Genomic DNA, 105,104 nt, shown 5'->3' with positions numbered 1-105,104 from the left:
GGCCACGAGGTCTCCGGTATGAAGTTCTTGCTTGGTCGCAGAACCAGATACCGGAGGCCTCTTCAGTTGTCGATCACCGCCACGCCGGGACCTTCATCGACCACCACGACTTCTGAAACACGCCTTAGGAGCGGCTACCCGCCCACGCGTCGGAGCCGAAGACCTCGTACCGGATCTGGGCACCGGGTACGCCCCGGTCCCGAAGCCGGCTCCGGACCGCCTGCATGAACGGCAACGGTCCGCACAGGTACACCTGCGCCTCCGGCGCCAGCGGGATCTCGTCGACCTCGATCCGCCCGGCACGCACCTCGGTCGACCCGTCGGCCTCGTACGGCGCCTGCCGCTCGTACCAGACCAGGTGCCGGAAGGAGCGCAGTCGGGCGCCGCTGCCGATGATGTCGGGTCGCAGGCAGTGGCGGGCGAGGCTGCGTTCGGCGTGCGCGACGACGACGTCGCGGTTCGGCTCCGTGCGGGAGACGTGGTCCAGGATGGCGGCCATCGGCGTGATTCCGACGCCGGCGCTGACCAGCACCAACGGCGCGGTCCCGGCGGTCAGGGTGAGATCGCCGTAGGGGGCGCTCACTTCCAGCCGGTCCCCGGTACGGACGTGGTCGACGAGGTGGCTCGACACGAGCCCGTCCGGCGCCCCACCGACGCCCCGCACCCGACGTACGGTGATCCGCAGACCGCCCAGCCCGTGGGCCGCCTGGGAGAGGGAGTACTGGCGGATCTGCCGCCCGCCGTCCGGCAGGTCGACGGCGACGCTGACGTACTGCCCCGCCCGATAGCTCGGCATCGGCGCCCCGTCGGCACTGGTCAGCACGAACGAGACGGTGTCCTGCGCCTCCTCGCGCCGGTGACTCACCACGACCTCGCGCCACGGGTGGTCCGGGTCGATGTCGGCGTGGGCGTACAACCTCGCCTCCAGGCCGATCAGGCGGCAGGCGAAGAGCCAGTAGACCTCGTCCCAGGCGGCGGCCACCGCAGGCGTGACCGCCTCGCCGAGCACGGCGCCGACCGCGTTGAGCAGGTAGCGACCGACGAGGGTGTACTGCTCCGGGCGGATGCCGAGCGAGGCGTGCCGGTGGGCGATGCGGCGGATCACCGGGTCGAAGCTCGCCCCCTCTCCCACCAGGTCCGACGCGAAGGCGATCACGGCGCCGGCGAGCGCCCGGCGCTGCTCACCACTGGCCTGCGCGCTGCGGCTGAAGAGGCGCCGCAGCTCCGGATTCTCGGCGAGCATGGTGTCGTAGAAGAGCGCGGTGATCGTTTCGAGGTGTGCGCCAACGGCGGGAAGCGTGGCGCGCACGGTCGCTTCGTGCGTGGAGGACAGCACGGGGTCTCCCATCAGCTGTGGTGGATCGATGACTCGGGCGGGTTCCGGTCGCTCACCGACTGGTGAGCGAGAGGAGCAGGTCCCGGGTCGGCGCATGCAGCAGATCGCCGACGGTCACCTCGTCGAGGCTGGCGTAGAAGGCCTCCTGCGCGCGGCGGAGGGCACCACGGAGCCGGCAACCGGTCCGCAGCGGGCAGGCGGGCGTGTCGCAGTTGACCACCTCGCCGTCGGCTTCGAGCCGGCGGATGAGGCCGCCGATGCTCGCCGAGGTCGCGCCGTCCGCGAGCAGGACGCCACCGCCACGCCCGCGGATCGTCTCGATCAGCCCCAGGTGCTGGAGCCGCTGGACGATCTTTGCGAGGTGGTTCCGTGGCACCGCGAGGGACTGCGCCAGTTCGTCGACAGTGGTCTTACCGCCCCGGGTCCCCAGGAGCATCACGACTCGAAGGCCGATGTCCGTCGACTGATTGAGCTGCACAGCGGGAGCCTAACAAAACAGGTATTTGATATTCCTCTTTTGTGGGTCGGGTCACCGCCGCCGGTCGTACCCTCCGCCTACGCTCGGCCGGTGACCGTGCACCAGTTGTCCCGCACCGACGCGCGGCGCCTCGCCGTGCGCGCCCAACTCCTGGACGCGCACCGACCGGCCGGAATGTTGGACGTCGTCCGTCGGCTGACGCTGGTGCAGAACGATCAGACCGCCGCCGTCGCGCCCAGCGCCGACCTGGTCCTGTGGAGCCGCCTCGGCGACTCCTACTCCCCCGGGCAGTTGCGCGACGCCCTCGACGAGCAGACCCTGCTGGAGCTGCACGGTTTCGTGCGGCCGCCGGAAGACCTCGCGCTCTACACGGCCGAGATGGCCGAGTGGCCCGGCCGTCCCCCGCTACGCGTTTGGCAGGAGGAGCTGCGGGAGTGGGTGGCCGTGAACAACGGCTGCCGACTGGACATCCTCGCCCGGCTGCGCGCCGACGGGCCGCTGACCTCGCGCGAGCTTCCCGACACCTGCGTGGCGCCGTGGCGCTCCTCCGGCTGGACGAACAACCGCAACGTCACCAAGCTGCTCGACTTCCTCGTCCAGCGGGGCGAGGTCGCCGCCGCCGGCCGGCGCGGCAAGGACCGGCTGTGGGACCTCGCCGAACGGATCTACCCGGACGAGGTGGTGCCGTACGAGGAGGCGATGCGGCTGCGGAACGAGCGCCGGCTGCGGTCGCTGGGCATCGCGCGTGAGCGGGCGCCGGTGAGCCCGGGCGAGCCGAACGACGTTCGGGCGGCCGGTGAGCCCGCCGTCGTCAAGGGGGTGAAGGGCCGATGGCGGGTCGATCCCGAGCTGTTGGACCAGACCTTCACGGGCCGGACCGCGCTGCTGTCCCCGCTGGACCGGCTCGTCTTCGACCGGACGCGGATCGCCGAGCTGTTCGAGTTCGACTACCAACTGGAGATGTACAAGCCGGCCGCCGAGCGGCGCTGGGGCTACTGGGCGATGCCGATCCTGCACGGGGACCGGCTGGTCGGGAAGCTCGACGCGGCCGCCGACCGCAGGGCCGGGGTGCTGCGCGTGCACGCCGTCCACCAGGACACCCCGTTCACCAGCGCGATCACCGCCGAGGTGCGGCGGGAGATCGAGGCCCTGGCCGAGTGGCTCCGGCTGACCCTGGTGGGAACGAGTCCGCGCTGACCGTGGTGGGCGGTGACGCCCGACCACCCCGGCTGCGGCACCCGGGGGGCACCGCAGCCGAGGTGGTGGTGGGCGGACGCGTCAACCGATCGGCCGGCGCTACCGGAAGAGCTTCACCAACTGGTCCGCCTCGACGTCCTCTCCGGCGCCGTTGTACATGGCGTTGGTGACCACCGTCCAACTGGCCCGGGGCCAGGTACGGAAGGTGATGTGGCCGCCGGCGATGGTGGCCTCACCCTCGCCGACGTCGAAGGTGGCGATGTTCGCCGCGCCGCCGATGGCGGAGGTGCCGTGCGCGTACCCGCTGACGAGCAGGTTCTCCTCCTCCGGGTAGGTGGAGGCGATCTGCGCGTCGCCGGTCACCTTGAACGCCGCGTCGTTGTTGAACCAGGTCGGCCAGGACTCCGGCATGCCCCAGACCGCCGGAACGTCGGCGTCGTAGTGCTGCTTGAGCAGCGCACCCGGAGCGTTGAAGGCGGCCCGGTCGGTGGGCGTGACGTTCTGGACCGGCAGGCCGAGCGACGTGGCCGCGGTGCCGGACGCGCTGCCGAGCGCCACCAGGTTGCCGCCGGACTTCACGAACTGCTGGAGCTTCTCCAGGCCGTCCGGCACACCGCGAGCCCAGGCGAACTCGGGGGGATTCTTGGCGGGGTCGAGACCACGGGTGATGCTGTTCGCCGAGATTCCCGGGGCGAGCACGATGGTGTCGTACTTGGCGCCCAGGTCGGCGTAGTCGTCCGCGGAGACGACCTGGTAGTTCACCCCGATCTGGTCGAACATCCACATCATCCACCCGCCGGGCATGTTGTTGGCCCCGCGGATGAGACCCACCCGGGTGTCGTCCTTCAGCTTCACCGCGTCGACCTTCGGCACCGCGCTGGTGGCGTACACCGGCAGGCCGGTCTCCTGGCTGGCCTTGGTCAGCACCTGCCGCGCCTTCGAATCCTTCGACGGCACGAGCAGCGCACCGGCCGGCAGCTTCCTGCCCTCGACCGTGACGGCGGCCTTGGCACGGTACGCGGACACCCCGGCGTCCTGCAGGTCGGCGATGACCTGACCCAGGCCGTACGAGGTGGGGCTGAGGACGTAGGCGCCCCGCTGGCCGGGGTGGCCCGGCATCCGCTGCTGCACCGGCTCGACGCCCCGGACCCGGGTCGTGGCCGCCTCGAAGGGCGTGGTCACGGCGTCGACGTCGACTCCCAGGAGCAGAGCCAGATTGTCGGTGGTCTCGCTGTACGGCATGATCAGCGGGCACTGCACGCACTTACGCGCGCTGTCCGGATATTCGTCGATCCGGAGCAGCTGGTCGATCCAGCGACCCATCGGCTGGCTGGTCTTGAGGATGTAGGAGCCCTCGGGGTATTTCTTGTCGCCCGCGGTGAACGAGCGCGTGGCCCGGTCGATCTCCGCCTGGCCGAAGTCGAAGAGCTTCAACATGTCGTACAGGGCGTACGGGTCCCGCTGGTCTGCCGGCACGACGTACGCGTACGGGCCGCCGGTCCAGTTCTCGCTGTTGCGGTTCGAGAGGTAGAGGTTGTTGTACAGCCACGACTTCGGGTCGCTGGAGACCGTCTTCATACCCGAGTAGGCGGCCGCGGCGCCGTACTCCACGATCTGCTTGAGCGTCCAGGTCTTGCTGTCGTACGGCAGCACCGACCGCAACGTGTTGTCGGCGGGTTCGAGGATCTTGTCGGAGGTGTAGGTGTACGCGAGATCCCGAACGGATGCGATCTCGGTCAACCAGGTCGAGGTGCCGAGGAACGGGCTGTAGCCGATGACGTCGGCGTTCCACAGAATGCCGTACGCGTCATTCCACTTCGAGCCCTTCCGGCCCTCCGCCACCAGGTCACGCTGGGTCTGCATGCCGAGCGAGTTGGACGCGGAGACCACGATCGGGTCCAACGTGTCGGACATCGGCTCGTCCCACGGCGGCGACCAGATCCGCGGGGAGGTGGCGCCCGCCTGGTGCATGTAGTGCTGGGCGACGGGGCGGTACTTCTGCTCGAGCCGGACCCGGGTCTGCGACTCCTTCTGGGTCATCATGAACCAGTCACGGTTGTCGTCGTGCCCGGTGTAGTGGTGGTACAGGTCCGGGTAGATCCGGTCGTAGCCGGTGCCCGCCGTCTTGTTGAAGTGGTCGATGACGAGATGCTGCCCGTCGGGATTCTGCGACGGGACGATGAGCAGGATCACGTTGTCGAGGACCTGCCGGGTGTAATCGCTGTTCTCCGTCGCCATCCGGTGCACGACGTTGACCAGAGACTGGGTGGCGCCGACCTCGGTCGAGTGGATCGTCGCCTCGATGTAGTACACCGGCACGCTCTTGGCCGCGAGCTGCCTCGCGTACTCGTCGACCGCGATTCCGGCCCGCTTCGCCTCGGCCTTCATGACCCGAGGATCGGAGAGCCGTTTGTTGATGTCGAGAACCTGGTCGATTCGCTTGAGGTTGTGCTTGTTGCTCATCAGCAGAATCGGGTAGTCGTTGCCGAGGGTTGTCTTGTCGACAACCTGGTATTCGGCCTCTTCGGAACGGTCCGCGACGAGTTTGAGGTAGCGTTTGACGCTGTTGAAGTCGGCGAGCTTTCCCTCATCTCCCATCTCGAAGCCGAAGAATTCCTTCGGGGTCGGGACACCCTTGACCTTGACGCCGGTCTGGGCTGCCACCCGCTCGCCCACCTGGGCCTGCACGGGGACAGCCACGAGTCCCACCATGGCCGTGACGATCGCCACGGAGGCTACGTGCCGTAACCTCATTTCGCCTCCTCGCCTGAAATCTGGTGGCGATAGAGTCCTGGCGATGCCCGGGGGTGGTCAACCAGTACCACTGGGTAAGATCAAAATGAAGACGATCTTCCTGAAATCGATTGCTCGCGCGGCCATTCGTCCGCCGGTTGGCGGATCTTGAGACCTTTGATCCGCGCCTATACCAAATTCTGGGACAGTAGTTCAGTGCACCGACGGTGACCACGAGCGCTCGCCAATGGCTGTCGGCGCGTCGTCACGGCCCCCAAGCTCAGCGCGGCGAGGCCCGGTTCTCGACGATGCGGCCGACGGTGGCGACGACGGCGGCGCGCATCTGCTGCCACCGCTCGGCGGTCCACGGGCCGCCGCTGTCGGCGACCTGGAGCCCCAGCGGGGTCAGCGCGAGAACCTGGTTGATGGCCCAGAGCACCGCGTAGAGGTCGGCGGGGGCGAGCGACTCGTCGGGGCGGGCCGTGGCCAGCGCCGCGAGGGCCTGCCGGTAGTAGTCGAGCTCCGGCTCGGTGGGCGCGGGTCGTTCGAGCTGACGCCACAGGGTCAGGCGCAGCCGGTCCGGGTCGGAGACGTAGTGGTCGAAGATCGCGCCGGCGAACGCGGGGAGGTCGTCCCAGGTGCCCGGCAGCGCCTCGCGGCTGACTTCGAGGCGCGCGGTGACCACCTGGTCGAAGAGATCTTCCTTCTTGCCGAAGTGCTCGTAGATCGCGCGCTTGTTGGCCTTCGCGTTCTCGGCGATCCGATCGATGCGGGCACCGGCGAGGCCATAGGCGGCGAACTCGCGGTACGCCGCCTCGAGGATGCGCGCCTTGGTGGCGCCGGAGTCGTAGACCATGTGACGAGTATAACGAACGAACTAGTTCGTCCATGACGCGGGTCGACGTAGTCTGGCGAACTAGTTCGTTCGGTTTCCGGACGCGACAGCGCGCCGGTCGACCCGAGGAGTGACATGTCCGCTTTCGTCCTGCCCAAGCCCATTACGGCCACCGTCGCGGGTGCGGCCTATCCCACCCGAACGACGTTCGACGTGGTCAACCCGGCCACCGGCGAGGTCTTCGCGACCGCCCCGGACGCCTCGGCGGCCGACGTCGACGCTGCGGTACGGGCCGCGCACGACGCCTTCGCCACCTGGCGTTCGGACCCGGCGGCGCGCCGAGCCGCCCTGCACGCCGCCGCCGACGCCGTGGACGCAGCTCGCGACGAGATCGCTCCGATTCTCACCGCCGAGCAGGGCAAGCCCCTGACCGAGTCGGCTCGTGAGGTGGCCACCGCCGCCGCCTACCTCCGGTACTACGCGGACATGCAACTCGAACGGCAGGTGATCCGCGACGACGCGCAGGCGCTGGTGGAGATCGCGCACCGCCCGCTCGGGCCGGTCGCGATCATCACCCCCTGGAACTTCCCGCTGATCATCGGTACGGCGAAGATCGCCCCGGCGCTCTCCGCCGGGAACACCGTGGTGCTCAAGCCGTCGCCGTTCACGCCGCTCTCCTCCCTGAAGCTCGGGGAGGTGCTGCGCGGCATACTGCCGCCGGGCGTGTTGAACGTGCTCAGCGGCGGCAACGAGGCCGGAGCCGCAATGACGGAGCACCCACTTATCCGCAAGATCAGCTTCACCGGCTCCACCGCCACCGGCAAGGCGATCGCGGCCGCCGCAGCGGCCGACCTGAAGCGCACCACCCTGGAACTCGGCGGCAACGACGCGGCCATCGTGCTGGACGATGCCGACCCCGCCACGGTCGCCGCGGGCATCTTTCCGCGCGCCTTCTCCAACACCGGGCAGGTGTGTGTGGCGCCGAAGCGGGTCTACGTCCCCGAGTCGCTGCGCGCCCCGGTCGTCGAGGCGTTCGCGGCGCTTGCCCGGAACGCCCGCGTCGGCGACGGTGCCGACCCCGCCACCCAGTACGGCCCGCTCAACAACCGTCCGCAGCGCGATCGGGTGGCGTCGCTGGTTCGCGACGCGGTGCGCCGGGGAGCGACCATCGCCGCCGGTGGCAGCGAGATCGCGGGGAACGGCTACTTCTACCAGCCCACCATCCTCACCGACATCAGCGACGGAACGCCCATCGTGGACGAGGAGCAGTTCGGGCCCGCACTGCCGATCATCGGTTACCGCGACGTGGAGGATGCGCTGACCCGGGCGAACGCCACCCACTTCGGTCTGGGCGGCTCCGTCTGGAGTGGCGACCCGGAGCGCGCCGCCGCCGTGGCTGAGCGCATGGAGGCGGGCATGACCTGGGTGAACACCCACACCGCCACGAGCTTCGACCAGCCGTTCGCCGGGATCAAGTGGAGCGGTATCGGTGTCGAGAACGGCCGCTGGGCGCTGGAGGGCTTCACCGAGATGCACGTCATCCACCGCGCCCGCTGAGCGGCCGAGGCCGGACCGGGCCGCGCACCGTCGTCAGCTATGCGCCGCCCGGTCCGCGTCTCGTCGCCTGTCGGGGTACGCCGGCTGCTCTGGGCGAGGATCCCGCAGGCCGCCGCGGGCCCACGTCGCGCCGGAGCCGGCCGGGCCGTCGTCCACCGCGCGAGAGAGAAGGACGCACGATCGTGACTCAGACTCCCCGAACTCTCGGCTCGCGCCTCCGTGGAGCCCGGGCCGTGGGCACCGCGCCCACCGCAGGAGTGGTCGTCGCCGCCCTGGCCTTCGCAGGCCTGATGACCTCGATGGCCCAGACCGCCATGGTTCCCCTCGTACCGCTGCTGCCCCACCTCCTGCACACCTCGGCGTCCGGCGCGGCCTGGGCGATCACCGCCGCCCTGGTCGCCGGGGCGGCGGCGAACCCGGTCGTCGGGCGGCTCGGGGACATGTTCGGCAAGCGTCGCGTTTTGCTGTGGACACTTGGGGCACTGTTCACCGGCTCCCTCTTGTGCGCCTTCGGCGACACGCTGCCGACCGTGGTGGCGGGACGCGCGATCCAGGGTTGCGCACTCGGAGCGATCCCGGTGGGCATCAGCCTCCTGCGAGAGCTACTTCCGGCGGCCCGGGTCGCCACGGCCACCGCGCTACTCAGTTCCATGGTCGGCGTCGGCGCGGCGCTGGCGCTCCCTGGCGCCGCACTGCTGATCCAGAGCGCCTCCTGGCATCTGCTCTACTGGGCCTTCGCGGCGCTGAGCCTGGTGGCGCTCGTCGGGGTGTGGATCGCCGTGCCCCGGCCGTCCCGCTCCGCAACGGTCGTTCCGATGGACACCGGCGGAGCCGTCGGGCTCGCACTGGGCCTGGTCGCCCTGCTGCTGGCACTGTCCCAGGGCGGCGAGTGGGGCTGGACGAGCCCGCGCGTCGGTGGACTGTTCCTGGCCGCCGTGGTGGTGCTCGCCTGGTGGGGTCGGTGGGAGTGGCTGCGACCCCACCCGCTGGTGGACCTGCGGGTGTCGTCTGCCCGGCAGGTGCTCGTCACCAACGTGACCGCGATCCTGGTGGGTTACGCCACCTACGCCCTGGCGTACTCGATGAGCCAGCTGCTGCAACTGCCCACCGGCACTCACTACGGGCTCGGCCTGTCGCCCCTGGCCGCCGGCCTGTGCCTGGCGCCCTCGGGGGTCGTCATGCTGCTGTCCGCACCGCTGTCGTCGCGCCTGTCCGAACGGTTCGGCGCGCGGATCACCCTGGCGACGGGCTGCGCGGTGGTCACCTGCGGTTGGTCGCTGAGCCTGCTCCTCAGGCACACGCCCTGGCAGCTGGTGCTCACCAGCTGCATCATCGGCGCCGGGGTCGGGTTGGCCTACGCGGCGATGCCGCTGCTGGTCATGACCGCCGTACCGGCCGCCCAGACGGCAGCTGCCAATGGCCTCAACACCCTGATGAGGTCGCTGGGCACCGCGTCGTCCGGCGCCGTACTCGGAATGATCCTGACCACCGGGGTGACGGTCTTCCAGGGTGCCAGCGTCCCCACCGAGGGCGCCTTCCGCACCGTGTTCCTCAGCGCGTTCGCCGCCGCCCTGCTCGCCACCGCGACGGCCCTGCTGCTGCCCTCGAACCGGCGAGCGGACGGCGGACGGGCGCCCTTGCACACCGAACCCCGACACGCGCAGGCGGGACAGCTGCGCTGGCGCGGGACGGCGTCCGGTCGGTGATGATCACCACGTCCGGTCAACCCTCCCCTTACGGAAGGGTAGGGTCGGTCGAGGTCGTCAGGGCGTGGCATGCGCTCCCCTGACGACCGTGTCGCGTCTCGGGGGAACGAGACGCGTCGTCGCTGATCGTTTCGTGGCCGTCCGCTCCGGCCGGGGCGCGGTCGCCGCGCGCCCACAGGTGCGTTTCGAGTGGAAATGGCTGCATGTCTGCTGCACTGTCCGCGGTCACCCGACCGCGCCTGCCCCGCCCGTCCTGGCTCTCCCCCAGGGTGTTGCGCACCGAGGTCCTCGCCGGCCTGGTCGTCGCTCTCGCCCTGATCCCCGAGGCGATCTCCTTCTCGATCCTGGCCGGGGTCGATCCGCGCGTCGGCCTCTTCGCCTCGTTCACCATGGCGGTCACCATCGCGATCTGCGGCGGCCGTCCGGCGATGATCTCTGCGGCGACCGGCGCCGTCGCCCTCGTCGTCGGACCGCTGGCCAAGGAGCACGGCCTGAACTACCTCGTCGCGGCGGTGATCCTCGGGGGCGCGATCCAGGTCCTGCTCGCCGTGCTCGGGGTGGCGAAGCTGATGCGGTTCATTCCGCGCAGCGTCATGGTCGGCTTCGTCAACGCCCTCGCCATTCTGATCTTCACCGCGCAGCTCCCCCAGCTGCTCGGTGTGCCGTGGCTGGTCTACCCCCTCGTCGCGCTGGCGCTCGCCATCATCGTGCTACTGCCCCGGCTCACCCGCGCGGTCCCGGCCCCGCTGGTCGCGATCGTCGTGTTGACCGTCGTCACGGTGGTCGCCAAGGTCGCCGTGCCGACCGTGGGCGACGAGGGCGCCCTGCCGGAGAGCCTGCCCACGTTCGGGTTGCCGCAGGTGCCCTGGACCCTGGACACCCTCACCCTGATCGCTCCCTATGCCCTGGGCATCGCGCTGGTCGGGCTGATGGAGTCGCTGATGACCGCCAAGCTCGTCGACGACCTCACCGACACGCACTCGAACAAGACCCGCGAGTCGTGGGGGCAGGGCGTCGCGAACATCGTCACCGGCTTCTTCGGCGGCATGGGCGGCTGCGCGATGATCGGGCAGACGATGATCAACGTGAAGGCCTCCGGGGCGCGGACCCGTCTCTCCACCTTCCTGGCGGGCGTGTTCCTGCTGGTCCTGGTCGTACTGCTCGGCGACGTGGTCGCCGTCATCCCGATGGCAGCGCTGGTCGCTGTGATGATCATCGTCGCGGTCTCGACCTTCGACTGGCACTCGATCGCGCCGCGGACGCTGAAGCGGATGCCGTACGGCGAGACGATCGTCATGCTGGCCACCGTCGCGGTCACGCTCGCCACCCACAACCTCGCCGTCGGGGTCGTCGTCGGCGTGCTCACCGCCATGGTGATCTTCGCTCGCCAGGTCGCCCGCCTGGTCGAGGTGACAAGCGTCCTCGATCCGGAGGGGACGACGCGGATCTACTCCGTCCACGGCGAGCTCTTCTTCGCCTCCAGCAACGACCTGGTGGGGCAGTTCGACTACGCCGGCGACCCCGACAACGTGGTGATCGACATGAGCCGCGCCCACGTCTGGGACGCCTCCTCCGTCGCCGCGCTGGACGCCATCAGCACGAAGTACGCCGCCCGGGGCAAGAGCGTCGAGATCGTCGAGCTGAACCAGCCGAGCGCCCGCATTCACGGCACCCTCGCCGGTCGACTCGGCGCCGGTCGCTGATGGCCACCGCCGAGCGCCCCGCCGAGTCGGAGCAGAGCTCCGGCCCGGCATCGGGCCGGTTGATGCAGATCGGGGAGGCCGCCGAGCGCGTCGGGCTCAGCATCCGCACCATCCGCCATTACGAGGAGGCCGGCCTGGTCGTGCCCTCCGCGCGCAGCGAGGGCGGCTTCCGGCTCTACACCGACGCCGACCTGGATCGCCTCGTCGTGGTCAGACGGATGAAACCGCTCGGCTTCACCCTCGAGGAGATGCGTGCCCTGCTCGCCGTCCTCGACGCCCTGGACACCGCCACCGGCCGCGACCACGACGAGCTGCTCGACCGGCTCAACCTGTTCCACAGCACCGCGACCGCCCGGGTCACCGCGCTACGCGACCAGCTCGCCATGGCCGAGGAGTTCGCCGCCACCCTGCACAGCAGACTCGACCAGCACCGAGGTGGCTGACCAGCCCGCCGCCCATTCCGAGCCTCGCTCGACGACCCGCCGTCCGTCCGTCCGGTTAGGCCGGCGCGGCCGGGTAGGTGCGGGTCTCGGTGGCCTTCACGGCCGCCCAGACCCGCTGGCCGGGCACGAGGTGCAGCTGGGCGGCGGCGAGCGGGGTGATGTCGGCGGCGACCTCGATCGGGCCGGAGAGCTGGACCCGGAGGTTGTCGCCGTTCGGCTGGATCCCGCTGATGGCGGCGGGCCAGGTGTTGCGGGGGCTGCCGGCGGGGCGGTCCGGGTGCAGGGCGACGGCTGACGGCGGGAAGGCGACGAAGACGTCGCCGTCGTGCTGCTCGGCCGTCGTCAGCCGGAACCCGTCGGCGAGCAGCACCGTCTGCCCGCGGGCGTGACCGCGGAAGAGGTTGAGACCGACGAGCCGGGCGACGTAGTCGGTGCGGGGCTGCGCGGTGATGGTGGCGGCGTCGCCTTCCTGGACCACCTGACCGTGCTCGATGATGACGAGCCGGTCGGCGAGGACGAGAGCGTCGAGCGGGTCGTGCGTGACCAGCAGGGTGGCGCCGGGATGCGCGGCGAGGTGGCGCTGGAGCTGGGCGCGGGTGTCGAGCCGGGTGCGGGCGTCGAGAGCGGCGAGCGGTTCGTCGAGCAGCAGCAGCGCCGGATCGACCGCGAGGGCCCGGGCGAGGGCGACCCGCTGGGCCTGCCCGCCGGAGAGCTGGCGTGGCTTGCGGCGGGCGTGCTCGGCGAGCCCCATCCGGTGCAGCCAGTCGGCCGCCTGCCGCCGCGCCTGTCGCCGGTCCAGTCCGTGCCGGCGGGGGCCGAACGCGACGTTGTCCAACGCGTTGAGGTGCGGAAAGAGCAGGTAGTCCTGGAAGACCACACCGATCGGGCGTTGCTCGGTGGGAACCCAGCTCCGGCTGCTGGGCCGGTCGAGCACCTGCCCGGCGAGGGTGAGATGCCCGTCCGACAGGGCGAGCAGTCCGGCGAGCGCCCGCAGTGCGGTGGTCTTGCCGGCGCCGTTGGGTCCGAGGAGGGCGACGACCTCACCGGAGTCGATCGTCAACGGCAGGTCGAGCCGGAAGCCACCGCGATCCACGACGAGACGGGCGTCGAGCAGCGGCTCGGAAACCCGCTGCCGCGCCGCGTGGACGGTGAGGTCGACGGTCACGGGGCACTGATCCAACGGTCGCGGAGGGTGGCCAGGATCGCCACGGAGACGGTGAGCAGGATGAGGCTGAGCACGATGGCGGCCTCCAGGTCGGTCTCCAGGGCGAGGTAGACGGCGAGCGGCATGGTCTGCGTACGACCCGGGAAGTTGCCGGCGAAGGTGATGGTGGCGCCGAACTCACCCAACGCCCGCGCCCAGCACAGCACGGCGCCGGCCGCGATCCCGGGCGCCACGAGCGGCAGCGTGACGTGGGTGAAGGTGGTCCAGCGGTTCGCGCCGAGGGTGGCGGCGGCCTCCTCGTACCGGCTGTCGGCGCCGCGCAGCGCCCCCTCGACGGCGATGACCAGGAAGGGCATGGCGACGAACGCCTCGGCGAGCACCACCCCGGTGGTGGTGAAGGGCAGGGTGACGCCGAACGTGGTGTCGAGCCAGGAGCCGAGCAGCCCACGGCGGCCGAAGACGAGCAGCAGGGCCACGCCGCCGACCACCGGCGGCAGGACGAGCGGCACGGTGACCAGGGCGCGCACGATCCGCCGGCCGGGAAACTCGATCCGGGCGAGCAGCCACGCCAGCGGTACGCCGAGCGCCAGGCAGAGCAGGGTCGCGAGGGTGGCGGTCAGCAGGGAGAGCCGGAGCGCGGTGAGTACGCCCGGCTCGGTGAGCCGCTGCGGCAGCGTCGTCCACGGGGCGCGGACGAGCAGACCGGCCAGCGGCAGCACGAGGAAGAGCAGCCCGAGCAGGGCCGGCAGGAGCAGTGCCAGTGGGATGCGACCGACGCGGCGGGGCCGCTGCCGTGGCGCCGCCGGTCCGGGGCGCGCCACGGTGGTGTCGAGTTGGGGCATCGGCTACGGGGCCTGGAACCCGGCTGTGGTGAGCACGGCCCGACCCGGGTCGGAGAGCACGTACTCGACGAAGGCCTGTGCGGCCCCCTTGTTGGGCGCGTTCTTCAGCACGACGATCGGGTACTCGTTGATCGCTCCGGCCGACTCGGGGAACTCGACGCCGTCGACGTCCGCGGCGGCGGACTTCGCGTCGGTGCGGTAGACCAGCGCGGCGTCGACCTCACCGAGCTTGACCTTGGACAGTGCGGCCTTGACGTCCTGCTCGAGGGTGACCGGCGTCAACTCCACTCCGGCCGCGTCGAGCGCCTTCTTCGCCGCGGCGCCGCACGGGACCTGCTCGGCGCAGAGCGCGACCTTCACGTCCGGCTCGGTCAGATCCCTCAGCCCGCTGATCCCGCCGGGGTTTCCCTTGGGTACGGCGATGACGAGCTGGTTCTTCACGAAGGTCGTCGGCGTACCGTCGCCGTTGCCCTCGTCGGTGACGGTCTTCATGTTCGCCGGGGCGGCGGAGGCGAAGACGTCGGCCGGGGCGCCCTGGTTGATCTGGGTGGCGAGCGCGGAGCTGCCGGCGAAGCTGTAGGTGACGGTCGTCCCCGGGTTGGCCGCCTCGAATTCCCTGCCGAGCTTCGTGAACGACTCGGTCAGCGACGCGGCGGCGAAGACGGTGACGTCACCGGTGACGCCGGAGTTCGCGTTGCCCGGCTGCGTGCCGGTGGAGTCCTCACCACCGCAACCGGCCAGACCCACCACCGCCAGCGCGGCGACGGTCGCCAGTACGGTGCGAAATCGTCGGGTCCTCACGAACTGCTCCTCCCTCTGCTCGCCGCGATCACCGTGGGCTTCTCCACGACGACGTTCGTCGACTTGATCACGGCGACCGCCACCGTGCCGACCTCCAGACCCAATTCGTCGACGGCCTCGCGGCTCATCAGCGACACCACCCGGAAGGGGCCGGCCTGGATGTCCACCTGCGCCATGACGGCGTCCTTGATCACGGACGTGACGATGCCGCGCAGCCGGTTACGCGCCGACGACTCCTCGCGGCCCTCCGGGTCGGCGGACTGCGTCCGCACGAACGCGGCGAGGACGACCCCGTCGACCACCCGGTGTCCCTGCTCGTCCCGACTCGCGGCGAGCCGTCCGGCATCCACCCAGCGCCGAACCGTGTCCACGCTGACGCCGAGCAGTTCGGCCGCTTCACTCATCCGAAACACCGTCACGAGGGACACGGTAGCGGACGGAGCTTGCAACCCAGAAGGGGCGGAACGGGCTGCATCTGCGAGCGGAACGGCTGGCCTAAGAGCCGCATCTGCGGGCGGCGTTCGGCCCGCGCCGGGTAGCGCCGGAGCTGAGCTGCCCTAGAAGCCCGCCACCGGACGTGGCCGGTAGGGTGCCTCGAGCGCCTTGATCTCCTCGTCGGTCAGCTCGATGTCGAGCGCGGCGACGGCGTCGTCGAGGTGGTACGGCTTGGTCGCGCCGACGATCGGCGCGGTGACCCGACCGGCCACCCAGGCCAGCGCGATCTGCGCGCGGGACACACCCCGGTTCTCGGCGATCGTCGCGACCGTCTCCACGATCCGCCGGTCGGTCTCCTCGTGGCCGCCGTAGAGGGTGCGGCCGAACTCGTCCGACGCGGTGCGGGTGGTGCTCGCGCCCCAGTCGCGGGTCAGCTTGCCACGGGCGAGGGGGCTCCACGGGATCGTCGCGATGCCCTGGTCCGCGCAGAGCGGCAGCATCTCCCGCTCCTCCTCGCGGTACAGCAGGTTGTAGTGGTTCTGCATCGAGACGAACCTCGTCCAGCCGTTCAGGTCGGCCACGTAGAGCGCCTTGGCGAACTGCCATGCGTGCATGGAGGAGGCGCCGAGGTACCGGACCTTGCCCGCTTTCACGAGGTCGTGCAGGGCCTCGAGCGTCTCCTCGATCGGCGTCGCGTGGTCGAAGCGGTGGATCTGGTAGAGGTCGACGTAATCGGTCCCGAGCCGGCGAAGACTGTTGTCGATCTCGGCGTTGATCGCCTTACGGGACAGGCCGGCGCCGTTCGGGCCGGGACGCATCCGACCGTGCACCTTGGTGGCGAGAACGACCTCGTCACGGCGCGCGAAGTCCTTCAGCGCCCGGCCCACGATCTCCTCGCTGCTGCCGTCGGAGTAGACGTTCGCGGTGTCGAAGAAGTTGATCCCTGCGTCGAGCGCCTGCCGGATGAACGGACGGGCATCGTCCTCGGGCAGCGACCAGGCATGGTTGCCCCGACCCGGGTCGCCGTAGCTCATCGTCCCCAGGCAGACCCGGGAGACCTCTAGACCCGTCGAGCCCAGCCGCACGTACTGCACGATTCCTCCATCATGGGCCGAGGGGATGACCCGTCGGTGCGCACGTTACTCCGCCCCAACGGCGGCCACCCCCCGTCGGAACCGTTGCCGCCTCCGTCCGGACCCTCCCGCACTACGATCATCACAAAGGGATAACGGAATTGAGGTTCACCCATGCTCACGGCCGTTGCCACCGGCGTCGACGAGCCCCTCACGATCACCGAACGCGAGGTCCCCGAGCCCGGCCCGGGCGAGGTCCTGGTCAAGATCACCGCGTGTGGGGTCTGCTACACGGACCTGGACCTGCTCCAGGGACACTGGCCGATCGCCCGCTTCCCGGTCGTGCCGGGCCACGAGATTACCGGCGTGGTGACCGCCGCCGGCCCCGGCGTCTCCTGGCCGCCGGTCGGCACCGCCGTCGGCGCCCAGTTCCTCGGCGACTCCTGCCGCCACTGCGACTACTGCGTACGCGGCGAGCAGATCCTCTGCCCGCGCAAGCGGATCACGGGCATCGTCATGGACGGCGGATACACCGAGTACGCCGTCCTCAAGGCTGACTTCGTGACACCGCTGCCGGAGGGGCTCGACCCGGTCGCGGCGGCGCCGCTGATGTGCGCGGGCCTGACCGCCTTCAACAGCCTGCGGCAGGGCGGGATCAGCGGCACCTCGCGCGTCGCGGTCATCGGCACCGGCGGCGTCGGCACGCTGGCGGTACGCTACGCCGTCGCCATGGGCGCCCGGGTGACAGTCATCGGCCGGTCGCACCGGGGCGAGGCGGCGGCGCGGGAGCTGGGCGCCGAGCGGTTCATCGCCACCCAGGACACCGATCCGGGCGAAGCCCTCAAAGCCTGGGACAACTGCGGCGCGAACCTCGTCGTCAACGCCTCGCCGTCGACCTCCGCCGCGGCGGCGACCATCACCGGCCTGGCGCCCGACGGCTGGCTCGTGCTCTGCGGGTACGACCCGGAGCCGCTGATCCTGCCCACCCGGGTGATGGTCCTCAACCGGCTGCACGTGATGGTCAACCCGTCCGGCTCCCCGCACGACCTGCGCGACACCCTCGAGTTCTCGGCGGCGCACGGCATCCTGCCCGAGGTCACCCCGATCGGTCTGCCCGACGTCAACGCGGCGCTCGACGGCATGGCCCAGGGCTCCTCCGGCAGACGGTCGGTCATCACCTTCGACTGACCGCCCGGCGGTGGGCGCGGTTTGCATCGGGCGGCAGCGGGAAGGTCGGCCCGGTTGCTGACCGCGTCCGGTATCCGCCGAGGAGGTCCGAGATGGCTCCCGCGAGGGACGACGCACGGACCAGCACCCCGATCGGCGCGGAGCGGGATCCACGGCGGGTCGTCGCGTTCAGCGACGGAGTCATCGCCATCGCCATCACCCTGCTCGTCCTGGAGATCCGCCCGCCGGAGGACACTCGTGACCTGCTCAAGGGGCTCGGCGAGCTCTGGCCCTCGTACACGGCCTACGCGATCACCTTCCTGCTCATCGGGCAGATGTGGGTGAACCACCACGTCATGTTCGATCACATCCATTCGGCGGACCGCCTGGTGCTGCTGCTCAACACCCTGCTGCTGATGCACATCGCGTTCCTGCCGTTCGCCTCCGCCGTCCTGGCCGGCGCCTTCGAGTCCGGCCACGGGGAGCGGACCGCGATCGTCTTCTACGGGATCTCCTACGTGGGGGCGGCCATCCTCTTCAACGTCATCTGGGAGTACGCGCGGCACGGCCGGCGCCTCCTCGCGCCGACCATCGACGTGGCCGGCGTGAGGGCGATCAGCAGACGGTTCCGCCCGGCACCGGTGTGGATCGCCGTGGGGACGGGGCTGGGCGTACTGCATCCCCTCCTCGGCCTGGTGCTGGTCGCCGCCTTCATTCCCTTCTACTGGCTGCCCATCAAGGGCGAGATCGCCAGCGTCAAGCGGGCCCGCGAAAGCCTCCCCTGACCGCCCGCCGCCCGAGGGCGTGGCGGGCCGGCCAGGCAGGCCGGCCAGGCGGGCTGTCACACGCCCGACTCGGGGAGCTGCTCGACCGAGACGTAGGCGCAGAGTGCGCGGAGGAAGTCCGGCGCGTCGAAGATCGCGCCGGCGGAGGCGACGCCGGTCGTCCGGCAACGACCGTCGAGAACGCGGTGGAGCGCCTCGACCACCAGCGGTGCGCTGACGGCGTAGATGTCCTGACCGCTGGCGACGACGCGCCGGCGCGTGTCGCCGGAGCGCACGACGACGTCGACGGTGAACGTCTGGGCGGAGCGGCCGCGCTCGTCGACCGCGGTCGGTGGCGCGTCGGCGGTGGCCAGGTCGCGGGCCGCGTCGGTGGTCATGTAGGTGCGCACCTCGGGGATGGAGAGGTGGCTGGGGACGGTGACGACGTCGGCCATCGTGAACCCGTCGAGGACGGTCCGCGGGCCCGCCGGCGCCGGGAAGTCCCAGTTCAGCGCCGGCAGGTCGCTCTCGTCGAGGTAGTACTCCAGCCGCCCGCCGGTGTAGCGGACCCGTCGGCCGTCGCGGCGGTCGCGGGAGACGGTGCCGGAGGCGAGGGTTCCGGCCGTGGGGTGCCAGCTGCTCAGTCCGTACGCGACGTGCGCCTCGTCGGCCGTCGTCCAGTCGCCCATCGCGGTGGTCACGAGCAGGTCGCCGAGCCCGCCGAAGAAGGCCATCGCCGGGACCACCGCGACGCCCGCGTCGCGTGCCCGGTCGGCGTAGTGCGTGAAGGTGTCGAGGTTCGCCTCGATCTCGGCCGCCACGTCCAGGTACGGGATCCCGGCGCGCAGGGCGGCCTCGATGACCGGCCCGCCCGTCGAGGCGAACGGGCCGGCGCAGTTGATGACCGCGTCCGCGCCCTTCACCGCCGCGTCGAGCGAGGCCGGGTCGTCGACCGACGCCACCCGGTGTTCGAGCCCCGGATGCGACGCCGCCAGCGCCTGGAGCTTGTCCGCGTCCCGGCCGAGCAGAAGCGGGGTGAACCCGCGATCGCGCAACTCCGTCACCACGAACCGCCCGGTGTGCCCGTACGCGCCGAAGACCGCCACGGTCTGCCCCGTAATCATCTGCACTTCCTCCTCAGAAGATCGACTGAGAAGATCCTCTGCGCAGCGGGCGGTGCGGGCGAGTGTCTGGAACGCCATGCGCCATACAATTTCGGACATGGCTACTGTCGCGCTCGCCGCCACCGACGGAATGCTGCACTTCGAACTCGCCATGGCCTGCGAGATCTTCTTCCACGACCCGTCCGGCCTGGCCGACCCGTGGTACGACCTCGTGGTCTGCGGTCCCGGCCCGGTCGGGGTCGGCCGGTTCCGGATGGAGCCCGACGACGGGTTGGACCGGCTCGCCCGCGCCGACACCGTGATCATCCCGGCCATCGAAGACGTCGACGCGGACGTGCCACCCGACCTGCTGGACGCCGTCCGCGCCGCGCACGAGGCGGGTGCTCGGCTCGTCTCGTTCTGCACCGGCGCGTTCGTGCTGGCCGCCGCCGGGGTGCTCGACGGGCTGCGGGCGACCACGCACTGGGCGCACACCGAGGTGCTGGCCACCCGCTATCCGCAGGTGGAGGTCGACCCGGACGTGCTCTACGTCGACAACGGCACCGTGCTCGCCTCCGCCGGCAAGGCCGCCGCGATCGACCTCTGCCTGCACCTGATCCGCCGCGACCACGGCTCGACGGTCGCCAACGCGGTGGCCCGCCGCCTGGTCGTACCGCCGCATCGCGCCGGCGGTCAGGCCCAGTTCGTCACCACCCCGGTGCCCGCCCGCGACGACCATCCCCTCGCCGGCCTCTTTCCGTGGGCGATGGAGCGGCTGAACCGTCCACTGACCGTGGAGGATCTGGCCCGCCAGGCAAACATGAGCTCGCGCAACCTGGTCCGCCACTTCAGGTTGGCGACCGGCACCACGCCGCTGCAGTGGCTCTCCACGCAGCGGGTCCGCCGGGCCCAGGAGCTGCTGGAGCAGACCGACGACGGCATCGACGCCATCGCGGAGGCGGCCGGCATGGGCACCGCCACCACGCTGCGCCGGCACTTCCACCGCACCGTCGGGGTACCGCCGGACGCCTACCGTCGCACCTTCCGCAGCGCCGCTCCGGCAGCCGGTTGGTGACGTACCACCGTCGGACTGCACCGGACGCCCCGACGGTCGGGACCCACCCGCCCGGGTCGTCCTGACGACCCGGGCGAGCCGGTTCCGGGCACCACCGCTCCGCGGGGCTAGGGCGTCTGGGGGCGCTGCTGCGCGCGGTACCGGTCGACCGGCAGGCCGCCTCGGCCCCAGTTCTCGGTCTCGACCTCGTCGATGACGACGAAGGTGGAGTCCATCGGCTTGTGCAGCACGTCGAGCAGCAGCTTGCTGACGCCCTGGATGAGCGCCGCCTTCTCCTCGGCCGTGGCGGCCGACGCGCCGGGGCTGGTTCCCTCGCGGGTGATCTGGATCGTGACGATGGGCATCTCGGGTCCCTTCGGGAGGTTCGGCCGGGTCAGTTGCCAGCGTTCTGGCCGCCGTCGACGTGCAGGATCTCGCCGGTGACGAACGGCGCGGACTCGAGGTAGACGACGGCGTCGACGATGTCGCTCGTCTCGCCCATCCGGCCCACGGGGTGCAGCGCGGCGAAGGTGTCGTGGTACTCGACCGGGTGCATCGGGGTCTTGATGATGCCCGGGGCGACGGCGTTGACCCGTACGCCTCGGGTCGCGTACTCGATGGCGAGCGACTTCGTGGCGGAGCTGAGGCCGCCCTTGGTGAGCGACGCCAACACGGACGGCACGTTGGAGTTGGGCTGGTCCACGAAGCTGGTGGTGATGGTGACGATGTGTCCGCCGCCGGTGGCCAGCAGGTGCGGCATTACGCGCCGGGTGAGGTGGAAGAACCCCGCGAGGTTGACGCCGGTGAGCAGCGCGTACTCCTCGTCGGTGTAGTCGGTGAACGGCTTGGCGACGAAGACGCCGGCGTTGTTGACCAGGGTGTCGATCCGGCCGAAGCGCTCCAGCGCCGCGCTGACCACCCGGTCCGCGGTGTCGGCGTCGGCGATGTCACCCTGAACGGTCACCACGTCCGGGTCGGCGCTGCCGGTGATCGAGCGTGAGGTGGCCACGACGCCGTAGCCGAGCTTGCGGTACGCCTCGACCAGACCGGCCCCGATGCCCTGGGACGCTCCGGTGATCACCGCGACCTTCTGATTGGTACCCATCACGATCCTCCCGATTGGTTGGTTTGCGCCCGGAAGTCCACTAGACGACCGGTCAACTAAACGCTAGCCGACCGGTCGGGTATCGTCGAATGCATGGGACGGACGAGTGACGCGCGAAACAAGATCCTCGAAGCGGCCGCCACGCTGATCGAGCAGCGCGGATACTCGGCGCTGGGGGTCGCCGAGATCTGCTCGACGGCAGGTGTGCCGAAGGGCAGCTTCTACTACTTCTTCGAGTCCAAGCAGGCCCTCGCCCTCACCGTCATCGACGAGCACTGGTCGGCCCAGCGCCGGCAGTGGGTGGAGCTGCTCAGCAGCGATCGCGATCCGCTGCGACGCCTGCGGGACCTGTTCGAGGCGACGGAGGAGGTGCAGCGCGCCGGGCAGCAGAAGGCCGGGCTGGTCACGGGCTGCCTCTTCGGCAACCTCGCCCTGGAGCTGAGCACCCAGGCCGAGGAGATCCGCAGCCGCCTGCAGGAGATCTTCGACGCCCAGATCGACCTGATCGAGCAGGTGGTCGTCGAGGCGAAGGAGCGCGGCCAGGCCGCCGCGGCGGTCGACGCCCGCGACGCCGCGCGCTCCCTCGTCGCCCAGATCGAGGGACGGGCGCTGCTTGCGAAGTTGCTCAACGACCCGGCCCAGCTCGAAGCGCTCTGGCGCAACTGCCTGGACCTGCTCCAGGTGCCGGCGCAGGAGCGCGCCGCGATCGGCTGAACTCCGACCGACGGCCGTACGCACGCCACGTACCCGCTCGGAGCCCGCAGTCGGCGCGAGACCGACGTGCTGCGGCTGCGACCCCCCGCCGCCGTAGGCTGCATCTCGCAGGCGAGGGACGGGAGGCCGAGGTGGCCGAGGCGACGCTGACCGGGACGACGGTGACCGAGCTGCTGGCCGAGCTGGCCGCGCTCGACGACCCGAAGATGCGCAAGGTGAACGAGAGCCACGGTGACGATCACGGCGTGAACCTCGGCAAGCTGCGCGCCATCGCGAAGCGGCTGAAGACGCAGCAGGACCTCGCCCGGCAACTCTGGGCGACGGACGACACCGCGGCGAGGCTGCTGGCGCTGCTGATCTGCCGCCCGAAGGCGTTCGAACGGGACGAGCTGGACGCCATGTTGCGCGCGGCGCGCGCGCCCAAGGTGCACGACTGGCTCGTGAACTACGTGGTGAAGAAGAGTTCGCACTCCGAAGCGCTGCGCGTGGCCTGGTTCGCCGACGCGGATCCGGTGGTCGCGAGCGCCGGCTGGGCGCTGACCACCGAACGCGTGGCGAAGAAGCCCGAGGGCCTCGACCTCCCGGGGCTGCTCGACGTCATCGAGGCGGAGATGAAGGGCGCCCCGGAGCGCCTCCAGTGGGCGATGAACCACTGCCTGGCGCAGATCGGGATCGAGCATGCCGCGCACCGCACGAGGGCGCTCGAGATCGGTGAGCGCCTGGAGGTGCTGAAGGACTACCCGACCTCCCCCGGTTGCACGTCCCCGTTCGCGCCCACCTGGATCAACGAGATGGTGCGCCGACAGCAGCAGCGGTAGGCCTCGGACTCACGCCCGCCCCGCCGCGCCTGCCGGGCCCGGCACGTGCCGGCATCAGGACGCCGCACGTCGACCACGGCCGGGAGCACGCCGCGCCGGCCGGCGCGATCTCGTGTTCGAGCGGACACTGCGCGTCACGAATGCCGCGTGACCTGCACGTCAGCGCGCGACGTAGGCCGAAGTTTCCTCTGCGTTCCACTCCCTGGTGGCGAACATTCCCCGAGGCGCGGCTTGCCCGGCGCACGGTCGGTCGGTGACGCGAGCCCGTCACCTGGCCTCACCCGCCAGGCGGCGGCTCCACAGCACCGAGACTCCGGCCGCGTCCCCGGAAAACCGAAAGGACCCGTTACATGGGTAACCCCCGCACGAGGTCGCGTCTCCACCCGAGATCCGCGATCGCCGCGGCGGCGACCGTCGCCGTCGCCCTGACGCCGTTCGCGGCGGCCGGGCCCGCGTCCGCGGCGACCGACGCCGCCGACGCGACTCCTCAGCACGTCGTGCTGACGCCCGCGGAGCACGCCGACACCGCACAGTCCTTCACCTGGCAGACCGGCTCGAAGGTCAAGGACGGCCAGGTGCACTTCCGCAAGGCGGGCACGAAGCGCTGGGAGGTGGCCAACGCACGGGTCAACGAGGAGCTGGTGAGCTCCGGCGTTCCCACCCGCACGCACTCGGCGACCGTCGACCGACTGAAGCCCGGCACGCAGTACGAGTACTACGTGGGGAACGCCGCCAAGGTCAGCGGCACCTACAAGTTCACCACCGCGGGCAAGGCCGGCGACCCCTTCTCGTTCATCTACTTCGGCGACGCGCAGAACGACATCGGTGCGAAGTGGAGCCCGGTCGTCGCGCAGGCGTTCCAGCGCTTCCCGGATGCCGTCGGCACGGTCAACGCGGGTGACCTCGTGGACGTGGGCAGCGACAACGGCCTGTGGAACGAGTGGTTCGGCGCGATGGACGGCTACAGCCAGACCCGCAACGTGATCGCGGCCCCCGGGAACCACGAGTACAAGAACGCCGACGTCCTGCGGACCTGGAAGTCGAACTTCGAGTTCCCCGGCGACGGCCCGGTCGCCACCACCAAGTCGACCAAGGGCATGACCGACGGCGAGAAGCAGAAGGTCGCCTACGAGAAGCAGATCCAGATCGCCCTCGCGGAGACCGCGTACTACACGGACTACCAGGGGGTCCGCTTCATCTCGCTGAACGCGACCCGGTCCGAGGCGCTTGAGCTGATGACGCCGAAGGACCTGCCCGAGTGCCACGTCGCCTGCCCGAACCCGATCGAGCTGTGGCTCGACATGCAGCGCAAGTGGCTCGACTCGGTGCTCCGGAACAACCCCAACAAGTGGGCGATCGCGGTCTTCCACCAGCCCGTCTTCTCGGGCTCCGAGGGCCGTGACGAGGCCGACCTGCGCGCCGCGTGGCTCCCGGTCTTCGAGCGCGACGACATCGACCTCGCCCTCATGGGCCACGACCACAACTACGTCCGGGGTTACGTGGACGCCGACAAGACCGACACCCCCGGCATGACGACCGGTCCGGTCTACGCCATCTCGGTCTCCGGACCGAAGTACTACGAGCCCGCTCCGCAGGACGACAACACGTGGACGCAGAACGGCGCGACCCAGGTCGTCCACGCCGCCCACACGTCGACCTTCCAGGGCATCAAGGTGACGAAGGACCAGATCCACTACGAGTCGGTCGTCGCCGCGAAGTGGGACGACAAGTCGGACACGGACGTCCCCGTCGGTGGCACGCTCGACTCCTTCACCATCACCAAGTACGACGACGGTGAGAAGTACGTGACCGAGGCCGGTATGCCGATCCCGAAGCCGAAGAGCACCGACAAGGTGAGCGGCAAGCGTACGGAGGACGAGGCCGCGGCCCAGGAGCCGGCGGAGGTCCCGCTCGGCCACGAGCGCGTCGGCACCCTCACCGCGCCGACCGTGGCGAAGCCCGGCCCGACGACCGTGAACCCGACCAACGGCGCCGTGTACGTCGCCGACGGCACGAGCACCGGCAAGGGACGGGTCGAGGCCGTCGATCCGAAGACCGGCAAGGTCACCGGCTCGTTCGAGGCCGGCGCGCCGATCAAGGACCTCACCTACGACCCGGCCTTCAACGGCGTCCTCGTCGTCTACCAGGACGGTCGGATCGCGTCGTTCCTCGTCGCGCCGGGCAACTTCGGCGCCCCGTACATCCCGCCGATCGAGACCGGGATGAAGGTCGTCTCGACGCAGTACGACAGCCTGACCGGGCAGGTCTTCCTCGGCCTCGCAGACGGCACCGTCGTCTGGCTCGACGACGAGTTCAAGCCGGTCGGCCAGGCGAACGTGGGGGCGGGGCTCTCGGCCATCCGCATCGACGACGCCACCGGCACCCTGTACGTGACCTACGACAACGCCACCGACGGCCAGCCCGGCCTGCGGCTCTTCGACACCCGGAACGGGATGCGCAAGCTCGCCGAGTACAAGCTCGACGCCGGTGCCGCCTTCCTCGACGTCGACATGAAGGTGGGCGTCGCCTACGTCGGCCACGCGCCGGTGGCGGGGGACGCCCGCAACGGTGGTCTCTCGATCGTCGACCTGCTCGGCGCGAAGGTGACCCGCTTCGACAAGCCGGAGTTCGGCACCTCGATCGGTGGGGTGGGTGTCGATTCCGGAAAGGGCCTCGTCTACCTCGCCAGCGCCGACCGCTCCCCGGCCGCGATGATCGTCGTCGGCCGTAAGCAGGCACCGAGCATCGACCAGTCCCCGGTCGCGCGGATCGCGATCGCGGGCGAGACCGCGATCTTCGACGCGAGTGGCCACGGCATGCCCAACGTGACCGTGACCTGGGAGATGCGCAAGCGGGCCCCGGGCAACGACAAGTGGACGCCGATCCGCGGCGCGACCTCCGACGTCCTGAAGGTCGCCGCTTCGAAGTCCGTCGACGGGACCCAGTACCGCGCCGTCTACACCAACACGATCGACGGCAAGGTCTACTCGACGCGCAGCGCGTCCGCGACCCTGCGGGTCGTGGGTAAGAAGTGATCCGGGGCCGCTCCGCGCGGCACGGCTGATCACCGGCACTACCCCGGACGGGGCCGTCGCGATCCTCTCGCGGCGGCCCCGTCCGCGTCACACCCCGCGCGCCGGCCACGCGGCGCGGAAATTGGTGTGCGTTACCACCACCGTCGCCCGAGAATGGCGGCGTGACCAGCACCGCCGCGCGCAGCCAGACCTGGACCGTCGCCCCGGCCGACGTCGGCTCACCCGAGGCGGCGGTCCTGCTACGGGACTACTTCATCGACGTGAGCGACCGCTACTTCCAGCTCCACCTCGGCCGCCCGTCGACGCCCACCGAGATCGAAGAGGGGCTCGCCGCCCATCCGAGTGACGACCTCGCCCCGCCCACCGGCGTATTCCTGCTGGCCAGACAGGGCGACGAGCCGGCGGGCTGCGCGGGTCTGCGCGTCCTCGACCCGCGTACGGTCGAATTGACCCGGATGTTCGTGCGGCACGCGCTGCGCGGCACGGGAGGCGGCTCGCGCCTGCTGGCCGCGGCGGAGGCGGCCGCCCGCGGCCTCGGCGCGGAGCGGATCGTACTCGACACCCGGCTCGACCTGGTCGAGGCACGCGCCCTGTACGTCAGGCACGGCTACGCCGAGGTACCGGCGCACAACGACCACCGGTACGCGGAGATCTGGTACGGCAAGGAGCTCGGCTCCGCACCCACCTCGCCACGCTGATCGGCGATCGTCCGCACGGTCGGTCTCCCGGTGCGGGCCGGCGCTCGCGGCGGCCTCGACGCGCTGCTGGCGAGAGGGCCGGAGCGCGGGCTACCCGAGCGCCTGCCGGGCGGCCTCGCCCATGGGATCGTCGCGGGTGGGCAGCCGATGGATGGTCGGCAGCACCTCCTCCCGGAAGACGCTGTGCAGCCGGCGCAGCTCCCGTGCCGGGTGGGTGGCGTCGTCGACCCGCACGTCCCAGATCGGGTACGGCTGATCACCGATCACCGTGACGGTCGCCGACCGCGCGCCGTGCCGGTCGCCGCCGTTCTCCTCGCCGGCCTCGACGGCCAGCAGGAGCCGCTCCGCCAGGTCGAGCTCCGTACTCTCCGCGAACACCCGGACGATCGCCGCGAGGGTCTCCGGGCCGACCAGGCGGTTGCCCTGCGCCGCGTAACCCGGCCCGGTGTGGTGCCCCGCCCAGTCCTTCGCGTGAGAGCCGGTGAAGGCGTACGAGCGGCCCTGCCGGTCGACCATGCCGACCTGCCGCACCTCCCGACCGGGGTCCTGGGCCAGCAGCTGCGTCAGGACGTCCTGCGGCGAGCGGCCCGCGCCGAGCAGCGGCAGGCCGTCGTAGGCCAGGAACGGGTTGGGGGTGGCCTGCGTCGCGACCGCGCCGGCGCCCGCGTGCACGTGCGCGACGAGCTTGCCGACCGCGGGCCTGGCGGTCAGCGCGCCCACCCCGAGCTGACCGGTACGCGGACACCGTGCGGCGATCGAGAAGGTCACGCTCGGCAGGTACCCGGAGGAGCGCCCGGCATGCGCCCGCTGTCGGTTGCCCAGTTCGTCGCGCTCACCACCAGATAGACATCGATGTCCTTGCATGTCTTGCACGCGCTCGTGTATGAAGACTTACGACTCGTTAAGGCTCTGGTTCTGCGGAAGGAGCGACGATGAAAAACGCCCTGCGACGCCTGCGAACGGTGGCGGTCACCCTCGGCGCCTGCACACTCGGGCTGAGCCTGCTGTCAGCGCCCGCCCAGGCGTACTCGACCCAACCTCTCTCGCCGCACTCCGACCGGGCACCGGAGTCGGATCAGTTCGCGGCCGAGGGCGTGACGACCGTCGGTGAGCTGCGCACCGTCGACGGCTCGTTGTCGTACGCACGCAACGGTCGGACCCAGATCATCCGGCACCCCGGCGCCACCTACGTCAAGGTGCACTTCAGCTCACTGCAGCTCGCCCCCGGCGAGTACGTCACGGTGGCGAGCCCCGACGGCCGGGAGAGCTACCGGTACGACCGCCAGTTGAACCGGGCCACCGGCTCGGACTACACCACCGACGGCCGGCCGGGCTTCTGGGCGATGTCGGTGGAGGGCGACACCGCGGTGGTGACCCTGCACAGCGACCGCCCCTCCGGTGGCGGCGCCGCGACCATCGACCGCTTCTGGCGCGGCTACGACCGCGCCGAGATCGCGCAGCACAACTTCTCCACGCAGTCGGTCTGCAGCACGGACGCCCGCCGCGACGCGGTCTGCTACCGGACCAGCCACCCCACCGAGTACGCCCGCGGCAACGCGGTGGCCCGGCTGCTGATCAGCGGCGGCGGCATGTGCACCACCTGGCGGGTCGGCGACACCAACCGCATGCTGACGAACAAGCACTGCTTCTCGACGCAGGCCGCGGTCAGCGGCAGCGAGATGCAGTTCAACTACCAGTGCGCCACCTGCGGCGGGGCGAACCCCGGCGCCGGCACGAAGGTCAGCGGCGCGACGCTCTACCGGGTGAGCAGTGGGGGCTCCAACCAACTGGACTACGCCCTCTACTCGGTGAACAACTTCGCCGCCATCCAGGGGTTCGGCACGCTCTACCTGGCGACGAGCGCCACCACCACCGGAACGCAGATGTACATCCCCGGCCACGGCGACGGCAGCCCGAAGCGCTTGTCGATCTTCGAGGACTCCCAGAACGGCGCGAGGTGCACCGTCCGGAACGCGAACTACAACACCTGGAACATCAGCTACAGCTGTGACACCTCCGGCGGCAACTCCGGCTCGCCGGTGCTGAACAGCAGCCACCGGGTGATCGCCCTGCACCACCTCGGCGGCTGCCCGTCGAACCAGGGCGCGAAGGCGCACCTCATCTACAACGAGATCGCCAGCCTGATCGACAACGGCTGACCACGACGGGCGGTGTGGGGGCGCGGATCGCGCCCCCGCACTGCTGTGTGAGCCAGCGCCTCCGGACGGTGACCGCCCAACCCGCGCCCGAGTCTCACTTGTCGTAGTAGAAGTCGGCGGCCTCACCGGCATCCGCCGGCGGATCGACCTTCACCGGCTTGCCGTGCCCGCTCATGGTGGTGGTCATCGTCAGCTTCGGGCCCGTACTCGGGGTCAACTCGACCTTGATCGAGGTGACCCAGCCCTGATCGTCGGTGATGATCGTGAAGGGCGACATGGGTGTGCCGATCGAGACGATGCTCGGGGCACCCACGGGGAGGAACGGCTTGGTGTCTTCGCCGTCTGGGTCGAAGCGGCCGGTGTAGGTGTTCGGGCCGGTGCGCTCCACCGAGGCGATCGACGAGGTGAATGCCTTCAGGCCGGTCGGGTCGGCCCAGTCGAAGCGCAGGAAGGGATCATCGCGCTTCACCCGCTTCAGATCGACGTGCACCCAGCGTTTCTCGCCGGCCGGCCGCACGTAACTGTCGGTGCCGATCACGATCCGGCTCCCCGCCGACGGGTACTTCCCGCCGGTGACCTTGATCGTGGACTGGAATCGGCGCTTCCCGGGATCGAATGCACCGGTGCCGCTGACGTTCTGCCCCTCGGGCAGGCTGCCACGCACCGCGTACCGGTGGGCGGCACCCTGCGACCGTTGCAACGCCGCGGACAGTTCGGCGCGCACGTCGACCGTCGGTGACGGCGCCCCGGTGGCAGCCCCGGTCGGTCTCTCCGCGCGGGTGGGCTCCGTCGTCCCACCGCAACCGGCGGCAAGGAGCAGACCGCCGGTCAGAGTCAGCGTGAGCAGGGCGCGGCGCAGTTTCATGGAGAGATCCCCCGTCGACGGCCGGCTGGTAGCCGGGACACGAACCGATAGCGGGCTCCATCGACGTCGGAGCGCTCGACGTGACTCGGCTGGGCACCCCCTCGCCGGGTCCGAGGCAGGTCCAGGAGCATGAGCTCATGAACGAGGCTCGACGGCGGTGGTACCAGCAACATGAGGCCTCCTGGCTCCGGCTCGCCGCCACCCTGCGGGCCGAGGGTTGGGAGGCGCAGCTGACCTCCTCGGCAGCTCCGGTGCAGCTGGAAGGAGCCCTACCCGGCGGCGAGCGGTTCTACTTCCGCTCCCGGCACGCTGACGCGTCGTTGGGCATCGGCGGCGACGACCCCGCGGACCTCCCAGAGTGGGAGGGCAGCGAGTCACATCAAGAGGCCGGTTACCTGCCCGCCGCTGCCGGTGAGGCCATCATCCGACGGCTTCTTCGCCGCTACCTGGGGGAGCACCGACGGGCCGGGCGAGCCGACCAGAACGGCGACCGTCCCCACTAGCACTCTTTCCGATCGCGAGAACGGTCCCTCCCGCGAGGGAGCACCTTCCCTCGTCGGCGGGGGCCGCCCGCGCCGGGGCGCGGGAATTATCGGGTGCATGACGACATCGGCATCGATCGCTCGCGGGACCGGCCACGGGCTGACGTACGCAGTGCTCGGCTGGGCCGTGGCATACGGGGGCGTACGTCTGCTGTGGACCGTCGGCGAGGCACCGGAGTTCGGGCCGTTCGGGTTGGATCTGCTCGGTTTCGCCGGCTGGCCGTCGGTGGTGTTGTGCGTGGCGGCGGGTGTTTTGGCGGTAGTTCTGGACCGGGCGGCGACCTGGCGGCCGGTGCTGGCGGGGCTCGCCTGGACGGTCACCGGGGCGCTGATCGCGGCAGCGGGAATCCTGCTGCCGGAGCTGGTGGGCTTCCTGCTGCTCACGGTCGGCCCGTACTTCGATCCGCTGGCGTTCCTCAGCCGGCTCGCCTGCGTCAGCGGGGCGGTCCTGCTCGGGCTCGCCACCGCCCACTACCAGCGGCGCACCCGGGGCGACTGCGCGGACTGCTGCCGTACGGGCCGACCGGGTCAGCGGCGGTCGGCACCAGCGCGATGGGCACGCTGGGCCGCGTACGTCGCGGTGGCCGGCCTCGTCGCCCGCTTCGCGGCCCAGTTCGTCGTGGGCTTCGACGGCCTCACGCAGGACGCCTCGATCATCGGGTTGGAGATCGGCCTGCTGCTGGCCGGAGTGCTGCTGCCGCTGGCACTGGTACATCGCTGGGGCGAGATCTGGCCGGGCTGGGTGCCACTGCTCGCCGGTCGCCGGATCCCCCGCCTGCTGCTGCTGGTGCCCGGCTTCGGGCTCGGGGTAGGCATCGTCGCCTACTTCGGCATGGGGATGGTGCAGGTGTCGTCGGGTTCGGTCAGCGAGTTCTCCGACGCGTTCCTCTGGGTGGCGATGTCGGCGTACTGCGTCCTGGGGCTCGGCCTGCTCGCCGCGTCGAGCGACTACCACCTGCGCACCCGCGTCGCCTGCGACGCCTGCGGCCGGTGACTGCCGGTGGCCGGATTTTTGACCCAGAGGTCAAATACGCCTAGGCTGACCCCATGGGACGACCTGCGAAGTTCGAGCCGGCCGCCGCCGTGGAAATGGCGATGGATGTCTTCTGGCGCCAGGGGTACGGGGCCACCAGCCCACAAGGCCTCGCCGACGAGTTGGGTATCGGCAAGGGCAGCCTGTACAACACGTTCGACAGCAAGCACAACCTGTTCACCGAGGCGTTGCGCGCCTACACCGCGTTGCGCGCCACGGCTCTCGTCGAGATGTTGGACGGGCCCGACCCGGTACGGCCGAGGCTGCGGGCTGTCGTCGAGGAGATGACCGGTTTCGGCGATCACCGGCGCGGCTGCCTGGTGGTGAACGCGATCGCGGAGCTCGCCGAGGCGGACGAGGCGGTCACCCAGATCGGCAACGCTCTCTTCGACCGGATCGAGGAGGCCTTCCGTAAAGCCATCGCGCATGGGCGCTCCACTGGCGAGTTGACCGGCCACCAGCCCCCCGCCGACGCCGCGAGCGGCCTGCTGGCCACGATCATCGGCACCAGCGTCCTGGTCAGGGCCGGCGGCACCGACGAACGCGTGCGACGCATCGTGCACGCCGCCATCGAGCTCCTGTGACCAGGATGTTCGACGCCGTGACACGCCGACCCCGCAGTGCCCGAGTCGTCCAGACCGAGGGCGACGTCGATCCACGGCTTCCCAACCGTGCCCGCTCCCCGCTGCCCACGGCGAACGACGAGGTTCGTCCGCTGCTCGGCCCCAGTTGGTTCGCGGCCGTGATGGGCACCGGGATCGTCGCCAACGCGGCGGCCACCCTGCCCCGAAGCTTCCCCGGGTTGCGGACCGCGGCCACGGTGGTCTGGCTGGCGGCCGGCCTGCTGCTCGTAGTACTGATGATCGGCTACGTCCGGCAACGGGTATTGCGGCTGCACGCTGCCGATCCGATTCAAGCTCAATTCCTCGGCGCGCCGGCCGTGGCGCTACTCACGGTGGCCGCCGGGGCGCTGCAATTCGGTCAGCCCGTGATCGGGGCGCGGGCCGCGCTGGACCTGGGCGGGGCGCTGTGGTCGCTCGGTACCGCGCTCGGTCTTGCCACGGCCTGCGCGGTGCCGTACCTGATGATCACCCGGCATCGCTTCGCGCCGGACGCGGCGTTCGGTGGCTGGCTGATGCCGGTGGTACCACCGTTGGTCTCAGCCACGACAGGCGCGCTACTCGTTCCGCACACCCCTACCGGGCAGCCGCGGCTGGCTCTGCTGCTGGGCTGCTTCGCGTTGTTCGGGCTCGGCCTGGTGACGGTACTGCTGGTGCTCGCCATGGTCTACAGCCGCCTGGTGCACCACGACGCGCCCACCGGCGCCATGGTGCCCACCGTGTGGATCGGTCTGGGAGCTCTCGGTCAAGTCGTGACGGGGCTGAGTGCGCTGGCCGCAGCGGTGCCAGGCACCCTCCCCGCACCGTACGTTCAGGGCGCGGCAGTCCTCGCGCTGCTGGGCGGAGTTGCGGTGTGGGGCTTCGCCATCCTGTGGCTGGCACTCGCGGTGGCGCTGACCGTACGGGAGTTCCGAGCGGGGCTGCCCTTCGCGCCCACCTGGTGGTCCTTCATCTTCCCCCTCGGGGCCCTCGTGACCGCCACCGCTGCCGCAGCCGCCCGCACCGACTCGCAGCTGTTCATCTGGCCTACCGTCGTCCTCTACACGCTGCTCGTCGCCGCCTGGCTCGTGGTTGCCTACCGCTCCCTACGCCATGCCGCCGCGCACGCGTTCGGACGGTGACCACACGCACCGCCACGCGGGGGCGACTGCCGCAACGGTCAGGAGACCGCGGCCTTCACCAGCTCGGTGACCTTCTGCTCCACGGCGGGGCTCCACTTCTGCAACGCGTACGACACCGGCCAGCTGTCTCCGTCGTCGAGCTTGGCCGCGTCCTGGAACTCCAGCGTCGAGTAGCGGGAGTTGAACTTGCCCGAGTTCTTGAAGGCGACCACGATCTTGTCGTCCGCGTTCGCGTAGGCGGGCATCCCGTACCAGGTCTTCGGCGACAGCTCGGGAGCGGCGGCGGTCACCGTGACGTGCACGCGCTCGGCGAGCGCACGATCCTCCGGCGTCATCTTCGCGATGCTGTCGAGGACCGCTTGCAGCCCGTCCGCCTTCTTCGCTCCCTTCTTGCCCTCGGCGCGCAGCTCGGCGGCGCGCGACTTCATCGCGGCACGCTCCTCGACGCTGAAGCCGTCGGATTCGGTCATGGCGTTCTTCGTGGGCATCTCAGGCTGCCTTTCGACGCTCAGGGCTCGGCGAGTGCCGGCCGTCCTGAGGAAGCCTAGGATCGACGAACTCCGGCCGCTTCTCGAATCCTGATCACATCGGCGGTCGGCCGCTCGCCGGGATCCACCGCCGGCCTAACGTGGTGACAGGGTCGCTCAGCGGTCTGCGGGCACCCCGTCCTCCAGTTGGCCGGATCATGGGGGCGAGGAGTTCGTTGAGTTCCCGAGCCACCGCGCTGACGGCTCTGCGCGCTGCGGGCGCGACGGAACCGTCCGGGCCGTCCGGAGCGGGAGGCAGCTCGTCGAGGGGAAGCGGCGCCTCCACCTGCAGCGTCGCGCGTAGGTGCGGGCTACGCGTCAGATCCTGGTCCGTCGGTGTCGTGTACTGGCCGAAGAGCTGAGGCCAGTCCCGCCAACCCCGGTCGCGCTTCCACTGCCTGGTCCAGGTGAGTTCGGCCGGCCACCGGGAGATCACCGTCACCGCGCACGTCATGCTCCCGTCCCAGCGGCTCCGCGTGCAGGTCGCCGAGACGATCCGGCGGTGCCAGCGGACGTACCCGGGTGACAGCTCGGTGGCCAGTCGCCACGCGGTCGCGGCGAAGGCAACGGGCGCGATGTCGCCCCACGTATCGGAGAACTCGTCGATACGGCGAAGCACCTCGGCCTCGTAGCGGCCGTGCCCGTCGGTGCCGCGCTCACGGTCGAACTGCTCGTCGAGCCAGAAGGCACGCGGTTCAGGCATCCTCATCCCCCGTCCAGGGCCGCCGCTGTCATCGCATCTCGCTCACCGTGACGGTGTACCACGAACACGCGCGGTTGTCGGCCCGCCTCCGCCACCGGGGTCGCGACCGGCAGTGCTCTCGGCGGCGCCTAAGGCGGTTCAGGAGCCGGTCGTCTGGTATCTACGGAGCGCGGCCTCGGCGAGCTGGTCGAGGTACTTGTCGCCGCCGGGCTCGTTCGCCATCTCCTGAACGACCACCAGCGTGGTCCCGATCCGGACGAGAACGCTGTCGCCCTTCAGCGTGCCGGATTCGGACAGCATGCTTTCGGTGACGTGGAGGCTCTCGTCGCCGATCCGCGGCCCTGGTGCCGTTGCGAAACGGAAGGTGTTCCCGTCCGGCGACGGCACGGTGGGGCAACGGCTGATGACGGTCCGCAGGTCGCTCATCGCTCGCCGCGCGCCGTCGTCGGCGTAGGTCCGGAGGATTTCGCTCCACACCCAGAGGCGCTCGGGACCCTCGTCATAGCTGAGAGTGGCGGCGGCCATCGCTGATGGCGTGCCGGTCAGCCTCGTGCCCGACAGCAGCGGAATCATCTCGTCCGAACAGGGTCCTTCGGCGCCTGAATCCTCGTCTCCGGCATCCGACGACATGGAGGTCGCGATATCCACGCTGTATCCGGGCGGGAGCGAGTCCGTGGTCACCAACCGTGCGGAGAGCGTCGCGGAGTAGCCGGAGCCGCCGGTCGCCGGAACCGCTGGGGAGGCCGGCTTCGTGGACGTGGCCGGGCCCGTCGCCTGGGCCGCGGACCGGACGGGCCCGCCCGTCGGCCGATCCGAGGTTTCCGCCGCTGAAGAGCCGCAGGCGGTCACCATGCAGACGGCCACCACCGCGACTGACAGACGCAGCATCCTGAGCACCGGACAGCTTCCACCTTTCAGACGAGCCGCGTCACGCTACCAGCGCAGGTGACTCCGCCCGCCGCGCGGCCTGTACCAGGGGTTACCGCTCCCTCGCCGGGACGGTGGCCGGCTCGGGGCGCGACACCGTCAGCGCTGCGACGTCGCGCCTGGAGAACTGCCCGGGGACGCTCAGCCCGGCCCGAGCATGCGAGTGGAAGTTGTTCATGGCGTTGACCCACTTGTCGGCGAGGGCGTGCCACGTTTCGTCATCCAGCTTCGTTCCCTGCCGAGCCGGCTGCTCGAGTTGCCAGACGGCACGGTTCAGCTCATGCGCCGCCTCGACAGTCGCGGCGTCGGCGAGCAGGGGCAGTGCCTCGAACGCTTCGGATCGGCGTAGCTCGACGTCCGCCAGTTCGCGAAGCAGCGCGTCGAGGTCGGCTTCGGGCGCGCCGTTGCTGCGGCCCGCATGAACCTGGTTCGCGCGAGTACCGGCCAACTTCGCCGCGGAGACGTAGGAGACGTACGCGTCCAGTCGACGCTGGTCCCACCGGACCTGCAACTCCCTGGCGAACCTGTCGCGATCGGTCAGTCTGCCGACGACGTACGTGCCGGCTGCTCCCGCAAGCACTGCGATCACGGTCGCCAACGCGGTGATTGCCTGATCCATCTCGACACGTCCCTCCGCTCGTGCAGCGACGGCAAGCAGGTTAGCCAGGTGCTTCGAGCTCGCGATCCGGCGTCCAGGAAAGCTGTCACCTCGGCCGGGCCGAAGTGTGCTCGCGCCCGTGCCTGCGATCGAGCGCTCGCCACGCAGCCGAGTATGCCAACTGTCGGGTACGCCTCGCTGGAGGCGGATCAGGCAACACGCGCCGCCGCGAACTCGGTGCCGGCCGGTATGGATCCGGCCGATCAGCATCGGCGAGAATGGATCCATGGCGTGTCCGGCGGTACCGTCGTCCACGTCGGCCGTATGGCTCCGGTCGCGGCCGACGCCGTGAATTTCCTGATCATGTGCAGCTGTATCGGCGCGCTCTTCGCGGCCGGTGAGTCGGTGCGGGTGGCGGTGCGGTGGTGGCTGATCCGTCGTCGGCCGGTGCTGACCTGTGCCGAGTTCACCTCCGCCCAGCCCGGCACCGCAGTGGTGGTTGTCGGCCGTACGGCCGCTGGGCCGGTGATCACCGCGCCCCGCAGCGGCCTGGCCTGCGTCGGATACCAGTCCGTCCGCGTCCACGACCACGAGGTCAGCGACAACTACACGGAGACCACCACGGACCCCGGTTTCGAACAGGGCGACACGTGGCTGCACGGCGATGCCGACGACGCGGAGATCCACCTCGCTCTCCCGGTACGCACCCGCAAGCTGTTCCACTTCAACAGCCCGATGATGGTCCGCGTGGCGCACATCGAGGATCGCGACAACAGCCTCCGCGACCAGCGGGCCGAACAGGAGTTCATCGTCCCGGCGGACCGACCGGTCGTCGCGGCCGGAGTGGTCGCGGCGGCAGCCGGAGACTCGGGAAGGCTGTACCTGGACGGCGACGACTGGCCGAACGGAACAGCGCAGGGACGCGTCGGCGACCTCGCCCGCCGCTTCGCCCGCGACGTCGCCGTACTCCTGTGCACCGCCCTGGTGCTGACCGGACTGGCGACCGCACTGTTCCAGGTCGTCCGTCGCTGAGGCTCCCGGCAGACGCGGCGCAGCAGAGCAGGTATTCGCCCGATCACCGCGTACCCGCGCGCACTCGTGCGCGATCGGCGAGCCGAGGGCGGCGCCGGCGCGACGCTGGGCGCTACGGAGCACGGAGTCAGCGGCCGGGAACCGGCTCGGACGACGGCCGCCACTCCCGCCTGAGCAGCCCGTACACCCACGAGTCCGAGACCTCGCCGTTCACGACGCAGTCTTCCCGCAAGGTCCCTTCACGTAGGAACCCGAGCTTCTCCAGCACGCGGGCAGATGCCGCGTTGCGGGTATCGGCCTCGGCCTGGACTCGATTCAGCTCCAGCGTGTCGAAGGCCCACTGCAGCAGGGCGCGCGCAGCCTCCGTCGCATAGCCGTGACCCCACGCGGCCTCGACGAAGCAGTAGCCCAGCGACGCGCTGCGGTACTCCGGATTCCACCGGTTCAGGCTGCACCAGCCGAGAAACGCCCCGTCGGAGAGACGATCCACGCCGAGCCGCGCCCCGGTGCCCTCCGCTGCCATCTGCCGGCAAGCCGCGATGAACCGCTCGGCGCGCGCACGATCGCTCCACGGCGGCGCGTCCCAGTACCGCAGCACGTAGGCGCTGCTGTGCAGCGCGAAGAGGTCGTCGGCATCCGCGTCGTCGAATGGACGCAGTCGGAGGCGAGCGGTGTGCAGCGTGGGGGCGGGCAACGACACTCCCGTCATGCTCCCTCCCAGGAATGATGGCCGACGTCAGAGGCCGAACATCGGCCGACATGCTGTCATGCCGTCGACCCGTACGCCGAGCCGCTCTTGCCGGGTCATCCACTTCTGGCTGGTGAGCCGTAGGCGGTCGGAGACGAGCGCCTCGCCGTCGCGCGCGTCGACTGAGATGCCGTCGGCCTCGTAGCCGAGCTTGCGGGAAACTCCCTGCGAGGCGTGGTTGTCCTGGAACACCTCGGTGAGCGCCGCCCGCGCGTCGAGGTGGTCGAAGGCCAGCGTGAGCAGACCGACCCGAGCCTCGGTTCCGTAGCCCTTGCCCTGATGGTCGAGCCCCAGCCACGAGGAGGTCGTGACCTCGCGGACAACCAGGAAGTCGCGTGCTCGCAGCGTGACCATGCCCAGCGGGTCTCCGTCGTGGAAGACCGCGAGTCCGAGGCTCCACCCGGCCACGCTCCACTCCGCGAGCCGACCCCAGTGTCCCTGCAGCACGGACCGTGCCCGGTCCTCGGGACTGCCGTCGGTCCACGGCGTCAGGAACGGACGCTCGTCGGCCCGGTGCACGCCGTCGCCCGCCAGGCGCGCGAGTGCGGCGAGCTCCTCCTCGCGGGGCAGCCGGAGTTCGAGTCGTGGCGTAACGATGGTCAGGCCGTATTGGGGCCACAGGTCAGCGAGCACGGACCCGATCATGACGACTTGGCCGACACCACGCTACTGAGTTGCCGGGGTGTGCGCTGTCATCGGCTGCTTGTTCCATTGACCTATGACCGTGGCCCCCGGCCAGCCGAAGCGCTGCCGAGCGGACTCCGTCGGCCCTCCGCGCTCATGCCGAAGCTCTACGGTGAGGTGCATGCCCGGTGCCACGGCACCACCGGCGGCCAAACGAGTGGCGTGGCCAAGGGGAGGTTCACATGCTCTACCAGAGCCCTGCTGACTTCTGTGCCAAGTACGCCGAGGCGCACAACCGCGACCAGACCGATGAATCCGGTGCGACGACCGTGCTGGACAGGGTGACCATCGTCAGCGAGACGGCGGAGACGGCCCGGATCGAGGCGGTCTGGTACACCTTCGGCCACGAGCCGGAAAATGGGTACTACGACGTTTTCGAGCGCACCGCCTTCGTCCTGGTCAAGCGGCACGACGGGTGGCGCCTGCACTCAGAAGAAAATCTCGGCTACGAGTGACAACCGCTTACTGAAGGACGGCGCCGCGCTCATCTCCAACGGGTGACCCGAGCGACATCAGCCTTGCCTAATGCGTAACATAGTGGTTACGCTTTTCCGGTGGACGAGGTGGCTGCGGCGATCGCCGACCCGGTGCGGCGAGAGATCCTGGTGATGCTGCGCGACCGGCGGCTCCCCGCGGGGGAGATCGCCGACCGGTTCGTCATCAGCCGGCCCGCCGTCAGCCGACACCTGCGGGTGCTCCGGGAAAGCGGCCTGGTCCGCGACACGCTCGTCGGCCGCCAACGCTTCTACGAGCTGGACGCGTCGCGGTTCGCCGACTTGATCGAGTGGCTCGACCAGTTCGCTCGGGCCACCGGCTGGGAGCGTCGCCTCGACGCGCTGGAGACCGAGGTCTATCGCACCCGTCGCGAGCGCCGCCGGCGCGACACGCCGGAACAACGACAGGAGAAAACGGCATGAGCAATCCGCCCACCGGCCGGCTCTTCCCGATCGCCGACGGCCACGATCTCGTCCTCAGCCGTACGTTCCGGGCACCCATCGAGGACGTGTGGGCCAGCGTGACCGAGTCCGACCGCACCGCCCGGTGGTTCGGAGCGTGGGAAGGCGACGCCGCTCCCGGCCGCACGATCAAACTGCAGATGGCCTACGAGGATCAGTCACCGTGGTTCGACGTACGGATCGACGCCTGCGACCCGCCCCGGCGACTGGCCGTGTCGATGACCGACGAGTCCGGCAACTGGCGAATCGAGCTGAGGCTGTCGCAGACCGACGATCACACCGAACTCCAGCTCGTGCACCACCTCGACAACACCGACCAGGTCGGCGAGATGGGCCCCGGCTGGGAGTACTACCTGGACATGCTGGTGGCCGCGCGGGACGGCTCCCCCACACCGAGCTTCGACGACTACTACCCGGCGATGAAGCCCTACTACGATTCGCTGCCCACCGAGGCCGACCCGGCATGACCTCGCCATTCTCAGGCGAAGATCGCCTTCACTGAGTTCCAGAGCACGCCCCGGTTGTCCCGTCCGGGATACAGCGCCAGCACGGAGTCGTACAGCTCCTGGTAGTTCGCCGCTCCTTCGCGCGTGGCGGCGAAGTCCTCGATGTACCGGCGGGTGCGGCCGATGTCGTCGGGGCTGTGCGGGTCGCCGTCGCGCTTGTGCCCGGAGACGACCGCGGTCGGGCGAAGACCATCGAGCGTGTCCAGCGCGTCGAGCCACCGCCGGCTGCCGTCGCCCGTGGATTCGGCCATATAAAGATGTACGTCGCCGTAGACGGCGTCGCCGGCCACCACCAGTCCGATGGAGGGCACGTACAGCGAACTGGTGCTGTCGGTGTCGGTATGGCCCAGCTCAATGGCCTGCAGTTGCTCGCCTTCGAGTTCCAGTCGCCCGTCGGCGAGCGGCTCGACGCTGAACCGCCGATCGGAGAGTTGACCGGGGAAGCGGGGCTTCCAGTAGCCGTCGAGCCACTGAGGGCTCCACTGGGCGGGTATATGGTCAGCTACACCCGGTGCCGCGACGACCCGGGCGGCGGGGAACCGCTCCAGCACCGCGGGAGTTCCGAAGAAGTGATCACCGTGCGCATGGGTGATGAAGATCGTGGTGACGTTCTTGCCGGTGGTGAGGATCCAATCGGTCAGCACCCTCGACTCGTCGATGGTCATCAGCGGATCCACCAGGAGCGCGTCCCGCTCGCCGAAGATGAGCGTGGACGCGGTCGGCGACCACCTGCGGCGGTCCTCGCCCGGCGGGAGATCATCGGAGATGGCGACCTTCGCCGGCGCGACGTGCACCGAATAGCTCAGCATGTCGTTTCCACTCCTCTTCGGTACAAAACCGTCGGCAGTGCCGGGGCGACACAGAGCCGGTCGCCCGCGGTCACGATGTCGATGGGGGGTCAGATGGGGTACCCACTTCTGCGCGAGATTCCCGGCATGGGCCACGAGGGTTTGATGCGAGGTCATACGGCCAGCTGAGGCGCTTGTCGGCCTGGTTCGGCTCGCGTGGTTGCTGTACTTCGCTGCTGTACTGCTGGTCTCAGACGAGGCGCTGGATGCGGACCTTCGGTTGCTCGTTTCTGAGGTGGCCGTGCTTGTGCTGGCGGACCTGCTCGTCCCAGACCTCCTGGTCGTAGTCCGGGTTCGGCGGGATCCACCGGTGGGAGCCGTCGCTGTAGTGGAACTTCTCGTCGCCGGACCGCAGGATGCTCACCGGGTCCATCCCAGGAACCGGTGGTGCAGGTGACCGGCGGGCACGTGTGCCAGGTCCTGGGCCGCGTTGACGAGCTGCGCGGCCAGATAGAGGGACAGCGACACCGGGGCGCGGTCGTACTCCGCTCGCAGCTCCCGACGCCGAGTCTGGCAGGGCCACTCCCCCGCACAGCCGCCGCACGTCCAGGTCGGCTTGATCGGATGGTGAGTGGTCATCGCCGGCCGTCCTGGCTGGGCCAGTGGCCGCGGTTGATCGGGATGCGGTGACGGCTCCGGCAAGGCAGGCTCGCGCCGCATCGGCAGACGCGCCGCCAGCGCCGCCAGGACCAGACCGGCCGATGCCGGCGAGCCAGGGTCAACGCCGCCGCAAGGACGTACTGGTCGTAGGAGACCCGCTTCATCGGCTCGCCACAGCCATCGGGGCCACGGACCGCAGATCAGAGGAATGGGAAGGGAGCACTGCCGCCTCCTCGTGCCACAGGTGTGCAGAGGCGTGGATGCCCGATCGCGGGGGATGCGCCGGACATCCACGCCGGCGAGGACGGCCCACAGCGCCAACCGAGGGAATCGACCTCCTCGGCAACCTCCCACAGGTACCGTTGGGTAGTCAAGGGCTGACGTAGGTGGTCTACTCGTGTTGCCAACCGAGGGGAACACCGTGCCACCGCGTTACCGCTACGAGCAGATCGCCGACGACCTCGCCGAACGCATCAAATCCGGCGAGTTCCCGCCCGGCTCCAAACTGCCCAGCCGGCGAGAGCTAATCGAGCACTACGGCGTCACCGAGCCAGTCATCGACCGCGCCATGCAGGTGCTACGCATCAAGGGGATGACCGAGACCCTGCCGGGCGTGGGCGTCTTCGTCGCCGAGTAGATCCCAGGGCGCTCTGTCCGGTCCAGTCCGTGCACGTCTATGACGTCGGGCGTTGATCCGTCGCCGACCGGCTTTGGCTCTCGCTGTTCGGCCCTGTTGCTGTCAACGTTGCTGTCGACAGCAACAGGGCTGGCTGTTCCTACGCCTACTTGTCGGACGCGAGGCCCGTCGGCTCGCCACCGTCAAGCATTCCCGACAACCATGTATCTCCGCCGCTCAACCGCTGAGCTGGGGGTCGGACATCGTTGATGGCTCGAACATCGTCCCGCAGGTGAGCTCCTGCGCCCCTCCGGATGAGTACCACCACCTCTCTGGCATCACAGTTGGGGCTGTCGCAGTAGAGCTCAAGACGACCCGGATCACGGGCGCTATCGGAGTACGACCGCTTCAGCTGCCGTTCGCCGCAGAAGTAGCAGGGGAAAGCCAGGTAGTCGCGGTCCGCGCGGGCTCGGCGAACCGCTGGCTGGTCTCCTTCTGCGAAGCCGGTTCCGTCGAGGTCCGGTTGCTCATCGCTAGGCATCCAACCCTTTGCTTTACGGATGGTGTTGACAACATCACGGGCAGCACGCTCAGCATTGCTGGCCTTCTCCTCGACGTAACCGGCCCACTGCCAGCCTTGCCCGCTCCGTGCATCACTCCGTCCAGCCCACACACTCGCAGCCAGTCGCGCCGCGTATTCCATCTCGGCAGTGGCCCAAGTGAGGTGCTTGGCGTCCTCTTCGTCAAACTCTCGGGCCGCGAGTGAGTCAGGAATTGGCGCGTTCGCTCGTGCCCGAATCTGCTGCAACTCGGCGTCCCACTCATCCAGGCCCTCTAGATCATCACTCAACGGTATTCTCCTTCGGGAGGATCGGCGGTGATCACATGACGAGACAGAGCATCACCGACACATCCTTCCATTAGCGAGCATGCAGCGTCCCCCAGTTGGTCACCTAGCTCGGCGTCAGACGTTGAAGCGGAACTTAGAGCCGCTGCGCCACCACCAGCGCGGACGTGGCGCAACACCTGCTGACAGCGTGGTTCCGGCTGCCATGGCTGCTCGCTGGTTGACAACGTTTCACGCTGTCTTGTGCCCCGCCTGTGCCCCAGAATCTGCGTCGAGGGCCGCCCACAGATCGTGAAGAACTCGCCCAAGTCGCTGACTCTCGTCCGGGTCCATGGGTTCGATCCTCTGCCCGGCCGCCAGGTGCTCACCCACGTTGTGCAGCATGTCCGCCAGGTGCTTGGCGCTTACGCGGTCCATGCGGAGAACGATCTCGTCGGCCATGACGGGACATTACGTCGACCAGAATCCGGCGTACAGGTCGACTCGTCCGTCGCCCACCAAGGCAGCATGGTCAGCGCGACCTCGACACACGTTCAGGTTGGTGTCGAGGTCGTCGGTGAAGCCGTCGGCCAGCAGTACCACCTCAATGGTTCGCAGAAGCCGGCCAGCGCCTCGTCCATCGCGTTGTCGACGACCTCCCACACGAGGTGGTTCAGACACGTTCGCCAGTGGACCCGATGTACATACCGGGCCGCCTCCAGCCCCTAGAGAACGGGGGGCGACTCGGGCATTGGCTGACCGCCGGTCCCACCTGCTGCCATCCCGTCTGCCGCCGACCCACACTCCGTGGAGCGGGCCAGGGGCCAGGGTGGCAAGGTAGAGCGCCCTACTGGACGTACGACCTTGCCACCCTGGCCCCTGGTCTGCTCGGCTTGCCTGGGTCGGTTGTAGACGGGATGGCAGCTCCCCAACCACCCACCCACCGCAACTGTTCGGCAACTCCATCCTGGAGTCGTCTGGCCCCGCCGGAGGCACTGCTCTAGAGCCGAGTGCTCGGCGACCTGTACCACGGGCGGATCCCGGCCCGAGCGGTCTACGTCGGCCGCGCCACGCCCGGCCGGCCGATACGCCAACCCGCACCGTATCGGCCCCTGTTCGCATAGATAGGTGGGGTACTATCCAGCAACGCTGGTCGATAAAGATCATCGGGCACATGGGGAGAACGGGGAAAATCTGTGTTCAGAGCAAGGTTCCTGAAGCTCGCTGCGATCGCCACACTGCTCGTCGCGAGCACCGCCGTCACCGCGGGGCCAGCGCACGCGGACGGGTCCGGGTCCGCAGTTCCTCGGGTCGCGGTGAGTCCGGCCCCTGGCGCTACAACGACGGACAGGGCATCGTCCACGCCGTCTGGCACGCTGCAGGCGGAGTCCCTTCCGTTGTGGAAGGTCGGTTCTCGCGCAAATTGGGACTGCACCTACGGATACCCCTGCCTCTACGGCGGCGACTATGGCGCCGGCGCATACCATCTCGAAATGACCTGCGGCTTCTACAACTTGGGCGATTACTCGCGGAATGACGGGACAGAACTCCACTTTAACGACTGGGCCAATTCGGCACGGACCCACGGCAACAGCATGACCGTGTACAACTGGGACGGATCCAAGTGGGTCGACTGGGGAACCGTGCCCGCGTGGACTAATAACTGGCAGTTCAAGTTGGTAGACCAGATCGACGGCGTCAAGATTAACTGCTAGACATCAGCTGCCAGAAGGAAGGGGCCTCGCACCAGATGTTGCGAGGCCCCTTTTTCTGGCGCCGAGACCACGAGCCGGCACACCCTGAGCTTCGAATGCTGCGCGATCGCCTTGATGGAGCGAACCCCGCCCCCCTCCATCACCTTCACCCCTCCACCACCGTCGACCTGCTGACCGCCCACCGTGAAGCGTTCCCGGCTGGCGCCCGCGGTGAGGTCTTCACCAATTCGTCGGCTGGTCCACTGCGCCGGACACTGTTCCGGGCTCGCGTCTGGCGGCCGTCCCTCGTCCGCGCCGGATTGCTTGGAAAGTTGGATCGGCTGGGGCACTTCAAGTGGCGAGCAGCCTGGATCGACTCCCAGGGCGTGGAGTGGTCGGCGGAGTTCACCACCGAACGAGAAGCGGTCGCGCACGTGGTGAAGATGGCGCCGGGCGGGCTGCGATTCCACGACCTGCGGCACTCCTACGCCACGGGGCTGGTGTCGCGGGGCGTGCCGGACAACGACGTCCAGGCGGTGAGGGCCACGAGAAGCCGTCGGCTGTCAACGACGGCTAAGAACGGACCCACTGGCGACGGCCGAAAACGTACCCCCTCTGCTGGTTGATCTTTGCTAGTCGTTGGTCTTGGTGGCCGCGGGGACGCGGCCGAGGTCGCGGTCTTTGAGTCGGTAGCTGTCGCCTTTCATGGAGATGACTTCGGCGTGGTGGACGAGGCGGTCGATCATGGCTGCGGCGACGACGTCGTCGCCGAAGACTTCGCCCCAGCGGCCGAAGGGTTTGTTGCTGGTGACGATCAGCGAGGCTCGTTCGTAGCGGTTGGAGACGAGCTGGAAGAACAGGTTCGCGGCTTCGGCTTCGAAGGGGATGTAGCCGACTTCGTCGACGATCAGCAGTGGGATCCGGCCGAGCTTCACGAGCTCGTCCTGCAGGCGGCCGGCGTGGTGGGCATCAGCGAGGCGGGACACCCACTGGGCGGCAGTGGCGAACGCGACCCGGTGCCCGGCTTGGCAGGCGCGGATGCCGAGGCCGATGGACAGGTGGGTTTTTCCGGTGCCGGGCGGGCCGAGGAAGACGACGTTCTCCTTCGACGCGACGAAGTCGAGGGTGCCGAGGTGGGCGATGGTTTCCCGTTTCAGAGAGCGTTGGTGGTCGAAGTCGAACTCCTCCAGGCTTTTGCGGGCTGGGAACCTGGCTGCGCGGATGCGTCCCTCACCGCCGTGGGCTTCGCGGGCGGCGACCTCGCGTTGCAGGCAGGCGGCGAGGAACTCCTCATGCGTCCACGACTCGGTCCGGGCCCGTTCCGCCAGGCGTTCGACTGAGGCGGCGAGGGACGGCGCTTTCAGTGCGCGGGTGAGGAACGCGATCTCCGAGGCGACGTTGCGGCTGGTCATGCTGGCCATCAGGCCACCTCCTCGGCGTCCAGGCCGAACAGGCGGTCGTAGTCGGTCAGAGCCCGGTATTCGACGTCGGTGGCGACGGGCGGGACCGTGGCCAGGCGTCGGGCGGCCCGCAGCTGATCGGCCGCTTGCCGGTGGTTCGGGTCGGTGATGGTCTGCCCACCTGCCCAACACCGGTCATGCCGGGCGACTTGGCGGCCCTCGCAGAACACTTCGACCTGGTCGCAGTCGGCGGTGACGTCCACCCGACGGCCGATGGACGAGGGGTGCACGGAGTAGTCATTGGCGTCCAAGCGCACGTAGTGATCGCGGGGAAGCCGGGTCGACAGCCGCCATCCGGTCACCGGAGCCACCGGTGGCAGGGGCACCATCGCGGCCCGGTCAACGTCGACCCGGTCGACGGGCCGGGCATGCAGCGTGCGGTGGTGCCGGCTGTTGGCCCGCACCAGCCATCCCTGCAACTGGGCGTTGAAGTCCTGCGGTGAGGTGAAGACCCGTCCGGGCAGAAACGAGGTCTCCAGATAGCCGTTGGCCCGCTCGACCAGGCCCTTGGCCTCCGGATCCGCAGGCCGGCACTGCACCACCCGAATCCCCAGGCTGCCGCGGAAGGCGTTCATCGCCTCGGTCAACTGCGGCCAGCCGCCCCGCCACTGCCCGACCGCGGACTCGTTGTCCCAGACCAGAGCCCTTGGCGCCGCCCCCAGCCGGCTCAGCAGCTCCCAGTGCCCGGCCAGCAAATCCGGTGCCTGCCGCGTCGCAATCATCACCGCCGACAGCCACCGTGAATACCCGCAGACCATGACCAGCACCGGTGGCCGGCCCGCCTGCCCGAACCCCAACGGCACGTCCGCCGGCGGGAACCACAGATCACACTGCGCCAACTCACCCGGCAGATAGTCCGTGCGCTGCACCGGATCCGGCGGCACGAACAACGGCCGCAACAGCCGCACCCGGTCTTTCAGCACCGTCAACGACCGCGTCCAGCCGATCCGCTCCGCGATCACCGTCGCCGGCATCTGCGGCCACTGCCGCAACAACTCCCGGATCTGCGGCTCTACCGCATCCACGATTGACGGCTTCGCCGGCCGCGAATACCGCGGCGGGCCCTCCGCCGCCAACGCCCGCCGCACCGTGTTCCGGCCGACACCCAACTTGCGAGCGATCGCCTTGATCGGCATCCCTTCAGACCGATGCAGACGACGGATCTCCGCCCAGTCCTCCACGCTCAACACCCTCCCCATACTGGAAGGGGGGTCCAGATTCGCCCGCCGCCAGAGGGTCAGTCTTCACGCGTCGCCGACACTGGGCGCCGTCCGGTGGAGTCCGTCCGCATCCCCGACCTCGGGCGGCTGTCCCCGCCCGGCCGCCAGTGGCTGCCCGCGTCCCGGCCCGTTGCTGTCAGCGTTGCTGTCGAGAGCATCGGGGCCATCACCGCTTAGTGCTGGTCGGCCATCGGCGCTTGCTGCCCGAAGAACTCGCGGAGGAGCCGGCAGAGGGTCGAGATGGCCCGCTTGTGGTCGTCATCGCTGACAAGGCGGTCCTCGGTGGCATTGTCACCGAAGGTCTCCGCTAGCGCCAGAGACCAGAAGGCGAGGCTGCTGCCACGGTGGCGGGCGGTCATCCACTCCTGGAACACCGCCAGCTCGCCCCGGCCACGCGCAAGGTCAAATCCGGTCAGCGCCGAGAACGCTCGGTCGTACCTTGGCCGCCCGACGTACAGACCCAGCCTGTGATCCACATGCCAAAGGAACTCTTCCCAGCCCACCGAGGCATTGTCTCTGACCATGACCGCTTCGGTGTGAACGCAGATGCGGGACATCGTTGGGTGTCATCCGTCGCCGTCTTGGGCTGCAGGGCAAGCCTCATCTGCTGCTCAATGCCGTCTTCTACTGGCGGTTGCTGAGCGTTTCGATACCTCCTCGCTGCCTCTCTGGCCCCGGCCTGGGTTATACGCAGCGAAGGAGTCAGGGACGGTTCTCCTCGTGCCCCGCCTCTAATTGGTCTGCTCGGTGGTGAAGTTCTGCAGCGATGGTGTTCCAGTCCGGGCCGAAGGCACGCAGGTCGTTGGCCGCCCAATGCAACAGCTCGGCATCCTTCGGCCGTTGGAGGCAGGCCAACCGGAACGCGAGGTTCCGCGCCCAGACAGGCAGACCCATCCAGTCCTCCTCCAGCATCACCTCCAGCATCGCCACGATCTCGTCAGCCGATGCGAAGGTCACCACCTCGACGAATGCGCTGGCAACCCTGGCGCTATGCCGCTGACTAAGCAACCTGGCCAACTCAAGCAGCGACATGCACTCCGGCGCGAAGGGCTCTGCGTCAGCGGGCTCCCTGAGACGATCCCTAGTAGCCCTGTCAAACAACGCCCGGAACCAACCCGTCGTCTTCACAACTTAGAAGCTAACCGCTCTCCACCTGACGACCGACCACGGCACCGACGCCCGGCGACGATCTGACGTAGGTGAGTTGAAGCGGAACTTAGGGCGGCTGTCCCGCAACCAGCGGGGACGGCGGGCAGCGCCTGCTCGCACGGCATCTCAGGCTGCCATCGTCCAGGGTTACTTGACGTCGTTTCACGGTGTCTTGTGCCCCATGTGTGCCTCAGAGCGCCGTCAGCCGGGCGGAGGGCTGAGAGCATCCTCGTCGTGATATCTCTACCTCAGCCCGACGACCTCACGTCTCTGGTTCTCCGTACGGACTTCACCGACGACGCTGCGTGGGAGGCCCTGAAGGCGGCCTTGCACGCCTGGGAGGGCCACGACAGCGCAACCTTCGTTGACGACCCGAACTACGCGAACCTCAGCGTCCAAGAGCTAGTCGACGCGGAAGACGCTGCGAGCCACGAAGATAAGCTGATCTACCTCTTCCTCGCCGATGCGACCACGATGACCGATGTCGAACGCCCGCTGCTCGCCGTCGATCTGGCCCATGAACCCGGCCGCACCTTCCGGGTGCCGCCCCGCTGGTTCGCGGACGTCTCGGCCAATTTCACCATCGCGAACCTGGACTTTGACGAGCGCGCTGACGCCGCCGACAACTCCGGCACGTACCGGGGCCTCGACGGGGACTAACGCGCTGGTCTGGGCCTCCGCCGGAAGGAGGTAACTGGAATTGAAGCTGCACTGTCAGCTTGGGAATCGGATTGATCACGCCGGTGAGCGGTCGCGCCGCCTGGATCATCCCGCGCCGCCTGGTTGTAGCCTCGCCCGTTATGAGTTGGCTGCCTGAGGACTTCGTCCACCCCGTCTACGTGCCCGTGCCGAACACCGCGCTTCACCTGCGGCCTATCCGGGAGGCGGACACCGCGATCGACTACCCCGCCGTGATGGGCTCCCGAGAGCGCTTGTGGGAGGTCTTCGGCCCGGCCTGGGGTTGGCCCCTGGAGACGATGACCTATGAAGAGGACCGCATCGACTTGCTGCGGCACGAGAAAGAGATAGCCGCGCACCAGTCGTTCAACTACGCGCTGCTGGACGAGGAGGAGACGGCCATCTTTGGCTGCGTCTACATCGACCCGCCTGAGCGCACCGGCTCGGACGGAGAGATCTCCTGGTGGGTGGTGGACGACCTCGTCGGCGGCGAGGTGGAGCGCGCGCTCGACGCGCTGGTGCCGCAATGGATCGCCGCCGACTGGCCCTTTCAGCAGCCCCGCTATCTGGGCCGCGACATCACCTGGCAGGACTGGCTCGCGCTGCCGCGCGCCTCGTGACACCGCGGCAGGCGGGATAGCTCCCCTTCCGCAACCACCCACGGACCGCGAGCTGCCGGCGGAGCCCCGGCCATCCTGAAGCCGGAGCACCCCCGCCGGAGGCGCCCTAACCGCCACCCCGCGACCGCCCCCAGCTCGCCGACGCAGCCGGCGTGCGCTCCCCTACGCCGCGAGTGCTCGTGGCCGCGCGGCCCGGCCGGATGCCGGCCCACCCTTCTCCGGTCAACGGTCTGTCGTGCTGCGGCGGCCCTCCGGGCTCCCCGCTATCCGCGCCAGCCGCCGGGCATCAGGAGCGACCGCCGCAGAGCGACAGCGACAGCGGCAGCGGCCGGCGCGCGCCCAGGCGGCGGCGCGTGCGGCCCGTCAAGGGCCGCCTTGATGGACGTACAGAAAGTCCTCCCACACCGGCCGTCACCTGGCTGTCCTCCGTCACCTGGCTTGTCCCGTCACGGCACATACTTGACAGTCGCGTCCCACCAGACGCTTGACATGATCGTCGCGCCTCGTTTACGCCGATCCATCGGGCCGGTACCAGCTCTGGCGCTCCATCCACGCCTGGTGAGCGGCCTTGATCGCCGAAGCGCCTCCGCTGCTTTCGCGCTCTGCCAGGAAGCGATCCAACAGCCTGAACAGGGTGTCGCTTGCGGCACGGTTCTGAACGTCATCGAGCGGCAGGAGCGGGGAGTACTCCTCGGGAGTAGCGAGCCGTCTGGCGAGTGCCTGCCACGTCAGGTTGTTACCGGCGTCAAATTGGATGACCAGCCACTCGCGCCACCCGTCTAACAGTCGAGCGTCAGCCATCCGGTAGCCCTGCAAGAACGCTGTGAACTGCCCAAACGAGCCGTCTAGCCCGAACATGCCCGGCCTCCGGTGAAGCTTGTCGAACAGCTCCCGATAGTCCATCGCCATCCTCCCGTGCCCTCCGAGCCCAACGACCACGCTCGGCCCGCCCATAGAACCTAGGTCAACCGTCGTGCATCAGTTGGGACGGATCCGTCAAGCATGTGGTGGGGCTAGACAGGCGGCAGACGAGCCCGTAACGGAGTGGATGACCGTAAGCCTGCCTGGCAGGGTGAACTGGTGCCGGATAGCGACCCCACCGAGGCGGAGTACCTCCGCCAGATAGAGCTGCTTGCCAATGACGTCGCCAATCGGGCGCTGGACGAGGGCTGGCTGAGCTTTGATCCCGATCCTGACGATGCGACGCCTCTGCAGCGTGCCGTGAACGCGCTGGCACGCCAGCTACGGCACCACCACTTCGAGGATGATGGCTGCGTTGACCCGGACACCCCGCTTGTCGGCCTAGCCGGGGCCCTGCTGGTTCGTCCCACGACCGCCCTGAGCAAGCAGGAGTACGTCGACATCTGCGAGCGGCTGGGCGTTGAGGCACGGCCTCAAGGGTGGGCGCTGTGGCACACCTGGGACCAGAAGGGCCGACGAATCACCATGGTCACGACCAGGATCAGCACCACTAAGGGAATGCTGCTCGTCTGGTCGAGAGGCCACCACATGGTGCCGGCCAAACCGCCACGTGCCGCAGTGGCAGCCACCGTCAGGGGCTGGCTTGGACCGGCGGTCCGATCTCCCGGATACGTGGCCGAGACGGGAGTAATGGAAGCGGCCGTCGCCGCTTCCGTGCCACTGTGTTCGACGGGTGGGTCTACGCCGGCCCCGTCGAGCGACAGAGACGAGGGCGCCCACCGGGATGTTTCACCACGTCCCGAGACTGATCTGTAACGCAGGTCCTAGACTCGGCACGGCCGCCAGCCTGCCGTCCCGCCGCAGCCTCGGAGGCGACGGCGGATTGACCTGTCGGTACCCGGTGCCACTCTGGCGATCGTCGAGCACGCCAACGCGGCCTTCCTACCGGGTCGCTGGACTCGACATCGGAGATGCCGAGCGGCCTTCCTGCCGCTGATGTGGACCACATCCCGCCGGCTCTCAATCTCGCCGGCCAGCGCGCCGGTCTCCCGAATCCGCTGAGCGGCCCAGCACGGCCTTTCCCGCAGCGTCCCACCAGATGCTTGCCATACTCAATCTGGGCAGCATTTGTCGGCGGGTGACCTTAAGCCTCCAGCGGCTCCCAGCGCTTGATGACAACTGGGTCAGCATGCGGGCCAGGCCATACCTGCAGTCGAAGTCGCTCCGTGGTCGCCGGATCATCGTCGGAATCGATGCCGGCACGGTCTGCTTCGGCCAGGTTGCTCCTCGCGGCTCGTACACGAACCAGTCCCGCCGCTACCCCGAACCGCGCTGCCTCCGGCTCGTAGTCGGTGCAGCCCATGACGACGAGTCGGCCCGAGCGAACTTGCAGGCTTCCCTCCACGACATGGTCGAACTCCGCGCTGTCGTCTTCTGGCGCTGCCTCCAACATCTCCACGGTCACGGCCACGTTGACGTTGACGGTGGTGCCGACCGCCATGGCGTCCGTGTCGACGGCAAGGTGGTCGAGCACAGCCTCTTCCGTCCAGGCATCCCCAAGATCGGTCATGGACCCGTCATCGAACAGGTGGATCTGGCAGTAGTCCGCGAAGAGCTCCAGCTCCGTCGAGATCAAGGCACCCTCCCAGTCTTCGTGCCCTGCGAAGTTTCGCCGCAGACCAAGGCTGGCTGTCAAGCATCTGGTGGGACTAGACAGCCGGCTGCCGGCTGCCGAATCTTAGGACCTATGTAATAGGGCGCTACGCTACGCACGATCTTGTAGCGCTCGCCGATTGCAACGGTGGCTGTCCTCGGACGAGAGGGGCGAGGTGGGCACGTTCGGAACCGGTCCGTTCAGCAGCGACGGCGCCCTGGACTTCCTTGAAGAACTCGCCGAAAGCCGCTGGAGCAGCACCTCGACGCGCTCCAGCACATGTTCACCTACGTCCTGGCCAACCGCGGCCTTCTCTGGCGGGAGTTCTTCCCTGACGAGGTAGTCGCGGCGGCGGCACTCGTAGCCGCCGCCCTTCCCGGCGGGGAGCACCTACAACGTCACCTGGCGGAACTGTCGGACGGGGCAGGCATGCCACCGCTGCCCACGTCGGCGTCGGGTCTGGCTGCGCCCGCGCTGGAGGCGTTGCTCTTCGTCGCCGGCCCCGGGGGGCCGTGGCATCAGGGGTGGACTGCCGAAGCGGACAGACTCGACGCACAACGGACCACCGACGGCCTCGTTGCCATCCTTCGTGCAGCGATCTAGCCGGACGTGTCACCCGCGTCCCGAGACTGGTCTGTCACGCAGGACTTGAGCCCCGACACAGCTGCCCGACGGCGGCCCCGATTCGACATTGGCCTGGTTACGGTACCGGCCCGCTCTCGCCGCCGGCCGCGACGCCCAAGCCCTGCACCGCGCCGCCACGCAGGAATTCTTCGGCCGGCTGGAGCACACCAGTCCCGCTGGCGGCTGCTCCCGCCCGATCCGCCTCACGAGCACTACCGCCGCCGTCGACCGTGACACTGGCCGGGTCCTGAGCGAGCAGCACGCCGACGAGCTGCGCGGCCGCCGAGAGCTGATCGAGCGATACGCCGTTACCGAGCCCGTGATCGACCGCGCCATGCAGGTGCTACGGATCAAGGGCATGAATGAGGCCCTGCCAGGCGTAGGCGTCTTCGTGAGTAGCCCCTCCTTCAGTCAGCAGTCACGGGACCCGCTTGCCAGTAGCGTCCCACCAGACGCTTGAACATGATCAGGTTCAGCTGGGGCGGTAGCTTGCTGCGCGTGAGCTATGACATGTTCATCCTGCGGTTCGAACGCGGCGAGCCGGCGTCAATGCCGGGAAGCGCGTTCCGGGCAGCGTTCCAGCCGTACATCGACCGGACAGAGCCGGAGTTCGACTACTGGCATGTCACTGCGCCGGACGGTGGCGATGCGAGCCTCTACGCCGCGCTCACCGACGATGTGCTCCACGGATTCTTGATCAACCGGTTCTCCAACGGCATGGTCCTCGACATGCTCGTCACGTTCATGGGCCTGGCCGACGCCGTCGTCGTGCCGCCGGATTGCCCAGCAATGCTGACCAATGAAGGGCAGCGCGAACACCTTCCCGAGGATCTTCGCACCAACGCCGTCGTTGTGCAGCGCGGAGCGGACATAGAGGCCGTCCTCAGCGGGTCCTAGACCGTTGACCGCAACCTGGGACGGATCTGTCAAGCATCCGGTGGGAGTAGACACGCAGACGGCCGGGCGTGGCCTGGAAGGATGCGCGGCATGGACCGTTTCGAGGGCCGCTGTTGGCTGGACTGGTGGGCGAACTCCTCCACCCTGCTCGGCAGCATCGAGGTGTCCGTCGTGATTGCCACGGCCGGCGCCGGTTGGGATGCGCGTGGTCGCCTCGTCAGCAAAGACGACGAGGACCGCGACGGCTTCGCATTCCTGTGCGATCTCGATCCCGTCTTCATGCTGCGTTCCGAGGACGGGAGCACTGTCGATGTAACCGTGCACCCCACCGACGAATATCGGCGCTTCGCGCTCACCGAGTACAGCGGGTCGGTCGCACGCTTGGTCGAGCACCACATCGCTCTCTAGACACGCGGCCTTCCTGCCGTTGGTGCGGACCAAGTCCTGCCAACTCTCGATCGCACCGGCTGCTGTGCTGGTCTCCCGAATCCGCTGAGCAGCCCGGCACGGCCTTCCGGCCGTCCACGATGGCCCAGATTCGCACCCGCCCACGGGTGGGGCGACCTGCGGCAACTGGCGGCACAGGTAACGCCGGTTGCTCCGTCAGCGGTCGCCAGCGTTGACGGCGGGCAGGTCGAGGTAGGCCAGCAGCCGCAGAACACCGGCGAGGTGCTGCAGGTCGTGCCAGAGCACCGGCAGGTCGTCCGCCGGACGGCCCAGCAGCGCAAGCAGCTCGGCCACATCATCACTGCCCTGCCCGACGTCGATCTCCGACGCCGGGTCATTCGCCAGCTCGAACGCGGACCGCAGGTCGACGTTCCAGTAGTAGTCGACACCGACGCCCGACAGATCGATCTCCGCGCCGAATCGTTCCTCAACCGCGGTCAGCAGCACTCCGCACACCCGGCGGAGATCCTGGACCCTCAGCACGTCCGTCACGGCCGCCGTCCTCCCGACAATGCACCCGCACATCGATCTCGATTGCTGTACGGACGGCAAAAAGGCCACCCCCAATGAATGGGAATGGCCTTCTACCTGCGTGGGCGATACTGGGATCGAACCAGTGACCTCTTCGGTGTGAACGAAGCGCTCTCCCGCTGAGCTAATCGCCCTCAGCGCGCATGACTGTACCTGATCCGCCGCCTCGTCCGCGAATCCGGGGTCAGTTCGTGGCGAGGTAGTGCATGACGCGGGCGATCACGTCGATGCCGAGGCTGTACTTCAGGGAGAGCCAGAGCACCACCGCCACGAAGACGAGGCCGACCAGGCCGAGCAGGAAGCGCACGCCGAGTGACTGTCGCGTCACCCACCTGGTCCAGCCCTGCACATGCCGGCGGGTGAAGGCGAGCAGCCTTCGGGCCCAGTGGTACTCGATGGCCCAGATGCCGAGGCCGGCGATCACCAGCAGCCAGCCCGGCCCGGGCAGCGGAATCAGGGCGATGCCGACGGTGACCACGAGCGCGCCCGCGATCGTGATGAGGATCTTGAGGGTGATCCGGCCGGTGGGATTGGCGCGGATCAGTTCGAGGCCGATCGAGGCGCGCCTGCGCCAGCCGGGGCGCTTCCGGTCCGCGAGGGCGACGGCCCCCTCGACGGGCTCCGGCGCCCCTCCACCGGAGTCTCGCCGACCGGTCCGGTCGTGCTGATCCATCGGCACTGCATACCCCCGCTTTTTGGCTCTTCGGACCGCGACTTTCGGTGGGCGAGGCGCCGCGATCGGATCCACTGAGGATCGGTTCGTGACCATTTCACCCCCTAGTGTCGCTCGGGACCGTCACCCCTTCCGACGACTGGACGTTACCGGAGTAAGTCGACGACTGAGCCACCCGACGCCGAGCGTGACCACGCACTGGGCGGAACCGGAAATCCTACATGAATTTTCACATTCAGGAGGCCTTTCCGAACCGCTTCCCACCACTGGGTGAAGTCAGCGTATGGCGGAGCGTAGCCAGGAGTAGCACCTGAGTATGGGAAAAGCGGGACACGCGCGTTCCGCAGCGGTGCCGGGGGGAGAACGTCCATGAGTGTCATCCGACCGACGACCGTAGAGGTCGAGACGTCGCTAAGGCTCGTCGCGCCTGACGCCACCGCCTTGCCGGTGCGTGCCAGCTTGCGTTACGACCCTGCTGACCCGTATGCGGTCCATGTCCTGTTCCATGCCGAGTCGGCCGGTGGCGAGGCGGTGAGCTGGTCCTTCGCCCGCGAACTGCTGGTCACCGGGCTCGACGAGCCGGCTGGGATCGGGGACGTCCGGGTGTGGCCGTGGGCCACTCCGCGCGGCGACTTCGTCGCGCTCGCGCTGTCGTCACCCGACGGCAACGCTCTCTTCGAGGTGCCGCGGAGCGTCCTGGTGCGCTTCCTGCGGCGGACGTACGTCGTCGTCCCGCGCGGCCGGGAGGCCGAACACCTGGACGTCGACACGGCGGTGACCCGGCTGCTCGCCGGCCGCTGACCGCCACACCGGGTAACACCGGCCATCCGGCCACAGGGGCCGCGCGGATCTGCCGAGTCCGCGCGGCTCCGGCACGCCCAGGTGTACGCCGACCGTCCCACCACCCCCGGGGCCGGTCGGCGCTCAGCCGTGGGTGGTGATGCCGCCGTCGACCGGAATGACCGCTCCGGTGAGGTATGCCCCGGCTCGTGACGAGAGGTAGATGGCCGTGCCGGCCATGTCCTCCGGCCGCCCGATCCTCCCCAGCGGCACCTGCTGCTCGATGGCGGCCCGGGACGCCGGATCGTCGAGCGCGAACGCCATCATCTTGCTCTCGAACGGGCCGGGCGCGATCGCGTTGACGGTGATCTGCTCGCCGGCGAGCTGGTGGGCGAGGCTGCGGGTGAGCATGTGCACGGCCGCCTTCGTCGCCGAGTAGGCGTACACCTCCATCGACGGCACCCGGATGCCGTCGATCGAGCCGATGTTGATCACGCGGGCTGGGTCGTCCGCGCGGGCCGCGGCGCGCAGGGCCGGCAGCAGCGCGTTGGTGAGCCGGAACACGGCCTTGACGTTCACCGCCCAGAGCTTGTCGAACGCGCTCTCCGGGTACGCCTCCAGTGGCGCGCCCCAGGTCGCGCCCGCGTTGTTGACCAGCACGTCGAGCCGGTCGTACCGCTGCCGGATGGTGGCGGCGAGCCCTTCGGCGCCGGCGTCGCTGGAGAGGTCGGCGGGGATCGCCTCGCAGCTCCCCTCGGCCGAGAGCTTCTCGGCGACGGCGGCGCAGACGTCCGCCTTGCGCGACGAGATGATCACGTGGGCGCCGGCCTGGACGAAGCCCTGGGCGATCATCAGACCGATGCCCCGGGATCCCCCGGTGACCAGGACCGTCTTGCCTTCGACCGAGAACAGCTCCGTCATGCTCATCCCCTCGCGAGTGACCGGTTCGTCGCCGGCCGACCCGCCCGGCGACGGCCGGTCGCGACGTGGCGCTGCCGTCGCAACCCACCGGCGCTACCGCCGGGTAACGTAGCCCGGCCCGACGGACCGGGACAAGAGCCCGCCGCCCCGAGCCCACCCGCGCCGCTCAGGTGCTACGACGGCCGGGGCGGGGCGAGGGGTGCGACTACCTGCGACGCGGGCTAACGTCGGTTCCGATGGTCTTCTCCGGTCAGTACCCCCCGGCAACGGTCGCCACGAGCCTCACCGTCGCCACCGAGATCGACACCCTCGCGCTGGCCGGTCTGGCCGGCGATCCGGGCTGGCGCCGACCGGTGCTCGTCGACCGGGACCTGCTGGTGCTGGCCACCGGCGGGCACGGCGACATCGAGCTGGACTTCGAGTCGCTGCCCTGCCGCCCCGGCACCCTCCTGCGGGTGCGCGCCGGGCAGGTGCTGCGCTGCCCCTGCCCGCAGCTCGACGCCACAGTGGTGCGCTGGGACGCCAACGCTCTGCGGGGGCTCGACGTCGACCCGGACGCCGTACCGACCTGGTGGCAGCTCGCCGGTGAGGACGAGGACGCGGTGATCAGCGAGGTGAGTCAGCTCGCTGTGGACTCCGTCCGGCACCGGACGATTCCCGCCGCGCGTGGGCTGCTGCGTCACCAGCTCGCCGTGCTGCTGCTGCGGCTCACGTTGGCCGGCGTCACCGGGTCGACGTCCCGCCCCGAGGAGGTCACCTTCCGTCGCCTCTGCCGCGAGGTCGAACGCGGTTACCGGCACACCCGCCGCGTCGAGGACTACGCCGACCGGTTGGGCTGCTCGGTGCGTACGCTCACCCGGGCCTGCCTGGCGGTGACCGGGCGCAGCGCCAAGCAGCTGATCGACGAGCGGGTGGCGTTGCAGGCCAGCCGGCTGCTCGCGGCGACCGACGAACCGATCGCGCGGATCGGCCGGGGGCTCGGCTTCACCGAACCGACGAACTTCGGGCGGTTCTTCACCCGTGAGACGGGGCAGAGCCCCGGCGCGTTCCGGGCCGCCCGCGAGCAGCCCCTGCCGGACGGGGCTGTTCGGCCCCGTACGGTCACCGAACCGCGCCGGGTCCACCCACAGCCGTCCGCTCCGCCGCGCTGAGCCGGTCGCGCCCCGCGCCGACCTTGTCGACTCCATGGTGGACGGGAAGGGCGTTTCCCGAACCGCCGATGCGGGCATCTTTCCCGCCGACGGCAGGTACGGCGGGGAAGGGAGCCCGGCGATGGGTGTGATGTTCCGCAAGCGGCAGAAGATCGGACCGCTGATCCTCAACTTCACCGAGAACGGCTTCTCCTCGTGGAGTGTGAAGATCGGCCGGTGGTCCTGGAATTCCCGAGCCCGGGCGCACCGGGTCGACCTTCCCGGTCCGCTCTCCTGGAAGCAGGACAAGTCCCGGCGCTGATCCGGTGAGGACAGGGGCGGGGTGCCGGCGGGAACGCCGGCACCCCGCCCCTTTTCGTCGGATCGGTTTCCCCGGAACCGGCCGGCTTGTCGGTGCTGATCAGGCAGGTGCTCCGGCCGAAGGGCTGATGATCACGTCGCCGCCGAGCCGTCCCTCGGCCGGGTCGCGGGTGACCACGCCCGCCGCGAGCAGGTCGGTGAGCACCCGCTGCGCGTCCGACGAACGGTGGACGGTGGCGAGCAGGGCGTGGCGACGCAGCTCGGTGATCGTACGCGGGCCGGTGCGGGCCAGCTCCGCGAGCAGCTCCCGGCCGAGCGGGTCGAGATCCGGGTCGCCGGCGACGTCGTGCAGCTGCCCGCCCGGGTCGCCCAGCCGTACGCCGGCGAGGTCCCCGGCCGTCCAGAGCGCCTCCTTGAACGCCTCCAAGCTCCGGTCCGAACCGGTGCCGAAGGTGACCGACTCGGTCGGGCCGTCGACGGCGGCCAGCTCCACCTGGGTCACCAGCGGGAAGCCCACCGCGTCCAGCTCGACGCGGGCGGCTCGGCCGGCGCGGAGCAGGACCTCGGCGGGCCGGCCGCCGGCCGCCGCGCGCAGCACCGCCGCGTCGGGGACACCTGCCGTCCCGGCATCGGCGTCCAGGAAGGAGAAGAGCGGGGCGCCCGCGGCGCCGGCCGCCTTCAACGCGACCGGCAGCCGGCTCGGGTCACCCGGCACGACGTGGACGGCGACGTCGGCCGGCAGGCCCGCCTCGACCGGGCCGAGCCGGGCCGGCAGGTCCGCCGCCGCGTCGGCGAGCACCAGCACGGTGAGCCGGAGCCCGCGCAGCCGGTCGGCCTGCCCGGCGACGAGTCGCAGCGCGGCCTCGGCGGAGTCGACGTCGCGGTGCGCGTACGCCAGGGCCACGGTGGCCCGCCGGGAACGCTGCCGGGCCGCCGGCAGCCAGCTCTCCAGCTGGCGGACGAGCAGTTCTCGTAGGGCGGTGGTGGTCGGATCGCTCGGCATCCTGACGTTCTACCGCACGAGTCGGTCAGGCGGGCACGGAGATGCCCACCCCGCCCCGGGTCTGGCCGCCGTAGCGCTGCCGCTCGCGGTCGAGGTCGAGGCGGCCGATCCGCTTCCGCGCCGACAGGGCGGCGTCGTCCAGCAGGTCGGCCGGGATCAGCCAGACCACCTCGAACTCCAGCCCATCCGGGTCCTGCCCGTAGAGGCTCTTCGTGGTGCCGTGGTCGGAGGTGCCGACCAGCGCGCCGGCTGCGGCGAGCCGCTCGGCGGTGGCCGCCAGCTCGTCGAGGGTGTCGACCTCCCAGGCCAGGTGGTAGAGGCCGACGGTGCCCCGCCCGGCGGTCGAGCGGCCGGCGGCGGCGCCGATCTCGAAGAGGCCGAGGTCGTGGTCGTTCGTGGAGTCGGGCGCCTGGAGGAAGGTGGCGCCGCGGAAGCCGTCCGGGGTCATCTCGACCGGACGGAAGCCCAGCACGTCGCGGTAGAAGGCGACGCTGCGGGCGAGGTCACTGACGTAGAGGACCGCGTGGTTGAGCCGGTGGATTCCCATGGCCCCAACCGTAGCCCGATTTAGTTGAGCGTTCAACTATCGGGGTTATGATGGTTGTCATGACGCGGTGGCTGAACCCGGACGAGCAACACACCTGGCGCGCCTTCCTCACCGCCTCCCGTGGCGTGATGGACGCCCTCGACCGTGAGCTGCAACGGGACGCGGGCATGCCGCACGCGTACTACGAGATCCTCGTCCGCCTCTCCGAGGCGCCGCAGCGCCGGATGCGGATGAGTGACCTGGCCGAGACGACCGGCTCGTCACGCAGCCGCCTCTCGCACGCCGTCGCCCGCCTGGAGGCCGCCGGGTGGGTACGCCGTGAGGACTGCCCCACCGACCGGCGCGGCCAGAACGCACACCTCACCCAGGCCGGCTTCGAGACGCTCGCCGCCGCCGCGCCCGGCCACGTCGAGGGCGTACGCCGGCACCTGTTCGACGTCCTCTCCCCCGCCCAGGTGGACCAGCTGCGCCGGATCAGCGAGACGATCGCCGCTCACCTGACCTAATCCAGACGCATCCACACCGGCGCGGGTCTTGTACTTACCGTTGTCGGATGAGCACGATGGGGCGTGCCCTCCGGCTTCGGCGACCTGACTGACCAGGCGCACCACCTGGTGTCCACCGGCGACCTGGCCGGCGCCCAACGGCTGCTCTCTGACGCGCTGAGCGACGCCGACCCGCGCCCGGCGAACGCCACCATCGAACTGGCCGACGCGGCGAGCCTGCAGGCGCGGGTGCTCGTCGCCCTCGGCGAACCGCACTCCGCCCGAGGCTGGGCCGCGTTCGCGTACGCCGCGCACACCCGGCTGCACGGCCACTCCGACCCGCGTACGGTGGCCGCCGCCGCGACCCTGGCCGCGGTGCTGCACCGGGTGGGCAGCCACTCGCGAGCCGCCCGGCTCTACCAGGACGTGATCATCGAGCTGACCGCGCAGGACGGGCCGGAGTCCCTGCGGGTGCTCGCCGCCCACGCCGACCTGGCCACCGTCGAGTACGCCCGCGGGCAGTGCCGGACCGCGCGGGACCGCCTCCAGGACGCCTGGGAGCTGCACCGCGAGGTGTACGGCGACGGGCACCCCAGCGGCATCAAGATGCTCGCGCGGCTCGGCGCGATGCAGCGCGACTGCGGGCAGTTCGCCGAGGCCCACGACAACCTGGCCCTGGCCCGGGAGCTCTGCCGGCAGCACCTCCCCGCCGAAGATCCGCTCGCCGCCCAGGTCGCGACACTGGCCCGGGCTCCCGCCAACCCCGAGCACAGCTGTCCGGAGGTGCCCGACGCGCCGGTGGTCCCCGCCGCCCGCACCCCGTCCTACGGGGAGGCCCCCGCGTACGCCCCGCCGGAGCCGGAGGGGCGGACCGTCCCCGTGCCACGCCAGCCGGTGGACGACCCGACCGCACCCGAGCAGCAGTGGTGGCCGCCGGAACACTCCGAGGATCCGGCCCCGGACCGTGGCACCGGGCCGTGGGGTGGGCCCGGGGGCGGCACTGGGACGCCGCCGTTCCACGACGACGGACCGCAGCGGGCGGGGTGGACGACCCCAGCCGGAGACGGAACACCGCCCTTCGCCGGAGCGGGAACCGGCGGCTATCCGCCACCGACCGGCTACCCGCCACCGGCCGGTCACGCGCCACCGACCGGTGATGCGCCACCGGCCGACCACACGCCACCGACGGGTTATGCGCCGTCGGCCGGTCAGGCGCCACCGGTCGACGACGCCGTCGCGCCCGCCGGGAGCGCCGTGCCACCGGCGGTGATGGCGCTCGGCGGTGGGCAGGACGAGGCCGACGGTGTGCACCGGGTCCGGCGCGACGTCGAGCCGTACCGGCCGTCGCGCCTGCTGCCGGTGCCGGTGCACCGGACGCCCGCGCCCCCGGGACGGCGACTCGCCCCGCTCGTGGTGGCCGGAGTGGTCGTGGTGCTGCTCGGTGCGGCGGCGGTGATCGCCGGAGTGTCCCGGGTCGGCGGCGGCGACGACCCACCCTCCGAGAGCGCCTCCGCCCCGGCCGGCACCACGGCGACGGCCACGACGCAGAGCGGCGCGCCGAGCCCGACGGTGAGCGCCGTCGCTCCGGTCGGCGCACCCCCGACCGGGGTCAACCTGCGCGACAACCGGGACAACGTGGCGCTGCGCTGGACCTACCCGGCCGGCGGCGAGGGGCCGGTGGTCATCTCGGGCGGCCGGACCGGCCAGCCCAAGAGCGCCCTCACCGACCTGCCCGCCGGCACCACCGGCTTCATCGTCTACGGGCTCTCCCCCAGCAACGACTACTGCTTCACGGTGGCGGTCGTCTGGTCCACCGACACGGTCGCCGCCGCCGACGAGGTCTGCACCCAGCGCCGCTGACCCCGACCCCACCCGCGCCCTCACCCCCCACCCAAGATCCGCGCACTTTCACGGAAAGAGTGGCTATCCGCTCCGGAATAGCCACTCTTTCCGTGAAAGTGCGGAGGGGCGCTGCGCGGGGGGCGGGGGGGGTCAGGGGGTGTCGGGGGGCAGGGTCGGGAGGCGCAGCGACACCCGTAGCCCGGGGTCGTCGGCGTTGGCGTCGGCGAGGGTTACGGTTCCGCCGGCTCGGCGCACCAGCTCGCGGACGATCGACAGGCCCAGCCCCGCCCCGCCGGCGTCGCGGGCCCGCGCGTCGTCCAGCCGGGTGAACCGGTCGAAGACCCGGTCCCGGTCCGCGACGGGAACGCCGGGTCCGTCGTCGGTCACCGTCACCAGGTGGTACGCGCCCACCGGCGCGGCGGCCAGCACCACCCGGGCACGCGCGTGCCGAACGGCGTTCTCCACCAGGTTGGTCAAGATCCGGTGCAGCTCGTCCGCGTGCCCCACGGTCCACAGCGGCTCGTCCGGCGGCAGCACCCGGACCGGCGGCGACGGGTAGCGGGCGGCGACCGTGGCGAGCAGCTCACCCAACTCGACCGGGCCGACACCGTCGGGCCCGTCCGGGCCGCCGCCGGTGCTCCGGCCCGCCCCGGTCACGCCGCCGGGCGCATCCGGGCCGCCGGACTCGTCGAGCCGGGCCAGCAGCAACAGGTCGTTCACCAGCCGACCCAGCCGCTCGGTGTCGGCGAGCAGGTTGTCGGTCACCGCCGCCCAGTCCGTACGCTCGCCGAGCCGGCGCGCCACCTCCAGCTCGGTGCGGATGTTCGTGACCGGGCTGCGCAGCTCGTGGGCCGCGTCGGAGAGGAAGGCCCGCTGCCGCCGCCGGGCCGACTCCAGCCGGTCCAGCATGCCGTTGAGGGTGACCGCGAGCCGGTGCACCTCGTCGTGCGAGGCGGGCACCGGGAGCCGGTCCGGCCCGGCTCGTCCGGTGATCTCCTCTGCCCCGCGGCGCAGCGACTCCACCGGCCGCAGGGTCGCCCCGACCACCCGCCAGGCGACCACGGCGAGCGCCGCCACCAGCAGCGGGAAGCTGATCAGCAGGCTGGTGCCGACCACCTGGGTGCTGTGCCGTACGTCCGTCATCGACTTCGCCACCAGGACGGTGAGCGGGTCGGCGGCCGTGCCGGCGGGCACCGTCACGACCCGGACCGGGCCGACGAGCCCGGCCCGCTCCCCCGACATCGACAGGCGCTGCCGCTGGTGCGCTTCGAGGCGCTCCGGGCCGACCATCGGCACCAGGCGGTCGGCGTCGATCGACGCGGCGCGGACCCGCCCCTGACCGTCGATCACCTGGACCCGGAGTTGACCGCCGGCCACCGGCAGCGGATCGGGCAGCGCGTCCTCGGCGGCGAGCAGGGCGACCGCGTCGGCGGTACGGAACGCCTCGTTGTCGACGCTGCGCTGCAACACGAAGCCGAGGACGCCGAGCAGCACCACCCCGCCGAGGGCCAGCCCGATCGAGAGGCCGAAGACGCCGATCGCCATGAGCCGACCGCGCAGCCCGAGCGTGGACGGCCACGGACGCGGCAGCGCACTCACGTGGCGAGCCGGTAGCCGGCGCCGCGGACGGTCTCCAGCCGCTCCCGACCGATCTTGCGGCGTAGGTAGCCGACGTAGACCTCGACGGCGTTGGGTGCGGTCTCCACGCTGGCGTCCCAGACGTGGTCCAGCAACTCCGTCTTGGAGACCACCTCACCGGGGCGGCGCATCAGGTAGTCGAGCAGCGCGAACTCACGGGCGGTCAGCGCCACCTCCGCGCCGGAGCGGGTCACCCGCCGCCGCGCCGGGTCGAGCCGCAGATCGCCCACCGCCAGGACGGTCGGGCGTTCGGGCGCGCCCCGGCGCAGCAGCGCGCGCAGCCGGGCCAGCAGCACCACGTACGAGAAGGGCTTGGTGAGGTAGTCGTCGGCTCCGCAGTCGAGTCCGTCGGCCTGGTCGTACTCGCCGTCCTTGGCCGAGAGCATCAGCACCGGAAGCCAGTGCTCCTCGGCGCGCAGCCGACGAACCACCTCGTAACCGGAGAAGCCCGGCAGCATCACGTCGAGGATCATGGCGTCGTAGCCGCCGCCCCGCGCCGCGTCCAGCCCGGCCGGGCCGGTCGACGTCACGTCGACCGCGAAGCCCTCCGCCTGCAGACCCCGCTGCAGCGAGGCGGCGAGCCGCGCCTCGTCCTCCACCACCAGCAGCCGCACGGGTCAAGGGTGCCACTCGGCCGCGACCGGCCGGCCGCGGCCGCAGCCGCGGCCGCCTCAGCGGACGACGTCGTAGACGAACTTCGTGATGCCGTTGGAGTACGTCTCCGACTCGAGCAGCTTGAGCATCTGCTTGGGCTTGTCGGTGCCGCTGAACATCCGCTTGCCGGCCCCGAGCAGCAGCGGGTAGACCAGCAGGTGGTAGCGGTCGATCAGCCCGGCGTCGGAGAGGTTGCGGGCGAGGGTGGCGCTGCCGTGGATGATGATCGGGCCGCCGTCGGTCTCCTTGAGCTTCGCGACGTCGTCGAGCGAACGCAGGATCGTGATGTCACCCCAGTTGTCGACGAGGGCGTCCTCGCCGAGGGTCGTCGAGACGACGTACTTCGGCAGGTCCTTGAGGGCGGCGAAGTCCTCCATGTCCGGCCAGACCGGCGAGAAGATTTCGTAGCTGGCCCGGCCGAACATCAGCGCGGTCGCCTCCTCGGTCTCCCGGCCCTTGATCTCGTACGCCTCGGGGAGGAACTCGATGTCCTTGAAGGTCCAGCCGCCGCTGCGGTGGTTCTCCGATTCGCTGCCGCCGCCGGGAGAGTCGACGACGCCGTCGAGCGAGACGAAGGCGGTGTAGATCAGCGTGCGCATCCTCGATGTCCTATCCGTTGTCCGATTGGCTGTGCTCAGTCTGTAGTGGTGCGTCGCGCCCGGCCACGATTAGGCTCAGCCCTAATCAGGGGAGGCACCTGCGTGATCCAGCTGCACTTCACGGCCGCCGACCTGACCCGCGTACGCTTCGCCGCGTCACCGCTCACGGAGACCGTCGCCAGCCTACGTGCGCTGGCGGCCGGTAGTCGGGGACGACACCTGCACGGGCCCTGGATCGACCGCTTCGCCGACCGGGCGGGCCGGCTGCGCGAACGCGACCTCGACCTGCTGCGCGCGCTGGTACGCCCGCAGGGCTACATTCCCGACTTCCTGCTGCTGGCGCCCGGCCGCCGGTCGTCGACCTTCGCGGACGCGCTCGCACAGCTCGCCGACGCCGATCCGGCGGTCGTGGCGCAGGAGTTGGCGCACCTGGCCACCCACCGGGTCGCTCAGCAGGGCGCCGGCCACGAGGCGCGGCAAGCCCTGCTCCAGGCGCTGGTGCGTCGGCCCGACGCGGGCCTCGGCCCCGTCACCGAGGCGATCGAGGCGTACCACCGGGTCGCGATCGCCCCGGACTGGCCGCGCATCGACGCGCTGCTCAACGACGACATCGCCTACCGGCTCGACGCCCTCGCCGACGGTGGCGTCGACCGGATGATGAGCAACCTGCACCCGTCGGTGACGTTCGCCGACCAGACGCTGCGGATCGCCAAGTACTACGACGGGCACGCGGACTGCGACGGGCGCGGCCTGATCCTCGTACCGTGCGCCTTCGCCTGGCCGGACGTCCTGGTGCGCACCGCGCAGCCCGAGTCGCCCAGCGTCTCCTACTCCCCGCGCGGCCTCGGCCGCCTCTGGGAGAAGCGCGCCGAGCAGGCCGGCTCGGCGCTCGCCGGCGTCCTCGGGCAGACCCGCGCCGCCCTGCTGGCCCAGCTCGACCTGCCGATGTCGACCAGCCAGGCCGCCACCCAGATGGCGCTCTCCGCCCCGACGCTCAGCGTGCACCTGCAGGCGCTGCGCGACGCCGGGCTGCTCACCTCCCGCCGGACCGGGCGGCAGGTCCTCTACTCACGGACCGACCTCGGCGACCGGTTGCTCAGCGGGGCCGGTCGACCGACCGGTCCCTGAGCATCCACCGCCGAGCCGCGCCGACGGGCGCCCGAACAGGCTGAGCCGAAGCGACGGGAGCAGCGGACCCGACGGCTTTCGCCGCAGCCGCCGCGCGTGACGCGCAGCACACCCGGAGCGGCGCGGAGGCGCGGATCCGCCGCTCTCAGCGCCGTCACAGCGGGCACCAGGCAGGATGTACCCAGGAGGTGTCACATGTCCGTCGTGAAGAGCCGCCCAGTTCTGCGCTGGCTGGTCCCGGTGGCCGCCGCGATCACCGTGATCGGTGGTGGCGCCGCGGTCGGCACGTTCGCCGCCGAGGCCGAGCCGAGCCTGCCGCCCCGCACTGCCGCGCAACTGCTGGTGGACCTGCAGACCGCCCAGCTGGAAGGGCTCTCCGGCACGGTCGTGCAGCGGGCCGACCTGGGCCTGCCGCCGGTCGCGGGCCTCGCCGCCGGCAGCAACGAGCTGGCCGCGCTGGCCAGTGGCACGCACACCCTGCGGGTCTGGCACTCGGGCCCGGACCGGCAGCGGATCGCGCTGCTGGACACGCTCGGCGAGCGGGACCTGATCCGCAACGGCCGGGATCTGTGGAGCTGGGACAGCCGCAGCAACACGGCGACGCACCGCACCCTGGGTGGCGACGCCGCCGGCAAGCCGAGCGGCGACGGCGCGCCGGAGCTGCCGGTCACCCCCGCGCAAGCCGCCGACCAGGCCCTGGCGGCCATGGAGCCGAGCACGGCGGTCAGCGTCGGGCGGGCCGCCACGGTCGCCGGCCGGGACGCGTACGAGCTGGTGCTGGAGCCGCGTGACGAGGCTTCGCTCGTCCACCAGGTGCGCATCGCCATCGACTCGCAGGAACACGTACCGCTGCGGTTCGAGCTCTTCGCCACCGGCAGCGACCAGCCGGCCTTCGAGGTCGCCTTCACCCAGGTCGACTTCCGCCGTCCGGACGCCGACCAGTTCCGCTTCAACCCGCCGCCGGGCGTGACGGTGCGCGAGGAGAAGGCCGACCGGGCGGACCGGGCGGACCTGCCGGCCCGCCGGCCGGCGACGGCGGAGCACCCGCAGGTGCGCACCGTCGGGACGGGCTGGACCACGGTGCTCGTGGCGCGCATCGACGCGGCCGGCGCGAAGGCCGGGGCCGAGAAGCCGGGCGGCGCCGAGCTCGCCGGTGTGCTGGGCTCGCTCCCCGCGGTCAGCGGCGAGTGGGGCAGCGGACGGCTCTTCACCTCGAAGTTGTTCACCGTGCTGCTCACCGACGACGGCCGGGTGCTGGCCGGCGCGGTGACGCCGGAGCGGCTCTACGAGGCGGCCCGCGGCTGAGCTGAGCCACGCCCGCCCCGTGGGGCGACAATCGAGATAGTTCGGCGCCGCCGGCACAACGCCGGCGGCGCCGTCGTGTGAAGCTGGGCCGGTGGCGGTGGCCGCCGGCTCGTTCAGTTGGCGAGCCGGCCGCGGCACGCTATCTTTCAGAATTCAGGCACAAAAAAAGAACGGCTGAAAAATGCCGTTCCTGCAGTCATTCTAATTCTTAGGGAGACGGCTTGTCAAGGCACTCCGGCGGTACCGGTGAATTGCCGCTCGACGACGAGATCGGCCGGGAGCAGGAGTACGTCTCCGCTCTCTACCAGCGCCTCGACGAGCTTCGTGAGCAGGCCGCCAACCGGCTCACCGACGAGCTGCGGACAACCGGCGGCACCCTCCAGGCCCGCTCCCAGCGCGACAGTTCGGTGCGCATGTACGCCGAACAGGTCGAGCAGCTCTCCGCCGTCGAGAACGGGCTCTGTTTCGGCCGGCTGGACGGCGAGGACGGTTCCCGCCGCTACGTCGGCCGGATCGGCATCTTCGACACCAGCGGCGACTACGACCCGTTGCTGATGGACTGGCGCGCCCCGGCGGCCCGCCCGTTCTACCTCGCCACCGCCGCCAACCCGCAGGGCGTGCTGCGCCGACGGCACCTGCGTACCCGGCAGCGGAAGGTGACCGGCCTCAACGACGAGGTACTGGACATCGACAGCGCCTCCCCCGACGCGCACGAGGAGCTGACCGGCGAGGCGTCGCTGCTGGCGGCCCTGAACGCCGGGCGCAGCGGTCGGATGCGGGACATCGTCGAGACCATCCAGGTCGAGCAGGACAAGATCATCCGTGCCGACCTGCCCGGCGTGCTCGTCGTCCAGGGTGGGCCGGGCACCGGCAAGACGGCTGTCGCGCTGCACCGGGCCGCGTACCTGCTCTACACGCACCGCCGCGAACTCTCCACCCGGGGCGTGCTGCTGGTCGGCCCGAACGCCACGTTCCTGCGGTACATCTCCCACGTGCTCCCGGCGCTGGCCGAGACCGGTGTGCTGCTGCGTACCCAGGCAGATCTCTTCCCCGGCGTGCAGGCCCGCCGGGCCGAGCCCGCCGCGGCCGCCGCCCTCAAGGGCCGCGCGGCGATGGTCGAGGTGCTGGCCGCCGCGGTGCGGGACCGGCAGCGGGTACCCGACGAGCCGATGGAGATCGAGGTGGAGCGGGAGACGCTGACCCTGCACCCGGAGACCGTACGGGCGGCGCGGGAACGCGCCCGCCGCTCCGGCCGTCCGCACAACCTGGCCCGGGGGCTCTTCGACCTCGAGATCGTGCACGCCCTCGCCGAGCAGGTGGCCGAGCGCATCGGCGCGGACCCGCTGGGCGGCGAGAACCTGCTCGACGAGGCGGACCGCGCCGAGATCCGCCGCGAGCTGCGGGAGGAGTCGGGCATCCAGGCCGCGCTGGACGAGCTGTGGCCGGTGCTCAGCCCGGAGCGTCTCCTCGCCGACCTGTACTCCGACCCGGACCGGATCGCCACCGCCGCCCCGATGCTGACCGCGGACGAGCGGACCCTGCTGCACCGGGAGCCGGGCGGCTGGACTCCGGCCGACGTGCCGCTGCTCGACGAGGCCGCCGAGCTGCTCGGCGAGGACGAGCGCGAGGCGGCAGCGCTGCGCGAACGCATCCGCTCGTTCCAGCGGGAGTACGCCGAGGGCGTGCTGGAGATCGCCCGGGGCTCCCGCTCGATCGATGTGGAGGACGAGGCGGACGGCGGCGAGATCCTCGGCGTGACCGACCTCATCGACGCCGAGCGGCTGCTGGAGCGGCAGGAGGAGGAGGACCGGCTGACCACCGCGCAGCGTGCGGCGGCCGACCGGAAGTGGGCCTTCGGACACGTCATCGTGGACGAGGCGCAGGAGCTCTCCCCGATGGCCTGGCGCCTGCTGATGCGCCGCTGCCCGAGCCGGTCGATGACGATCGTCGGCGACGTGGCGCAGACCGGCGCGCTCGCCGGCACCCGATCCTGGGGGGAGGCGCTGGAGCCGTACGTGGCCGGCCGGTGGCGGCTGACCGAGCTGACCGTCAGCTACCGCACCCCCGCCGAGATCATGGCCGTCGCCGCCGACCTGCTGACCGAGATCGACCCGACGCTCCGGCCACCTCGCTCCGTACGGGAGAGCGGCGTACCCCCGTGGGACCGGAGGGTGGACGCGGACCGGCTGGCCATGGAGCTGGTCGACGCCGCGGCCCGGGAGTCCGCCGCGCTGGACGAGGGTCGCCTCGGCGTGATCGTGCCGGCCGGCCTCGTCGACGGCCTGGGAGCGGCGCTCACCACGGCGCTGCCCGAGGCGGCCCTGGGCGAGCATCCGGAGCTGGAGAGCCGCGTCGTGGTGCTCACCGTGGCGCAGGCCAAGGGGCTCGAGTTCGACTCGGTGCTGGTGGTCGACCCCGACCGGATCGTGGCGGAGTCGCCGCGCGGGCGCAGCGACCTCTACGTCGCCCTCACCCGCGCCACCCAACGCCTCGGCGTCCTGCGCCCCGCAGCGGATGTCGGAGGTGAGGGTGAGGGCGCGGTAGCGGCGTAGGACGGCTGTTACCCGGTCGTGACAGTCTGCGGACCGGGCCCGGACATGGCGCTGGCAGCTTCGCCCTCGTGAAGAGAGACGGAGCGAGGGCATGAGCATCCGGCTGGCGGTGCTGTACGGCGGACGCAGCAGCGAGCACGAGGTCTCCCGCCGCTCGGCGGCGAGCATCCTCGCCCACCTCGACCGGGAGGCGTACCAGGTCACCGAGGTCCTCATCGGCCGGGACGGCCAGTGGCAGGTCGATCGCGAACCCGTCACGCTGCCGGCCGCCCTGGCCGTGCTCGCCGCCCAGGACGTGGTCTTCCCGGCGCTGCACGGCCCTTACGGCGAGGACGGCAGCGTCCAGTCGATGTTGGAGTGGCTGGGCGTCCGGTACGTCGGCAACGGGGTCTTCGCGGGCGCGGCCGGCATGGACAAGGCGGTGACCAAGAAGCTGCTCAGCGCCGCGGGGTTGCGGGTGGCGGCCGGGGTCACGCTGGGCCCCGGCGAGTTCCTCTCCCGGGCCGACCAGCGCCGGCTGGGCCTGCCGGTCTTCGTCAAGCCCGCCCGGGCCGGGTCCAGCATCGGGGTCTCCCGCGTCGACGAGTGGTGGCAGCTGCCGACCGCGCTCCTGCTGGCCCGCGGCGCCGACCCGAAGGTCCTCGTCGAACGGGCGGTACCCGGACGCGAGGTCGACGTCGCCGTCCTCGAGCATCCGGACGGGCGGATCGAGGCCGGCCCGCCCCTGGAGATCACCGTGCCGCCGACGTCCGCGTTCTTCGACTACTCGGCCAAGTACGACGGCGGGGCGGTCTTCCAGATCCCCGCCGAGCTGGACCCGGCCACCACCCGGCTGGTGCAGGATCGCGCGATCCGGGCGTTCCACGCGCTCGGTTGCCGTGGGCTGCTCCGGGTGGACCTCTTCCTCCCCGACCCCGGACCGGCCCAGGGCTCCGCGACCGGCGACGGCGCGGACGGGGGCGACCAGAACGGCAACGGCCCGAACGGCAACGGCGGCGGCGCGGGCGGGGACGGGGACGGCTGGGTCGGCGATCCGGCGGAGCCGGTGGTCAACGAGGTCAACACCTTCCCCGGCTTCACCAGCGCCTCGCAGTTCCCGCGGATCTGGGCACAGGCCGGCATCGCCTTCCCGGACCTGCTCGACATCCTGATCGCCGGTGCCCGCGGCACCGTCCCCGCGTCGTGAGCCCGGTCAGCGGTCGAGCGCGACGACAGCGGGGTGAGCGCAGGTCAGCGGCCCGCGGCTGCCGTCCAGGCCGGCGAGCGTGACCGTCGCCGGTGCGCCGTCCGGGGCGGCGTACCGCGCCGTGCAGACGATCTGGTCGACCGCCGTCTCCGGCAGCGCCCCGATGGCGCTCTTGAGCCACACCGTCGTACCCGACGGCGCGATGGTCGTCGTCGTCCGGATTCCGACCTCGACCGGGATCTCGCTCCGGTAGCCCTGCGACCGCTCGGCGGGAACCGGTCCGGCGAGCAGCAGGGCGAGGGCGGCGTCGACCGAGCCGGGTGGCGTCTCCGGGCGCAGCACCAGCGTGAGCCCCTGCTTCGTCACGAAGAAGAGGCCCGTCCCCCGGGCCGGGCCCATCGGAGCCGGGCCGCCGGTGATGACGTCGCTCGGGCGTACGCCGCAGCCCGCGACGAGCGCCAGCAGCGAGAGGGCGACCAGCAGCGCGCGCCGCCGGACGCCCGTCACGGCCGTCCCCCGGTCACCCCGGCGCGGGCGGCGTCGGGCCACTGCGGGTCCAGCGGGTTCCGTGGCAGTCGGAGCGTGAACACCGCGCCCCCGGCCGGATCGTTGCCGGCCGCCAGGCTGCCGCGAGCGGCGCCGGCCCGGTGCAGGCGGGCGTTCTCCCAGGCGATGGCGAGGCCGAGCCCGCTGCCCTCGGACCGGCTCCGCGCACTGTCCGCCTTGTAGAACCGGTCGAAGACGTGCGGCAGCACCTGCGGGTCGAGGCCCGGGCCGCGGTCGCCGACGGTCAGGACGATCCAGTCCGGGTCGGCGCGCAACCACACCGACACCGGCGGGGCGCCGTGTCGCAGCGCGTTGCCGACCAGGTTGGCCACGATCACGTCCAGCCGGCGCGGATCGAGTCGGGCCAGCGTGCCCGGCGGCAGGTCGGTGCTCACCTGATCGGTCCAGCCCCGGGCACGCAGCGTGGCCCGTACCGCCTCGGCCACGTCGACCTCGTCCAGGGCGAGCGCCGCCGTGCCGGAGTCGAACCGGGTGACCTCGATGAGGTCGTTCACCAGCCGGGTCAAATTGTGCGTCTCCTGACTGACCAGTCGGGCGGCCCGTCCGGCGTCCCCGGGCAGTCGGGGCGCCTCCTCGTCGAGCACGTCGGTCACCGCGGTCATCGCCGTGAGGGGCGTACGCAGCTCGTGCGAGACGTCGGCGACGAAGCGCCGGGCGTCCGCCTCCAACCGGCGCAGCTCGTCGACCTGCCGTTGCAGCCGCTCGGCGGTGTGGTTGAAGGTACGCGCGACGCCGGCCAGCTCGTCCGTGCCGCGCACGGCGAGCCGGGTGCTGAGGTCGCCGTCACCGAGGCGGCGGGCGGCCCGGCCGAGTTCCCGGACCGGCCGTAGCACGCCCTGGGCGGCGATCAGCGCGAGCAGGACGGCGAGCACCAGCGACAGCCCACCGGTGAGCCAGGCCAGGCTGGCGAGCCGGTCGACGCTGGCCTGTTCGGCGTCCAGGCTGTGCAGGCGGTAGACCTCCAGGCCGGAGGGGTACCGATCGCCCTCGTCGCTGGTCCGCATGAGCTGCGTGCCGATCAAGAGGTAGGGGTGCCCGTCCGTCGCGCGTCGCTGCCAGACGACCTGGCCGCTGCTCACCGCCGCCCGCAGCTGCGGCGTGAGCGCGGCGGAGAGCTGCTCGTCGCCGGCGTTGCTGCCGTGGTATGTGACAAGCGCGCTCTCGTCGCCGTCGGAGAGGTCCGCGGCGATCTTTCTGAGGTCGCCCTGGGTCGGTGGCAGGCTCCGGAGCGGCGTGACCTGGGCGACCTGCTCCTTCAGCCTGATCACGGCCGAGTCCTGGGCCTGCTGGAGGATGACCTTGCGGGCCTGGACGTAGCTGACGCCCGCGACCACCGCCGTGGTGGTCAGGCCGAGCGAGGCGAAGGCGAGCAGCAGCCGCAGCCGCAGACCCGTCGGTCGCCACAGCCCCTTCACCGGGCCTCCCCTGCGACGGCTCCCGCACCCGGCCGGATCACAGCGGACCGAACCGGTAGCCGAAGCCGCGCACGGTCTGCACGTACACCGGCGCCGCGGAGTCGTCCTCGAGCTTGGCGCGCAGCCGCTGCACGCAGGCGTCGACGAGCCGCGAGTCACCGAGGTAGGCGTGTTCCCAGACTGCTTCGAGCAGCTGCTGTCGGCTCAGTACGCGCCCGGGCGTGCCGGAGAGTTCGAGCAGGAGGCGGAGTTCGGTCGGGGCGAGGCCGACGGGTGCCCCGTTCTTGGTGACGACCAGCGCCGCCCGGTCGATCGTCAACCCGCCGTGCCGCTCGACCGCCGGTTCCGTGCCGGACGGCCCGGGTTCACCACCGGTCCGGCGCAGCACCGCCCGGATCCGCGCTTCGAGCACCCGGGGCTGGACGGGCTTGACCACGTAGTCGTCGGCACCGGCCTCGAGCCCCGCCACCACGTCCATGTCGTCGCTGCGGGCGGTGAGCATGATGATCGGCAGGTCACCGGTGGACCGGATCCGCCGACAGACCTCGAACCCGTCCATTCCGGGCAGCATGAGGTCGAGTACGACGACGTCGGCGGTGGTCGTACGCAGGCGGGCCAGGCCCTGCTCGCCGGTCGCCACGGCGTCCACCGTGTGGCCCTGGCGGGAGAGCGCCAACTGGAGGCCGTCGCGTACGGTCTGGTGGTCCTCGATCAGCAACACCCGGGACATGGCCTCAACTATGGCATTCCCGCCGAAGTTGCTCTGTTGATCATTCTCGCTGGCTCCGATCGTCGATCCGGTCCGTAGCCGTCCGCCTCAGGTGCGGTCGCGCCGGATCCGCCGAATTCCACCGGATCCACCACAACCAGGACGGTGACGACGACCAGGAGGACGAGCCCGCCGGCACCCGCGATCGCGACGAAGAGCCCGCCGGCGTCCCGGAAGAGCCGGGGCAGCGCCGCCAGCAGGCCGACCAGCCCGAGTGCGACATCGACCGGGCCGACCACACCGCTACCGGCCCGGATCCGGGGCCGGGCCAGCGCGGCGGCGACCGGACAGAAGAGCGCCGCCGCCAGCAGGACGGCGCCGACGACGTCGCTGAACCGGTGCCAGCCCGCCACCATCGTCGCCGCGGCGACGATGGAGACGCCCACCGCCCCCGGCAGCGCGACCCACCAGCGGGCCCTGGCGGGGAGGACGAGCAGCACGGCGAGCAGCAGCGCCATCGCCGCGGCGACGTGCCCGCTGGGGAAGCTGTTGTGCGTCGTCGAGGTCGCCACCGCGAGGTCCGGCCGGACGATCACCTGCTTGGCCAGCCCGGCCCCGAGCACCGCGACGCCGAACACCGCCGTACCGGCCAGCCCCGCCCGGATCCGACCGGTGAACGCACTCACCAGCAGCACCCCGCCGAGCAGGAGACCCAGCACCAGGGGGTCACCGAACCAGGCCAGCACGTCCTTCGCCGGATCGACCAGCCCGGTCGGCTGCTCGTAGCCGCCGCCCCGCTCCGCCCGGGGCAGCAACCCGCCGTCGAGCCACTGCCCCGGCGCGGTCCACACGAAGGCCACGGCGGTCAGTGCGAAGACGAGCAGGAACCCGAGCCCGGCCCGGAAAAACCGGGCGGCCGGCGCCCGTCCGGCGGGTACGGACCCCCGGACGGGCACCGGCCGCACCGGAGGATGCAGCGGCGTCGCGGAGACGGACGGTGATGGCGGTCGCATCCGACCAGCGTCGCCGCGCCGGGTCCGGAGACCGTCCGCGTCATGTCATGGTTCTGTCACAACCCGCCCCGGTCCCTTACGGACTTGGCGGGGCCGCTCGCGACGGTGGACTGGTCGCTGGTGGAGCCGCCCTCCGGGGTGCTCATGCCGCCCGTGGTCGCGTCGCCCGTCGTGGTCGGCGCCACCTTGCCGCGGTGCCGCTCCGGCTGCCGGGCCACCCGCCGCGCACTGGCCGGGCCGGCGGTGCCGCCCGTCGTGGTGACCGCGCCCTGCCCGGCGACCGGGCCGCCGTCGTGGAGCATCCTCGGATCGGAGTGCGCGTGCGCCGGGTCGTCCGGGTCGACCTCCTGGATCTCCCGCTGCACGTCGGTGCGGGGCACCGTCACCTCGTCGACGGCGCCCTTGCCGTAGATCCCGCCGGCGATGCGCTCCTCGGCCCGCCGGGCGGCCTCCTGCCGCATGTCGTCCTCACGCACGTCAACCACCTCGCAGAAACGTCGGTCTCCCTGCGTGCCCCTCGCCGGCCACGTCAAACGCCACGGGCGGACCGGGCAGCAGCCGCGCCGGACACCCGCCCCGGTCGGCGTCGACCGGGGAGACGTCACGCGGAACCACCCAGCCATCGACGACGTGGACATACACCGTCCCTACCGGTTAACCCGTGCGTTTCCCGCCGTCCGCCTTCGCGCCGCCACCGCTGCCCATGCTGACCGGCGACCGGCGGGAGGGACCCGCTGGAGGAGGAGTGACAGCGTGCGCACAGTACGCCGTATCGCGATCGCGGCCCTTGCGGTGGCGACCGTGACGACCGGGCTCGCGGCGCCCGCCGCAGCGAAGCCGCGTCCGGACCGGACGTTCGACCTGCAGGCTCACCGGGGCGGCCTCGGGCTGCGGGTGGAGAACACGCTCGCCTCGTTCGGCAACGCCCTCCAGCTCGGGGTCAGCACCCTCGAACTGGACGTGCAGATCACCGAGGACGGGCAGGCCGTGGTGACCCACGACCGGAAGATCAGCGGCGCGAAGTGCGTCGACACCGCCCCGGTGACGCCCGGCGACCCGGATTTCCCCTACGCCGGCAAGTACGTCAACACGCTCACCCTGGCCCAGGTGCGCACCCTCGACTGCGGCTCGAAGACGCTGGCCGACAAGCCCGGCCAGCTCGCCGTGCCGGGCGCCCGGATGCCGCTGCTACGCGAGGTCTTCGACCTGGTCAAGCGGTACGACGCTGACGACGTGAAGCTCAACGTGGAGACCAAGGTGGAGGCCGGCGCGCCGACCGAGACCGCGCCTCGGGAGCAGTTCGTGCAGGTCACCGCGGCCGAGATCCGCCGCGCCGGCCTGCTCAAGCAGGTGACGATCCAGAGCTTCGACTGGGGCGCGCTGATGCGGATGCGTCAGGTCGAGCCGCGGCTGCCGCTGGTGGCGCTCACCAACTACGACTTCCTCCAGACCGGTCAGCCGGGCGCCTCGCCGTGGCTGGGCGGCCTCGACATCGACACCTTCGGCGGCGACCCGATCAAGGCGATCCGCAGCTTCGGCGCGACGGCGTTCTCGCCCGTGCACGGCTTCCCGCAGAACGGCATGGTCACCGACCCCGACTACAAGCCGTACGTCACGAAGGAGATGGTGGCGCGGGCCCACCGCTACGGCATCAAGGTGATCCCGTGGACGGTGGACGACGTGCCGACCATGGCGAAGCTCATCGACGACGGTGTGGACGGCCTCATCACCGACTACCCGGACCGGCTGCGCGGCCTGCTCGCGCAGCGCGGCTACCGGCTGCCGGAGGCGTACGCCTCGCCGTTCGACATCCAGGCGCACCGGGGCGGCCGGGCCACCCGACCGGAGAACACCCTGCCGGCCTTCGCCAACGCCCTGGCGAACAAGGCGATCTCGACGCTGGAGCTCGACACCGGCGTCACCTCCGACGGCAAGCTCGTCGTGCTGCACGACCGCGCCATCAACGGCTCGCACTGCGTCGACACCGCCCCGACCCGCCCGGGCGACCCGAAGTTCCCGTACGTCGGCAAGCTGGTGCACGAGCTGACCCTCGCGCAGATCAAGACGATCGACTGCGGCACGAAGACCCTGCCCGAGCTGCCGGAGCAGGTGCCCGCCCCGGGTGCCCGCATCCCCACCCTCGACGAGGTCTTCACGCTGGTGAGGCGGAGCGGCCGGGACGACGTCCGGATGAACATCGAGACCAAGATCAGCCCGGTGGTGGACGACACCGAGCCGTACCGCAGCTTCACCCGCAAGCTGGTGACGGCGATCGAGCAGGCCCGGTTCGTCGACCGCGTCACCATCCAGTCCTTCGACTGGCGGACCATCACCTACGCCCGGCAGCTGAACAAGCGCGTCGAGACGGTCGCGCTGGTCTGGCAGTACGGCCCCGCCGAGTGCACCAGCCTCGCCGACGAGTGCTCGCTGCAGGCGGTGTACGGCAACCCGAAGGTCAAGAGCCCGTGGACCGCGGGGCTGGACTGGTGGAAGTACCAGGACCTGGGCGAGCTGACCCGGGCCGTCGGCGCCGGCACGGTGTCGGCCAACTGGCAGGTGCACGACCCGGCCCAGGGCACCGTGGCCTCGGCCGACTGGTACCTGCGCGAGAACCCGGCGTACTTCCACGGACCGGACGTGCGGACCCTGCAGAACCGCGACGGGCTGAAGGTGATCCCGTACACCATCGACGACGCCTCGGTGATGCAGCGCGTCATCGAGCTCGGCGTGGACGGCATCATCACCGACGACCCGCAGCTGCTGGTCGGCGTCGCGGTCCGCAACGGCCTGCGCTGAGTACCCCGCCGGTGGTGCCCACCCGGGCACCACCGGCGCCGGTCCCACGGATTCCGGCCGTCGGCGTTACCTCTCCCCGGGCCTCGGGTAGTCGGTTGGGTCCCCGCCACGAGACCGAAACCGTGCCGTGGCCGAAACGCGGTAGCGGGGCGGGGGAGCGCACGACTCATCGCATCCTGAGGAGGACAAGATGAGCACGCAGGCTGCATCCACGAGGCCGATGAACCGGCCGGCTTCGGACATCCAGAACCGCCAGGCCATGCAGGAGACGCCGACCCGTCCGATGCCGATGGTCAGCGACGGACATCGGGAGCCGATGCCGCAGACCGGCACCGAGACCAAGCAGGCGTTCCTGACCACCGAGTTCTGGATCTACGCCGTGGTGATGGCGGGTGTGGTGATCGCCGCGTTCTGGGGTGGTTCGGACACCAACGGGCTGAACCTCAACAACCCCGTCCAGTCGTGGTGGATCCTCGCCGTTCTGACCGCCGCTTACCTGGTGAGCCGCGGCCTGTCGAAGGCCGGGTCGCCGAAGCGGTCGCTGAGCGAGCGGCGCACCGGTAGGCGCTGACGCCTCCTACGGACGGCGGCCTCCAGGACCTGGTCCCGGAGGCCGCCGTTTCGCGCGTCGCGGTCGAGCGGGCGCGGTTACTCGTCGAAGCCGAAGTCCTCGCCGAGGTCGCCCTCGAACGCGTCCTCGATCATCTCCCCCGCGATCATCCCGCCGGCGACGCCGAGCGCACCGGCGGCGAGCATCCCGCCCATGCCGGGTCCGCGCCCGCGGCCGTGCCCGTGGTGACCGACCGGGCCGGGCCCGAAGCCACCGGCGTGCATGCTGCCGTAGCGCGAGGTCGTCTCACGCAGCCAGCCGTCGACGACCTGCTGCCAGTCGAGCCGGTCGGCGTCGGCGTGCGCGACCTGGTAGCGGCCGTAGCTGTCCTGCCCGGAGCTGAGGAAGCCGCCCCGCTTGTCACACTCCAGCACCACGTCGACGCCGTACTGGTTGGTCACGAAGGTCAGCTCGACCTCGCGGACCGTCTGCGCGTACTGCGGGGAGGCGAAGAACTCGATCTCCTGGTAGAACGGCAGCGTCTGCTGCACGCCGTAGATCTGGCCGCGCTCCAGGTCGGCGTTCTTGAACTGGAAACCGAGGCGCTGGAACGCGTCGAGGATCCGCTCGTGCACCGGCAGCGGGTGCACCGCGACGTGGTCCAGGTCGCTCTTGTCCACCGCGCGGGCGATCGCCAGCTCGGTACGCAGGCCCATCGTCATGCCGCGCAGCCGCTGGCCGTAGACGTCGGTGATCGGCGTCTCCCACGGCACCGGCAGCTGGAACGGGATCGCCAGCTGCTGCTTCGGCGCCAACTCCAGCGGGCCGCTGACCACCATGCGGTGGAACTCGACGGTGCCCGCGTACTCGGTGTCGTGCCCCTCGACCTCGACCCGGGTGACGAGGCTGAGCACCACCTGCTCGATGTTCGCCTGCGTCTCCCCGCCGACCAGGTTGACCTGCCCGTCCAGGCTCAGACCGGGGCGGGTGTTCGGGTTGGTCAGCACCGTGTCGACGCTGGGGCCGCCCACACCGAACGCGCTCATCATCTTCTTGAAGACCATCGGAACTCCCGTGCGACCGTCGAGGGCTCCACCGTGGAGCCGGACGTAGCTCGATCGCACCCTATCCAGAAGCCCTGTGAGGTCCCTGTGAAGCGAGGTCGGCGCGTCTAATCCGCGTCGACCACGACCAGCTCCCCGACCTGCTCGCCGATGGCGGCGCGGGCGTCGGCGGGCAGGCCGGAGTCGGTCACCAGGATGTCCGCCGCCTCCAGCGGGGCGATGGTGGCGATCCCGATCGTCTCCCACTTGGTGTGGTCGGCGAGCACCACCAGCCGGCGGGCCGAGCCGACGAGGCACCGGTTCACCCCCGCCTCGAGGAGGTTCGGCGTGGTGAAGCCGGTCCGCGGGCTCATCCCGTGCACACCGAGGAAGAGCAGGTCGACGTTGAGCGAGGCGATCGCCGACTCGGCCACCGGACCGGTGAGCGCGTCGGACGGCGTACGGATCCCGCCGGTCAGCACCACCGTCTGGTCGGGGCGGGGCTCCTGGTAGAGCGCGTCGGCCACCGGGATCGAGTTGGTCACCACGGTGAGGCCGCGTACCTCGGCGAGCAGCCGGGCCAGCGCGGCGGTGGTCGTACCGGCGGAGAGGGCGACGGCCATGCCCGGCTCGACGAGGGTGGCCGCCCGCCGGGCGATGGCCCGCTTCTCCGCCTGCTGGCGGATCGACTTCGCGGCGAACCCCGGCTCGTCGGCCGAGCCCGGGCCGGCCAGCGTCGCGCCGCCGTGCACCTTGTCCACCAGGCCGCGTTCGGCCAGCACCTCCAGGTCCCGCCGGATGGTCATGTCCGACACGCCGAACCGGCTCACCAGCTGGCTCACCCGCACGCCGCCGGACTGCCGGATCAGATCGAGGATGGCGCTCTGCCGTTGCTGGGCGAGCATGGTCAACCTCCTTCGGCCAGCCGTGGTTCAGTCCGTCGTGGCGGCGCTGTCCTCCCGGACCACCGCGACCTCGCCGGCCGGCACCACCAGCGCACCGTCGCACCGTAGCCCGGTCAGCAGGTCCACGCCGGTGACGGAGAGCCGTGCCGCGTCGTCAGTGTGGTTGAGGACGAAGAGCCAGCTGCGCTCGCCGTCGCGGCGGCGGACCACCTCGACACCGGCCGGCGCCGCGGCGGCCGGCCGGACGCCGGACTCGGCCACCAGTCGGGCGACCAGCCGGTCGGTGGCCGGCTGATCGAGCCGGGTGCCGACGTACCAGGCGGCGCCCGCGCCGACCGGGTGCCGGGTCACCGCGGCCACGCCGGGCAGCGGCCCGTCGGCGTACGAGGAGAGCACCTCGGCACCCTCCGGGTGCAGCCACTCCGTCCACACGTCGGCGGTGCTGCCGTCGTCGAGCCGGACCCGCTCCCCCTCGCGCAGCGGGAAGAACTCCTCGGTCCGTACGCCGAGCAGCTCGCGGAACGCCCCCGGGTAGCCGCCCAGCCGGATGTGGTCGTTCTCGTCGACGATGCCGCTGAAGTAGGTGACCAGGGCGGTGCCGCCGGACTCGACGAACCGGCGCAGCGCGGCGGTGTCGGCGTCCCGGGTCAGGTAGAGCGTGGGCACCAGGACCAGCCGGTAGCGGTCCAGGTCGGCCGAGGGGGGTACGACGTCGGCCGTGATCCCGGCCCGCCAGAGCGAGTCGTAGAGGGCGGTCATCCGGTCGGCGTACGTGACGTCGACGCTGGGGTGCGAATCGAGCTCGACGCCCCACCACGCCTCGTAATCGAAGAGGATCGCCACCTCGGCGTCGACCCGGCTGCCCCGGATCTCGGCGAGCGCCCCGAGGTCGGCGCCGAGCCGGCAGACCTCGCGGAACACCTTGGTCTCCGGTCCGGCGTGCGGCACCAACGCGGAGTGGAACTTCTCCGCGCCCGCCCGGGAGGCCCGCCACTGGAAGAAGAGCACCCCGTCGGCGCCCCGGGCCACGTGCGCCAGGCTGTTGCGGCGCAGCTGGCCGGGGGTCTTGGCGATGTTGCGCGGCTGCCAGTTCACCGCGCTGGTGGAGTGCTCCATGAGCAGCCAGGGGTCTCCCCCGGCGACACCGCGGGTGTGGTCGGCGGCGAGCGCCAGCCCGACGTGCGCCCGCGGGTCGGCGGCGGTCAGGTAGTGGTCGTTGGCGACGAGGTCCACGTCGGCGGCCCACGAGTGGTAGTCGAGGTACTTGACGCCCGTGCCGATCATGAAGTTCGTCGTGACCGGCCGCTGGACCAGTCGGCCGAGCACTTCCCGCTCGGCGCGCAGTTGGGCGCGCTGCTCGTCGGAGGAGAAGCGCAGGAAGTCCAGCTGCTGGGTGGGGTTGGCGAAGGTCGGCGCGGTGCGCGGCGGATTGATCTCGGCCCAGTCGCCGTACCGCTGGCTCCAGAAGGCGGTGCCCCAGGCGGCGTTGAGCCCGTCCAGGTCGCCGTAGCGCTCCCGCAGCCAGCTCCGGAACGCCTCGGCGCTGACGTCGCAGTAGCAGTGCACGTTGTGGCAGCCGAGCTCGTTCGAGACGTGCCACATGACCACGGCGGGGTGCTCCGCGTACCGGGTGGCGACGGCCTCCACCAGCGCGAGTGAGCGCTCGCGGAAAATCGGGGAGCTGGGGCAGTACGCCTGCCGCCCACCCGGCCAGAGAATGGCGCCGTCGGCCCGGCGGGGCAGCGTCTCCGGGTGCGCGTGGGCCAGCCACGGGGGTGGGCTCGCGGTGGCGGTGGCCAGGTCGACGTCGACACCGCCGTCGTGCAGCAGGTCGAGGACGCGGTCGAGCCAGCCGAACTCGTACCGCCCGGGGGTCGGTTCGAGCAGGGCCCAGGAGAAGATCCCGACCGAGACCAGGTTGACCCCGGCCCGGCGCATCAGTTGGACGTCCTCGGCCCAGGTCTCCTCCGGCCACTGCTCGGGGTTGTAGTCGCCGCCGAAGAAGATCCGGTCGCCCTGCCATCGCCGCATGGCAGCAGAGCGTGCCCTTATCGATCGGTCAAGTCAACAGATTCCAACATAGAAACATTTCCAACGTTTACCTGATAACAGCCCCGTCACGACTGAGTTATCGATCCCTTGCTGCCCTCTTGACAGCGGCGGCGGGGCGGGTAGCTTGAGGCGCCACTGGCAGTTCGTGTTCACCAATGTGGATTCGCGGTGGATCCAGTGTGCGATCACGAGCACCCACCCCACCCCCGACCCAAGGGCGCAGCGCACCTCTTCATCCGCAGGAGGAACCATGTCCCGTCCCCGTACCCAGGCCGAATACCTGGCCAGACTCGTACCGTCCTCCGTCGCCGGCGTCAACCGCCGCACGCTGCTGGCCGGGGCGGCCGGCGCGGGCTCCCTGCTCGGCACGGGGCTGCTCGCCGGCTGCGGCGGCTCCGACTCCGGCGGGTCCGACGCCAAGACGGTGTCGATGGGCTCCAACGCGTCCGACCCGACGCCGAAGGACGTGCTCGCCAAGCTCTCGGGCGCCTTCAAGACCGCCTCGGGCGTCGAGGTCGCGATCAACACCGTCGACCACAACACGTTCCAGGAGAACATCAACAACTACCTGCAGGGCAAGCCGGACGACACCTTCACCTGGTTCGCCGGGTACCGCATGCGCTTCTTCGCCGAGCGCGGCCTGGCCGGCGACGTCTCCGACGTCTGGGGCAAGCTCTCCGGCTTCTCCGACGCCTTCAAGAAGGCCTCCACCGGCGACGACGGCAACCAGTACTTCGTGCCGTTCTCCTACTACCCGTGGGCGGTCTTCTACCGCAAGTCGGTCTGGCAGCAGCACGGCTACCAGGTGCCGAAGAGCCTCGACGAGCTGACCACGCTCTCGAACCAGATGAAGCGGGACGGCCTCGTACCGATCGCCTTCGCCGACAAGGACGGCTGGCCGGCGATGGGCACCTTCGACATCCTGAACCTGCGGATCAACGGCTACCAGTTCCACATCGACCTGATGGCCGGCAAGGAGTCCTGGACCTCCGACAAGGTGAAGAAGGTCTTCGACACCTGGGCCGGGCTGCTGCCGCTGCACCAGCCGGACGCCCTGGGCCGCACCTGGCAGGAGGCCGCCCAGTCGCTGCAGCAGAAGAAGAGCGGCATGTACCTGCTCGGCCTCTTCGTCGCCCAGCAGTTCAACGCCGACGAGCAGGACGACATCGACTTCTTCACCTTCCCGGAGATCGACCCGGCGATCGGCGCCAAGGCGCTGGACGCCCCGATCGACGGCTACATGATGGCGCGCAAGCCGAAGTCCGAGGCGAACGCCAAGAAGCTGCTGGAGTACATCGGCGGCGTGGACGCGGCGAACATCGCCGTGAAGACGGACCCCGGCACCCTGGTCGCCAACACCGCCGCGGACACCAGCGGCTACAGCGCGCTGCAGAAGAAGGCGGCCGAACTGGTCGGCTCGGCCACCGAGATCGCCCAGTTCCTCGACCGGGACACCCGTCCCGACTTCGCCTCGACGGTGATCATTCCCGCGCTCCAGCAGTTCATCAAGGACCCGAAGGACATCGACGGGCTGACGAACAGCATCGAGAACCAGAAGAAGTCGATCTTCACGAGCTGACGGCGAGAGGGGGAGGACATCGTGTCCGACCTGCCCCTGATCCAAGCGGATCGCGCCGTGGAACCGCCGGCCGCGACCACCAACCGTGGTCGCGGCCGCCGGCTACGGCTCCTGTCCGGCACCGACCGCGTGGTGATCACGCTGATGGTGCTCATTCCACTGCTGCTGGTCACCGCCCTGGTATGGCTGCCGGCGCTGGCCACCGTGGTGCTCTCCGGCACCGACTGGGATGGCATCGGCCCGCTGGCCGACATCGACTTCGTCGGCGGACGCAACTACGGCGACGTGCTGACCATCTACCCGCCCTTCGTCCCGGCCGTGCAGCACAACCTGCTCTGGCTCGCGGCGCTCTTCCTGGTGGCCACCCCGTTCGGCATGTTCCTGGCCGTACTGCTCGACAAGGAGCTGCGCGGCAGCCGCTTCTACCAGACCGCGCTCTACCTGCCGGTGGTGCTCTCACTGGCGCTCATCGGCTTCGTCTGGCAGCTCATCTACTCCCGCGACCAGGGCCTGCTCAACGCGGTGCTCGGCACCGACGTCGACTGGTACGGCGACCCGGGGGTGAACATCTGGGCGGTCATGCTCGCCTCCGGCTGGCGACACGTCGGCTACATCATGCTGCTCTACCTGGCCGGGCTGAAGGGCGTGGACCCGTCGCTGCGCGAGGCCGCGGCCGTCGACGGCGCCTCGGAGGCGAAGAGCTTCTTCCGGGTGATCTTCCCGGTGCTGCGCCCCATCAACATCATCGTCCTGGTGGTCACCGTGATCGAGTCGCTGCGCGCGTTCGACCTGGTCTGGGTCGTCAACAAGGGACGCAACGGACTGGAGCTGCTCTCCGCCCTGGTCACCCAGAACGTGGTGGGCGAGGCGAGCCGAATCGGCTTCGGCTCCGCGCTGGCGACGATCATGCTGGTCGTGTCGCTGGTCTTCATCACCATCTACCTGGTCACCGTGATGCGGGGGGAGGACCGATGAGCACGGGTACCCTGACGCGGCCACCGGCCGCCGAACAGGCCCGACCGACACGCCGCCGCCCCACCCCACAGCGGGTGGTGCTGCACGTCTTCCTCGCCGCGGTGGCGATCGGCTGGCTCTTCCCGGTCCTCTGGGCCGTGCTCACCTCGCTGCGGTCGTACGAGTACACCGCCAGCCACGGGTACGTCTCGTTCGGCGGCTGGACCATCGACAACTACGTCACGGCGTGGCAGACCGCCGAGTTCGGCAAGCACTTCCTCAACTCGGTCTACATCACCGTCCCCGCGGTGCTGCTGACCCTCTTCCTCGCCTCCTGCGTGGCCTTCGTCATCGCCCGGTTCAGCTGGAAGATCAACCTGGTGCTGCTCGGGCTCTTCACCGCGGCCAACCTGCTCCCCCAGCAGGCCCTGCTCATCCCGCTGTTCCGGCTCTTCACGCAGGTGCCGCTGCCGGAGTTCATGAGCGACTCGGAGCTGCTCTACGACAGCTACTGGGGCCTGATCCTGATCAACGTCGCGTTCCAGTGCGGCTTCTGCGTCTTCGTGCTCAGCAACTACATGAAGGCGCTGCCACGCGATCTGTACGAGGCCGCGATGGTCGACGGTGCGAGCATCTGGCGGCAGTACTGGCAGGTGACCATGCCGTTGTGCCGGCCGGCCCTGGCCGCGCTCGCCACGCTCGAGGTCACCTGGATCTACAACGAGTTCTTCTGGGCCACGGTGCTCATGCGCACCGGCGACAAGTTCCCCGTGACCAGCTCGCTGAACAACCTGCGCGGCGAGTTCTTCACCGACAACAACCTGGTCTCGGCCGGCAGCGTGCTGGTCGCGATCCCTACTCTGGTGATCTTCTTCCTGCTCCAGCGGCACTTCGTCCGGGGCCTGACCTTGGGGGCCAGCAAGGGATGAGCGTTCTCCACCTGCGCCGCGCGCGGACCAGCCTGGTGCTCGACGCGCGCGGTCCGGGGCTGCCCCGGCTCGTGCACTGGGGCGGCGACGTCGGCGACCTCGACGACGACGGCCTGCGCCAGCTCGCCGACGCCACGGTGCCGCCGGTGGTGCCCAGCAGCTTCGACGCCCCGACGGTGCTCTCCCTGCTGCCCGAGGCGAGCGCCGGTTGGAGCGGCCGGCCGGCGCTGGCCGGGCACCGCGACCGCGCCGACTGGTCCACCGCGTTCCGGTTGGACCGGCTGGACGTCGACGACCCGTCGGACGTCGCGGCGCCCGCCCGGGTCGACGTGCACGCCGGCGACCCCGACGCGGGGCTGTCGCTGACCGTCGAGCTCACCCTGGACCCGACCGGGCTGGTGCTGCTGCGACACCGGCTGCGCAACGACGGCGCGGGCCCGTACGAGCTGCGCGAGCTGACGCCGGTGCTGCCGGTGCCGGCGGTCGCCACCGAACTGCTCGACCTGACCGGCCGGTGGTGCCGGGAGCGGTCACCGCAGCGGCACCCGTGGCCGGTGGGCACCTGGGTCCGGGAGGGCCGGCACGGGCGTACCGGCCACGACGCCACGCTGCTCCTGGTCGCCGGTACGGCCGGCTTCGGCTTCGGCAGCGGCGAGCTGTGGGCGGTGCACACCGCGTGGAGCGGCGACCACGTGACCTTCGCCGAGCGGCGCCCCACCGGCACGGCGACGCTCGGTGGCGGCGAACTGCTCACCCCGGGCGAGGTGGTGCTCGGCCCCGGCGAGTCGTACGCCACGCCGCTGCTCTACGCGGCCTGGTCCGACACCGGGTTGGACGGGCTCAGCGACGTCCTGCACACCCACCTGCGGGCCCGCCCGCGGCACCCCCGCACCCCGCGACCGGTCACCCTCAACGTCTGGGAGGCGGTCTACTTCGACCACGACCTGGACCGGCTGCGCGCGCTCGCCGACCAGGCGGCCGAGGTCGGCGTCGAACGGTTCGTGCTGGACGACGGCTGGTTCCGGGGCCGGCGCGCCGACACCGCCGGGCTCGGCGACTGGTACGTCGACGAGGGCGTCTGGCCCGACGGCCTGCACCCGCTGATCGAGCACGTCACCAAGCTCGGGCTCCAGTTCGGTCTCTGGGTCGAGCCGGAGATGGTCAATCCGGACTCGGACCTGTTCCGCGACCACCCCGAGTGGGTGCTCGCCACCCCCGGACGGCTGCCCCTGTCGTGGCGCAACCAGCAGGTGCTCGACCTGGCCCAGCCCGGGGCGTACGCGTACCTGCTGGAGCGGCTGGACGCGCTGCTCACCGAGCATCCCGGGATCAGCTACCTGAAGTGGGACCACAACCGGGACCTCGCCGAGGCGGGCCACCACGGCCGGCCCGGGGTGCACGCGCAGACCGAGGCGGTCTACCGCCTCCTCGACGAGCTGCGCCGCCGCCACCGGAGCGTGGAGATCGAGAGCTGCGCCTCCGGCGGTGCCCGGGTCGACCTGGAGATCCTCGCCCGTACGGACCGGGTCTGGGCCAGCGACTGCAACGACGCCCTGGAGCGGCTGGCCATCCAGCGCTGGACGGGGCTGCTGCTCCCGCCGGAGCTGGTCGGCAGCCACATCGGCCCGGAGCGCTCGCACACCACCAACCGGGTGCACGATCTCGGTTTCCGGGCCGCGGTGGCGTTCTTCGGCCACTACGGCATCGAGTGGGACATCGCCTCGATCAGCCCGGCGCAGCGCGCCGAGCTGGCCGCCTGGGTGGCGCTGCACAAGCGGCTGCGTCCGCTGCTGCACACCGGCCGTACGGTCCGGGTGGACCACCCCGATCCGGCGGTCTGGGCGCACGGCGTGGTCGCCCCCGACGGCTCCCGGGCGGTGTACGCGGTCAGCCGGCTGACCACCTCCGTGGCCCAGGTTCCGGGCGCGCTCCGGCTGCCCGGCCTGGACCGGCGGCGCCGCTACACGGTGCGGCCGGCCGAGGGCGTACCGGCGCCGGCGACGATGCAGCGGACCGAGCCGGGCTGGCTGCCGACCGGGGTGACGCTCACCGGGGCCGCGCTGGGCAGCGTGGGCGTGCAACTGCCGGCCCTGCACCCCGAGCAGGCGCTGTTGCTGGAGGTCAGCGCGGTCGACTGATTTTTTTCGAAGAATCTCGGCCGGGCATGTCGAGACGGCGGGCCGCTGCTTCTACCTCAGGGTGAGAGCACCGAGAATGAGGTGCGCAGGCGTGAGGAGCCGACCGTGAAGTACATGTTGCTGATGCAGTTCAGCGCCGCCGGGACCGAGTTTCCCCCGATCGGGACGTGGACGCCGGAGGAGATCCAGGCGCACATCGCCTTCATGGGCGACGTCAACGCCAAGCTGATGGCGGACGGGGAGTGGGTGCAGGGTGAGGGGCTCGGCGGCCCGGAGCAGGCCCGGATCGTCCGGGCCGGTGAGGGCGGCGTGCCGGTGGTGACCGAGGGGCCGTTCCCGGAGACGAAGGAGTTCCTCGCCGGCTGGTGGATCGTCGACTGTGAGACCCCACGGCGGGCCGCGGAGATCGCCGCGTTCATCTCCACCGCCCCCGGCCCGGGTGGCCGCCCGCTGAACATGCCGATCGAGGTGCACCCGGTGATGTCCGCCCCGCCGCAGGAGCTGTGACGGCTGGCCACCATCGACCGACGCACCGAGGACCTGCTGCGCGAGCTGGCGCCGCAGGTCCTCGGCGTGCTCGCCCGGCGCTTCGGTGACTTCGCCGCCGCCGAGGACGCCGTCCAGGAGGCGCTGCTCGCCGCGACCGCCCAGTGGCCGGACGAGGGGGTGCCGACGAACCCGCGTGGCTGGCTGATCCAGGTCGGGTACCGGCGGATGATCGAGCTGGTCCGCGCGGAGACGGCCCGGCGCGGCCGGGAGGAGCTGGTGGCGCGGCGCGAGCCGGACGACCGGCGGGCGGCCCCGGCCGCGGACGAGCAGCTGCTCGCCGAGCGGGACGACACCCTGATCCTGCTCTTCCTCTGCTGCCATCCGGCGCTCTCCGCCACCTCGGCCATCGCGCTCACGCTGCGTGCGGTCGGCGGCCTGAGCACCGCCGAGATCGCCCACGCGTTCCTGGTCCCGGAGGCCACGATGGCGCAGCGCATCAGCCGCGCCAAGCAGCGGATCAGGGACTCCGGCCTGCCGTTCCGGATGCCCGACGACGCCGACCGCGGTCAGCGGCTGGCCGCCGTCCGGCACGTGCTCTACCTGATCCTCACCGAGGGGCACACCAGCAGCGCCGGGCCGGAGCTGCGTCGGGTGGACCTCTCGGCGGAGGCGATCCGGCTGACCCGGGCGCTGCACGAGCGGCTGCCCGACGACAGCGAGACGGCCGGGCTGCTGGCGCTGATGCTGCTCACCGAGGCGCGCAGCCCGGCGCGTACCGGGCCGTCGGGTGAGCTGATCTCCCTGGCCGAGCAGGACCGCAGCCGGTGGGACGCGACGGCCATCGCCGAGGGCGTCGCGCTGGTCACCCACGCGCTGCCCCGCGGGCCCGTCGGGCCGTACCAGCTCCAGGCCGCCATCGCCGCGCTGCACGACGAGGCGCCCTCGGCCGAGCGCACCGACTGGCCGCAGATCCTCGCCCTGTACGAGGTGCTCGAACGGCAGTCGGGCAGCCCGGTGGTGGCGCTCAACCGCGCGGTGGCGACCGCCATGGTGCACGGGCCGGAAGCCGGCCTGGCCGCCCTGGCCGGGCTCGCGGACGATCCCCGGCTGGCCGGGCACCACCGGTTGCACGCCGCCCGCGCCCACCTGTACGAGATGGCGGGCGAGCGCGACCGCGCGGTCGCCGACTACCGGGCGGCGGCGGGCCGGACGAACAGCCTGCCCGAGCAGCGGTACCTGACCATGCGGGCCGCCCGGCTGGCCACGGTGGAGACCGCACCGAACGACGAGTGACGAGGTACGACATGGCGTACGTCCTGCTGGGCATCGCGATCGCGGCCGAGGTGATGGCCACCAGCCTGCTCAAGGCCACCGAGGGGTTCACCCGGCTCTGGCCGACCCTGGCCTGCCTCGGCGGCTACGGGCTGGCGTTCGTGCTGCTGTCGCAGGCGGTGAAGCAGATCCCGGTCGGCGTCGCGTACGCCCTCTGGTCGGGGTTGGGGACCGCCACGATCGTCGCGATCGGCGCGGTCTTCCTCGGTGAACCGGTCGGTGCGGTGAAGCTTGTCGGCATCGCATTGATCATCGCGGGGGTGGTGATCGTGAACCTGAACGGCGCTCACTGACCCGGATCGGCGATTCACCCCAAACCGGAACGTAGGGTTGATCCCGGCCCGACCGGGTATCCGGGGATGATCCGCCGGTGGGTAAGGAGGGCTGCCACATGGTCAGCGTTGGCTACACCCTGTTGTGCGAGCAGGCCGGGCCGAAGGAGCTGGTCGACCACGCGATACGGGCGGAGGCGGCCGGCTTCGACCAGCTGGTGATCTCCGACCACTACTACCCCTGGCTGGACTCGCAGGGCCACTCCCCGTACGCCTGGTCGGTGCTGGGCGCGGTGGCGCACGCCACCAGTCGGGTCGAGCTGATGTCGTTCGTCACCTGCCCGCTCCGCCGCTACCACCCGGCCGTGGTAGCCCAGAAGGCCAGCACCGTCGGGCTGCTCTCCGACGGCCGGTTCACCCTCGGCCTCGGCGCGGGCGAGAACCTCAACGAACACGTGGTCGGCGAGTGGCCACACGTGCAGCAGCGGCACGAGATGTTCGAGGAGGCGCTGCAGATCATCCGCCCGCTGCTCAACGGCGAGACGCTGACCTTCACCGGCAACCACTTCGAGGTGCCCGACGCGTACGTCTGGGACCGCCCGGAGACCCCGGTGCCGATGGCGGTCGCCGCCTCCGGCCCGCAGTCGGCCAGCCTCGCCGCCGAGTACGGCGACGGCCTCATCGCCACCGAGCCGGATCCGCAGATCATCCAGCTCTACGAGGACGCGGGCGGCGGCGGGCGCAACCGCTACGGCCAGCTGATGGTCTGCTACGGCCCGGACGAGGCCGAGTGCCGCAAGCTCGCGCACGAGCAGTTCCGCTGGTTCGGGATGGGATGGCGGGTGATGCCCGACCTGCCCAACCCGGGGTCGTTCGCCGCCGCCACCCAGTTCGTCCGCGAGGAGGACGTGGCGCAGGGGATCACCTGCGGTCCGGACGTCGACCGGCACGTCGAGGCGTTCCGGGCCTTCGTCGAGGCCGGCTACACCCACGTGGCCCTCGTCCAGGTGGGTGGCGACCGCCAGCCGATGTTCCTGGACTGGGCTCAGGAACAGCTCCTGCCCCGCCTGCGCGAACTGTGAACCGGTCGACGACGAAGCGCCCGACGGAGGGATTGCGGTGCGAATCGGCAATGTGGAGGTCCGCCCGCTCGGCGGTGGGCTCGGCTGCCTGCTGATGATCCTCTTCTCGGTGCTCGCCTCGGTGCTGCTCACCGTCCTGGTCAACGTAGTGCTCTGACCCGTGCGGTCGGCCGGGTCGGTCCGTGACGCGCCACGGCGGGGCGCGGGCCGGCAGGCGGTCAGGCGGGCTTCAGCTCCACCTCGGCGACCAGCGGGTAGTGGTCCGAGGCGTGCTCCGCGACGCCACCCCGGACCACCCGGACCTCCCGCACCCGAGCGGCCAGCGCAGGGGAGCCGAGCAGGTAGTCCAGCCGCATCGCGACGAACTCCGCCCCACCGTGCCAGGTCGGCACGGTGTGCCCGTCGTCCGGCCCGCCGAAGGCCCGTTGCAGGTCGACCAGGCCCGCGTCGAGCAGCACGCCCACCGCCCGGGTGTCCGCCGTGCGCCCGTCGCGGCGCAGGTGCCGGCGGCGGTACCTCGGCTGGAGCCGGCTCAGCTGCTCGGTGTGGTCCGTCGCCGGATCCAGCGCGTTCAGGTCGCCACCGACCACGGTCAGCTCACCGAGCGCCCGCCGGACGGCGCGTACCAGCCAGTCCACCTCGACCCGCCGCCAGCCGCCCGAGTACGGAGTCAGGTGCGCACCGAGCACGGTGAGCGGCCCCGCGTCGGTGCCGAGCACGACCCGGCCCGTCGCGTGGTGGAACGGTCGACGCAGCGGGGCCGCCGCGAGCGTACGCAGCGGTGGGCGGACGAGCACCGCCACCGGCTGTCCCAGGCAGCTGGGCGCCCGGTGCGGGCGCAGGCCCAGCCGGTCGGCGAAGCCGGCCAACACCCGGTCGTCGAAGCCGCGCAGCTCCTGCAGGAGCAGCACGTCCGGCCGCTGCGCGTCGATCAGCTCGACGATCTCGTCCCGCCGGTCGGAGCCGTCGCCGTCCCGACCACCGGTGCGGATGTTCCAGGTCATCACGCGCAGCACGATTCACTCCGTTCGGACGGCCCTGACCAGCTCGTCGTCGAGGGTGTGCACGTCCTCCGCCTCGATGCTCGGCCGGTTGCCCTCGTGCACGTCGGCGTTGGGCCGGATGACCCAGTACAGCAGGCCGATCCAGAGCGCGCTGAGCAGGATGGCGCCCATGAAGTCGGTGGGGTGGTGCATGCCCCGGTAGATCCGGGAGGTGGCCACCCCGAGCGGCATGACAACGGCGAGCGCCACGGTCAGCCACCGCCACCACCGGTCGGTGCGGGCCATGACCAGCACGGCGATCGCCGCGTAGAGGCAGATCGTGGCGGCGATGTGACCGGACGGGAACGACGACGTCGGCATCGGCCCGTCCAGGTTCTCCACCGGCGGGCGGGGCCGGTCGACCGCGTGGGCGCTCGCCAGGAAGAGGCTCAGCTCGCCGAACATGGCCAGCGCCACGAAGAGCACGGGCCGCCACCGTCGCCACACGGCGAGCACCAGCGGGCAGAACACCAGCGAGACGAGCAGGACCGCGTGGGTGTCGCCGAACTTGCTCCACCACCAGCTCAGCTCGGTCAGCGCCGGGGTGTGCCGCTGTGCGAACCAGCGCGGCACCTCGGCGTCGAGGGTGGCCAGGAACGACCCGCCGGCGTGGTAGCTGACGTACATGCCGAAGCCGTAGAGCGCCCCGAAGACCAGCACCCACCCGACGAGGAGTTCGGCCACGGCCGAGCGGGGGTGCTCCAGCACGTGCTCCTCGGCCGGGGCGGGGGCGATGTCGTGCCCCACCTCGGGCTCCAGCCCCTCCGCCAGCGGTGGCGCCGGCCGGCCCCGCTCGCGCCGCCACAGCCGGAAGGCGTACGCGGTCACGCCGAGCCAGGCCGCGCCGAGCAGCCACCCGGCGAGCACGTCGGAGACGAAGTGCACGCCGAGCGCGATGCGGGTCAGCCCGATGAGGGCCACCAGCGCGGCGACCACGGCGATGGCGGGCCGACGCCAGCGGGGCGCCAGCGCCGGGAGGAAGACCAGCAGCAGCGCGCCGTACGCCACGAACGATCCCAGGGCGTGCCCGCTGGGGAAGCTGTTGCCGGGTGCGCTGGCCACCGGCACGTCGACGATCGGCCGGAGCCGGCCGACCAGCGTCTTCAGCGACGGGTCGAGGATCAGCCCGCCCACCCCGGTGACGATCAGGTAGACGGCCAACCGGGGCTGCCGGCGGATGAGCAACCCGACCACGGCGATGGTGACCAGCCAGATCAGGACCGGTCGTCCACCGAGGTCGGTGACCGCCTGGAGCACCGTGACGACGGGGCCGTGCGGCGTGACGAGGTCGTTGAACCACTCCGCTACCGCACGGTCCGCGCTGTAGAGCGGGCTCCACCGGAACCGGACCAGCATGAGCAGCAGTCCGAACGCGACGCCGGCGCCGGTGACCAGCGCCAGCCCGGCGACGCTCCGCTCGGCGAAATGTCCGACAGGTCGCCGCAGCACCGATCTGACCGCCGTCACCCCGCACCTCCCTGGTCGCTCTGGGAGGCGGCTTTACCCGGTTCGCGCGACGCTTACACCGCGGGTTTGCGCGGGCGGCGGGGCGCCCGAGGTCGAGGCGCGGACGGGGGCGCAGCGGCGGCGGGCCGCGACGGGGTTCCCGGGTCGGACGTCTCGGCGCGTACCGTCTCCGGCTCCCACAGGTCCGGCTCGGCCGGCTCCCGCACACCGATGCGCAGCGCCTCCAGCTGCGCGGCGAACGCGAGCCCGCCGAAGAGCGCCATGCCGGTGAGGTTGGCCCAGAGCAGCAGCGCCATCATCCCGGTCAACGCGCCGTACGTCTGGCCGAACGCGTCGCTGAAGTTGACGTACGCGGCCAGCAGCAGGCTGGCCAGCCACCAGAGCGCGGTCGCGATGCCGGCGCCGAAGAAGAGCCAGGAGAGTCCGGGTTGCCGGCGTCGGGGCGCGTGACGGAAGAGCACGGCCACCGCGAGCACGGTCAGCGCGAGACTGAGCGGCCAGCGGATCACGTCCCAGCCGCCGTGCACCCACTCGCCCCAGGCGTAGTGCCGCTGCACCGAGTCGCCCATCGGGCCGCCGCCCACCAGGATCAGGAACCCGGCCAGCGCCGGGACGCCGGCGGTCACCGCGAGGACCGCGGCCCGCAGGTACTTCCGCAGGGCCGGCCGGTCCCGCTCCACGCCGTAGATCCGGTTTGCGCCACGCTCGATCTGCGCCATGGTGGTGGTGAGCGTGACCAACCCGGTGAGCAGGCCGAGGGTGAGTGCCAGTTCGCCGGCGTCCTCGGTGCTCTCCCCCTCGCCGAGCAGCTCGGCCACGACCGGCTCGCTCGCCCCGGGGGTCACCGCCAGCACCGTGTCGGCGACCACCCGCCCGCCCTCCTCCACGCCCAGCTCGCTGATCAGACCGGTGAGCGCGATCAGGAACGGCACCACCGCGAGGCAGAGCTGGAGCGCGAAGGCGCGGGAGTGGCTGAACCCGTCGCCGTAACGGAACCGGATGAAGGCGTCCCGCAGCAGGTGCCAGCCGCCCTGCCGGCGCAGCGTGTGCCAGGCGTCGTCGGCGGAGAGCTCCTCGTCGGCCATGAGGCGGGTCTCCGGCACGATCCGGGTACTACTCACGGCGCGCCTCCTCGACCAACTGCTCACCCCGCTCGGCGGCACGGTCCGCGTCGACGGCGAGGTCCCGCGCCCGTTCGGGCTGCGGTACGCACAACCAGAGCGCCTTCGGCCGGATCACCGCGCGCAGCCGCCGACCGGGGGCGATGAGGTCACCGTCGAGTTCCCGAGGCTGGGCCCGGCTGGCGGTGACCAGCACCCGCCGGCCGCGGAAGACCTCCATCCTCGGCACCCTCCCCCGGCGTCTCATCACGGCCCAGCCGAGGGAGAGCCAGTCCCGCAGGGAGCGCGGGGTGAGCACGGCGACGTCGAGCCAGCCGTCGTCCGGTTCGGCCTCGCTGAGCAGCCGGATGCCGCCCTGCAGCCGGCCGACGTTGGCGACCAGCACCGAGCGGGCGCGGCGGCGCACCGGGGGTCGGTCGTCGACCCGGATCGACACCCGCATCGGGCGGTCCCGCAGGTGCCGCGCGGCGCCCACGACGTACGCGGGCCAGCCGATCCGCGCCTTGGTCGCCTCGCTGGTGGCGGCGAGCATCTGGGCGTCGAAACCCATGCCGGCCATCACGGTGAAGTAGCGCCCGTCGACCTCACCCACGTCGAGCCGTCGGCGGCCGCGTTCGACGGCGACCTGCAGCCCGGCGGCGAGGTCGGTGGAGAGTCCGAGGTTGGCGGCGAGGAGGTTGCCGGTGCCCTGGGGCAGGACGGCGAGGGCCACGTCGGTGCCGACCAGCGCGCTGACGCAGGACATGACGGTGCCGTCGCCGCCGCAGGCGAAGACCACCTCGACGCCGGCCTCGACGGCCGCCTCGGTCTGGCCCCGGCCCGGGTCCTCGACGCTGGTCTCGTACCAGAGCGGCTCGGGCCAGCCGGCGGCGGCGAGGGCGTCGTTCACCGTACGGCGCAGCCTCGCCAGGTCGGCCACCTTGACCGGGTTGACCACGACGGCGGAGCGCAGCCCGCCGTCGTCACGCGCGGGCCGCGCACGCCGTCCAGCATTCACGGCGTCAGTTTGCAGCAACCGGCGTCGTTCGGCGAGCCGTGTCGGCGTCCGCGTCGCAAGCGCCACAGAGAGGTTTGCGACGGCCCACCGCCGCCCGAGCGCCCCGCCGGCCCGCGGCCGAACCGCCGGAGCGGCTCGGACTCGGGTCGGGCCGGCGGGTCGGCCGTCCGGGACGCCGTTTCAGGCGGCGGTACGCAGCGCCTGCTCCACCCGGCGGCGCAGGTCGTCGAGGTCGGCGCCGGCCTCGGTGAGCACCAGCGCCGCCAGTCCGTGACCCTCGCGGAGCAGGCCGAGCAGGATGTGTTCGCTGCCGATGTGGTTGTGCCGCAGCCGGATCGCCTCCCGCAACGACAGCTCCAGAACCTTCTTCGACCGCGGCGAGAACGGGCCGCCGGAGTAGCGGCGCCGGCCCCAGCGGCGGCGCGGCTCCGGCATCGCCTCGCGCAGCGCGTCGGGGCCGAAGGTCTGCTCGACCCGGGCCACGATGGCGGCCAGGTCGATGCCGATCTCGCGCAGCGCCGCCGCGTCGGCGTCGCCGAGGCCGACACCGCCGGTCTCGACGTGCCGGCGGATGCGGGCCCGCAGGTCGCCGGCGTCGAGGCCGACCTCGGCCAGGATCCGGCCGGCGAGGCTCGCCTCGTCGGCGAGCAGGGCGAGCAGCAGGTGCTCGGTGCCTACCGGCCGTTGCCCCTCGGCTCGGGCCTCGTCCCGCGCCCGGCGGACGATGTCGCGGGCGCGGTCGGTGAACCGTTCGAACATCACGCCTCCCAGGAGGTGGGGACCGCCGGTCGTCCGGCGTGCTTCTTGTGGACCGCCTGCCGGCTGACCTCGAGCGCGTCGGCGATCTCCTGCCAGGACCAGCCCTGTCGGCGGGCGTTGTCCACCTGGACCACCTCCAGCCGCTCGAGCAGCCGGCGCAGCGCGCGGACGGCGCGCAGCCCGACCCGGGGGTCGGGGCTGCCGGCGGCCGCCGCGAGTTCCGTCGCCTGAGTCATGCTGTCAACGTACGTTGACAGGGCAACGCTGTCAACCCATGTTGACATTCCGGCGGCGAACCGACCCGCCACCCACCGTCGCGCGACTACCCTCGGGGACGAGGGAGCGTGGTCGTGCCGGGCGCGACGCCCGGGAGGTGATGTCCGATGACCGCAGCCACCGAACGGCCGGTACTGGTCGGCCTCGGCTCGGACCGCAACCTCGCGATGGTGCCGCTCGCCGCCCAGGAAGCCGTCACGCACGGCCGGCCGCTGCACCTGGTGCACGCCTTCGACTGGCGCACCGCCTTCGAGGCGGAGACCGTGGCCGCGCCACGCGACGAGGCCGAGGACCTGCTCGCCCGGGCCAACGACCTGGCCCGCGACGTCGAGCCGGAGCTCACGGTCACCGGCGAGATCGTCGAGGGGCCCCGGATCCCCATCCTGCTGCGCCGCTCCCAGCAGGCGTTCCTCCTCGTCGTCGGCGACGGCGGCATGGGCACCTGCGGCGACTGCGTACCGTCCGAGGCGCCCGCCGTGCAGTTCGCCGCCCAGGCCAGCTGCCCGGTGCTGGTGACCCGCCGCGAACCGCCGCCGCAGGGCCCCGTACTGATCGGCGTGGACGGCTCACCCAGCTCCTACCAGGCCCTGGAGTGGGCGTTCGAGTGCACGAAACGGCGCGGCAGCCGGCTGCTCGCCCTGCGGGTGGTGGAACCCGACGAGGAGGACGAGGAGATCTCCCGGCAGCTCGTCGAGGCCGTCGACCGGTACGCGAGCCGGTACCGCGAGGTGCCCGTCGAATGCCACACCATCCGCGGCGCCCCGGAGACCGTACTCGTCGAACAGTCACGCTCGGCGCAGGTGACGGTGGTCGCGCCGCGCGGCGACGAGCCGGGCCGGGGCATGCTCGGTGCGGTCGCGCAGGCCCTGCTCTACCACGCGCCGTCGCCGGTGATCATCGTCCGCGGCATGACCGACACCGCCCCCCAGGGGGCATGACGTCCGCCCGGCGGAACCGACGGCCGCCCCGCGCGCCGGTCGTGCCGCCACCAGGAGATGCGCTTCCGGATGCAGCACTCCCCGAACCGCGAGAGGCTCAGTCACCATGGACACCGCTCTCGACACGCAGAGCCCGCTGACCGAGGACGAGCTGCGCCGGCTGGACGCGTACTGGCGGGCGGCCAACTACCTCACCGTCGGGCAGATCTACCTGCTGGACAATCCCCTGCTGCGGGAGCCGCTCACCGCCGAGCACCTCAAGCCCCGGCTGCTCGGCCACTGGGGCACCAGCCCCGGCCTGAACCTGCTCTACGCCCACCTCAACCGCGTCATCGTCGAGCGCGACCTGAACGCCATGTTCATCACCGGACCGGGTCACGGCGGCCCGGCGATCGTGGCGAACACCTGGCTCGAGGGGAGCTGGACCGAGCGCTACCCCGCCGTCGGCCGCGACGAGGCCGGCATGCGCCGACTGTTCCGGCAGTTCTCCTTCCCCGGCGGCATCCCCAGCCATGTAGCCGCGGAGGTGCCGGGCTCGATCCACGAGGGCGGCGAGCTGGGGTACGCGCTCAGCCACGCGTACGGCGCCGCCTTCGACCACCCCGACCTGGTGGTCGCCTGCGTGATCGGCGACGGCGAGGCGGAGACCGGGCCACTGGCCGGCAGTTGGCTCTCCAACGTCTTCCTCAACCCGGCCCGCGACGGGGCGGTCCTGCCGATCCTGCACCTCAACGGCTACAAGATCGCCGGCCCCACCGTACTGGCCCGGATCCCCGAGCAGGACCTGCTCGAACTCATGCGCGGCAACGGCTACCAGCCGTACGTGGTCGCCGGCGACGACCCGGCACGGGTGCACCGGACGCTCGCCGCCACGCTGGACCGGGCGCTCGACGAGATCGCGACCATCCAGCAGCTGGCCCGCTCCGGCGGGCCCATCGAACGCCCCCGCTGGCCGATGATCATCATGCGGACACCGAAGGGCTGGACCGGCCCGCGCGAGGTCGACGGCGCACCCGTGGAGGGCACCTTCCGCGCCCACCAGGTACCGCTCTCCGAGGTCCGCACCAATCCGGCGCACCTCGCCGAGCTGGAGCGCTGGCTGCGCAGCTACCGGCCGGAGGAGCTCTTCGACACCAACGGCGCGCCCGTCGCCGAGCTGGTTGCGCTCCCACCCGGCGGAGACCGGCGGATGAGCGCCAACCCGGTGACCAACGGCGGGCTCCTGCTGCGCGAACTCACCCTCCCCGACTTCCGTGAGTACGCCGTCGACGTACCCAGCCCGGGTGAGCCGATGGCCGGGGCCACCGGGCTGCTCGGCAACTGGATCCGCGACGTCATCGCCGCCAACCCGGAGACGTTCCGGCTCTTCGGGCCGGACGAGGTCGCCTCCAACCGGCTCGGCGCGGCGTTCGAGGTCACCGGACGGGCCTGGGTCGCCGAGACGCTCCCCAGCGACGACCATCTCTCCCCCGACGGGCGGGTGATGGAGGTGCTCTCCGAGCACCTGTGCCAGGGCTGGCTGGAGGGCTACCTGCTGACCGGACGGCACGGACTCTTCACCAGCTACGAGGCCTTCATCCACATCGTCGATTCGATGGTCAACCAGCACGCGAAGTGGCTCAAGGTCACCCGGGGCATATCGTGGCGACGCCCGCTCGCCTCGCTGAACTACCTGCTCTCCAGCCACGTCTGGCGGCAGGACCACAACGGGTTCTCGCACCAGGACCCCGGCTTCATCGACCACGTGGTGAACAAGAAGGCCGAAGTGGTCCGCGTCTACCTGCCGCCGGACGGCAACACCCTGCTCTCCACCATGGACCACTGCCTGCGCAGCCGGCACTACATCAACGTGGTGGTGGCCGGGAAGCAGCCCGCCCCGAACTGGCTGACCATGTCCGAGGCGATCCAGCACACCCGACGCGGTCTGGGCATCTGGGACTGGGCGAGCAACGACACCGGCAGCGAACCGGACGTGGTGCTCGCCTGCTGCGGCGACGTACCGACGCTGGAGACGCTGGCCGCCGCGGACCTGCTCCGCCAGCACCTGCCCGAGCTGAAGGTGCGGCTGGTCAACGTGGTCGACCTGATGCGGCTCCAGCCGCCCACCGAACACCCGCACGGCCTGCCGGACAACGAGTTCGACACCATCTTCACCGCCGACCGGCCGATCATCTTCGCCTACCACGGCTACCCGTGGCTGATCCACCGCCTCACCTACCGCCGTACCAACCACGACAACCTGCACGTACGCGGCTACAAGGAGGAGGGCACCACCACCACCCCGTTCGACATGGTGATGCTCAACGACCTGGACCGCTACCACCTGGTCATCGACGTCATCGACCGGGTGCCCGGACTGGCCGCCCGCGCCGCCCACCTGCGCCAGTACATGGTCGACAGCCGTCAGGCCTGCCGGGACTACACCCGCCGGCACGGTGAGGACGACCCCCGGGTCGCCGAGTGGCGCTGGATCCGGGAGACCGATCCGCAGCTGCGGAGCGGCTCGTGAGCGGCAACGAGATCCTGGTCGGCTACGACGGCTCCCCGGACGCGGCGGTGGCGCTGGGCTGGGCCCTGGACGAGGCGCGGCTCACCGGCCGACCGGTCCGCCTCGCGTACGTCTTCGAATGGTCGACGGTGGTCGGCTGGCTCGGCCCCGGCGTCGCCCCCGGCTTCTGGCCGGACGAGACCGCCCGCAACGAGGTCGACCAGCTGGTGCACCGGGCAGCGGCCGACGCGGCCGGCGCGCACCCGGGCCTGGACGTCACCGGTGAGGTGCTCGACGGCCCCGCCGCGCTCCTGCTCCAGGAGCGCTCGGCGGAGGCCGCGCTGCTGGTGCTCGGCAGCCGGGGGCACGGCGGCTTCGCCGGCCTCCTCGTCGGCTCCACCACCGTCACGGTCACCGCCCACGCGCACTGCCCGGTGGTGGTGGTCCGCTCCCCCGCCGGGGACGTGCCGGTCGGGTCGCCCGGCGGGCCGGTGGTGGTAGGTGTGGACGGCTCCGAGCAGTCACTCGTGGCCCTCGGCCTCGCCGCCGAACGGGCCGCCGCACGACGGGTACGGCTACGGGTGCTCCGGGCCTGGTCGCCGCAGGGGGCGGGCGACGCCGGTGGGAAGGTCGACGACGCGGTGGCGGCCGAACGCGCCGCGCTGGCGGAGTCCCTCGCGCCCTGGCGGCGCACCTTCCCGGAGCTGGACGCCACCGTCGAGGTGACCGCCGGCGCTCCCGCGTCCCTGCTGGTCGGGGCGAGCGACGGGGCACAGCTGGTCGCCGTCGGCACCCGCGGGCGGGGTGGGCTGCGCGGGATGCTGCTCGGCTCGGTGAGCCAGCAGCTCATCCAGCACGCCCGGTGCCCGGTCGCGGTCGTCCGGGAACGCTGACCCGGGTCGGGCGTCCGGGTCAGCGTTCCCGGACCGTCGTCGTGCTCGCCGATCGGAGGAACGCGGCCGATCAGACGCTCTGGACGCCGCCGACCGAAGCCAGCAGGGCCGCTTCCCGTGCCGGATCCAGGCCGACCGGCGCCCGCGCCGGACGCCCCGCCCGCGGCGGCACCGTACCCACCGCGGACAGCCACCGCCAGGTGTCCGCGACCGTCTCGAACAGCGGACGGCAGGTCAACCCGGCCGAGTGAGCCCGCTCGACGCCGCGCTCCTGCAACCACCGGTACTCGTGACCGCGCGGCACCCAGATCGGCAGGTCGATCCAGGGCGTGATCCCCGCGGCCAGGATCGGCTCGGGCGGCGTCCAGCGCAGCCGCGCCGCCGCCCCGGTGACCCGCACGCAGGCGTCGAGCAGCTCACCCATCGTGGCGTGCCCGGTGCGGCCGACCACGTTGTACGCCCCGCCGCGCCCCCGCGCGCCCTGGTCGAGCATCCAGCCGGCGAGGTCGCGTACGTCGACGTACTGCAGCGGCAGCTCGGCCGGGCCGGGGGCCAGCACGTCACCGCCCCGGTCGACGCGCCCCAACCACCACGGCAGCCGGCCGATGTCCTCGCCCGGACCGAGGATCAGCCCGGCCCGGGCGAGCAGGGCGCGCTCACCGAAGACCTCACGCACCGCCCGCTCGGCGCCGGCCTTGTTCTGCGGGTAGTCGCCCTCCTCGGCCTCCGGCGCGGCCTCGACCACCGGCGCGTCCTCACCCGATCCCGGTTCGACCGGTTCGGCGTAGACCGAGCCGCTGGAGACGTAGACGTAGTGCCCGACCGAGTCGACCAGCGCGCGAGCCGCGTCGAGGGCCACCCGGGGCGCGCCGTCCCAGGTGTCCACCACCACGTCCCACTCACCGCCGGCGAGCGCGGTCAACCCGCCGGGTTGCGTCCGGTCGCCCCGCAGCCGGTGCACACCCGGCGGCACGGCACCGTGCAGCCCCCGGTTGAACACCGTCACCGACCAGCCCCGCCGCACCCCCTCCGCGACCGTCGCCGCGCCGACGAATCCCGTACCACCCAACACCAGAAGCCGCATGTCCCCACCGTGCCCGGTCCCCGGTCGGGAATCGACGTTGTTCACGGTGGGCGTATCTGCCGACAGCAGAACCTCAGCCGTCGAGCAGTCGGCGGCAGCGGCGCAGGGCGGCCAGGGCGATGGGAGCGTCGCGCCCCTCGATGCCGGTCGCCAGCTCGCGCACGGCAGCCATCGCGCGGGCCGGCGCGCCCGCCGCCACGGCCGCCTCGGTCAGCACCAGGACCGCCTCGGCGGCCCAGGCCCAGATGCCCTTACCGCGCACCAACGCCAACGCGCCGGTCGCGTGGCCGACCGCCTCCTCGGGCCGCTCGTCGAGGATCAGCCGGGCCCACGCCGAGCGTGCCTGCACCAACGGCCAGATCGCCCCGACCCGCTCGGCGGCCACGACGACCTCCCGCAGCGTCCGCTCGGCCCGCCGCACCTCCGCGCCGGTGGCCGTACGCGCGAGCACCGTGGCCAGCTCCGCCCGCGCGTCGAGCAGGGTTACCGGCATCCGCTCCGCCGCGACGATCAGCCGCTCGGTCCGCTCCGCCAACCCGTCCCACCGCCCGGCGGCCCGACGAAGCGACAGCTCGGTCGCCTCCACCAGGGTCGTCAACCGCTCGTACCCGGTCTCCGCCACCAGCTCCCGGCCGGCCGTGAGCAGCGCCGCCGCCTGCTCCAGGTGCCCCGCGTGCAGCGCGCCCTGCGCCCAGTTCAGGCAGGCCCGCGCGTGTTCGCGGGGGCGGTCGGCGAGCGCCGTGGAGGCGCGCAGCTCCGAGATGACCGCCCAGGCCGCCGGGTCACCCAGCTCCAGCAGGAGCGAGGCCCGGGCGATGCGTACCGCGAGATGCGCCGCCGGGTCGCCGCTGGCCTCGGCGGCGGCCTCGGCCTCCGCACAACGGGCGAGGTGGTCGTCGACGTGCCGACCGACCACGGTGTCCGGAGCCGCCAGCACGGCGAGCGCCGGAGCCCGCCGGCGCAGGGCCCGCAGGTACGGCACCGCCCGTTCGATCTCGGTGTACCCGCGCAGCGCCTCCCCCTGCTGGCGCAGCAGCCGCCCGAGCACCAGCCCCAGTTCACCCCGGGCGCCCGGCGGCAGCCGCCGGTCGGCGAGCAGCCGTTCCAGCACCGGGATGGCGGTGGCCTGGCTGAGCCCGTCGATGGCCGACCGGCCCAGCTTGCCGGCGAGCCGGACCCGCACCGGCCGGGGCAGCTCCGCGACGTCCATCGTCTGGAGGAGGAAGCCGGCGGCGGTCGCGTCGTCGCCGCGCTCGGTGGCCAGGTCGGCGGCGGCCTCCGCGTTGCGGACGAAGTCCGCGTCACTGCCGGCCAGCCGGTAGTGGTGCGCCAACTGGGCGACCGGCCGGGGCAGCTTCTGCTCCAGCACCCGGGCGATGCGCAGGTGCAGCCACTCGCGGGTCTGCCGGGGTACCAGGTCGTAGACGACCTGCCGGGCGAGGTCGTGCCGGAACCGCAGCCCGTCCCCGGCGTCGTGCAGCAGCCCGGCCCGGTGCGCCCCGGTCAACGCCGCGGCGACGGCGGCGCGCTCCCGGCCCAGCACCGCCGCCAGGATGCGCGGGTCGGGTGCCCGGCCGAGCACGGCGGCCGCACCGAGCACCTCCCGGGTGAGCTCGTCGAGCGGGCGCAGCCGCCACAGCAGCACGTCGCGCAGGACGAACGGGACGCTGTCGTCCGCGAGCGGGTCGCCGCCCCGCTCGGCGAGAGTCCGCAGCACCTCCTCCACCACGAACGGAATGCCGGCCGTGCGGTCGAGCAGAGTGGTGGTGAGCTGTCGCGGCGGCTCACCGAGGCGCAGCGCCCCAGCGGCCAGCCGGCGTACGTCCTCGGCCCCGAGCGGACCCAGCGGAACGCGGGTGACCGACCCGGGTGGCGTACGCGCCAACGCGTCGTGGATCGGCGTGCTGCCGTCCGGCGCCGGGGGCCGGGCGGTGAGCACCACGGCCAGCCCGGCCACCGGGTGACCGCTGAGGTAGGCGAGGAAGTCGCAGGTCGCCGGGTCCGCCCAGTGCAGGTCCTCCAAGACCAGTACGGCGGGGGCCAGCCCGGCGAGCACCGCGCTGACGGCACGCAGCAGCCGGTGTCGCTCCGCCGCCGGGTCGGCCAGCGGCGGCGGCGCGGCCGGCAGCACCTCGGCGAGTTCGGGCAGCAGCGGGGCGAGGGCGCCGGCCACCGGGTTGAGCGGGCCGAGCCGGTCGGCGTGGGCCCGGACGGCGTCCAGCAGGACACCGAGCGGGAAGGGTTCGGGAACGTCGTCGCACTCGCCGATCAGGAGCTGCCCGGGCAGCGAGGCGAGCAGTTCGCGGACGAACCGGCTCTTGCCGATGCCGGGCTCGCCCTCGATCAGGACCAGGCACGGCGGGGTACCGACGAGCCGGCGCAGCAGGGCCAGCTCGTCGGCGCGCCCGACGAATTCGACGGGCCCGCGCAGGCGTCCGGCGCGGTTCGGGGATGCCACCCCGCCGCCCCGCACGTCGTTCCCACCGCCGCCGGTCACCGTGTGGCGAGCACATCACCTCGGCCGGAAGCGGGGGCGGCCCGGCGGGCCGGCGGTGACCTGGGTCACGCAGCCGGCCCACCGGGCCTCGGGCCTGGGTCAAAGTCCTCGGTCGAGCCGAGGCGGAGTTCAGGCGGCGATCCGGCAAGGCGGGGCTTCGTTGGGATACCGGTGTTGTATCCGGACGAAGCCCCGACGCCGCCGGTCGTCGTCTGGGCCCGCCGCAGGCCGGCCAGGGACTTTGACCCAGGCCCTAAGTGTTCTGTCCACGGACGTTGGTGACAGGACTTAGATCTTGAAATGGGTGAGGACCTCCGGGTGAGGTGGAGCTTGTCGAAGGTTCCGCACCACCCAGGAGGTCCTCGTGACCCACGCTAATGCACC

The 105,104-nt window shown here is 71.1% G+C and carries 106 protein-coding genes, 1 tRNA gene and 3 pseudogenes; 52 read left to right on the top strand and 58 right to left on the bottom strand.

Annotated elements, in window-relative coordinates:
* Positions 1-124: 124 nt before the first annotated feature.
* Together D7147_RS31250 and D7147_RS31245 are read right to left on the bottom strand one after the other, a co-directional pair.
* On the bottom strand, positions 125-1,336 hold the full coding sequence (locus D7147_RS31250; protein ID WP_233563600.1) for a globin domain-containing protein: 1,212 nt from the start codon (positions 1,334-1,336) through the stop codon (positions 125-127).
* 52 nt (positions 1,337-1,388) lie between these two features.
* A complete protein-coding gene (locus D7147_RS31245) occupies positions 1,389-1,814 on the bottom strand; it encodes an RrF2 family transcriptional regulator (RefSeq protein WP_120684189.1) in 426 nt (141 codons plus the stop codon).
* A gap of 90 nt (positions 1,815-1,904) precedes the next feature.
* Between D7147_RS31245 and D7147_RS31240 the strand changes: the two genes are divergently transcribed.
* Positions 1,905-3,011 carry a DNA glycosylase AlkZ-like family protein gene (locus D7147_RS31240; protein ID WP_120684187.1) on the top strand — a complete coding sequence of 369 codons (1,107 nt, stop codon included), beginning with the start codon at positions 1,905-1,907 and terminating at the stop codon, positions 3,009-3,011.
* 99 nt (positions 3,012-3,110) lie between these two features.
* Here D7147_RS31240 and D7147_RS31235 read toward each other — a convergent pair whose 3' ends face one another.
* Together D7147_RS31235 and D7147_RS31230 are read right to left on the bottom strand one after the other, a co-directional pair.
* Positions 3,111-5,711, bottom strand: a complete 2,601-nt coding sequence (locus D7147_RS31235; RefSeq protein WP_158609410.1) for a M14 family zinc carboxypeptidase — start codon at positions 5,709-5,711, stop codon at positions 3,111-3,113.
* Between the two features lie 313 nt (positions 5,712-6,024).
* On the bottom strand, positions 6,025-6,600 hold the full coding sequence (locus D7147_RS31230; protein ID WP_120684183.1) for a TetR/AcrR family transcriptional regulator: 576 nt from the start codon (positions 6,598-6,600) through the stop codon (positions 6,025-6,027).
* Positions 6,601-6,714: 114 nt separating this feature from the next.
* Here D7147_RS31230 and D7147_RS31225 point away from each other — a divergent pair, with 114 nt between their 5' ends.
* From D7147_RS31225 to D7147_RS31210, 4 genes are all read left to right on the top strand, one after another.
* Complete coding sequence (locus tag D7147_RS31225; RefSeq protein ID WP_120684181.1) at positions 6,715-8,136, top strand: aldehyde dehydrogenase family protein; 1,422 nt, start codon at positions 6,715-6,717, stop codon at positions 8,134-8,136.
* Between the two features lie 233 nt (positions 8,137-8,369).
* Positions 8,370-9,842 carry an MFS transporter gene (locus tag D7147_RS31220; protein WP_199734309.1) on the top strand — a complete coding sequence of 491 codons (1,473 nt, stop codon included), beginning with the start codon at positions 8,370-8,372 and terminating at the stop codon, positions 9,840-9,842.
* Positions 9,843-10,045: 203 nt separating this feature from the next.
* The gene (locus D7147_RS31215; RefSeq protein WP_120684179.1) at positions 10,046-11,545 is read left to right on the top strand and encodes a SulP family inorganic anion transporter; all 1,500 of its coding nucleotides are present in this window, start codon (positions 10,046-10,048) and stop codon (positions 11,543-11,545) included.
* Positions 11,545-11,988, top strand: a complete 444-nt coding sequence (locus D7147_RS31210; protein WP_120684177.1) for a MerR family transcriptional regulator — start codon at positions 11,545-11,547, stop codon at positions 11,986-11,988. Before D7147_RS31215 ends, D7147_RS31210 begins: the two co-directional genes overlap by 1 nt.
* A 55-nt stretch (positions 11,989-12,043) precedes the next feature.
* Here D7147_RS31210 and D7147_RS31205 read toward each other — a convergent pair whose 3' ends face one another.
* The 5 genes from D7147_RS31205 to D7147_RS31185 all read right to left on the bottom strand — a co-directional run bounded on the left by D7147_RS31205 (position 12,044) and on the right by D7147_RS31185 (position 16,325).
* Positions 12,044-13,153, bottom strand: coding sequence for an ABC transporter ATP-binding protein (locus tag D7147_RS31205; RefSeq protein ID WP_120684175.1), 1,110 nt, complete (start codon positions 13,151-13,153; stop codon positions 12,044-12,046).
* A complete protein-coding gene (locus D7147_RS31200; RefSeq protein ID WP_120684173.1) occupies positions 13,150-13,995 on the bottom strand; it encodes an ABC transporter permease in 846 nt (281 codons plus the stop codon). Before D7147_RS31200 ends, D7147_RS31205 begins: the two co-directional genes overlap by 4 nt.
* 3 nt (positions 13,996-13,998) lie before the next feature.
* Positions 13,999-14,796 carry a molybdate ABC transporter substrate-binding protein gene (gene modA / locus D7147_RS31195; RefSeq protein ID WP_120684171.1) on the bottom strand — a complete coding sequence of 266 codons (798 nt, stop codon included), beginning with the start codon at positions 14,794-14,796 and terminating at the stop codon, positions 13,999-14,001.
* Positions 14,793-15,215: a TOBE domain-containing protein gene (locus tag D7147_RS31190; protein ID WP_120684170.1), complete on the bottom strand. Its 423-nt coding sequence runs from the start codon at positions 15,213-15,215 to the stop codon at positions 14,793-14,795. The genes modA and D7147_RS31190 overlap by 4 nt, the downstream gene beginning before the upstream one ends.
* Before the next feature lie 138 nt (positions 15,216-15,353).
* Entirely contained in the window at positions 15,354-16,325 is a 972-nt protein-coding gene (locus D7147_RS31185) for an aldo/keto reductase (protein WP_120684168.1), read from the bottom strand.
* Positions 16,326-16,478: 153 nt separating this feature from the next.
* On the opposite strand from D7147_RS31185, the gene D7147_RS31180 reads away from it, so the two are divergent.
* On the top strand, positions 16,479-17,492 hold the full coding sequence (locus D7147_RS31180) for an alcohol dehydrogenase catalytic domain-containing protein (protein ID WP_120684166.1): 1,014 nt from the start codon (positions 16,479-16,481) through the stop codon (positions 17,490-17,492).
* Positions 17,493-17,584: 92 nt separating this feature from the next.
* Positions 17,585-18,256, top strand: coding sequence for a TMEM175 family protein (locus D7147_RS32815; RefSeq protein WP_233563599.1), 672 nt, complete (start codon positions 17,585-17,587; stop codon positions 18,254-18,256).
* Between the two features lie 56 nt (positions 18,257-18,312).
* Here D7147_RS32815 and D7147_RS31165 read toward each other — a convergent pair whose 3' ends face one another.
* The gene (locus D7147_RS31165; protein ID WP_120684214.1) at positions 18,313-19,359 is read right to left on the bottom strand and encodes a saccharopine dehydrogenase family protein; all 1,047 of its coding nucleotides are present in this window, start codon (positions 19,357-19,359) and stop codon (positions 18,313-18,315) included.
* A 97-nt stretch (positions 19,360-19,456) separates the two neighbouring features.
* Between D7147_RS31165 and D7147_RS31160 the strand changes: the two genes are divergently transcribed.
* A complete protein-coding gene (locus tag D7147_RS31160; RefSeq protein WP_120684162.1) occupies positions 19,457-20,413 on the top strand; it encodes a helix-turn-helix domain-containing protein in 957 nt (318 codons plus the stop codon).
* Between the two features lie 107 nt (positions 20,414-20,520).
* On the opposite strand, the gene D7147_RS31155 is transcribed toward D7147_RS31160, so the two are convergent.
* The gene (locus tag D7147_RS31155; protein WP_120684160.1) at positions 20,521-20,757 is read right to left on the bottom strand and encodes a tautomerase family protein; all 237 of its coding nucleotides are present in this window, start codon (positions 20,755-20,757) and stop codon (positions 20,521-20,523) included.
* A 29-nt stretch (positions 20,758-20,786) separates the two neighbouring features.
* The gene (locus tag D7147_RS31150; protein ID WP_120684158.1) at positions 20,787-21,497 is read right to left on the bottom strand and encodes an SDR family NAD(P)-dependent oxidoreductase; all 711 of its coding nucleotides are present in this window, start codon (positions 21,495-21,497) and stop codon (positions 20,787-20,789) included.
* A gap of 93 nt (positions 21,498-21,590) precedes the next feature.
* On the opposite strand from D7147_RS31150, the gene D7147_RS31145 reads away from it, so the two are divergent.
* The 4 genes from D7147_RS31145 to D7147_RS31130 all read left to right on the top strand — a co-directional run bounded on the left by D7147_RS31145 (position 21,591) and on the right by D7147_RS31130 (position 26,762).
* Entirely contained in the window at positions 21,591-22,211 is a 621-nt protein-coding gene (locus D7147_RS31145) for a TetR/AcrR family transcriptional regulator (RefSeq protein WP_120684156.1), read from the top strand.
* A 131-nt stretch (positions 22,212-22,342) separates the two neighbouring features.
* Positions 22,343-23,029 carry a DNA alkylation repair protein gene (locus tag D7147_RS31140; protein WP_120684154.1) on the top strand — a complete coding sequence of 229 codons (687 nt, stop codon included), beginning with the start codon at positions 22,343-22,345 and terminating at the stop codon, positions 23,027-23,029.
* Between the two features lie 350 nt (positions 23,030-23,379).
* Positions 23,380-26,064 (top strand): fibronectin type III domain-containing protein, encoded by a 2,685-nt coding sequence (locus D7147_RS31135; protein WP_120684152.1) that lies wholly within the window; start codon positions 23,380-23,382, stop codon positions 26,062-26,064.
* 161 nt (positions 26,065-26,225) lie between these two features.
* Positions 26,226-26,762, top strand: coding sequence for a GNAT family N-acetyltransferase (locus tag D7147_RS31130; protein WP_120684150.1), 537 nt, complete (start codon positions 26,226-26,228; stop codon positions 26,760-26,762).
* A gap of 90 nt (positions 26,763-26,852) precedes the next feature.
* Here D7147_RS31130 and D7147_RS31125 read toward each other — a convergent pair whose 3' ends face one another.
* Positions 26,853-27,530 carry a DUF1028 domain-containing protein gene (locus D7147_RS31125; RefSeq protein ID WP_120684148.1) on the bottom strand — a complete coding sequence of 226 codons (678 nt, stop codon included), beginning with the start codon at positions 27,528-27,530 and terminating at the stop codon, positions 26,853-26,855.
* A 164-nt stretch (positions 27,531-27,694) separates the two neighbouring features.
* On the opposite strand from D7147_RS31125, the gene D7147_RS31120 reads away from it, so the two are divergent.
* Complete coding sequence (locus D7147_RS31120; RefSeq protein ID WP_120684146.1) at positions 27,695-28,921, top strand: trypsin-like serine peptidase; 1,227 nt, start codon at positions 27,695-27,697, stop codon at positions 28,919-28,921.
* A 94-nt stretch (positions 28,922-29,015) separates the two neighbouring features.
* Here D7147_RS31120 and D7147_RS31115 read toward each other — a convergent pair whose 3' ends face one another.
* The gene (locus D7147_RS31115) at positions 29,016-29,786 is read right to left on the bottom strand and encodes a hypothetical protein (RefSeq protein ID WP_120684144.1); all 771 of its coding nucleotides are present in this window, start codon (positions 29,784-29,786) and stop codon (positions 29,016-29,018) included.
* A gap of 137 nt (positions 29,787-29,923) precedes the next feature.
* Here D7147_RS31115 and D7147_RS31110 point away from each other — a divergent pair, with 137 nt between their 5' ends.
* The 4 genes from D7147_RS31110 to D7147_RS31095 all read left to right on the top strand — a co-directional run bounded on the left by D7147_RS31110 (position 29,924) and on the right by D7147_RS31095 (position 33,102).
* Positions 29,924-30,289 (top strand): hypothetical protein, encoded by a 366-nt coding sequence (locus tag D7147_RS31110; RefSeq protein WP_120684213.1) that lies wholly within the window; start codon positions 29,924-29,926, stop codon positions 30,287-30,289.
* Positions 30,290-30,386: 97 nt separating this feature from the next.
* Complete coding sequence (locus tag D7147_RS31105; RefSeq protein WP_147437477.1) at positions 30,387-31,322, top strand: hypothetical protein; 936 nt, start codon at positions 30,387-30,389, stop codon at positions 31,320-31,322.
* Between the two features lie 53 nt (positions 31,323-31,375).
* Positions 31,376-31,945, top strand: a complete 570-nt coding sequence (locus D7147_RS31100; protein ID WP_120684140.1) for a TetR/AcrR family transcriptional regulator — start codon at positions 31,376-31,378, stop codon at positions 31,943-31,945.
* A gap of 17 nt (positions 31,946-31,962) precedes the next feature.
* The gene (locus D7147_RS31095; protein ID WP_199716486.1) at positions 31,963-33,102 is read left to right on the top strand and encodes a TDT family transporter; all 1,140 of its coding nucleotides are present in this window, start codon (positions 31,963-31,965) and stop codon (positions 33,100-33,102) included.
* A gap of 38 nt (positions 33,103-33,140) precedes the next feature.
* Here D7147_RS31095 and D7147_RS31090 read toward each other — a convergent pair whose 3' ends face one another.
* From D7147_RS31090 to D7147_RS31075, 4 genes are all read right to left on the bottom strand, one after another.
* A complete protein-coding gene (locus tag D7147_RS31090) occupies positions 33,141-33,572 on the bottom strand; it encodes an iron chaperone (protein ID WP_199734308.1) in 432 nt (143 codons plus the stop codon).
* A 112-nt stretch (positions 33,573-33,684) separates the two neighbouring features.
* Positions 33,685-34,332: a hypothetical protein gene (locus tag D7147_RS31085; protein WP_199734307.1), complete on the bottom strand. Its 648-nt coding sequence runs from the start codon at positions 34,330-34,332 to the stop codon at positions 33,685-33,687.
* 138 nt (positions 34,333-34,470) lie between these two features.
* The gene (locus D7147_RS31080) at positions 34,471-35,229 is read right to left on the bottom strand and encodes a hypothetical protein (protein WP_120684134.1); all 759 of its coding nucleotides are present in this window, start codon (positions 35,227-35,229) and stop codon (positions 34,471-34,473) included.
* A gap of 82 nt (positions 35,230-35,311) precedes the next feature.
* Positions 35,312-36,172: a hypothetical protein gene (locus D7147_RS31075; RefSeq protein WP_147434587.1), complete on the bottom strand. Its 861-nt coding sequence runs from the start codon at positions 36,170-36,172 to the stop codon at positions 35,312-35,314.
* Between D7147_RS31075 and D7147_RS31070 the strand changes: the two genes are divergently transcribed.
* Positions 36,149-36,889 carry a hypothetical protein gene (locus D7147_RS31070; RefSeq protein ID WP_120684130.1) on the top strand — a complete coding sequence of 247 codons (741 nt, stop codon included), beginning with the start codon at positions 36,149-36,151 and terminating at the stop codon, positions 36,887-36,889. The two genes, D7147_RS31075 and D7147_RS31070, sit on opposite strands and share 24 nt — an antisense overlap.
* A gap of 127 nt (positions 36,890-37,016) precedes the next feature.
* Here the strand turns inward: D7147_RS31070 and D7147_RS31065 are convergent, their stop codons facing one another.
* Entirely contained in the window at positions 37,017-37,598 is a 582-nt protein-coding gene (locus D7147_RS31065) for a GNAT family N-acetyltransferase (protein ID WP_120684128.1), read from the bottom strand.
* Positions 37,599-37,625: 27 nt separating this feature from the next.
* Positions 37,626-38,270 carry a GNAT family N-acetyltransferase gene (locus tag D7147_RS31060; RefSeq protein ID WP_120684211.1) on the bottom strand — a complete coding sequence of 215 codons (645 nt, stop codon included), beginning with the start codon at positions 38,268-38,270 and terminating at the stop codon, positions 37,626-37,628.
* A gap of 233 nt (positions 38,271-38,503) precedes the next feature.
* Here D7147_RS31060 and D7147_RS31055 point away from each other — a divergent pair, with 233 nt between their 5' ends.
* From D7147_RS31055 to D7147_RS31045, 3 genes are all read left to right on the top strand, one after another.
* A complete protein-coding gene (locus tag D7147_RS31055; RefSeq protein WP_120684125.1) occupies positions 38,504-38,776 on the top strand; it encodes a hypothetical protein in 273 nt (90 codons plus the stop codon).
* Between the two features lie 99 nt (positions 38,777-38,875).
* Positions 38,876-39,238, top strand: a complete 363-nt coding sequence (locus D7147_RS31050) for a metalloregulator ArsR/SmtB family transcription factor (protein WP_120684123.1) — start codon at positions 38,876-38,878, stop codon at positions 39,236-39,238.
* Positions 39,235-39,744, top strand: a complete 510-nt coding sequence (locus tag D7147_RS31045; protein WP_120684121.1) for an SRPBCC family protein — start codon at positions 39,235-39,237, stop codon at positions 39,742-39,744. Before D7147_RS31050 ends, D7147_RS31045 begins: the two co-directional genes overlap by 4 nt.
* A gap of 11 nt (positions 39,745-39,755) precedes the next feature.
* On the opposite strand, the gene D7147_RS31040 is transcribed toward D7147_RS31045, so the two are convergent.
* From D7147_RS31040 to D7147_RS31030, 3 genes are all read right to left on the bottom strand, one after another.
* Positions 39,756-40,592, bottom strand: a complete 837-nt coding sequence (locus D7147_RS31040; RefSeq protein ID WP_120684119.1) for an MBL fold metallo-hydrolase — start codon at positions 40,590-40,592, stop codon at positions 39,756-39,758.
* Between the two features lie 229 nt (positions 40,593-40,821).
* Positions 40,822-40,995: a hypothetical protein gene (locus D7147_RS32810; RefSeq protein WP_199734306.1), complete on the bottom strand. Its 174-nt coding sequence runs from the start codon at positions 40,993-40,995 to the stop codon at positions 40,822-40,824.
* Positions 40,992-41,210, bottom strand: a complete 219-nt coding sequence (locus D7147_RS31030; protein WP_120684115.1) for a flavin reductase — start codon at positions 41,208-41,210, stop codon at positions 40,992-40,994. The genes D7147_RS32810 and D7147_RS31030 overlap by 4 nt, the downstream gene beginning before the upstream one ends.
* A 418-nt stretch (positions 41,211-41,628) precedes the next feature.
* Here D7147_RS31030 and D7147_RS31020 point away from each other — a divergent pair, with 418 nt between their 5' ends.
* Complete coding sequence (locus D7147_RS31020; RefSeq protein WP_113973358.1) at positions 41,629-41,868, top strand: winged helix-turn-helix domain-containing protein; 240 nt, start codon at positions 41,629-41,631, stop codon at positions 41,866-41,868.
* 145 nt (positions 41,869-42,013) lie between these two features.
* Here D7147_RS31020 and D7147_RS32235 read toward each other — a convergent pair whose 3' ends face one another.
* Together D7147_RS32235 and D7147_RS31015 are read right to left on the bottom strand one after the other, a co-directional pair.
* Complete coding sequence (locus D7147_RS32235; RefSeq protein ID WP_147437476.1) at positions 42,014-42,697, bottom strand: hypothetical protein; 684 nt, start codon at positions 42,695-42,697, stop codon at positions 42,014-42,016.
* Positions 42,698-42,925: 228 nt separating this feature from the next.
* Positions 42,926-43,135, bottom strand: a complete 210-nt coding sequence (locus D7147_RS31015) for a hypothetical protein (protein ID WP_120684111.1) — start codon at positions 43,133-43,135, stop codon at positions 42,926-42,928.
* A 1,031-nt stretch (positions 43,136-44,166) separates the two neighbouring features.
* Between D7147_RS31015 and D7147_RS32230 the strand changes: the two genes are divergently transcribed.
* Entirely contained in the window at positions 44,167-44,388 is a 222-nt protein-coding gene (locus D7147_RS32230; RefSeq protein ID WP_147437475.1) for a hypothetical protein, read from the top strand.
* On the opposite strand, the gene D7147_RS32225 is transcribed toward D7147_RS32230, so the two are convergent.
* From D7147_RS32225 to D7147_RS30995, 5 genes are all read right to left on the bottom strand, one after another.
* Positions 44,385-44,837, bottom strand: coding sequence for a hypothetical protein (locus tag D7147_RS32225; protein ID WP_147437474.1), 453 nt, complete (start codon positions 44,835-44,837; stop codon positions 44,385-44,387). The two genes, D7147_RS32230 and D7147_RS32225, sit on opposite strands and share 4 nt — an antisense overlap.
* 162 nt (positions 44,838-44,999) lie before the next feature.
* Positions 45,000-45,788, bottom strand: coding sequence for an IS21-like element helper ATPase IstB (gene istB / locus D7147_RS31010; protein WP_120684109.1), 789 nt, complete (start codon positions 45,786-45,788; stop codon positions 45,000-45,002).
* On the bottom strand, positions 45,788-47,017 hold the full coding sequence (gene istA, locus D7147_RS31005; protein WP_120684107.1) for an IS21 family transposase: 1,230 nt from the start codon (positions 47,015-47,017) through the stop codon (positions 45,788-45,790). The genes istB and istA overlap by 1 nt, the downstream gene beginning before the upstream one ends.
* 203 nt (positions 47,018-47,220) lie before the next feature.
* Positions 47,221-47,604 carry a hypothetical protein gene (locus D7147_RS31000; RefSeq protein WP_233563596.1) on the bottom strand — a complete coding sequence of 128 codons (384 nt, stop codon included), beginning with the start codon at positions 47,602-47,604 and terminating at the stop codon, positions 47,221-47,223.
* Between the two features lie 145 nt (positions 47,605-47,749).
* Entirely contained in the window at positions 47,750-48,079 is a 330-nt protein-coding gene (locus D7147_RS30995; RefSeq protein WP_233563594.1) for a hypothetical protein, read from the bottom strand.
* A 351-nt stretch (positions 48,080-48,430) separates the two neighbouring features.
* On the opposite strand from D7147_RS30995, the gene D7147_RS30990 reads away from it, so the two are divergent.
* Complete coding sequence (locus D7147_RS30990) at positions 48,431-48,856, top strand: DUF6924 domain-containing protein (protein ID WP_147437473.1); 426 nt, start codon at positions 48,431-48,433, stop codon at positions 48,854-48,856.
* Between the two features lie 140 nt (positions 48,857-48,996).
* Positions 48,997-49,494 carry a GNAT family N-acetyltransferase gene (locus D7147_RS30985; RefSeq protein ID WP_120684205.1) on the top strand — a complete coding sequence of 166 codons (498 nt, stop codon included), beginning with the start codon at positions 48,997-48,999 and terminating at the stop codon, positions 49,492-49,494.
* A 507-nt stretch (positions 49,495-50,001) separates the two neighbouring features.
* Here the strand turns inward: D7147_RS30985 and D7147_RS30980 are convergent.
* On the bottom strand, positions 50,002-50,397 hold the full coding sequence (locus D7147_RS30980) for a hypothetical protein (protein WP_147434589.1): 396 nt from the start codon (positions 50,395-50,397) through the stop codon (positions 50,002-50,004).
* A gap of 141 nt (positions 50,398-50,538) precedes the next feature.
* On the opposite strand from D7147_RS30980, the gene D7147_RS30975 reads away from it, so the two are divergent.
* Positions 50,539-51,231, top strand: coding sequence for a hypothetical protein (locus tag D7147_RS30975; RefSeq protein ID WP_147437472.1), 693 nt, complete (start codon positions 50,539-50,541; stop codon positions 51,229-51,231).
* A gap of 328 nt (positions 51,232-51,559) precedes the next feature.
* Here the strand turns inward: D7147_RS30975 and D7147_RS30970 are convergent, their stop codons facing one another.
* Positions 51,560-52,051, bottom strand: coding sequence for a hypothetical protein (locus D7147_RS30970; protein WP_120684100.1), 492 nt, complete (start codon positions 52,049-52,051; stop codon positions 51,560-51,562).
* Positions 52,052-52,348: 297 nt separating this feature from the next.
* Between D7147_RS30970 and D7147_RS30965 the strand changes: the two genes are divergently transcribed.
* From D7147_RS30965 to D7147_RS30950, 4 genes and pseudogenes are all read left to right on the top strand, one after another.
* Positions 52,349-52,672: a hypothetical protein gene (locus D7147_RS30965; RefSeq protein WP_120684098.1), complete on the top strand. Its 324-nt coding sequence runs from the start codon at positions 52,349-52,351 to the stop codon at positions 52,670-52,672.
* 289 nt (positions 52,673-52,961) lie between these two features.
* Positions 52,962-53,153: pseudogene (locus D7147_RS33610) on the top strand (hypothetical protein); the annotation flags it as partial.
* Between the two features lie 38 nt (positions 53,154-53,191).
* Positions 53,192-53,590 carry a hypothetical protein gene (locus D7147_RS30955; protein WP_147434591.1) on the top strand — a complete coding sequence of 133 codons (399 nt, stop codon included), beginning with the start codon at positions 53,192-53,194 and terminating at the stop codon, positions 53,588-53,590.
* 90 nt (positions 53,591-53,680) lie between these two features.
* Positions 53,681-53,998, top strand: a complete 318-nt coding sequence (locus tag D7147_RS30950) for a hypothetical protein (protein ID WP_120684094.1) — start codon at positions 53,681-53,683, stop codon at positions 53,996-53,998.
* 195 nt (positions 53,999-54,193) lie between these two features.
* Here the strand turns inward: D7147_RS30950 and D7147_RS30945 are convergent, their stop codons facing one another.
* The 3 genes from D7147_RS30945 to D7147_RS30935 all read right to left on the bottom strand — a co-directional run bounded on the left by D7147_RS30945 (position 54,194) and on the right by D7147_RS30935 (position 55,337).
* Positions 54,194-54,529, bottom strand: a complete 336-nt coding sequence (locus D7147_RS30945) for a hypothetical protein (protein ID WP_120684092.1) — start codon at positions 54,527-54,529, stop codon at positions 54,194-54,196.
* A 101-nt stretch (positions 54,530-54,630) separates the two neighbouring features.
* Positions 54,631-54,702: transfer RNA gene (locus D7147_RS30940), tRNA-Val, on the bottom strand.
* 50 nt (positions 54,703-54,752) lie between these two features.
* Positions 54,753-55,337, bottom strand: a complete 585-nt coding sequence (locus D7147_RS30935; RefSeq protein ID WP_120684090.1) for a TIGR02611 family protein — start codon at positions 55,335-55,337, stop codon at positions 54,753-54,755.
* 273 nt (positions 55,338-55,610) lie between these two features.
* Between D7147_RS30935 and D7147_RS30930 the strand changes: the two genes are divergently transcribed.
* Complete coding sequence (locus tag D7147_RS30930) at positions 55,611-56,042, top strand: SsgA family sporulation/cell division regulator (RefSeq protein ID WP_053653619.1); 432 nt, start codon at positions 55,611-55,613, stop codon at positions 56,040-56,042.
* A 123-nt stretch (positions 56,043-56,165) separates the two neighbouring features.
* On the opposite strand, the gene D7147_RS30925 is transcribed toward D7147_RS30930, so the two are convergent.
* On the bottom strand, positions 56,166-56,942 hold the full coding sequence (locus tag D7147_RS30925) for a glucose 1-dehydrogenase (protein WP_120684203.1): 777 nt from the start codon (positions 56,940-56,942) through the stop codon (positions 56,166-56,168).
* A gap of 236 nt (positions 56,943-57,178) precedes the next feature.
* On the opposite strand from D7147_RS30925, the gene D7147_RS30920 reads away from it, so the two are divergent.
* On the top strand, positions 57,179-58,093 hold the full coding sequence (locus D7147_RS30920; RefSeq protein WP_120684089.1) for a helix-turn-helix domain-containing protein: 915 nt from the start codon (positions 57,179-57,181) through the stop codon (positions 58,091-58,093).
* A 121-nt stretch (positions 58,094-58,214) separates the two neighbouring features.
* Complete coding sequence (locus D7147_RS30915; RefSeq protein ID WP_076471474.1) at positions 58,215-58,394, top strand: DUF4236 domain-containing protein; 180 nt, start codon at positions 58,215-58,217, stop codon at positions 58,392-58,394.
* A gap of 99 nt (positions 58,395-58,493) precedes the next feature.
* On the opposite strand, the gene D7147_RS30910 is transcribed toward D7147_RS30915, so the two are convergent.
* Entirely contained in the window at positions 58,494-59,396 is a 903-nt protein-coding gene (locus D7147_RS30910; protein WP_120684087.1) for a hypothetical protein, read from the bottom strand.
* A gap of 25 nt (positions 59,397-59,421) precedes the next feature.
* Positions 59,422-59,943 carry a VOC family protein gene (locus D7147_RS30905; protein ID WP_120684085.1) on the bottom strand — a complete coding sequence of 174 codons (522 nt, stop codon included), beginning with the start codon at positions 59,941-59,943 and terminating at the stop codon, positions 59,422-59,424.
* A 50-nt stretch (positions 59,944-59,993) separates the two neighbouring features.
* On the opposite strand from D7147_RS30905, the gene D7147_RS30900 reads away from it, so the two are divergent.
* Entirely contained in the window at positions 59,994-60,449 is a 456-nt protein-coding gene (locus tag D7147_RS30900; protein ID WP_120684201.1) for a MarR family winged helix-turn-helix transcriptional regulator, read from the top strand.
* 63 nt (positions 60,450-60,512) lie between these two features.
* Positions 60,513-62,288 carry a tetratricopeptide repeat protein gene (locus D7147_RS30895; protein ID WP_120684083.1) on the top strand — a complete coding sequence of 592 codons (1,776 nt, stop codon included), beginning with the start codon at positions 60,513-60,515 and terminating at the stop codon, positions 62,286-62,288.
* Positions 62,289-62,420: 132 nt separating this feature from the next.
* Here D7147_RS30895 and D7147_RS30890 read toward each other — a convergent pair whose 3' ends face one another.
* From D7147_RS30890 to D7147_RS30880, 3 genes are read right to left on the bottom strand one after another with little or no spacing between them, the layout of a single operon-like run.
* Positions 62,421-63,815: a HAMP domain-containing sensor histidine kinase gene (locus tag D7147_RS30890; RefSeq protein ID WP_120684199.1), complete on the bottom strand. Its 1,395-nt coding sequence runs from the start codon at positions 63,813-63,815 to the stop codon at positions 62,421-62,423.
* Positions 63,816-63,865: 50 nt separating this feature from the next.
* Positions 63,866-64,522, bottom strand: coding sequence for a response regulator transcription factor (locus D7147_RS30885; protein ID WP_120684081.1), 657 nt, complete (start codon positions 64,520-64,522; stop codon positions 63,866-63,868).
* A gap of 57 nt (positions 64,523-64,579) precedes the next feature.
* Positions 64,580-65,161, bottom strand: a complete 582-nt coding sequence (locus D7147_RS30880) for a dihydrofolate reductase family protein (RefSeq protein WP_120684079.1) — start codon at positions 65,159-65,161, stop codon at positions 64,580-64,582.
* Between the two features lie 102 nt (positions 65,162-65,263).
* Between D7147_RS30880 and D7147_RS30875 the strand changes: the two genes are divergently transcribed.
* The 4 genes from D7147_RS30875 to D7147_RS30860 all read left to right on the top strand — a co-directional run bounded on the left by D7147_RS30875 (position 65,264) and on the right by D7147_RS30860 (position 71,332).
* Positions 65,264-66,289 carry an ArsR/SmtB family transcription factor gene (locus D7147_RS30875; RefSeq protein ID WP_199734305.1) on the top strand — a complete coding sequence of 342 codons (1,026 nt, stop codon included), beginning with the start codon at positions 65,264-65,266 and terminating at the stop codon, positions 66,287-66,289.
* A 195-nt stretch (positions 66,290-66,484) separates the two neighbouring features.
* Positions 66,485-67,594, top strand: coding sequence for a LolA family protein (locus D7147_RS30870; protein ID WP_120684077.1), 1,110 nt, complete (start codon positions 66,485-66,487; stop codon positions 67,592-67,594).
* A 221-nt stretch (positions 67,595-67,815) separates the two neighbouring features.
* The gene (locus D7147_RS30865) at positions 67,816-70,146 is read left to right on the top strand and encodes a HelD family protein (RefSeq protein ID WP_120684075.1); all 2,331 of its coding nucleotides are present in this window, start codon (positions 67,816-67,818) and stop codon (positions 70,144-70,146) included.
* Between the two features lie 91 nt (positions 70,147-70,237).
* Positions 70,238-71,332, top strand: coding sequence for a D-alanine--D-alanine ligase family protein (locus tag D7147_RS30860; RefSeq protein WP_120684073.1), 1,095 nt, complete (start codon positions 70,238-70,240; stop codon positions 71,330-71,332).
* Positions 71,333-71,338: 6 nt separating this feature from the next.
* On the opposite strand, the gene D7147_RS30855 is transcribed toward D7147_RS30860, so the two are convergent.
* The 5 genes from D7147_RS30855 to D7147_RS30835 are packed head-to-tail and all read right to left on the bottom strand — an operon-like array spanning position 71,339 to position 75,512.
* Positions 71,339-71,839: a hypothetical protein gene (locus D7147_RS30855; RefSeq protein WP_199716490.1), complete on the bottom strand. Its 501-nt coding sequence runs from the start codon at positions 71,837-71,839 to the stop codon at positions 71,339-71,341.
* A complete protein-coding gene (locus D7147_RS30850) occupies positions 71,836-73,314 on the bottom strand; it encodes a sensor histidine kinase (RefSeq protein WP_120684071.1) in 1,479 nt (492 codons plus the stop codon). Before D7147_RS30850 ends, D7147_RS30855 begins: the two co-directional genes overlap by 4 nt.
* Positions 73,315-73,351: 37 nt before the next feature.
* Entirely contained in the window at positions 73,352-74,044 is a 693-nt protein-coding gene (locus D7147_RS30845; RefSeq protein ID WP_120684069.1) for a response regulator transcription factor, read from the bottom strand.
* Positions 74,045-74,052: 8 nt separating this feature from the next.
* A complete protein-coding gene (locus D7147_RS30840) occupies positions 74,053-75,036 on the bottom strand; it encodes a phosphatase PAP2 family protein (RefSeq protein WP_147437471.1) in 984 nt (327 codons plus the stop codon).
* A gap of 56 nt (positions 75,037-75,092) precedes the next feature.
* Positions 75,093-75,512 (bottom strand): hypothetical protein, encoded by a 420-nt coding sequence (locus D7147_RS30835; protein WP_120684065.1) that lies wholly within the window; start codon positions 75,510-75,512, stop codon positions 75,093-75,095.
* 277 nt (positions 75,513-75,789) lie between these two features.
* Here D7147_RS30835 and D7147_RS30830 point away from each other — a divergent pair, with 277 nt between their 5' ends.
* Both D7147_RS30830 and D7147_RS30820 read left to right on the top strand, forming a co-directional pair.
* A complete protein-coding gene (locus D7147_RS30830; RefSeq protein WP_120684063.1) occupies positions 75,790-77,832 on the top strand; it encodes a glycerophosphodiester phosphodiesterase family protein in 2,043 nt (680 codons plus the stop codon).
* Positions 77,833-78,022: 190 nt separating this feature from the next.
* Positions 78,023-78,403 carry a hypothetical protein gene (locus D7147_RS30820; protein ID WP_120684061.1) on the top strand — a complete coding sequence of 127 codons (381 nt, stop codon included), beginning with the start codon at positions 78,023-78,025 and terminating at the stop codon, positions 78,401-78,403.
* Positions 78,404-78,480: 77 nt separating this feature from the next.
* Here D7147_RS30820 and D7147_RS30815 read toward each other — a convergent pair whose 3' ends face one another.
* From D7147_RS30815 to D7147_RS30805, 3 genes are all read right to left on the bottom strand, one after another.
* The gene (locus D7147_RS30815) at positions 78,481-79,446 is read right to left on the bottom strand and encodes a sporulation protein (protein WP_120684059.1); all 966 of its coding nucleotides are present in this window, start codon (positions 79,444-79,446) and stop codon (positions 78,481-78,483) included.
* A gap of 107 nt (positions 79,447-79,553) precedes the next feature.
* Positions 79,554-80,330 (bottom strand): DeoR/GlpR family DNA-binding transcription regulator, encoded by a 777-nt coding sequence (locus tag D7147_RS30810; protein ID WP_120684057.1) that lies wholly within the window; start codon positions 80,328-80,330, stop codon positions 79,554-79,556.
* Positions 80,331-80,357: 27 nt separating this feature from the next.
* On the bottom strand, positions 80,358-82,361 hold the full coding sequence (locus D7147_RS30805; protein WP_120684055.1) for a beta-galactosidase: 2,004 nt from the start codon (positions 82,359-82,361) through the stop codon (positions 80,358-80,360).
* Between the two features lie 271 nt (positions 82,362-82,632).
* On the opposite strand from D7147_RS30805, the gene D7147_RS30800 reads away from it, so the two are divergent.
* From D7147_RS30800 to D7147_RS30765, 8 genes are all read left to right on the top strand, one after another.
* Complete coding sequence (locus D7147_RS30800) at positions 82,633-83,961, top strand: ABC transporter substrate-binding protein (RefSeq protein WP_120684053.1); 1,329 nt, start codon at positions 82,633-82,635, stop codon at positions 83,959-83,961.
* A 21-nt stretch (positions 83,962-83,982) separates the two neighbouring features.
* Entirely contained in the window at positions 83,983-84,936 is a 954-nt protein-coding gene (locus tag D7147_RS30795; protein ID WP_120684051.1) for a carbohydrate ABC transporter permease, read from the top strand.
* Positions 84,933-85,844 carry a carbohydrate ABC transporter permease gene (locus D7147_RS30790; RefSeq protein ID WP_120684049.1) on the top strand — a complete coding sequence of 304 codons (912 nt, stop codon included), beginning with the start codon at positions 84,933-84,935 and terminating at the stop codon, positions 85,842-85,844. The genes D7147_RS30795 and D7147_RS30790 overlap by 4 nt, the downstream gene beginning before the upstream one ends.
* Positions 85,841-87,982 (top strand): alpha-galactosidase, encoded by a 2,142-nt coding sequence (locus D7147_RS30785; RefSeq protein ID WP_120684047.1) that lies wholly within the window; start codon positions 85,841-85,843, stop codon positions 87,980-87,982. The genes D7147_RS30790 and D7147_RS30785 overlap by 4 nt, the downstream gene beginning before the upstream one ends.
* A gap of 114 nt (positions 87,983-88,096) precedes the next feature.
* A complete protein-coding gene (locus D7147_RS30780) occupies positions 88,097-88,489 on the top strand; it encodes a YciI family protein (protein WP_233563602.1) in 393 nt (130 codons plus the stop codon).
* A 66-nt stretch (positions 88,490-88,555) separates the two neighbouring features.
* Positions 88,556-89,764, top strand: a complete 1,209-nt coding sequence (locus D7147_RS30775; protein ID WP_233563589.1) for an RNA polymerase sigma factor — start codon at positions 88,556-88,558, stop codon at positions 89,762-89,764.
* A gap of 11 nt (positions 89,765-89,775) precedes the next feature.
* Positions 89,776-90,096, top strand: coding sequence for a DMT family transporter (locus D7147_RS30770; RefSeq protein WP_120684042.1), 321 nt, complete (start codon positions 89,776-89,778; stop codon positions 90,094-90,096).
* Positions 90,097-90,194: 98 nt separating this feature from the next.
* Complete coding sequence (locus tag D7147_RS30765) at positions 90,195-91,157, top strand: TIGR03557 family F420-dependent LLM class oxidoreductase (protein ID WP_120684040.1); 963 nt, start codon at positions 90,195-90,197, stop codon at positions 91,155-91,157.
* Positions 91,158-91,375: 218 nt separating this feature from the next.
* On the opposite strand, the gene D7147_RS30760 is transcribed toward D7147_RS30765, so the two are convergent.
* The 7 genes and pseudogenes from D7147_RS30760 to D7147_RS30735 all read right to left on the bottom strand — a co-directional run bounded on the left by D7147_RS30760 (position 91,376) and on the right by D7147_RS30735 (position 96,780).
* Positions 91,376-92,173, bottom strand: a complete 798-nt coding sequence (locus D7147_RS30760; RefSeq protein WP_120684038.1) for an endonuclease/exonuclease/phosphatase family protein — start codon at positions 92,171-92,173, stop codon at positions 91,376-91,378.
* Positions 92,174-92,176: 3 nt separating this feature from the next.
* Complete coding sequence (locus D7147_RS30755) at positions 92,177-93,667, bottom strand: phosphatase PAP2 family protein (RefSeq protein ID WP_120684036.1); 1,491 nt, start codon at positions 93,665-93,667, stop codon at positions 92,177-92,179.
* A gap of 53 nt (positions 93,668-93,720) precedes the next feature.
* The gene (locus D7147_RS30750; protein ID WP_120684034.1) at positions 93,721-94,788 is read right to left on the bottom strand and encodes a YihY/virulence factor BrkB family protein; all 1,068 of its coding nucleotides are present in this window, start codon (positions 94,786-94,788) and stop codon (positions 93,721-93,723) included.
* Positions 94,781-95,785: a diacylglycerol/lipid kinase family protein gene (locus D7147_RS30745; protein ID WP_120684032.1), complete on the bottom strand. Its 1,005-nt coding sequence runs from the start codon at positions 95,783-95,785 to the stop codon at positions 94,781-94,783. The genes D7147_RS30750 and D7147_RS30745 overlap by 8 nt, the downstream gene beginning before the upstream one ends.
* A gap of 195 nt (positions 95,786-95,980) precedes the next feature.
* Positions 95,981-96,172: pseudogene (locus D7147_RS33805) on the bottom strand (Clp protease N-terminal domain-containing protein); the annotation flags it as partial.
* A gap of 186 nt (positions 96,173-96,358) precedes the next feature.
* Positions 96,359-96,544 (bottom strand): annotated as a pseudogene (locus D7147_RS33800) (Clp protease N-terminal domain-containing protein); the annotation flags it as partial.
* Positions 96,544-96,780, bottom strand: coding sequence for an HTH domain-containing protein (locus D7147_RS30735; RefSeq protein WP_076471445.1), 237 nt, complete (start codon positions 96,778-96,780; stop codon positions 96,544-96,546). The pseudogene D7147_RS33800 and the gene D7147_RS30735, both read right to left, overlap by 1 nt.
* Positions 96,781-96,927: 147 nt before the next feature.
* On the opposite strand from D7147_RS30735, the gene D7147_RS30730 reads away from it, so the two are divergent.
* The 3 genes from D7147_RS30730 to D7147_RS30720 all read left to right on the top strand — a co-directional run bounded on the left by D7147_RS30730 (position 96,928) and on the right by D7147_RS30720 (position 101,139).
* On the top strand, positions 96,928-97,758 hold the full coding sequence (locus tag D7147_RS30730) for a universal stress protein (RefSeq protein ID WP_120684028.1): 831 nt from the start codon (positions 96,928-96,930) through the stop codon (positions 97,756-97,758).
* 106 nt (positions 97,759-97,864) lie between these two features.
* On the top strand, positions 97,865-100,267 hold the full coding sequence (locus D7147_RS30725) for a phosphoketolase family protein (protein ID WP_120684026.1): 2,403 nt from the start codon (positions 97,865-97,867) through the stop codon (positions 100,265-100,267).
* A complete protein-coding gene (locus D7147_RS30720; protein ID WP_120684024.1) occupies positions 100,264-101,139 on the top strand; it encodes a universal stress protein in 876 nt (291 codons plus the stop codon). The genes D7147_RS30725 and D7147_RS30720 overlap by 4 nt, the downstream gene beginning before the upstream one ends.
* Before the next feature lie 70 nt (positions 101,140-101,209).
* Here the strand turns inward: D7147_RS30720 and D7147_RS30715 are convergent, their stop codons facing one another.
* Positions 101,210-102,223 (bottom strand): NAD-dependent epimerase/dehydratase family protein, encoded by a 1,014-nt coding sequence (locus D7147_RS30715; protein WP_120684021.1) that lies wholly within the window; start codon positions 102,221-102,223, stop codon positions 101,210-101,212.
* 73 nt (positions 102,224-102,296) lie between these two features.
* A complete protein-coding gene (locus D7147_RS30710) occupies positions 102,297-104,681 on the bottom strand; it encodes an ATP-binding protein (protein WP_158609409.1) in 2,385 nt (794 codons plus the stop codon).
* Between the last annotated feature and the right edge of the window lie 423 nt (positions 104,682-105,104).

The organism is Micromonospora musae (assembly GCF_003626545.1).
GTDB lineage: Bacteria > Actinomycetota > Actinomycetes > Mycobacteriales > Micromonosporaceae > Micromonospora > Micromonospora musae.
The sequence above is the reverse complement of the archived record's forward strand: the minus strand, read 5'-3'. Positions and strand labels throughout refer to the sequence as shown.

Excerpts from the sequence above, each read along its gene's own strand:
- D7147_RS30980 (WP_147434589.1), bottom strand. The coding sequence starts at position 50,397 with ATGGACTATCGGGAGCTGTTCGACAAGCTTCACCGGAGGCCGGGCATG.
- D7147_RS30820 (WP_120684061.1), top strand. The coding sequence starts at position 78,023 with ATGAGCACGCAGGCTGCATCCACGAGGCCGATGAACCGGCCGGCTTCG.
- D7147_RS31100 (WP_120684140.1), top strand. The coding sequence starts at position 31,376 with ATGGGACGACCTGCGAAGTTCGAGCCGGCCGCCGCCGTGGAAATGGCG.
- D7147_RS31225 (WP_120684181.1), top strand. The coding sequence starts at position 6,715 with ATGTCCGCTTTCGTCCTGCCCAAGCCCATTACGGCCACCGTCGCGGGT.
- D7147_RS30765 (WP_120684040.1), top strand. The coding sequence starts at position 90,195 with ATGGTCAGCGTTGGCTACACCCTGTTGTGCGAGCAGGCCGGGCCGAAG.
- D7147_RS30860 (WP_120684073.1), top strand. The coding sequence starts at position 70,238 with ATGAGCATCCGGCTGGCGGTGCTGTACGGCGGACGCAGCAGCGAGCAC.
- istB (WP_120684109.1), bottom strand. The coding sequence starts at position 45,788 with ATGGCCAGCATGACCAGCCGCAACGTCGCCTCGGAGATCGCGTTCCTC.
- D7147_RS30780 (WP_233563602.1), top strand. The coding sequence starts at position 88,097 with ATGTTGCTGATGCAGTTCAGCGCCGCCGGGACCGAGTTTCCCCCGATC.
- D7147_RS30915 (WP_076471474.1), top strand. The coding sequence starts at position 58,215 with ATGGGTGTGATGTTCCGCAAGCGGCAGAAGATCGGACCGCTGATCCTC.
- D7147_RS30725 (WP_120684026.1), top strand. The coding sequence starts at position 97,865 with ATGGACACCGCTCTCGACACGCAGAGCCCGCTGACCGAGGACGAGCTG.
- D7147_RS31210 (WP_120684177.1), top strand. The coding sequence starts at position 11,545 with ATGGCCACCGCCGAGCGCCCCGCCGAGTCGGAGCAGAGCTCCGGCCCG.
- D7147_RS30910 (WP_120684087.1), bottom strand. The coding sequence starts at position 59,396 with ATGCCGAGCGATCCGACCACCACCGCCCTACGAGAACTGCTCGTCCGC.
- D7147_RS31135 (WP_120684152.1), top strand. The coding sequence starts at position 23,380 with ATGGGTAACCCCCGCACGAGGTCGCGTCTCCACCCGAGATCCGCGATC.
- D7147_RS30815 (WP_120684059.1), bottom strand. The coding sequence starts at position 79,446 with ATGGTCTTCAAGAAGATGATGAGCGCGTTCGGTGTGGGCGGCCCCAGC.
- D7147_RS31015 (WP_120684111.1), bottom strand. The coding sequence starts at position 43,135 with ATGGCCGACGAGATCGTTCTCCGCATGGACCGCGTAAGCGCCAAGCAC.
- D7147_RS30930 (WP_053653619.1), top strand. The coding sequence starts at position 55,611 with ATGAGTGTCATCCGACCGACGACCGTAGAGGTCGAGACGTCGCTAAGG.
- D7147_RS30770 (WP_120684042.1), top strand. The coding sequence starts at position 89,776 with ATGGCGTACGTCCTGCTGGGCATCGCGATCGCGGCCGAGGTGATGGCC.
- D7147_RS31030 (WP_120684115.1), bottom strand. The coding sequence starts at position 41,210 with ATGACCACTCACCATCCGATCAAGCCGACCTGGACGTGCGGCGGCTGT.
- D7147_RS30790 (WP_120684049.1), top strand. The coding sequence starts at position 84,933 with ATGAGCACGGGTACCCTGACGCGGCCACCGGCCGCCGAACAGGCCCGA.
- D7147_RS31155 (WP_120684160.1), bottom strand. The coding sequence starts at position 20,757 with ATGCCCATCGTCACGATCCAGATCACCCGCGAGGGAACCAGCCCCGGC.
- D7147_RS31110 (WP_120684213.1), top strand. The coding sequence starts at position 29,924 with ATGAACGAGGCTCGACGGCGGTGGTACCAGCAACATGAGGCCTCCTGG.
- D7147_RS30925 (WP_120684203.1), bottom strand. The coding sequence starts at position 56,942 with ATGACGGAGCTGTTCTCGGTCGAAGGCAAGACGGTCCTGGTCACCGGG.
- D7147_RS30735 (WP_076471445.1), bottom strand. The coding sequence starts at position 96,780 with ATGACTCAGGCGACGGAACTCGCGGCGGCCGCCGGCAGCCCCGACCCC.
- D7147_RS30715 (WP_120684021.1), bottom strand. The coding sequence starts at position 102,223 with ATGCGGCTTCTGGTGTTGGGTGGTACGGGATTCGTCGGCGCGGCGACG.
- D7147_RS31115 (WP_120684144.1), bottom strand. The coding sequence starts at position 29,786 with ATGAAACTGCGCCGCGCCCTGCTCACGCTGACTCTGACCGGCGGTCTG.
- D7147_RS30730 (WP_120684028.1), top strand. The coding sequence starts at position 96,928 with ATGACCGCAGCCACCGAACGGCCGGTACTGGTCGGCCTCGGCTCGGAC.
- D7147_RS32230 (WP_147437475.1), top strand. The coding sequence starts at position 44,167 with ATGACCTGCGGCTTCTACAACTTGGGCGATTACTCGCGGAATGACGGG.
- D7147_RS32815 (WP_233563599.1), top strand. The coding sequence starts at position 17,585 with ATGGCTCCCGCGAGGGACGACGCACGGACCAGCACCCCGATCGGCGCG.
- D7147_RS30900 (WP_120684201.1), top strand. The coding sequence starts at position 59,994 with ATGGTTGTCATGACGCGGTGGCTGAACCCGGACGAGCAACACACCTGG.
- D7147_RS30840 (WP_147437471.1), bottom strand. The coding sequence starts at position 75,036 with ATGCGACCGCCATCACCGTCCGTCTCCGCGACGCCGCTGCATCCTCCG.
- D7147_RS30905 (WP_120684085.1), bottom strand. The coding sequence starts at position 59,943 with ATGGGAATCCACCGGCTCAACCACGCGGTCCTCTACGTCAGTGACCTC.
- D7147_RS31055 (WP_120684125.1), top strand. The coding sequence starts at position 38,504 with ATGCTCTACCAGAGCCCTGCTGACTTCTGTGCCAAGTACGCCGAGGCG.
- D7147_RS31045 (WP_120684121.1), top strand. The coding sequence starts at position 39,235 with ATGAGCAATCCGCCCACCGGCCGGCTCTTCCCGATCGCCGACGGCCAC.
- D7147_RS31160 (WP_120684162.1), top strand. The coding sequence starts at position 19,457 with ATGGCTACTGTCGCGCTCGCCGCCACCGACGGAATGCTGCACTTCGAA.
- D7147_RS31000 (WP_233563596.1), bottom strand. The coding sequence starts at position 47,604 with ATGTCCCGCATCTGCGTTCACACCGAAGCGGTCATGGTCAGAGACAAT.
- D7147_RS31230 (WP_120684183.1), bottom strand. The coding sequence starts at position 6,600 with ATGGTCTACGACTCCGGCGCCACCAAGGCGCGCATCCTCGAGGCGGCG.
- D7147_RS30785 (WP_120684047.1), top strand. The coding sequence starts at position 85,841 with ATGAGCGTTCTCCACCTGCGCCGCGCGCGGACCAGCCTGGTGCTCGAC.
- D7147_RS31200 (WP_120684173.1), bottom strand. The coding sequence starts at position 13,995 with ATGCCCCAACTCGACACCACCGTGGCGCGCCCCGGACCGGCGGCGCCA.
- D7147_RS31040 (WP_120684119.1), bottom strand. The coding sequence starts at position 40,592 with ATGCTGAGCTATTCGGTGCACGTCGCGCCGGCGAAGGTCGCCATCTCC.
- D7147_RS31065 (WP_120684128.1), bottom strand. The coding sequence starts at position 37,598 with ATGACGGGAGTGTCGTTGCCCGCCCCCACGCTGCACACCGCTCGCCTC.
- D7147_RS30805 (WP_120684055.1), bottom strand. The coding sequence starts at position 82,361 with ATGCGGCGATGGCAGGGCGACCGGATCTTCTTCGGCGGCGACTACAAC.
- D7147_RS30810 (WP_120684057.1), bottom strand. The coding sequence starts at position 80,330 with ATGCTCGCCCAGCAACGGCAGAGCGCCATCCTCGATCTGATCCGGCAG.
- D7147_RS31120 (WP_120684146.1), top strand. The coding sequence starts at position 27,695 with ATGAAAAACGCCCTGCGACGCCTGCGAACGGTGGCGGTCACCCTCGGC.
- D7147_RS30965 (WP_120684098.1), top strand. The coding sequence starts at position 52,349 with ATGTTCACCTACGTCCTGGCCAACCGCGGCCTTCTCTGGCGGGAGTTC.
- D7147_RS30800 (WP_120684053.1), top strand. The coding sequence starts at position 82,633 with ATGTCCCGTCCCCGTACCCAGGCCGAATACCTGGCCAGACTCGTACCG.
- D7147_RS30985 (WP_120684205.1), top strand. The coding sequence starts at position 48,997 with ATGAGTTGGCTGCCTGAGGACTTCGTCCACCCCGTCTACGTGCCCGTG.
- D7147_RS30995 (WP_233563594.1), bottom strand. The coding sequence starts at position 48,079 with ATGTCGCTGCTTGAGTTGGCCAGGTTGCTTAGTCAGCGGCATAGCGCC.
- D7147_RS31085 (WP_199734307.1), bottom strand. The coding sequence starts at position 34,332 with ATGCCTGAACCGCGTGCCTTCTGGCTCGACGAGCAGTTCGACCGTGAG.
- D7147_RS31215 (WP_120684179.1), top strand. The coding sequence starts at position 10,046 with ATGTCTGCTGCACTGTCCGCGGTCACCCGACCGCGCCTGCCCCGCCCG.
- D7147_RS30950 (WP_120684094.1), top strand. The coding sequence starts at position 53,681 with ATGGACCGTTTCGAGGGCCGCTGTTGGCTGGACTGGTGGGCGAACTCC.
- D7147_RS31105 (WP_147437477.1), top strand. The coding sequence starts at position 30,387 with ATGACGACATCGGCATCGATCGCTCGCGGGACCGGCCACGGGCTGACG.
- D7147_RS30880 (WP_120684079.1), bottom strand. The coding sequence starts at position 65,161 with ATGCGCACGCTGATCTACACCGCCTTCGTCTCGCTCGACGGCGTCGTC.
- D7147_RS30870 (WP_120684077.1), top strand. The coding sequence starts at position 66,485 with ATGTCCGTCGTGAAGAGCCGCCCAGTTCTGCGCTGGCTGGTCCCGGTG.
- D7147_RS30920 (WP_120684089.1), top strand. The coding sequence starts at position 57,179 with ATGGTCTTCTCCGGTCAGTACCCCCCGGCAACGGTCGCCACGAGCCTC.
- D7147_RS31145 (WP_120684156.1), top strand. The coding sequence starts at position 21,591 with ATGGGACGGACGAGTGACGCGCGAAACAAGATCCTCGAAGCGGCCGCC.
- D7147_RS31090 (WP_199734308.1), bottom strand. The coding sequence starts at position 33,572 with ATGACCGAATCCGACGGCTTCAGCGTCGAGGAGCGTGCCGCGATGAAG.
- D7147_RS31150 (WP_120684158.1), bottom strand. The coding sequence starts at position 21,497 with ATGGGTACCAATCAGAAGGTCGCGGTGATCACCGGAGCGTCCCAGGGC.
- D7147_RS30935 (WP_120684090.1), bottom strand. The coding sequence starts at position 55,337 with ATGGTCACGAACCGATCCTCAGTGGATCCGATCGCGGCGCCTCGCCCA.
- D7147_RS31180 (WP_120684166.1), top strand. The coding sequence starts at position 16,479 with ATGCTCACGGCCGTTGCCACCGGCGTCGACGAGCCCCTCACGATCACC.
- D7147_RS31165 (WP_120684214.1), bottom strand. The coding sequence starts at position 19,359 with ATGATTACGGGGCAGACCGTGGCGGTCTTCGGCGCGTACGGGCACACC.
- D7147_RS30890 (WP_120684199.1), bottom strand. The coding sequence starts at position 63,815 with ATGGCGATCGGCGTCTTCGGCCTCTCGATCGGGCTGGCCCTCGGCGGG.
- D7147_RS30845 (WP_120684069.1), bottom strand. The coding sequence starts at position 74,044 with ATGTCCCGGGTGTTGCTGATCGAGGACCACCAGACCGTACGCGACGGC.